We start from the raw sequence: 115343 nt of genomic DNA, 5'->3' as shown, positions 1-115343 counted from the left end.
CTTATCTATAACGCCTTAGGGGTAATAAAGTCCGCTAATCAAGCCGAAATTCAACAGCAGGGGCATCTGTCTGCCATACTCGTCGCCAATAGTGTCGATGTCACTAATCCACGCCAATCTATATTATTACTTAAGCAATCCCTCGAAGAACATCAAATTAGCCACATAGAATCTGTGCAGGTATTTCAAGCTGATAAACGCTTATATGCCGCTGAGCGCAATAATCTTGGTGAGTTTGCATTAGTTGAACAGCCCGTTCGTATCGATAACCTAGTACCTATTGAAGCCCAGTCGAATAACGGTAGTGGGGTTGCTATTAAGGTAATGGTGAATACTGACGAGTTTGATCACAGCGTTAATGGTGTCGCGATTAAATACAGTGCCTTGATGCTGCTCGTGATTGTGCTGATATCCATTTTATCTTGGTATCAGGGACTTAACCTTATCAAGCATGTGTTCAATATCCAGCGGGCATCTAAACAAGTCCTCGAAGGCGATACAGGGGTTCAAGTTAACGAGCCTGGCACTCAAGATATTACAGATACCACCAATGCTTTTAATGAAATGCTGCAATTTTTAGATCAGCAGCGCCACGATCTTCAAGGTGCTAATGTCCGATTAAATACCATTTTAGATTCTGCAGCAGACGGCTTTGTGATAATTGACACTAGCGGTGTGATAACCGAGGTTAATAAAGCGGTAAGTAGTTTATTTGGTTATCAAAAAGAAGAATTAATAGACCAGAATGTATCCATTCTCATGCCGATGGCTGATAGGTTTATGCATGATGGTTATATTCAGGATTACTTAAAAGGCGGTGACGCCAAAATTGTTGGCTTAGGTGGTGGACGAGCATTAAAAGCTCAACATAAAGAAGGCCACCTTTTTCCGATTGAGTTGTCTATTTCCAAAATGGAAATCGATGGTGATGTGTTATTTCTTGGCTTTATTAAAGACATGTCTGAACTTAAAAAGGAACAAGCATCTGCGGCTCGAACTCAATCAATTCATTTAGCAACATTAGAAGCCAGCCACGATGCGTTAATCACGATTAATATCGCCGGGCGAGTAGAAGAGTTTAATGCTGCAGCTGTGAAGTTGTTTGGCTACGAGCGTGAGGAAGCTTTAGGCGAGTTACTTGAGGATTTGATTATTCCTGAAGGGTTCCATAAGGCGCATAAAAATGGCATGGATCATCATCGTAAAACCGGTGAAGGACCAGTGTTGAATAACCGAATAGAAGTGCCAGCACATAATAAAGCAGGAGACGAATTCCCTGTGGAGTTGCGGGTTATACCGATTCAATTAGATGACGAAATGTATTACACCGCTTTCTTACGTAATATTTCAGAACAGAAATCAAAAGAAGAAGAACTGCGCCAAGCTAAAGAGCAAGCCGAAGAGGGCAGTAAGGCAAAATCTCGCTTCTTAGCAACAATGAGCCATGAGATCCGCTCACCACTTAATGCGGTGCTCGGTAGTGTTGATTTATTGCTTGATTCTAGCTTAGAGAAAGGTCAGAGGATGTACGCTAGGACGGCTAAAGAAGCTGGTTCTGTGCTGTTAAGTACCATTAATGACATTTTGGACTTTTCTAAAATTGAAGCGGGCCAAATGGTGTTGGAGCCCAAAGAGTTTGAACCTGACGAGTTAGTGGCGCAAGTATTACAAATCTTATCCCATAAAGCCCATGATAAAGGGGTTCATTTAGCCAGTTATATCAATCGAAATGTACCGCAAAAGCTGGTGGGTGATGCGCAGCGTATTAGGCAGGTAGTGCAAAACTTAGTAGATAATGCGATTAAGTTTTCTACTGAGGGGTGTATCTCTGTTGAAGTTTGGATCCCAAATCGTGATAACGATAAAGTGCAATTATGTTGTCGAGTCACTGATCAAGGTATTGGTATTGGGGATGCCTCGCAGGAGAAACTGTTTAGAGAATTCTCTCAGGTTCATGACACTCATACTACAAGTTACGCAGGCACAGGTTTGGGTTTAGCGATTTGTTCAGAACTTGCTCGAATGATGGGCGGTAACTTAGTGGTTGAAAGTAAGCTGGGTGAAGGTAGCCAATTTACCTTATCTGTATTGTTAGATGAATCTAGTCAAGCCAGTAATCACAATGTTCGCTTACCAGAGCACCCGCGTGTACTCCTTATTCACCCCGATGAAACCTTGTGCAAACTGATTAAGAAACAGTACAGTCAATATGGTGTTGAAACGAAGTATGAGCACCATGTTAGCGATATATTTAATAGTAAAATAGTGCGTGGACGATTTGATTTAATCATGCTCGATGATGCATGTCTCTTATCTGCTAAAGAAAAAGACGTCAGTATTTTACACAGTGATTATTTATTCGAAACTGGCTATATCGCAGCTCTTGCCACTGGCGTTAATAATGATGCGCAATCACTGATTGAAAAATTGGGCATTGAAGAATCGGTGAGTAAACCGTTAAGCCGTGCAATGCTATTGAGTTTAATTAGTGGCGCGACAGCTGAAAATAAACATGAAAAGCCTTTAGAGAAAGTCGCTAGTTTACCTCAAGGCTGCCGCCTATTATTAGCTGAAGATAGCCCTGCTAATCAGATGGTCGCAGGTACAATGCTCACCAATGAAGGCGCAGTAATGACCTATGCCAAAAATGGCGTAGAAGCTGTTGAATTAGCACTGAGCCAAGACTTTGATTTGATATTGATGGATATCAGAATGCCTGAAATGGATGGCTTAGAGGCATGTCAAAAGATATTAGCTCATAAACCAGATCAAATTATTTTGGCGATGACTGCCAATGTATTTAGTGAAGAAATCGCTGCGTGTAAAGCCGTTGGCATGCTTGATTGTATTGGCAAACCTGTGAATAAATCTGATTTGATCTCAGGTGTGAGTCATTGGTTAGGTCAAGTAAAGCAGGCATCTTCAATGGGAATGGGGATGCAAATAGAGTTAACTCATGACAAGCCGCAAGTTGAAAATAAAGATAAGGTGACAGCTGAAATAAGCGAACAAAGTACTGAATTATCCGCCCCCAAAGTTTCTACAGACACAGACACTGATGAATTGTTCACAGAGGTCATGCTAGATGAGGCTGTTTTTGACGAATTACTCTCAGCTGTGGGTGAAGCTAGCTTAGCCAAAATGATGCAAGTGTTTTATCACGAGACGATAATGCGGGTTAATACACTTAAAGCCTTAACGCCTCAAGGAAGTCGTCATGATATCGAAACGGAAGTGCATACCATTAAAAGTAGTGCAGGTAGTTTCGGCGCTAAGACCTTAGCTGATGTTGCTGTTAGATTAGAAGCGGCTTCAAGAACAGAAGATGAGCCTTTAGATGCGTTATTTAATGAAATGTTTGCCGTTGCTGAACAGAGTTTAAACCTGATCCAGCAACGCTTTAATATTACTCAAAAATCAGAGTAATCGAATGAATGATAAGGAATGAACAAATGGGTTTTAGTGCCATTCTTGTAGAAGACAGTATGTCCTTAGGCGCACTTTATAGTGAGTACCTTTGCGCAGAAGGGGCTGAAGTCACTCATGTTAACTTTGGCGAAGATGCGTTAAAAGAATTAGCGCGCAAGCAACCAGACTTATTAGTATTAGATATCAAGCTACCTGACATGTCAGGAATGGATATTTTAACGAAGGTGCAAAAAGAATACCCAAATATTACCGTTATTATGATCACCGCCCATGGCACGATTGATCTCGCTGTAGATGCAATGCGTGCAGGTGCATTTGATTTTTTGATCAAACCATTCGACAGTAAACGCTTATCGATTACCGTGCGTAATGCTTTAAAGCAAAGGGATTTATTAGCGTTAGTTTCCAATTATGAGAACAGTTTACCGAAAACCAATTTTCATGGTTTTATCGGTGACTCACTGGCAATGCAAACGGTATACAACACCATTGATTGTGTTGCTAACAGTAAGGCTTCTGTGTTTGTTGTGGGTGAAAGTGGCACAGGTAAAGAAGTGTGCGCACAAGCGATTCATGAAGCTGGAATTCGATCAGAAGCCCCATTTATTGCCTTAAATTGTGCATCAATTCCAAAAGATCTCATTGAGAGTGAAATTTTCGGCCATACAAAAGGGGCATTTACTGGCGCAGTCAGTCATCGTGATGGTGCAGCTACTCGTGCAGATGGTGGTACGCTATTTCTTGATGAACTCTGTGAAATGGATTTAGAACTGCAAAGTAAGTTATTACGGTTCATTCAAACGGGTGTTTTTCAGCGTGTGGGTGGCAGCAAAGAAGAAAAAGTCGATGTGCGTTTTATCAGTGCAACCAACAGAGACCCTTGGAAAGAAGTGCAAGAAGGACGTTTTAGAGAAGATTTATATTATCGTCTTCACGTTATTCCGATTGAATTACCGCCATTAAGACAACGGGGTAAAGATGTTATTGCTATTGCTAAAAAGCTATTAAAGCAATACAGCAAAGAAGAGGGCAAAAATTTTAAAGGCTTTAGCAAAGAGGTTGAACGTTGTTTTGGTTTATATTCATGGCCTGGCAATGTGCGGCAATTACAAAATATTATTCGCCAAGTCGTAGTGTTAAATGTGGCTGATGAAGTTGCGATTTCCATGTTACCCGCTCAAGTGACTGCGGCTTTATCTCAAGCCAATGTTAAATCTGTCAAGGTCAGTGAACAGGTTGCACAAACAGCAGTAACGAGCGCAACAGTGACAGATATTCATGCTAAACCTCAAGCGCATGCTGTTGGTGAGAGTACCGTCGCTGCCGCGACATCAGATGATATTGTTAATAACAATATGCCAGTTAATAGTGGAATAAACGCTATCGAATCGGAAGAAGATATTCAACCTTTGTGGCTTACTGAAAAAATCACCATTGAAACCGCCATTGAACAATGTGATGGCAACATCCCCAAAGCGGCTGCTTTATTAGATGTCAGTCCTTCAACGATTTACCGTAAAAAACAGCAGTGGGAAGACAAAGGTTTGTAGGGCGTTATTTAATCGCTGGAGTAGTTGAACAGAGATAGAACATCAGCAGATAGCGTAAAAGGTTCGAATAAAAAGCCCATCATATGATGGGCTTTTTATGTAAAAACGACTTTTCAGCAATTAAAAATCTCGTTCCCAACCTGCATAAAAGGTCGTTTCCCAGTCACTACTGGTATCAATTTCTGGGTATTCACTGTAACCAATGGTACCGCCGACTTTTAACTTACCTGCATAGAATGGTCTATGGTAACTGGCATCGAGTTGATATAAGCGCTCGTAACGACCAGGTGAAACTGGGTTTCCACCAGAAGGGTTGCCAGTATCTACTCCATCAAAGTTAAGTTTAGCGTAACGGAATTTGGTGCTTAGGCTCTGCCCATGCTCAAGCTGAGTGATCCCGCCTAATACCACTACTCTTGAGTCATTATCATAGGTGCTGCCGAGACTGCGCCCGTAATAACGGTAACCACTTTTGTAGAAGCCATGCTCATACATACAGTTATAAACGTCAGATTCGACGCCACATGATGCTGCAGTATCTGAGTATTCAGCAAAAAATCGAGTGTTTAAATCGGCAATGAAAATATCAACGCCACCCATGTTTGATGCGTTAATTAAACGATTTTTACCTTTATGATAATCTTCATGAATACGCTCGTAGTATATGCCATAAGGCACTCCCCATGCGGTATCTGACCATCTGAAATCATAACCTGCGAGCATGTTTTCTTGGCCATTTTCTTTATCGCTTTCATTAACACCGCCGTTAAACAAACCATCCCACCAGTCTGAAAGGCTATTACCATAACCTTCGCCGCCCCATTGCATAGTCCATGAAAAACCAACCTCTAGTTTAGATATAGGCTTAAAGGTACCTCGAGCCCCCCAATGCTGGGTATCAGGTACATAACGCTCACTTTCCATTTGGCTAAAGCTTGTGGTGAAAGTCCACGGGCCAATCCAATTAAGCCACGGCGTTTCAAATGCATTACTGTTGTTACGAGAAAAAGTTATGCCTGGCATTGGACGCGCATTCGTTGTTTGTATTAAACCTGAGTCCCAACCTGGCCCCCAGTATTTTTGGACTGCACCACCTGTCACAATCCAATTGCCCAGCTTAACCGCAGCAAAGCTATTATCTAAACGGGACTCGTTACCATCAATAGCATCGTAATGATAACTGGCAGCCAAGCGCCCACTAAACCAGTCTTTGGTGACTTCAGCGGTGAACTCCACTTCGGCTTTATCGCGGTAATCATTACCATAGCCAATAAAGCGAGCTTCCTCGTTTGCCCCTGATAGGCTAGCACCTAAACTGACCGTTTGATGGTCTTTATCGTAGGCCCGCATCACCCGATGAAAAGCATCTTTTTGATGCACTGTCATTGGGCTATCAACGGCATTATCTAAATCAGATTTTATCCCTGACCACATTAGAGGGAAGGTGGTGACTGGCTGAAGGATGATACCTGTATCAGCAAGTAATTGAATATCAGCGCGAAGCGGTAAGTCGGTAGGTTCAATCCACCAAGCAGCTTGTGTTGAAAAGCTGCTAAGTAATGCTATCCCTGCTAAAAATTTTAACTTCATTAGGTACTCTTTAAGATGAACAAATACATCAACTAATAAAAAAGGCTGTTATCGTTAATGATAACAGCCTATTGAATTAGAGCACTAATACTGAAGATAATTTTTCTATTTGTTAGGTAAACATTGAAACATATGATGAGTTAGATGTGAATAATGTTACTTATTCGCTGCTTACACAGTTTCATTTATACTTTTTGTTGTTTCAATATAAGCATCTAACATGTTTTGTTGATTATTCATATTTGCGGCATTGACAGTTGCAGCTCTGGCATCATCATTATTTTTGATGATATAAGCTGAAGTTGCACTTATCGAATCGTCACTGCCATTGGCTACGCCTGCTAAGTCCGAGTAAAACTGATATTGGGTCTGAGCTTTTTTATAGTGGACATAGTTCTCCACTTTTTCGCCATTATTTGGCAAGCTAGGTTGAGTTTCAGGCTCTGATTGACTTTGTGATAAGGCCATTGCTTGAGCACTTATCGTTACTGAATCTCGTTGAGTCGTATTAAGATGACTGACTTGTTCACTTGACGGCTTATTTACTGACGTATTTTGCTGAGTGCTATTGGCTGGGCTAACAGTATTCGCACTCATTTGTTGAGCGGCAGTATAAGATTGAATTTGCATGATAACCCCTGTTTAAATAACGGTGACGAAAAACTTGATGCTATGCTAATTGGTACTAGCTGTACTGAAGTTGAACAAAACAGGCTGAACAATACAGCTTGAACAATATTGTTAACCAATAATTATTAATACAAAGGAACCGTTTTACCCCAGCTAAATGGGTTGTACCACTTAGATACTGACCGCATTTCGACTATTGTTTGGGTAAAGTCACAATGAGTTTGGCAACTTGGGCATAAGCATTCGCTTAACCCATCAGGATAGTAGCGAGTATTAGTCATGATGTGTTCTTTGCAATGACTGCAGTGCACTTTGACTTCTATTATCATTTTTAGCCCCCTGACTTGTTATTATCTCGCTTGGGACATGATGTAATTAACTCCAACTTGATTATTGAGCTAGTTACATAAGTGGCAAGGCGTAGATAATGTTAAAAAACGTTTGATATTTAATCAATATTTTAACCTTGAATATGTGATGTATTAAGTGTTCTGTTTGCTGATAAGAGAAATAACACCAGCGCTGTAACAAATGTGAAAACTGGCAGCGTGAATGTGGTTGATTATTTAACAATAGATCGCGCGGTTAACATTACTGTGTCTGCGAAATGGAATACGAGTCGATTAATAAGCTGCGCTTTGATGTTGGGCTATAAATTGATTGCGATGAGCATGCCTGCAGAAATCATGATGCTTCCAGCGGTGCGATTAATCACCCGGATGGCTTTAGCTGAACGAAAAACTTTTTTGGCCTGTGTGGCCATTAACGAGTAGCCCAAATTGATACTGCCAAATGCCAATGTTGAAATCAGCATGACAAGAATAACATCGTTTAACGTGGTATGTAGTGGAACAAACGCAGGGAAAAAACCAACATAAAAAATAATCGCTTTGGGGTTACTTAATCCAATCATTAATCCTGTCATTAGGTTTTGATAAGCCGATGTTTTTGTCCCAGTGGCCATTGGATTAGATTGACGCTGAGCTTGAAATAATTGAAAGCCTAACCAACAAAGATAAGCCGCACTGACATATTTTATGACGATAAAACTGGGCCCCATTGCATTGGCTAAAGCAGATAAGCCAAATAAAGCAGTGCAAATGAAAATATAATCAGCAATTAATACCCCTAAAAACAGCTGCATGGCCGCAAGAAGGCCATGTGAAAATGACCGTGAAATAATTGCAAATACCACTGGCCCAGGAATGATAGCCAGTACTAACATGGTAAAGAGTAGGCTTAATGATTGCTGCAATTCCATTGTTTATTAAGTTCCCTACTTATCGCTGTTATCAATCAAGCTGAGTGTGATTTAAGGTATTTCGTCGCTGAATTGTACCTGTTTTTTTCGCTAGTGTATTGGAGCTATCACTCTGAATAGTGATAACATTCAGTTTGTAAAACAGACTGCAAATACTGCGATATCCCTATTCTTATTCCTATTTACCTTGGCTCCTTATATGAAGATAGTGCTACTTACTCACCAAAAAGAAATCCGTCGGTTAAATAATACTGGCAGATGCGTGACCACCATTTTAAAAGACGATGCCTTGGTCGTGGTTTGGGATAGAGTAAACCCTGATCTTCAATTATTGAATATGATTAACACCTGCAAAGTGGGATTATTGTATCCTGATAATCAACAACTCAGTGATGCTAAAGTACCAGAAGCGACGGCTCAACAATCACTTTGCCAAATGCATACAAACGTTGCGCAAATTAAAGAACATAGACAAGAACAACACCAAGAGAGAAACCAAGATCAAAACCGAGAGCAAGAGCAAAAAACAAATCAAGATAAGTTTGATGCGTTAATACTCATCGATGCAACATGGCAAGAGGCACGCAAAATATATAATCGCAGTAACTACCTAAAGGCGTTACAAAAAATCTCGATATCTAGCCAGCATGAGTCGATTTATCAACTTAGACGAAATCAAGTTGAAGGGGGATTATGTACTGCAGAATGCGCAGCACATATACTTTCAGCTTCAGGTGAGCCCCAAAAAGCTGAGCAGATAATGGCATTACTTGTTCAGCAAATTGCTGATGAGCAAAGTTATCGAAACTAAAGTCATCGAAACTAATGTATTACTTAATTAATCATATATTCATTATTAATTTAAAATGAGCTGCTCCACTTTAGTCGCTAATAAGCTGTCTTGTAATTTAGCTTTATTTACATTGGATTTGTTTTGGATAATCTTAGTAGCAAGCACATAGGCTTTTGCATGATTGATAGCATCGACAGCGAGTAAAGTATCTCCTTTAAAGTACCAAACTGAAAATGACGTTGGCTTGTTTTCTTCAACTTGTTTAATGATTTCATCATAGCCTTGGGCTAAGCCAACCATTTGTAATTTAGTATCAAATTGATCAGACCAAAACCAAGGTATGGCTTGGTATGTTAACTTTTCAATTTCATTCAATGTTGCTTCAATACGCATTGAATGCGCTGTTGAATAGTGATCTTTTTGGTTTTGTGCAATCACCTTTGCTGCAACTTTGGCTTGTTCAACTGCGTTCTGTACTGATTCAAGCCGAATCATACGGTCATAATGTGGATTGTGATGATATGTGCAATCACCAATTGCAAAAATATTCTCGTCACTGGTTTGCAATGAAGCGTTTACCCATATCCCAGATTTGGAGGGGCTTTTAGGTTTATCACGGCCATTTCCATTTGCTTCATTATGATTAGCCTGCTCATTAGGCATATCAGATGCGAGTTTAATCCCACACGCTTTGGCAAGCTCAGTGTTAACTGTAATACCAACGCCAATCACAATGGCATCCGCAATATAGCTGCTGCCATCTGCGCAGGTAATCTTATGTGCTAATGGCATATTTTTATCATTATTCAAATTTGATGTGCTGATTTGTTGAACTAACTTGTCGGTTAATACCTCAACCTGATTTTCTTGATGTAATTGGGTAAAAAATTCAGACATTAACGGGGCAGTGACTCGAGCTAAAATACGTGGCTCTCTTTCTAATACCGTCACCGTTGCACCAAGCTTTTTTAATGAAGAAGCGGTTTCTAGTCCTACATAACCGCCACCAATAATAACGACGCGTTTTTGCTCACTTGTTACTAAGGCCTGCTTAATGCGGCTGACATCACTAACGGTTCTTAAACAAAAAGCATCTTTACAAGCTTTTAAGCCCGAAATTGGTGGAATAAAAGGTCTTGCTCCTGTGGCTAATACGAGCTTGTCATAAGCTTGTTTTGAACCATTACTTAATGTCACTTGTTTGGCGTTTCTATTAATTTCCGTTACCGTGAGCCCCAATTTAAGGGTGATGTTTTGCTTGCGATAACTATCTGGGGATTTTAGTTGAATACTGCTGGGTTCAAGATGGTTTTTATGGCTAGCGCATTCATTCACATTATGATTAAGTAAGAAAGCTTTCGATAAAGGAGGTCTGTGGTAGGGCAAATTTGGATCTGAATCAATCAAGATAATATTACCTTGCCAACCTTGTTTTCTCAGTGAAAAAGCAAGGTTAACGCCGCCATGACTTGCGCCAATGATCACACAGGTATCATTTTGGGTTAACGTCTGTATTGCATTATCAGTAAGTTGAATAGTCATATTTGGCCTGTTTAATGAAATACCGTGGTTGAAGTTAATCGTTATTGGGTGAATTGAGTGGGTAGCGACTATTGCGAAAAACTATCGCGCTATGGCGCTACGGTTAATATAAGACCGTCTAAGTCATCAGATAGCGTTATCTGGCAGCAAAGCCGGCTTAATTCTGTGACATTATCATCAAGCTCTAACATGTCTTTCTCGATTTCACTGATAGCACCTGTTTTATCAAGTTGATCAGAGGCCACATATACATGGCAGGTAGCGCAAGAACAAACACCGCCACAATCTCCATCAATGCCTTCAATGTTATTTTCAACTGCTAGCTCCATGACTGAACCCTGATGTCCTTCAACTGTTGTTGATTGTTCATTTGAAGTAATAAATGTAATTTTTGCCATGGTAAATTCCTTCTATATTTAGTGTGGTGTTATCGGTAAGGACTGAATATCGCGTTCAGTTGCTCATAGCCGACTTTTCGCTGAAATGCGCCCCAGTCTTCGATGTTATCTTGTTGTGATAGCACCTCAATCGTGTCAACTTTATTGGTTAGTGTCGTGATGAGCGTCTTGATTATTTGCCTTGCATGGGTGGCTCCAAGACAGTTATGTGTTCCAAAGCCGAAAGCGACATGAGGGTTAATTTTTCTATCTAAAATGACTTCATTTGGTTGTTCGAAAACCGAGGCATCGCGATTTGCTGAAGCCCAGCAAAGTGATATCCGTGAGTCAGCTGTCACTCCCTGCTGAGCCACATCTGTATCTTGGGTAACGACTCGGCCCATATGAGTTAACGGTGAAAAATAGCGAATTAATTCCTCGACAGCTCTGGGTATAATTTCGGGCTCTTTTCTGAGTCGAGAAAGAGACGATGGCTGACTGGCAAAGTAGGCAATGGTATTGGTGACAGCATTAATCACCGTATCTCTGCCGCCTGCAAAGGTTAATATCATCACGCCTTTAATTTGCTCTTTAGATAGCTTTTTACCGTCGATACAGGCACTAAGTAAGGATGAGTAAAGGCTGTCGCTTGGCATTTTTATGGCTAATTCAATTTGATTATCAATATAATCGTATAAGATTGCGGCTTTTTCGCCGTCTAACTCTGACTCGTTACTGCGAAACACATGGGTGCCCCAATTAATCCAGACTAAGGATTCTTCATAAGGTACATTTAAAAGCAAAGTGAGTGCCCGAGATTGTAGTTTTAGCGAAAATTCGCTCACAATATCGGTCGAACCATTGTGAATAACATCATCAACGAGTTCTGCAATGATTTGTTGTAATGAGTTGATATAGCCTTGTTCCAGTGGTCTTTTAAACCATGGATTAAGTAAATCACGAAATTGCTTATGCTCTGGAGGGTCGAGCTCAAAAGGAATTTGCCTTGTCTCTCTAATACTGACTTCTGAAGGAACAACGATGCGCCCTGGAACTGCCCCAGATTGGAATATCTTCCAGTTATGAGCACACTTTCGTACGTCTTTTAACCCTAAAATCATCGTCACAGGATCATCCTGATCTTCAATGAAACCCAATCCTTTTGTAATACGTGCTTGTTCAAAAACATCAGGCAACTGGTCAGTAGGGTTAATAGGGCATCGATTTATCGGGCGATTATTATTCATGTCACTATTCCCCTGTGCTGGCGACTAAAAAACGGTTACCTTGTTAAATTAATAGTGTTAATCCTATGGCATCAATCGATGCCTAAATACGCATATTAGGGCCAGAAGTATCAAATATTTGCACTATTGGCATGGTTGAAGTGAAATAGAAGCTGTCATTACAAGCGCATTAACCATAAGAACGGATTAACGGATGAAGCAGATGGGATAGAGTCAGTGAGTGAATACTTTTTGGCATAGACTCTCGCAAAACAAGGATTGAACGTGGTACACAAATTAACAGCCATCACGCTGAGTATATATGCCTTGATAGCAGGGTGTTTATTATTGTTTTCATATGCAGACAAGACAATTTGGCAACAATTTATTTATGCCATTATATTTATTGTTATTCCCATTATTGGCACGCTTAGTAGTCTTTATGGTGATAAAGGAGGCATTAGCTTAGTGTTATTACTCATGGCATCGCAGGTAATTAGACCCTTGACTCCGTTTGAGTTTTTTCCTTTTTATGCGCCTTTTTCTCTTGCTTTTCCTTTTGGCCAAATTGAGCAAGGAAAGGGGTATTTATTTGATATTTTTGCCTTTGTGATGTAGCTTGTCGTTGCTTTTATGTTGAAACCCAAAAAACAATAGCTTAAAGATTAGGGCTCACGGTTGAACTTGAAGCTGACATTAATGTCATAAAAACGACCAAAGTTTACATAAAGTATGACGTATAAAATACGAGCCTATAGTAAACAGACGTTAGAAATTGACCATTAGATAAACATCAAAGGAAGGAAAATGCGTGCTATCAAAGGATTGTTATATATCGCTGCAAGCGTCGTTGTTTTGTATCCATTATGGGGATTAATTCAACCCGCAAGTTATTTGACTGAAATTGTCGAGGTTTATCCTTTTGCTGGTGATGCTAATGAGGCTCAAGTTAGAGTCGCTGCAGGATTATTATTGTTGAGTAATACCGTGATGGGCTTATCTTTGGTAAGCATTGCTGGGTTTATCGCGCGTCCAACGTCTATTCACCTATTGAAGCTTTCCGCTTTATTACTGATTACGTATCCGTTTCTATTAACTGTCGTTGAGGTGTTTTCTGCTAAAGCACTTTCAAGTCACCTTGAGGCATCTGCTGTAACAGTAGAGTTTTCAGCAATGAAGTTGTTTTATGTGATTTTTGGTATCGGGTTATTGGGCGTATTTAAAACAATTTCACTTAATGATGTTACAAAGGCCTAAATCAAAAACAGCGTAAACCGTGAGTCACTCAATCGGTATACGCTGTTTTAAATGCTGGATAAGATTCGTCTAGCAAGCCGTCTTGCTATTTTTGATAGTTAAAGCTTTTTTGCAAACGAATATCTTCTACTGATGAGCCAAGCATTACAGTAAATTTCCCCGCCTCAGCAAGCCAATCATTTGAGTTAATATCCCAAAAAGACAGGTCTCGCTGAGTTAAAGTAAAGCTAACTTGGCCCGTTTCGCCCGCTTTGAGCCATATTTTATCAAAACCTTTTAGCTCTTTTTGTGGACGCGAGACGCTGGCTTTTACGTCATGAAGATATAGTTGCGCGACTTCGGCACCATCAATGCCACTAGTATTAGTAATGTCTGCTGTAATGGTCATTGTGCCACCTTCAGCCATTGTACTTTTAGATAGCTTGATATTGTCATAACTAAATTGACTGTATGATAAGCCATGGCCAAAAGGGAATGCAGGAGCAATTTTTTGTTGCTCAAACCAGCGATAACCAATAAATACGCCTTCGGAATATAACGACTCCGTTTCATTGTAATCATTCAACGCTATCGGTGCGGTGTCCTGTAATGACTTAGGTAATGTGATAGGCATTTTTCCATTTGGGTTGGCATCGCCAAAGAGGATGTCACTATAAGCATGGCCCGCTTCCATTCCGCCGTACCAGCCCCAAGCAATAGCGTTAGCTTTGTCTGCCCATGGCATTTCAACTGCCGAGCCTCCAATGATAAACACAACAGTATTCGGGTTAACCGCAAGGAGTTTATTGATAATTTCATCTTGTTGACCTGGAAGCTTCATATCTGGGCGATCAATGGACTCACGATCATCAGCATGGCTCAGGCCGCCAAAATACAACACGGCATCGGCATTTTTGGCTGCTGCTAAATATTCAGCTTCATCGTTATATAAACTGTTTGGCGTTTCCCAGCCTAAAGTGACTTGCTGTTGACCTTGATAAATTAATCTAATGGCATAGGTCTCTTCAGCGGTGAGCTCAATGACATACTCGATAATGTTGGCTGGATTTGCTTTTTTATTGACTAATACCTTGTCATTAACAGCAAGGCTAACATCGCCATCCGCTAGTATTTTTAAGGTATGCTTACCTGATTCAACTGGCTTAATATTGGCTTTTATCTCAACATTTTGAGGCTGATTTTTGGCATCGAATTGGGGATCGGCAATCCAAGATTCACTGGTTAGCTGATTAAGTTGTTTATCGGCATAGTAGTTAATCTGCCAAGAAGGGGTGCCTGTCCAATGACGTGTCGTAAGGTAATCATTAGGGATAGGCATAAACTGACTACTTGCAGGGCGCATATGCTGAATATTAACGTTTTTTCCTGCTTGTTTAAACTTGGCCTTGAGTCCGTCTAATGGGCTGATTTCGTACAATGCTTTTACTTCTGATGAGCCGCCACCAAAGCCGTGACGTTTATCTGCATTAGGGCCAAGCACTAAGATATTGTTAACTTTTTTGGCATCTAAAGGCAGCACTTTACCGTCATTTTTAAGCAGTACCACTCCATTAGTAGCGATGGTGCGCGCATTATTTCGGTGAGCCTGAGTATTACGCTCACCTGACAATCGCTGTTTATCCATCATGCCAATACTTAATTGTACTCTAAGAATTCGGCGTACTTTATCATCAAGCTCTGACTCAGGCACTTTGCCAGCTTTTATCATGTTTAGCAGCGGTGTTGCGAGAAAATACTCATCATAACTTGCGACATCTGTGCCCATTTCAATATCAAGGCCATTCATCGCAGCGTCATAGGTATTAATATCGACATTCCAGTCAGTCAACAACACGCCCTCGTAGCCCCATTCACCTTTTAAGATGGTTTTAATAAGGTGATGACTTTGGTTAGCGTTAGTTCCGCGAAATTCATTATATGCTCCCATGATGGCATAAACGTTGGCCTCTTTAACTGCAGCTTCAAAAGCGGGCAGGTAAACTTCACGTAATGTGCGTTCATCGGGTTTTGCATTCACTCCAGTGCGATTTAGTTCTTGAGTGTTTAGGGCATAGTGTTTGACAGTTGCACCAACATCGTTGGCTTGAATGGCTTTGACTGTGGGGACAACCAAGGCTGCAGCGAGATAAGGATCTTCACCCATGTATTCAAAATTACGACCGTAAAGAGGTAAACGAGCCAAGTTGACACCTGGGCCGAGTATGAGGTCTTTATTACGGTGGCGAGCCTCAGCGCCAAGCACATTGCCATGTAAGCTCGCCATGTTCGGATCCCAACTTGCTGCGACAGCGGTAAGTGGTGGTAAATAGGTCGAGTAGTCATTAGTCCAGCCTGCTGGTGCCCAAGAATTTCTGTCAATTTCATAGCGTACGCCGTGAGGCCCATCCGACATCCACATTTCATGAATATTGAGTCTCTCGATAGCTGGGATATGAAATTTACCCCCTGCATGCACTAAGGAGACTTTTTCTTCTAAAGTCAGTTGTGGCAGTAATCTTTCAATTTCAGCTTCTACTTTCGATAGTCGTGTCTGTAAACGCTGCTGCTCAGATTGGCTTAATACAGAAAGCGCATGGTTCTGATTAGTGTTCATCCCATCTGATTGAGCGAAACTGCTGGAAGTACTGATAAGCATTGATGCCGAAAGGGAAACAACCAGGGCGTGTTTAATATCTTCTGTAAGCGCTTTCATTTTATGGCGATGTTTCATTGTCATGTCAGAGTCCTTGCTGATTATTTTTATTTAATTTGGTTATTCACTGCAGCTGGTTTCGAATTAGTGGATTCGAATTAGTGAATTCGAATAACGAGATAATTTGCTCAACGCTTATGTCACATTGATAAATATATTGGCGGTTAAGCGCCCGGAACTTGGATTACTATCTATATCCGTTTGTTGATTAACTAAGGTTGAGTGCAATAAGTTTCCAGGGTAAATGACTAATCGATGTTGTTTGTAATCGACTTGATGGTATTGCTGGTAGTATTCATTACTGTCAACGAAGTATTTCGCAGGAAAGGGCGCTAACGCCTGTAAATAGGGCTCAGCAGCGCGAAAATAATTATCCATATTCGCTTGTGTAATTCGCTCATAACCTGTTGGTTGATGCTTAAAAAAAGCCGTGGCGCCATGTGTACTGTCATTAAGGTATTGTAATAATGCAAAATAATATGGCGCTGGGGTGTCAAAATGAGGAATACGCTGCAAAGTCGTTAAACTTTCCGGTGGTCGGTTTATCAATGAAAAGTAGGTCGCTTGCGGCTTGATACGCAAGTTTTTAGGGATTTTATAGACATCGTAAATCAGCTGAAATACCTGATTTAGCACTTCAATGACGTAGTCTCTAGGGAGCTTGGCTCTAACACCTGGATAGTAAGAGCCTTTATCGAGATTAAAGTCGATTTGGTTAGCATAATTCTGTAACGCTGATAAATCGGTTGTAAAGTCATCGATAACAATCACAGGCGTTTGCAGCTCACCGATATAATGGATCTCAGGGTTCAAAGGCTTGTTGATTAACACCAATGAATCGAGATTTTTCATATCTTGCGCCCGCTGACGCTGTGATTGAGAACTTGTCATACTCTACCTTTACACTTCATTTAGTGACTTAATAACGTTCCTAGCTTACTCACTGCATTGCAGACTTACAGCATTTTTGACTTGCAGTAATGCTGCACGAAATCATAATGATCAGGCAAGTTTGCTACTTTTTGTTTTGCTTTTGCCTTTATTGATGCAAGGAAGTTTTCTAGCTCATCATCTTCCATCATGTCAACAATTGGGTGGTATTGTTTTGGAGCAAGACCCTGTCCCATCATGACTTGAATCCAAGAGCTCTCACCAAATAACTCATTACCATGTTTATATACTTTGCCAGATGCATCAAACATATCGATTCGGTGTTGAAGTGATGCAGGTACGCTCATGTTTTTACAATAACGCCAGAATCGGCTATCAGTTCGGTCAGTGACTTTGTAATGCAAAACAATAAAGTCGCGAATATTTTCAGTTTCGGTGCGAGTTTGTTCATTAAACTCATTAATGTCTTCTTCAACGAGCCCTTGAGAAGGGAACATTTGCAATAAGCGCACAATGCCACGTTGAATTAAATGAATGCTGGTGGACTCTAGGGGTTCTAAGAACCCGGAAGATAGACCTATAGCAACACAGTTCTTATGCCAGGTTTTACGGCGGCTACCTGTGCGGAATTTGATGACACGAGGGTCTGTTAATGGTTCACCTTCGATATTGTCCATCAAGGTGGCTTTAGCTTCTTCATCGCTCATGTACTTACTGCAAAATACTAAGCCATTGCCTGTACGACTTTGCAGTGGAATGCGCCATTGCCAGCCTGATTCTCGCGCAATTGAGCGAGTATAAGGAATCGGTTTTTCAGTGGTTTTAGTTTGCACCGCAATGGCGCTGTCGCAAGGTAACCAGTGACTCCAGTCATCAAAGCCGGTATTGAGAGTCTGCTCAATTAACAGCGCTCTAAATCCAGTGCAATCAAGAAACAAATCACCCTCGATAACGTCTCCTGATTCAAGGGCTAATCCGCGAATATTACCAGTATCATCATGCTGGAGGACTTCTTTAATTTTGCCCTCAATTCGGGTGATGCCATGTTGCTCAGCAATACCCCTTAAGAACTTGGCGTACAATGTGGCATCCATATGGTAGGCATGGTTGTAATCTTGATTAGGTAATACGGCAAAACGCCCCTCACGAGCCGCTAAATGCTCGGTACAGTAATCACCAATTTGGCTGACGATACCGCGTTGTTGCCCTTTGAGCCAAAAATGTTGAAATCCACATGCCCAACAGTCTTTGCCTAAAAATCCAAAGGAGTGAATATAATCTTTACCTACGTCATGCCAGTTTTCAAATGCAATTCCGAGCTTAAAGGTTGCATTGGTCGCAGCCATGACATCTTGTTCTTTTATGCCAAGTAAACGGTGAAAGATGTGTAGCGTTGGAATCGTGGCTTCACCAACCCCAACGGTGCCTATTTGGTCTGACTCAACCAGCACCACTTCTAGGTGTTTTCCCAGTAACTTTGTTAATGCAGCTGCAGCCATCCAGCCCGCAGTACCACCACCGGCAATCACGACTTTTTTAATCGGTTTGTTTGAACTTGTTGTATTTGAAGCTTGCTTTTGCATAACAAAATGTCCTTTGAATCAACTTATACCCGAGGTAATTTTATTTTCGTTGTTGATTTTGTTCGTTAAGTTGCTGTTTGTGTAAATCAAATGGCCGCACATTAGTATCACAGAGGCGATTACCGCTTGAGCTTGTTTATTAAGTCTGCTCTTAACTTACGTGCGTTTAATTCATCCAGTGGCTTAGTTTGCATGCCCTGAGCTGAATCTGGTATGTGCGAAACGTCATCGTCATCATGGTCAAAAATATAATGATTAAAATGCGCCTTCCAAGCTTGTCGTTGCGCTTTAGGTAAAGAGCGTAAGCTGAGCATTGCCAGTGCTAGGGCGTTATTGGGTCTTCCTAGGTAAGCGGGTGTATCTCGCCACCAATGGGTAATGAGTACATTAAATGCTTCGATACCACTGACTTGATGCCACCACATGCTTGGAACATACAGTACATCGCCAGGCTCTAGCTCGGCAGTTTGAGCAGCGTTGAGGGCATGTTGGTATTTGGGGAATTTTTCAAAGTCAGGATTATCAAAATCCACCATACTGATTTCTTGGCCGCCGGGTGCAAATTCCATTGGGCCAGTATATAAATTGCCTACTTGCTCAGGAGGGAATAAGGTAAATGTTCGCTTTCCCACAACGTTACAGGCTAGATTCTGAGGAAAATCAAAATGCGTCGCAATGCGAGATTGATTGCCTAACCACACACTTGTCAGAGGATGAATCTTGTCAAATGTTAGACTGTTTTCAGCAGCAAGCCCTGGCAGAAACTGATTAATTTCTGTTGATCCCATATAAATACTGGGTGGAAGGGCATCGTCTTTATGGGTAAATAGCTTATCAATGACTTGGCGTAAGTTTAGCTGCGCTGCTTGATAGTTAAAACCATTGACTTGCTCGTTATAAAAAACGCGCCCTTTATGCTCTGGTGAAACATAATAGGCGGTAACTGGTGCTTCTTGATAAAATGTCAGTAAGTATTGTGCGGCGGCTTCTGCACTTTGTTGTCCTGCTTGCACAATAGGCCAATGGGCACATGCGCCTTTAAAAATCACAGGCTCATCTGTGTTATCAATCACTTTTAAAATATGACTGATTTCAGTGTTATCAATGACCCTGACTGCCTGCTTTTTTTCCATTGACTACAACCTTTTAAATAATCCTAACGAGACATTGCTATCTATTGTGCATTTTTAAAGTTGAGTAATTGTCTGATATTGGATTGTGATGCCAACGTCATATAAATTGCGCTCAAATAGCCGTTTTGATGCAGCTCACCTAAAGTTTCGGCAGGTAAGCTTGCTAAGGTTTCTTCATTGATGGTGTAAAAACCAATCATTTGGTGCTTGGCGCCATTATCAAGTTCAATATCTAAAGTGAATGATTCGAGCAGTTCTAGCTTGATGAGCGTTTCAATGAACTGTTTACTGTCAATTAACCCATGATGGATCACTTCAAGCATTTCACCGACTTCATCTAAATAAGGCGTATTACCGCCGTATGGAAAAAATAGCGGCTCACCTTCAGTTTCATTAATACGAGGATGATTAGGGTCAAGGTGAATCACACGTTGTACTTGCTCTACACCGTCTTCTTGAATAGTTTGTTGGCCGATTAAAAATGGCTGACGACGAACGGTAAGCGGGATATAAGATGCTTGCCATTTGCCATCTTGTAAAAACAAATTCTCTTTATGTTGAAAACCAAACATGGCAACAGAGTAAAACTGACCTGTATTACTGTCTTTTTGAAAAAAGATGGGATAGTGCGCTTGAACACTTCTGAATTCAGCCGGAAAAGTCACTGTATACCATAGGTTATCACCGTACTTTTCTGAGCGTTCGGTAATAATTTTAATATCTTTATGATCGACACTGTTGAGTAATACTGGTTTGTTCATGCTGACATCCTAATCAAATATTATTGGTTTTTGCTGTTTTTCAATTGTTCAAAAGAAAACAGATATTGTTATTTTGTTGCTAAATATGGGGCAAGCCATATTGACGAATTTTATTGAGCAGCTCGCGATTGGTTGGCAGGATTTGCTTTAATCCCTGGGTTCGCTTGATATTTTCAGTAAACAACTGCTGAGCACGCTGTTGAAGCGTTGGTTTTAGGTGAGTTGGCACATGGGTCTCAAACGCCATTCCGTATAATACAAACTGAAAACTTGCAGCGGGAAATAACACGTCAGTGTGCTGAATATCATGCTTATTGGGCGTTTGGGTTCGCCATAGCGCTATCTGCTGTTGCAATGATTCTGGTATGGTCGATGACTCTCGATGATCATGCCAATAATCACTATCGCTGCGCTGACTTAATACGTAATGTAACTTTAAAAATTCAATAATTTGTTGCCAATGCTGAGAAAATCGTTGATTGACTCTAGTGGCAACAATATCCATAACTTGTCTATTGGCAGGTAGTTGCTGCGCTAAGGTATTGGCGCTCCATTCAACTAATGCTAATGCAGAGGCTTCTAACGGCTCAATAAAGCCCGATGCCATACCAATTGCCATACAATTGTTTTTCCAGCAAATTTTTCGGTGACCTGGTGCTATTGATAGTTTTCTAATATCAAGGTTATCGAGGTCAACATTGACACTGGGTCTTAAGTAGTCAATCAATTGCTGTTCAGCTTGCGCTTGATCAGTATGGCTAGACGAATACACATGGCCCACACCACGTCTTGTCGGTAAGCCGATATCCCATATCCAGCCATTGGTTTGTGCGGTTGAATGAGTGCATGAAGCAATCTCAGTATCATCAGTTGGGTAAGGGACTTGAATCGCTAACGCTGAATCGTTAAATAACACTGATTTTTGACATACAAACGGTACATGCATTTGCTCACCGAGTAGCAAAGATTTTACCCCTGTACAGTCAACAAAGAAGTCTGCTGTCAGCTCGCCTGAATGTTGAGTGACTAATGAACGAATATCGCCATTCTCAGCTTTTTGAATATCGCTGACATGGTCTTGAATATGAGTTACACCGAGCTTTTCGGTACAATGTTGTTGCAGTAACTGACTAAATTTACCCGCATTGAGATGGTAACCGTAGTTGTTTTGAAACTGGTATTCACCGGTAGTAATTTGTTTAGGTGCCAAGCCCTGCATACTCAGTTGGTTTTGTTGGCCAACAGCGTCAGCAAAACTGACTTGTTGACGGTGAGGCAGCCAAAAAGGGCATAAATCAATTTCGTTAGTGCCAATTGGTAAACTGAATGGATGAAGGTAATGATCTCGGGGTTGCTTGGTTAGATCAGCGTCTGGGCTATGGGTCCAATTGATAAAACGAGAGCCTTGTTTAAAGCTTGCATCGCAGCTGATTAAGAACTCAGTTTCACTGATACCGATTTTTTTCAGCGTCGTGCGCATTGAAGGCCAAGTGCCTTCACCAACACCAATAGTGGCAACATCTGGTGATTCAATTAATGTAATGTTGAGCTTAGGGGAGGGCGATAATTTGCCATTGTCAGCGTTATGTTCAGCAGCCAAAATGCCAGCGGTAATCCATCCCGCAGTGCCGCCGCCAACAATAATGATGTCTCTTATCGCGTGTTCCATAATCTGCCTATTATTGTTTTGTTTTATCGTTAAGGCTGTATTGAAATGTTTGTTACTAAGAATAATGTGATTTTGAGTTTATTTAGCATTGAATATTTTTCAATCACTTACAAGAGGTATAGCGTAATAATTTGTATTAATAAAAATCAAAATGAAATTTAAAAAAGGTGCAACGTCCTTGTTGCTAACGGATGTAGCTTAAAAAAGAGGTGACCATAATAGTCACCTCAAACGACCTTAGTTTACATTTTGCAAAAGGTGCACACGTTAGAATGTATAACGAGCGCCAAGACTGTATCGAGCTCCTGTTTGTGTGTAGTTAAGTACTTGAGTACTTGAACGACCATGAGTTCGAGTATTCTCTTCAGTAATGTTTAACCCTTCGAAGAATACTGTTAAGCCTTCAACTGCGGCGATGTCGTAACCAATATTGAAGTCAACTTGCGAGTATTCTTCAGTGTAAGATGGGTTAGCACCTGTACCGTCACCAGTTGAGTTCAAGAACTCATCACGCCAGTTCCAAGCAAGACGAGCTGAGAAACCGTAGTTTTCATAGATAGCAACAACGTTCGCTGTATCACTGATATTAGTTAATACGTTTTGTGGCTCATCACCTGGACGGTTTAAGTTGAAGTTGTCATAAGAATCACCCGCATTCACTAACGTGTAGTTAGCTTGCATACCGAAACCAGACTCTCCAAAGAAGTGCTGTACCGCAAACTCCCAACCATCAATAACTGAGCTGTCGCTGCTATTAGACGGTGTGGTAATCACGAAGTTTAAATCAGGGTCACCAGGGTTACCTGTAATTTCGATATTACCGTTATCAGGGTTTAACGTAACGTTTGGATCTGTTGCGCCGTAGTTATCATAAATCCACTGGCGTTGCTCAATTGCGGTTGTTGCACCTGCAGCAATGGCTTCTTGAACGTAAACACCATTTGATGGATCCGGAATGTTGTAGATATTTGAATTAACAGGGTTACTGTCAATGAAGTTTGTTACGTCTTTACGGAAGTAACCAACAGAAACATAACTGCCTTCAGCATAGTACCACTCACCAGAGAAATCATAGTTAGTTGATTCAAGCGGTAATAAACTTGGGTTACCACTTTCACCACTACCACCACCACGGTTAGCGAGTGTGCCTACCGACGTACCACCTTGAATAGAGGTATAATCTGGACGACCAATGGTTTCACTGTAAGCTGCACGTAAATAGATATCTTCTACCACTTCAATGTTGAAGTTAAAGCTTGGTAGTAAGTAATCGTATGAGCCTGTTTGAGTACCAAATACGCGGTTATCAGCCGTTGTACTTTCTAGAGCAATCTCAGTTTCCGCAATCCAAGTCGCTTGATCGTACGATGATACTGCGGACTTAGATTCAACATCGGTTTTCTCGTAACGCAAACCTAAGTGAACATCAAATGGCATATCACCAAGCTCGCCTTCGTAGTTATATTGTACGTAAGCAGATTGAGATTCTTCTTGAGTGAAGCGGTCAGTATCGCTAGCGTAATCAGTCGATGGGCAGAAACCATTACCACAATCACCAATCGCCGTTGAGCCGTATAATTCAGCTGCACGTGCTCTTACTGCTTCAAAGTCCCATAAGAAGATAACGTCTTGTGGGTCAATAGAGGCAGAACCTTGATAATCAGAGAAGTCACCTTGTGAACCATCAAACTTATCTTGAACACTATCTGCAGGGAACCATGAAGGGTCAAAGTCGCCTTCAGCACCTACACCACCCCAGTCATTACGTTGAACGTTAACTGATTGAGAATGGTTATTAACGTCAGTTGCAGCGATACCGAAATCAATACTACCCGCTTCTTCAAATACGTAAGTACCGTTAATTTGTAATTGTTCAATTTCAGATTTATTACGAGCGTTACCAAATACAGAACCGGTCACGCGCATATCTTCAGGGCGAACGGCATTACCGCCACCCACAGCGAGAACGGGTACATCACCAGTAAAGTCAGTCGCTGCACTTGTACGAATAAATGCTGCTGTACTTAAGTTACTGTTACTACCATTTTTGTTGTTTGGTGAGCGTTCAGCTTCTGAAGTGTGGTAATCCAATGATAAGAATAAATTATCTGTTGCATCCCACTCTAAGTTAAAGCCTAATGAGCCACTTTCATCTCGGGTACCGTAATCACCAGCTGCCATTGATAAATCGGCGCCGCCATCAGGGTAAGTTTCAGAGTAAACAAGTGGCGAAGATACTGGGCCGTCAGACCAAGTACTTTCTTGTGTTGGTACGAAGTTAAACCATGCAGAAACATCATGAGATTGAGTATCAACATCATTTTGCATGTAGGTGTAATCTAATGTTGCACGTAATGAGTCAATTGGCTCGTATTGCAGTACTAATTGACCATTTGTACGAGTACGTTGCTGCTCTTCAAAACGGTAAACCGTGGTTTGAGGAACTGCATATACGTCATCTTCGCCAGGGCGGTTGATTTGGTTATCGTCTTTTGGAACACCACCCCATTCAGCGTTATCGCCACCCCAGTCTTGGTCAACAATACCAGGGAAACTTCGCCAGCCTGTACCCACTTGCGCTTGCTGATTACCGCTTTCACGTTCTTGGTAACTTGCAGAGATAGAAATACCAAATTTGCCATCAGCAAAGGTATTTGAATATAAACCTGATAATTCAGGTGTTACAGAGCCTTCATCTGTTGATGTGTCATCAACGGCTTTAACACCAAATGTGGCTTTAAGACCTGGAGAGCTTAAAGGGCGATGAGTTAGAACATTAATGGTTGCACCGATACCACCGGTTGAGTTTTTCGCTTGGCTGGTTTTTTCAACTTCAACAGCACTAATTGCTTCAGAAGCAATATTGGCGAAGTCGAATGAACGCGAACCTGTGGTTACTGGCATTTGACGATTGTTCAGCATAACCAAGTTTTGGTCTGCACCGAAACCACGAACAGACACTCGGCTACCTTCACCATTTTGTCTGTCGATAGATACACCAGTAATACGTTGCAGAGATTCTGCTAAGTTACTATCCGGGAATTTACCAATATCTTCTGCGTTAATCGCATCAACGATACCGTCAGAGCTTCTTTTTAAATCCATTGATTTAATTAAGCTTCCACGAATACCAGTGACCTGAAGCACCTCGATGTTTTCATCTGCAGCGACTTCGTCTGCTGCAAATGCAGGCATCATGGTGCTTGCACTCAGTACTACCGACAAACTAGTGGCAATTCTGGTCTTTTTGAATGTTCTAGATTTCATCTAAGTCTCCCCTCGACTAGATCTCAGGCTACTACTCTCTGATTTTTTTATTCGGATTACGCATTCACGTAATGTGTTTTATTCATCATTTGTAAACGCTTTTAAAAGCCTTTATGTAAAAGTTAATGTAAGCGCTTACATAAAATTAGATTAATTTGTTAACAGCGTCAACAATAATTACGATAAAAAGTCACAACTTGTTAACCTTGTTTTTATAAAAGGATAAAGTAAAATTTTTTAGCTTATTGTTTTAATTGATTTAAATTTATTTTTTGTGCTTTTTTTTGTAGAAATAAAAAAGAAATATTTTTGTGATAGCGCTTACATTTTTATTGTAAATTTTAAGGTAGGGAGTTTGGTTTGTTGCAAATTTAAAATCATCATTTTTAAATCAAGACAATATACTGATTTAACGGGTTCCGATTTAAGGTTTCTTTGCCCGTTATTTGGTGCGATTAGTCATGTTTCAGCTGGCTACTTAGGGCACTTAAAAAGAGACGTTAGCCTCTAGGCAACGCTGAAGCACTTTTGAGCTTCAATTAATCAGTCAGTTCGCTCTTGAGTACCAAGCCTGATAAGTGAATAACCGAAATTAACACGATTGAAAAACAAAAGTGCCAGGGCATATTACTTGAACAGAGTACCTAGACAGAGCACAGAGTGAAGAGTGAATAACGGTAAAGCGAGTAGAAGGTTATAGGGAATAAAGCGGTAGCGAGTAAACGATAAAGGAGGGTGATATTAACACCTTGTGGATATCATGATAGGCGAGATGCCAGTTGTGCTTGTACTCATTACTGCGGAAACGCTAACTGTTTAAAGGAATAGGCAGAGAGGATATTGGCAAAGTATTAAGGTTATCGGGGTAATATAAAGCGTATAGGGAAACAGTATATGAGGGAATAGCGAGTTAGACTATTCCCTTAACGTCTTCAATTTCGAAGGTTACTTGTGTGGTGATGTCGCAGAGTCTCTCACTATCAGTTGCGGGATGAAGGTGTTTTCGACTATCGCCTTAGGGTCATTATATACATGCTTAAGCACCCAAAATGCAGCCATTTTACCCATTTCATGGATGGGGTTGTTCACTGTGGTGAGTTTTGGTGAAATATATTGTGGAAAAGGAATATTATCGTAGCCAACAAAAGAGAGTTCTTCAGGGATTTTCATGCCTCTTTCTAAGCAAACTGCAATCGCTCCTGAAGCCATCTGATCACTGGCACATACCACCGCTGTGAAAGGCTTATCGATGGTTAATAAATGATTCATCGCATCACTGCCGCCAAATTCACGGAAGTTACCTTCATAAAATAATGTCTTATCAAAGTCGACATTGAACTCTTTTAACGCTCGTTTATGTCCGAGTAAACGGTCTTGAGCATCTAGCTTATATAACGGGCCTGAAACGTAAGCAAGATCAGTATGACCTTGACTCAAAATATGCTTGGTTGCTAAATATCCGCCCAGTTCATTATCTAAATAAACACAACAATCACTGATTTCTTCAATATAGCGGTTAATGAGCACAATGGGAGTGTTGCCTTTATGTAGATTTATCAAGTATTCATCATCGACAGCTTCAACGTCTAGAATCAACGCATCACAGCCACGGCTCATTAAAAACTCGACACCGTCTTTTTCCTGTGATTCAACACTATGGCCAGCGGCAATAATAACGTGCTTATTGCCAGCTCGAAGCGCGGTTTCAATCTCGGTCATCATAGGGCCATAGTATGGACCATCAAGTTGAGAGACTAAGACTCCAACACTGTTTGAGCGACTAGACGCTAGTGATTGAGCGATGGTATTAGGTCGATAACCTAACTGATCCATTGCGCTTAATACTTTCTGGCGTGTTTTTTCACTGACCTTAGTATTGTTATTCATCACTCTTGATACCGTTGCCAGCGAAACACCTGCTAACACTGATACATCATATATAGTCGCCATATATCCCTATTTAATACTTGTTTTGCTAGTCAAAATCGAAAAACGCCGATAAGACTAGCATGAACCTTTTAGCATAATCATCAAAAAAACAGATAAATTGACGAATGTAACTCAATCATCAGGCCAATTTGACAGTATTTTCTTTTGATAGTGTAAATTGTATCAAGGCTGTTTGTTGTTAACTATATACAATTCTGAGTAAATTTATACTAACAGCTTTATCTATTAACCCATTGATAGTTATTCTGTAATCTCAGCATGAACCTGACTTACCGCTTTGTTATCTAAGGTGTACCATTTCATTACGATGGCTACGATGATAGAGCCGACAGCAGGGTAAAGGGTAAATGACATCAAAATACCGTGTTGTGTCGCTTCTGTTTGCTCTAAATCTGCTTGATAGCCATAAAAAGCCAGTAACCAACCAGCAGCTGCGCCACCAATTGCAACACCAAGCTTAATAAAGAAAATGATTGAAGAATAAATCATGCCAGTAATTCTAACGCCTGTTTTGTACTGGCCGTAATCGACAACATCCGCCATTTTAGCCCATAGCAATGGGGTGCCCATATTGAAGGTGAAGCCCCAAACAATGAACAGCGCAAATGCCAATTCCACTTGTTCACCCGATACAAAGTAGGCTGCTATACATAACGCAGCAGCAATAATTTGAATGGTAATATAAGCTTTTACTTTACAGACTCGTTTGGCTAAAGGCTCAGCTAAGATACAGCCAAAAATATTACCTATCATTCCAAGCGTGATAAATAAGGTAATGGAGTCAGGCATATTCAAATAATACTTAACGTAATAAATCGCTAAACTGGTTTTTAATACCATACCTGATAATAACCAAATCGCAGCGATTGAAAGAATGCGCCACTGATCGTTTTGCCAGAGTAATTTAAAGTCTTTTTTGAAGCTGAGGTTTTGATCTTTAGGAGGATGTAAGCGCTCTTTGGTTCCTAAGAAGCACAAGATAAACATCACTACGCCCAAGGCACTCATTGCCGCAATCGTAAGCTGATAACCTTTAGCTTGATCACCTTGTCCGAAATATTCAACTAAAGGTAAGGTTAATGCTGACACCATTAATCCACCAATCATGGCAAACACAAAGCGATAAGACTGGACGGAAACACGTTCTTTTGGATCTGCGGTTAATACGCCGCCTAATGCACAATAAGGAATATTAATGGCGGTATAAACCATCATCAGGGCGGTGTAGGTAACAAAGGCATAGATCATCTTGCCTTCTTCCGCTAAATCTGGCGTGGTGAAGGCCATAACACTGATAATACCGAAGGGCAGGGCAAACCAAATAAGGTAGGGGCGGAACTTACCCCATTTTGTTTCGGTTCTATCGGTTAATGCGCCCATTAGCGGATCGGTTATTGCGTCGATAAATCGTACTGCAAGGAACATGGTGCCGACAAATGCCGGCGAAATTCCAAAAATATCAGTATAGAAAAAGGTTAAAAATAACATCACGGTTTGAAACACGATGTTACTGGCGGTATCACCTAATCCATAGGCTATTTTCTCTTTAACGCTAATCATTGAAAACCTCTTTCGGGTTATTATTCTTTTTAAGTAGGGTTTTGAGTATTTATCGATTAATCAATGCGTTGATTAATAAAGTCACGGTAAGCTAAGCCACTGCGCTTTATGGTGCGTTTTTGTGTTTGGTAATCAACATACACTATTCCGAAGCGTTTTAAATAGCCTTCCGCCCATTCAAAGTTGTCCATTAAGCTCCAAGCAAAATAGCCATCAACTTTCACGCCTTGCTCTATAGCATTATTTACAGCGTTTAAATGGGCTTGATAATATTCTAGGCGGTCAATATCGTTAACGGCGTTATCTTCAATGTGATCGTCAATTGCCGCACCATTTTCAGTAATATAAATAGGAGGTAATGAGTAGGTATTATTGAGACTGGTTAATAAGTCAGTGAAGGCTTCTGGATAAATTTCCCACCCAATATCTGTTTTAGGGGCATCCTTCATATCTATTTGGACAAATTGATTGTCGCTACATGCTTGATAAACGGCGCGGGTATAAAAGTTAATGCCTAAAAAGTCGATTGGCTGACTAATGATTGCCATATCGCCTGGTTCAATGTCGGGTTTATCACCAGCTGCAAAATCGTTAATGATTGCTGGATACTCACCATCCATAATGGGTTTGATATACCACTGGTTAAAGTAGTCATCTGCAATCTGTGTCGCTTTTTTATCTTCTGCGCTTTGGGTCAGTGGATAGCATGGCGTAAAGTTAAGCACAATACCATTAAGAGATTGGGGACTATTTTTTTGAATCACTTGCATAGCCAATCCATGTGCAAGTAATAAATGGTGCGCAGATTTGCGGCCAAAAGCTTTGGTAGCAAGCCCTGGTGCATGAATACCAATTTCATAACCTAGATATGAACTACAAAAAGGTTCATTTAAGGTGGCGTAGGAATACACTCTATCACCTAAGGCTTTAGTAATTTTGTCCGCGTAGTCTTGAAAAAGGTATGCCGTATTTCGATTAAGCCAGCCACCTTCATCTTCAATATGTTGAGGTAGATCCCAGTGATATAGGGTGACGTACACTTTGATATCACGACGGTTTAATTCATCCATTAAGTTGATATAAAAGTTAACCCCATCTTGATTTAAGCTGCCATCTTGGTTAATCACTCTTCCCCACGAAAGTGATAAACGGTAAGCATCGACACCTAAAGATTCGATTAAATTGACATCTTCTTTCCAAAGCGCAACGTGCTCGCAGGCTTGCTTACCGTCTGAACCATCTCGAATTTTATCTGGAGTCGCACAAAAGGTATCCCAAATACAAGGCAAGCGAGAATCTGCTGCTCCTTCAATTTGGAAAGAGGCAGTTGCCACTCCAAACGTAAATGATTTTGAGTGCATTTTAGAATTTTCGGGTAGAGAAATTTTCATATTTATTATTCACTTAATATGTTTCAGGCGTATTTGTGTCAACGAAACTACAGCGTCTTTTACTCAGGGTAATACCTAAGTGTTTTTACAATGATTACTTACAAAAAGCGTTGACTTTCGTTATCGATATGTTAAAAATGAAAGCGCTTACATCGAGATTAGTGATTAATTAACAAAAGGTCAATAATTGATTTAGATAAATCTTGAAACAGCCTATCTGCGTACTACTAAAGGTGTACAGCTACAGTGCTTAGATAGTCATCGACCATAAATAGATAATAATTAAAGAGGGAATGACATGGCCAGTGCACCATTAAATGCAGAGTCTGCAGAAATGGGAAGTGTTCATCAAAGCGGTAACTTTAAGTTTGCGTTGATGGCATTAACCTCATTATTTTTTATGTGGGGATTTTTGACCTGCTTAAATGACATCTTAATTCCATATTTAAAAAGTATGTTTGAATTAAGTTACACCCAAGCCATGTTAGTGCAGTTTTGCTTCTTCGGTGCTTACTTTATTGTTTCCGTACCTGCTGGTGCTTTAGTTGGCAAAATAGGCTATCAAAAAGGCATTGTGACAGGGCTTGCGATTGCCTGCGTTGGCTGCTTGATGTTTTATCCATCAGCTAGCTATGCCTCTTATTGGATGTTTTTAAGCGCGTTTTTTGTATTGGCTGCTGGTATTACAATTTTACAAGTTGCAGCGAACCCTTATGTCAGTGCGTTAGGCCCAGCTGAAACCGCTTCTTCTAGACTGACGATGACCCAAGCATTCAATGCGCTTGGTACCACTGTCGCGCCGTTTTTTGGCAGTTACCTCATTCTTAGCAATATGAGTCACAGTGATGATTCAGCTGCTGTTGAAAGTGCAACCATTGAAGCCGTTCATCAAGCAAGTACAGTGCAAGTTCCTTATTTAATGTTAGCTGGTGCATTGTGTGTGCTGGCGATAATTTTCTTTGTTTTAAAGCTACCTGTACTTGGTATCAGTGAACAAAACACCCAACAGTCTTCTTCTGATACTGGCAGCGCTTGGAAGTTTCCACACCTTGTTTTAGGTGCAGTAGGTATTTTTGTTTATGTGGGCGCTGAAGTGGGTATTGGTAGCTTTCTGATTAACTTTTTAACTCAACCTGATATTGGTGGCTTTACTGAAGCGCAAGCGGCTAAATACATTGCGTATTACTTTGGTGGTGCCATGGTCGGACGCTTCATTGGCGCATTAGTCATGCAAAAAATTGCGGCGGGTAAAGTACTGGCCTTTAATGCAACTTGCGCCGTGCTATTAGTGGCCGTTGCGATGCTTGCTGAGGGCACGACTGCGATGTGGGCTCTGTTGTTGGTTGGATTATGCAATTCAATCATGTTCCCGACGATTTTCAGTTTAGCACTGACCGATTTAAAGCAACACACCAGTCAAGGTTCAGGCGTACTGTGTTTAGCCATTGTGGGTGGGGCTATTGTGCCGCTACTACAAGGCATGCTAGCTGACTCATTTGGTATTCAAATGGCGTTTATTTTACCGTTAGTTTGTTATGCCTTTATTGCCCATTATGGCCTTATTGGCAGTAAGGCAAAGCGTCCACAAGCTTAATACCACAAGTTTTTTATTAATTAATCTTCTGCGAAGGCAGATTGGATAGAAAAGGCAATATTATGGATAAGGCAACTAACGTATTCGCAAATAAGCAAATAACCTTGCCACTCACTCTGCTAGCTGTCGTGATGGGTTTATCGGCATGTGGCGAAGATGAAACAAAGAAATCAGTACCAAAGGTAAGTGATGATAAACCTGCACCTGTAGCTGAAACGTCACAAACGGTGTCCAATAAGATTGTTTCTGGGACTGTTTCAGGTGACATTTCTATTTGGCCGGAGTTGGCGATTCCATTTACAAAAGACGCTGCGCTTGAGAAGCGTATTTCTGATTTGATGGCGACAATGACACTTGAGCAGAAAGTTGCGCAGATGATCCAACCTGAGATCCGTGATATTACCGTTGAGGATATGCGTACTTATGGATTTGGCTCTTACCTTAATGGTGGTGGCGCCTATCCTAATAATGATAAACATGCCACGCCTGCAGATTGGATTAAACTCGCCGAAGATATGTACCAAGCATCTATAGATGACAGTATTGATGGCAATGCAATTCCAACTATGTGGGGCACAGATGCCGTACACGGTCATAATAACGTTATTGGCGCTACGCTTTTCCCTCATAACATTGGTTTAGGTGCGGCGAATAATCCAGACTTAATTCGTGAAATAGCCGCCATTACCGCTAAAGAGGTGATGGTAACAGGTATTGATTGGGTATTTGCCCCCACGGTTGCTGTTGTACGTGATGATCGCTGGGGACGTACATACGAAGGCTATTCTGAAGATCCACAAATAGTTAAAGCCTACTCACATGCTATCGTCGAAGGTCTTCAAGGCAAGGTCGGAGATGACTTTTTATCTGATCAACATGTTATTTCCACAGTGAAGCATTTCTTAGGAGATGGTGGGACTGAAAAAGGGATAGACCAAGGACAAAACCTAGATTCTGAGCAAGAACTATTTGATATTCATGCTCAAGGTTATGTGGGTGGATTGACTGCTGGCGCTCAAACCGTCATGGCGTCGTTTAACAGCTGGCAAGGCAAAAAAATTCATGGCGAAAAATACCTACTGAATGATGTGCTTAAAGACAAAATGGGCTTTGATGGCTTTGTTGTAGGGGATTGGAATGGTCATGGACAAGTCGATGGCTGTACTAATGAGTCATGTGCGCAAGCGGCAAATGCTGGGTTGGATGTGTACATGGTACCTACAAGTGCATGGAAACCATTATATGAGAATACGATTGCCCAAGTGAGAAATGGTGAAATCCCTCAAGCAAGAATAGATGATGCAGTTAGCCGTATACTCAGAGTGAAAATTCGTGCTGGCTTGTTCGAAAAAACCAGTCCTGCTAACCGTGAAATTTCAGGTAAAACTGAACTTATTGGTGCTAAGGCACATCGTGATGTCGCCAGACAAGCAGTACGCGAATCGTTAGTTTTACTGAAAAACAATAATAATGTGTTACCACTTTCTCCAAAAATGAACGTTTTAGTCGCTGGTGATGGCGCAGATAATATTGGTAAGCAATCTGGCGGGTGGAGTATCACATGGCAAGGCACCGATAATCTAAATGAAGACTTTCCTGGTGCAACCTCTATTTATGCTGGTATTGCTAAAGATGTGACAGCGGCTGGTGGCCAAGTAACACTTAATGTTGATGGTCAGTTTGAAGCAAACAATAAACCAGATGTTGCTATTGTTGTATTCGGTGAAGAGCCTTATGCAGAAGGTAATGGTGACATTGATAACCTTGAATACCAACGTGGTGATAAACGTGATTTAGCATTACTTCGTTCACTTAAGTCTCAAGGTATTCCTGTTGTGTCTATCTTTATCAGTGGTCGTCCTATGTGGGTGAATCCTGAGCTAAATGCATCGGATGCCTTTGTTGCTGCTTGGCTTCCAGGTACTGAAGGCGATGGTATTTCACAAGTGCTATTTAGTGATAAAGACGGCAAAGTAAATCATGACTTTACCGGTAAACTTTCATTTTCGTGGCCAACTCGACCTCAGCAAACAGAAGTTAATGTCCATGATGAAAATTATCAGCCTTTATTCGCTTATGGCTATGGCCTGAAGTATGGCGAGAAGAGTGACGTGTCTAATGCGCTCTCGGAAGATAATTTTGCAGCCCAGGAGAAGTTAACTTCATTAGCATTGTTTGAACGTGCAGTAAAAGCGCCTTGGCGATTAATGATTGGTACTGAATCATCGTCCGATACTGTCAGTAGCAGCATTCAAAGTAATGATGTTGTGACGATCAGAACTTTTGATAAAGTTGTTCAAGAAGATGCTCGTTTAGTTAGTTTTAATGGTACAGGCCTTGGGTTTGTAGGATTAATCAGTAACTTTCCTCGTGACTTACGAGCATACTCAAACACCGATTCAGCGCTGTCAGTGTTAATTAAAACCACCAATAAAGTTGAGCAGCCAGTGATGTTAGGGGTTGCATGTGACCGAGATTGCCGCGCAGATGTGGATATTGCTAATGCCTTAAATACAGCGGTAGGTGAGTGGCAAACCATCAGTGTTGATTTGAAGTGCTTTGCAAATAAAGACGTGAATTTCGGTAACATCAATACACCTTTCTATTTGGCAACCAATGGGAGCGCTGAGATTAACTTTAGCGACTTATTGATTGTGCCTAATGCGGCAGAAACAGCCACAATAACCTGCCCAGACGCCTAATATAATTTTTGTTTTGTCGGCTAGCATAATGCTAGCTGGCAAGTTATTCCTGCACTGTTGTGAACTTGCAATTAATTTTGTAGGGGATTTTGCTAGATTTTTTTCGTGATTTTTGAGTATTCCTTGGGGGGAAAATGAAAAAAAGAGCATCAGTTTTAACTATCACAAGTGTGAGTCTCGCTGCAGCCATGTTATTAGGATGCGGCTCTGACAGTGCCACAGATGTTGTTGAAGACACCACACCTGTCGATAACAGCGAAGAACAAGAAAACCTATGGAATTTGGTATGGAGCGATGAGTTTGATGGTACCACTATCGATTTAGACAAGTGGAACCTCGCATATAATTGTTATGGCGGAGGCAATGAGGAGCAGCAATGTTATACCCAGCGTCCCGAAAATAGCCAAGTTGCTGATGGAAAGTTAGTGATTACTGCACAGCGAGAAGATTTTAGTGGTCCTGCTGTTGCATTGGGCGATCCTAATTATGATGAAAACGATACGTCAAAACAGCAAGCGTACACATCAGCACGATTAGATTCGACGAACAAAGGTGACTGGAAATATGGCCGTTTTGAAATCCGTGCCAAAATGCCGCAAGGGCAAGGTACATGGCCAGCGATTTGGATGTTGCCAACAGATTGGGTTTATGGCCCGTGGGCTGGTTCCGGCGAAATCGATATTATGGAAGCGGTTAACCTTAAAGTGGTGACTGAAGGCTCTGTTCCAGAAGCTAAAATTCATGGCACCTTGCATTACGGTAAAGCCTGGCCTGGCAATGTGTACTCTGGCGCTGAATATAGCTTACCTGATGGGGCTAACCCAGCTGACGATTTTCATGTTTATGCCATTGAGTGGGAGAAGGATGAAATTCGTTGGTATGTTGATGACGTCCACTTTGCAACTCAACGTTCAACAGGTTGGTACAGTCAATACGTCGATAGTGATGGTAATCTCGCTAATGCAGCGGAAGATGCTCCTTATAATCAACCATTTCATATGATTTTAAATCTAGCAGTTGGTGGAACTTGGGCGGGTAATGTCAATAACACTGGGGTTGATGAAAGTTTTTTCCCGCAAGTATTAGAAGTGGACTACGTTAGAGTTTATGAGTGCAGTGTGTCACCCGAAACTGGGGCTGGTTGTGCCAGCGTAGGTGACAATGCTGAGATTGTTGAAGGGCATGTTGCCCCTGAAATTACTGTGCCATCAACAGATATAGGTGCGGGGCCAGAATTCATACTATATGACGAAGGACTCGCTGAGGGGTTAAGTCTTGATAGCTACAATCCTGATAATGCGGTGACATTACAAACGATAACTGTTGAGGGAAAGGGGGAAGTGCTTCAGCTAGATAAAGTTGGCGCGACAGGTAATGCTTATTTTAGTTATCCACCTACTGCTGATTTGTCACATTGGTCAGCAAACGGCACTTTACTTTTTGACTTAAATCTATTAAGCACAGACAACGACGTTGAGTTATTGGTCAAAATTGATAGTGGTTGGCCGAATGTTAGTGATGTGAGTGTTAGCTTACCTGAATTGAATACTTGGACAGAAATCCGTATACCTATTGCGGAACTTGTTGCCAGTGGTAATCGGTTTTCTCCAGGAAGTTTCGTTGATTTAGCATCAGTATCAAATCCCTTTGTCATTGAACCATTAGGCAATATGAGCTTACAAATCGATAATGTCCGTTATGAATATCAAGTATCAACGGCTAATGAGCTTATTATTTATGATGATGAAGTAAAAGCTCCTTTTACTATTGGTCATTATGCGGCATCAGGCAGCGTTGCAATTGAGCAACTAGACGTCGGTGCTGACCATGGCATTGTCAACCAGTTTAGTTTTAATACTGATGAGGCTGTGGTGTATTTTCAAAGTACAGGCTTGCAGCAAGATGTCAGTAGCTTTGCTGCGGTCGAATTTGATCTTAACGTCATAACAGACCCTCGCGAAGTACGCGATTTTAATATTAAAGTCGATTGTGGCCATCCATGTAGTTCAGGAGATTTTGCCATCCCAGCGCCTGAAGTTGGCGCATGGACACATTACCGTATTGCGTTAGCTGATCTCGTCGCCAATACAGGTTCAAGCTTGGTATTAACGCAAGTGGATACGCCGTTAGTTATTTTCCCTGCATGGGGCAATCAAAATGGTGTTGTAATGCAGGTGGATAAAGTGCAGCTGGTTAAATAAATGGGACAATACTTTTAAGATAACAAGTGTTAGTTACAGTAGCGTCACTGGATAACTCCTGCCTTTTAGCCACCATTTTGTGGCTAAAAGGATAATAACATTCAGGTTTGAATACGAATGCAGCCAAGGGTTAGAGGCTTTCAAGCTTATCCGACTTGGCTTACTATCAAACCTGTTATTACAAATGAGTAACAATAGCGGTATTAGCAAGGCTAATGATTAATGTCTAAGACAAGCTAAATAGTTATAAATATTTACCTTGTTCAATGGCATAATGTGTTGATTATTTACGACTTAATCGTCGATATTTTCCAAGGAGTTACCTTTGAGTAGCCAGAGAATAGATCAACCTTTTGATATAACAGAAAATCAGTTACAGCAAGTTATCAGCATCGCTAAAGACGCGGGTAATGCCATTATGCAGGTGTATTCATCTTCAGACTTGCAAGTCGTCACTAAACAGGATGACAGCCCAGTCACGGCTGCTGACATTGCAAGTCATAATGTTATTGTCGCAGGACTTGAAAGTCAGTTTGCAGGTATTCCAATCATGAGTGAGGAAGCTGCAGATATCCCGTGGGAAGAACGTCAATTATGGAACACCTATTGGCTTATAGACCCACTGGATGGAACGAAAGAATTTATAAAACGAAATGGTGAATTTACTGTCAATATTGCGCTAATACATCATGGTAAAGCCATCGCTGGAGTGGTGTATGCGCCAGTCTTAGAAACGTGTTATTCAGGTATTTGCCATCAAGGTGCTTGGCTAGAACAAGGTGATAAGCGAGTTAAGCTCGATATCAGCCAACGTTCTATTAGTGAAAACCCGATTGTTGTAGGTAGTCGCTCGCACATTAGCCCTGACGTAGCAGCGTATGTCGCTAATATTGGTGAGCATGAGATGCAAAGCGTCGGCAGCTCACTTAAGTTTTGTTTAGTGGCAGAGGGTAAAGCTGATGTGTACCCAAGAATGGGGCTAACAAGTGAATGGGATACCGCGGCGGCGCAAGCAGTATTAGAAAGTGCAGGTGGACAAGTGTTACGCCACCCAGATTTAGCACCGTTAGATTACAACCAAAAAGAAGATATTTTAAACCCGTATTTTATTGCGGCATCACCGAAATGGTTTGAGCGACAGTCCTGACTTCGTCATACATGACAGCTCATTATCACTCGTTGGGTTAATGCCGTGAATCTACGTGTTAAATGATAGATTATAATTAAATGGAGAGTGAAGCTATGATGCGCATGGGTGTTGACCTTGGCGGGACAAAAATCGAGTTAGTAGCGTTAGCGGATGATGGCAGCGAGCTGTTTCGTAAACGTGTTCCTACCCCAAAAAATTATCCTGGAACCTTAGATGCGATAATTGGACTCGTTTCTGAAGCTGAAGCTGAAACTCAGCAAACAGGCTCAGTTGGTGTAGGGATCCCTGGCGTTGTTTCACCTTTTACAGGATTAGTTAAAAACTCAAATTCTACTTGGATTAATGGACATCCATTAGATAAAGATTTGAGCGCCCGTCTTGATAGAGAAGTACGAGTTGCCAATGATGCTAACTGCTTTGCTGTATCTGAGTCAGTAGATGGCGCCGCAGCAGGAAAAGGCGTGGTTTTTGGTGTGATTATTGGAACGGGTTGTGGCGGTGGTTTATCTATTAATGGCAAAGTCCACGGCGGGGGTAATGGTATCGGCGGTGAATGGGGGCATAACCCATTACCTTGGATGACGCCTGATGAGTTCAACTCAACATCGTGTTTTTGTGGCAATAAAGATTGTATTGAAACCTTTATTTCGGGGACTGGCTGGGTAAGAGATTTTCGCCGAGCAGGAGGTGAGGCTGACAGTGGAATACAAATTTCACAGATGATGGCTGAAGGGCATCCCTTGGCTACTCAAGCTTTTGTTCGTTATATCGACCGTTTAGCACGCTCTCTTGCCCACTTAATCAATATGATTGACCCTGACGTTATTGTATTAGGTGGCGGGGTATCGAACATTGATGCCATTTACAAAGAGTTGCCTAAGGTGTTGCCTAAATATGTCGTCGGCCGTGAATGCGACACGATAGTGGTCAAAAACCAGTTTGGTGCGTCATCAGGTGTACGTGGCGCAGCGTGGCTATGGGGTAAAGATAGCCATTAATGAACCTTTATGATTTGTTTTTGTATTGGTTATTTAGATCATAACACTTCAAATTCAGAGCATATAGAAACATGTTAGCGACGCTTATCATAGGGTCGCTTTTTTATGCTTAAAGCAATTTTATGTTCATCGTATTGGTGACGATATGATGTTGGTGAAATGTGGAGCGTGACTGGATAACATATAGGTATTAGTAATCTATTCCTTAACAAGCTAATATATTGCTGCGAATAATCTTTGGGTATCTTAATGTTTTGGCTTAAAAAAATACTTTCACAATTAGTCATGCCTGTGCCATTTACACTTTTGTGTTTGCTCATGGCTCTACTCATTTGGCGTTACTGTAGTAAACATAAAAAAGTTATTGGACAGCTGTGTCTATTTTTAGGCTTTTCAACCTTATTGGTCTTCAGTAACTCATATGTATCTGCTGCGCTATCCCATAGTTTAGAGTCAAGGTACTCAGTGAACGAAATTCCGCTGTCTTTTGCTTATGACGAAAATGAAAATTATCAATGCTATGTGATGGTGTTAGGCTCAGGCCATACTGAAAATAACGAGAACAGTGCTGTACAGCAGTTATCATCGACCGCACTTGCAAGGTTGATGGAAGGTCTACGGCAGCTAGATATCGCAGACAGGCCATGTACCTTAGTCGTCAGTGGTTGGAGCGGCGGAATTACCCCAACGCCCCATGCGATGATCATGAAACGTGCAGCCATTGAACTTGGGGTGCCAGCTGAAAGCATTACTATTTTTCCAACAGCGTTAGATACCATAGAAGAAGCACAAGCAATGAAGCAGCTGGTAGGAAAAACACCATTCATACTGGTTACTTCAGCGACTCATATGCCAAGATCGATAAAAATATTTAGCCAAGAAAATCTATTCCCAGTAGCTGCGCCAACGAACTTTATCAGTTCTACAGGCTATTGGTGGCGGTTTAGCGCTGAAAACTTGTTTATTTCTCAACGGTCGATTCATGAATATGTCGGGATGGAATGGCTAAAAGTAAAACGGTTTTTGATTGAAACCTTTGAATAACAACCTTTAATCCTTACAAGCTAAACGTTGGCAACATGACTCAAGAAAACACATTATTAATCAGTCCATTTGGTAAGCGTAATGGTATAACCTTAACCGTGTTTGGTTCGCTAGCGTTATTTATCAGCCTAGTGCTCTTTATTACTGCAAAACACCTATTTGGGATCGGCATTGTGTTGTTTGGTTTTGGAAGTGTGAGTTTAATTTTAGGTATCGCTAAAATTAACCAACCTAGTGCCAGTTTTAAGTTAACACAGGCAGGAGTCGAATATTTCCATCGACGCGGTACTGTCCATATCGGGTGGAACAATATCCAGCGAATTGATGTATCAAGAGTGACTCAAAACCTTGAATTAATCGAATTGCCTTACATTGGCTTTAAGCTCAAAAAAATTAACCCCATTCTAGACAATATTTCCCCACGATTGGCGACAGGTCTGTTAACTGAGCAGCGCCCGTTATTGATGACGGCAGCGACACAAGATGAAGACTTACAAAGTTTAGAAACCTACCTAGGCGCTGAGTTTACTCCTTTGGTCGTTAATGGGGATCGTTACAGAGGCGTGTTAGCAATGTTTGGCCATCGCTGTCAGACACTTGAAAGTCATCTCGGGTTTCATTTATATATTTCTGTAGATAGCCTTGATAGGGCACCAATGGCGTTTGTGGCTTTACTAAGGGAGTGGCAGCAAGAGTTTGGTGGAGAAGGAGAAGAAATAACGTAAACTTTGTTATTGTCTCGTGGGTGATGGTTCAAACATCACTTGAAACAACAACAAAGCTTATTAATACAGTTATCAACAAATTTAGGTGAAAACTAAGCTGTCACAGCAGCGGAAAGTTGTGGGTTATCAGTTTTTTCTTCTGATGAATCACTGATCACTTTTTCATTTGAGATTAACTGATGTTCTGCGCTTTCGTCATAAGCTTTGCGGTATCCGATAAACTGACCATTATCTAAGATTTCCATACGCTTACTGTAAACTTCACCATCAAAAGTACCTGTATTGGTGATTGATAATTTATCGCACGTAATATTACCTGTCATCAAGCCTGACACTGACGCTTCAACACAAATCACGCCACCAGTCACTACACCTGTTGATTCTACTGTTACGTTACCTGTTGCACGAATTTCACCGTTGATTTTGCCTGCAATCAAGACGTCCCCAACAACTTTGATATTACCCGTGACTTCACAGTCGTTTGCGATAAAACTGAGGTTGTTTGCCGGACTTTTTTTACTAAACATGTAGACTCTCTTTTCGCATAATTAGGCCGCAATAAAACTGATAAGCGCGGCGAAAATGACTTTGTTATAGATATTTAACATTTAATATAGCGACAATTAAATGCAAAAAAAACAATTAAATTTTGACTGTTAGGACTTTTTTTTGACGGCGGTCACTCAATTAGCCTCAATTACTCGGCTTTAACGTGAGTTTCTGTCACGGTAATTGACTGTGCAGGACAAGGAGATACGCATGCGCCGCAGCCAGTACAAGCATCAATATCAATAATGGGTTTAGGGATTTGACCGACTGCCATCTTAAATGTAATCGCTCTAGGATCGCATGCATCTTTGCAACTTTGACACCACACACCTCTGTAGGTCAGGCATGAATCATTGATTGACGCTTTAATTGTCCATGGTAAAGCTTGAGATACATCGAAAATCTTTTCTTCGCAGACGGTTGCACACTGCTGACAAAAAGTGCATTCATCTTCAGAAAATTTAATTTCTGGAAAGCCGCCATCTCCTTTAATAAGCACTTTGGTTTCGCAAGCATCGATACAGGCATTACAGCGAGTACATTCGTCAGTAAACTCGATAGAATCTATCACCCATGGCGGACGTTGAGCACTGTCTTTTCTGCGTCTGAATAGATTTCTACGGCTATGATTAATGGATTGGCTCATGATTTATTTCCAGCCTTACAATGATTCATTTCGTGTTTATTCTCGATAACCTTTAGGGTTTTTTGATTGCCATTGCCAGCTACTTTTAACCATTGACTCAAGGGTATGAGTGGGCTGCCAATCAAGTTCTTTGTGCGCCAAAGTCGCATCAGCGAAATAGGCGGCTAAATCTCCTGTACGGCGATCGGTAAAGCGATAAGGTATAGTCTTACCACTGGCTTGTTCAAATGCCGTAATTAACTCGATGACGCTATAACCTCTACCTGTACCGAGGTTGTAAGTCACAATGCCAGGGTTTTCAGACAGTTTATTTAAAGCCTTGATGTGGCCTGTTGCGAGATCTTCGACATGAATATAATCTCGAACACCAGTGCCATCAGGTGTGAGGTAATCATTCCCAAAAACGCGTAATTCTTTGATATTCCCAATCGCGACTTGGCAAATAAATGGCATTAAATTGTTGGGTATATCACTAGGATCTTCGCCTATTAACCCACTTTTATGGGCACCAACTGGGTTAAAATATCGTAATACAGCAATATTCCATTGGCTATCTGCAGCGTATAAGTCAGCCAATAGCTGCTCAACCATAAGTTTAGATTGCCCATAAGGGTTGGTAGCACCTGTTGCAAAATCCTCTCGAATTGGCAGACTTTCAGGTAGGCCGTAAACAGTGGCTGATGAGCTAAAGACTAATTTTTTTACATTATGCTCAGCCATGACTTGGCAAAGTATGATGGAACCTGTGACGTTGGTTTCATAATATTGCAATGGGTTAGTGACAGACTCACCTACCGCTTTTAAGCCTGCAAAATGAATCACTGAGTCGATAACATGATCGGTAAAGATTTTGTGTAACAGGGCTTTATTGAGTACGCTACCTTGATAAAAAGTGCAATCTTTCCCTGTAATTTGGCGGATTCTGTCGAGCGCATTAACGTTGGCATTCGATAAATTATCAACAATGATCACTTGTTGATTGGCATCTAACAGTTCTACGACAGTATGAGAGCCGATATAGCCAACACCGCCAGTCACTAGAATTGCCATGGTTTGTCCTTAACACTGTGGAGTAAAAAGTAATTGCTCATACTATTGTACTTAACTTAGCGTGATGAATATAACTTTTGTTACTGATATCCATTCGAATAATCAGTAAATAGCAGCATTCATTCTAAGATGCGCTACAAAAAAGTCTGCAACATTGATAGCCTTTAACTCATTCGTCAAACTATAACTACATTTTAAGTCTCTGTTTTTAAATTACTATTCTTTATCAATATTGACTTTGTAGCGAATGGTTTACGTTTTTAGCTAGCAAACTGCCAATCAATAAAGTGTGAGCCTGTTAACAAATATGAAACCTTAGCTCACTATGAAGGCAGAGAAGTTTACGTAAAGTGACACTTATGAGTAAAGCAACAAATTACACAGCTAAAATCCCCGATAGTCAGGGTTATATTCAGTACACTGATGAAGAACATGATGTCTGGCATGAGTTATATCAGCGTCAGATGGTTAACATGCCAGGACGTGCATGTGATGCGTATATGCAAGGCCTTAAGGCGCTCAATATGCCGACCAACAGGGTGCCGCAATTACAAGAAATCGATAAAGTGCTAACCGAAACGACTGGTTGGAAAACCGCGGGCGTGCCGGCTTTAATTTCTTTTGGAAAATTTTTTGAATTGCTAGCGAGTAAACAGTTCCCCGTCGCCACGTTTATTCGTACCAAAGAAGAGTTTGATTACTTACAAGAACCGGATATTTTTCATGAAATTTTTGGCCATTGCCCGTTATTGACGAACCCAGCATTTGCGCGCTTTTCACATATTTATGGTCAGCTAGGTTTGGCTGCATCAAAAGAAGAGCGGGTATATTTAGCTAGACTGTATTGGTTTACTGTGGAATTTGGTTTAGTCAAAAGTGCTGACGGCGGTCTTAATATTTATGGTGGGGGGATTTTAAGTTCTCCTGGCGAGACCTTATATGCGTTAAGTGATGAACCTGAACGTAAGCCATTTGATTTGATAGAAGTGCTAAGAACGCCTTACCGAATCGATATTATGCAACCTATTTACTATGTGATTGACAGCGTCGACTATTTGGATGAAATCGCTCAAATGGACATTATGGCTGCAGTGACAAAAGCACGTCAGTTGGGGTTACTTGAACCTAAATTTGCCCCAAAGACGATTGCAAGTTAATACGAATAAAAGAACAAAAAACTCAGGAGTAGTTATGTCTGATTTATCAGAATTAAAATGTGAAGCTTGCCAAATTGATGCCCCAAAAGTGACCGAGCAAGAAATGGTCGAGTTCAGTCAAATGATCCCAGAATGGACCGTAGAGAATCGTGACGGAATTAATCAGTTAGAGCGTGTGTATAAGTTCAAGAACTTCAAATTGGCGATGGTTTTTACCAATAAATTAGCTGAACTTGCTGAAGAAGAGTTTCATCACCCTGGTATTTTAACGGAATGGGGCAAAGTGACAGTGACTTGGTGGTCACACTCAATTAAAGGACTTCATAAAAATGATTTTATCATGGCGGCGAAAACCGACCAGTTGATAGACTAGCCAGCTTCATTATTAATTTCAGCAGGTTACGTTAACGTAACCTGCTGGAATACGTCATCTGTTACAATTCCGCTGTAAACAACACTTGCCACAAGCCGCATAACCTTTTAACGTATCGCTCACAAATAAAGAAGGATGACAATTTTCATTCAATTTTGAATGGTTATTGCCTTGAATCCTCGTATATTGCTGCAAAATGACTGATAGGGAATAGTTGTATATGCGTTTGGAAGTGAGTTGTTTAGATCGCATTGGCCTTGCGAAAGATATTCTTGAAGTATTAGAGACTTATGGCATTAATTTGATTGCAATTGATGCTAGTAACAAAGGTTTTCTCTATTTACAATTCGCTGAAATTGGGTTTGAAACCTTAAGCGAATTAATGCCACTTATTAGAAAAGTAGAAAGTGTTCATGATGTACGAACCGTATCGTTTATGCCTTCTGAGCAAGAGCATTATGCATTAAAAACCTTGTTAAAAACGTTACCCGATTCGGTATTTTCTATTAATTCCAAAGGGCGTATTCGTATCGTCAATGAATCTGCATTGTTGACCTTGAATATGCAAGAGCATGAAGTTATTGATGAATCACTAAATCACTGGGTTCAAGGCTTTAACTTTTCTCGTTGGTTAACAGAAGCACCTGTCTTAGCTCAAGCGACCCGAGTACAAATTGGTAGTAACGAGTATCTAGCTGAAATGCTCCCGATTTATTTACCAGATGAAAACAATGCCAGTATCTTAGCTGGTGCTGTTGTATCACTTAAATCGCCTGCCAGAGTAGGTAAACAGTTTAATGCACTTCAAAATCAAACAACGGGTTTTGATAATGTTCTTGCTGTTAGCGATAAGATGAAAGATGTCCTTAAGCAAGCTAAACGTATGGCACAACTTGATGCGCCTTTATTGATCACAGGTGAAACAGGAACGGGTAAAGAGTTAATGGCTAAAGCAAGCCATGATGCCAGTATGCGCCGTGAACATCCGTTTATTCCAATTAACTGTGCAGCTTTGCCTGATAGTGTGGCTGAGGAAGAGTTATTTGGTTTTGTTTCAAATGGTGATGTTATAAAACGTGGCCTATTTGAAGAAGCGAAAGGCGGCACCGTCTTTTTAGATGAAATCGCCGAAATGTCAAAAGCGGCACAAGTTAAGTTATTGCGCCTTTTACAAGATGGCACCTTCAGACGAATTGGTGGCGATGAAGAAGTCCGTGCTGATGTACGTATTATTTGCTCCACTCAGAAAAACCTAGCAGAGCTTTGTCAGTCTGGAGAGTTCAGAGAAGATCTATATTACCGAATTCATGTACTCAGTTACCACATGCCGTCGCTGCGCGAGCGAAAGGTTGATGTTATCCCATTAACTGAAATGTTCTTAGAGCATTACAGTCAGCAGCTATCAAGCCCACTTCGCCGTATTTCAGCATCTTGTCGTGATTACCTGTTTACCTATGCGTGGCCTGGTAATGTTCGTCAGCTTAAAAACGCTATTTTTAGAGCGGTTTCAATGTGGGATGGATCAGCTGAATTAACTGTTGAACAGCTTAAACTGCCGTCTTACGCTGAAGGGTTTGGTTATTTTGATGAAGAGTTTGAGGGTAGCCTTGATCAAGCAATGAAAGAATATGAAGCGTCATTGTTAAGGCGTTTATATCCTGCTTATCCAAGTACCCGACAATTAGCCAAAAAGTTAGGTGTTTCTCATACGGCGATTGCAAACAAACTTAGAGATTACAAAATCACTAAAAAGCGTTAGCCGTGAACTTAAGGTTCATTAGGTAAAACTGACTGTAACGATATAATGCCAGCAAAATGCTGGCATTATGGTATTTTTCAGGCATATATTGCTGATATTGCCACTATCTTGCACTGTGTATTAAAAGCTTTACAAAATCACCGCCAACTAACCAAAGTGTGATTTATCTCACGCTATATTAATTTGGCTGAGCTTAATGTATTCCTAGCGTTATAACGCTATTTTCGTTGATATTAACCCGCAATCTGTTCGGCAAATGCTTCATTAGCGTCTTAGGTACAGATTGCTAGAAATAACAATTTAAAATCTAGTATCAACTTTATTTGTTCCCTTTAGGAGTCAAAATGAAACTTGCAAGTTACAACAACGGCCGCCGTGATGGCCAACTTATGTTGGTGAGTAAAGATTTATCAAAAGCCGTTGCCGTTCCTGCTATTGCCAATACCATGCAGCAACTATTGGATGCATGGGATTTACTTAATCCTCAATTGGAAGAGCTGTATGAAGCGTTAAATGCTGGTCAAATGGATAATGCTATCGATTTTGATGAGTCACGTTGTCTGTCACCTTTACCACGTGCATACCAGTGGGCAGATGGTAGTGCTTATGTTAATCACGTTGAGTTAGTTCGTAAGGCTCGTGGTGCTGAAATGCCTGAGTCTTTTTGGACAGATCCGTTAGTTTACCAAGGTGGCTCTGATTGCTTTATCGCACCTAAAGCGGATATTGAAATGGCAAGCGAAGAGTTTGGCATTGATTTCGAATCTGAAATTGCCGTTGTTACGGATGATGTTGCAATGGGTGTTGATACCGATAATGCAGCTAAACATATTAAATTACTGATGCTAGTGAATGATGTGTCACTGCGTAATTTAATTCCTGGTGAGTTGGCTAAAGGATTTGGTTTTTTCCAATCTAAGCCTTCTAGTGCATTTTCTCCTGTTGCGATTACCCCAGATGAGTTAGGTGATAAGTGGCAAGACAGTAAAGTTCACTTACCATTAGTCACACATTTAAACGGCGACCTATTTGGCCAACCCAATGCTGGCGTTGATATGACGTTCAACTTCAGCCAACTGGTTTCTCATGTGGCTAAAACCCGTCCATTATGCGCTGGTGCTGTGATTGGTTCAGGCACGATATCAAACTATGATCGCAGTGCAGGTTCTAGCTGTTTAGCTGAGAAACGTATGTTAGAAATCATTGCAGATGGCAAAGCTTCAACTCCATTCATGCATTTCGGTGATACTGTCAGAATCGAAATGTTTGATGAAGAAAACAACAGTATCTTTGGCTCAATAGACCAAAAAGTGGTTGAGTACAAAGGCTAGTCGTTACGGTTTAATACCCTAAAGCAATAGCGCTATGCGTTATTGCTTTTTTTATGCTCATTAGGCTGTTAGCTCAATGATGATAAGGAGATAAAATGAAACTATATGGATACTGGCGCTCAAGTGCCGCCTATCGAGTACGCATTGCACTCAATTTAAAGCAACTGGTGGCAGAACAGGTTTCAGTGCATTTAGTTAACAATGGCGGGGAGCAGCATAGCGAGATGTTTGCAGCGTTAAACCCTCAGCAATTAGTTCCCGCTTTTGTCGACTCTAACGATGACGGGGAGTTTTGCCTTACTCAATCAATGGCAATTATTGAATATTTAGAAGAGCAGTATCCTCAAAGCCCACTATTGCCAAAAACGCCAAAGGATAGGGCGATTGTTCGTGCGATGGCGCAATCTATTGCTTGCGAAATTCACCCATTAGATAATTTGCGTGTGTTGCAATTTTTAGTGAAAGAGATGGATGTAGATGAAGAAGCTAAAATGAAGTGGTATCACCATTGGATCCACATTGGCTTTAAAGCATTAGAATCACAAATGAAGACTCATTCTAGCAAATATTGTTTCGGTGATACTCCTACGTTAGTGGATTTATGTTTAATCCCGCAGGTTTATAATGCTAAACGATTCAATGTTGATTTAACTGATTACCCGAACATTTTAAGAGTTTGGACGTATTGTAATCAACAATCTGCTTTTGCTGATGCCGCTCCAGAACAGCAGGCAGATGCCACTTAAACCTTGTTGACTCTTTCGCTATACAGCCAGTTAATGTTGAGCGTGTTCTACAATCACATGCTCTGACCACTTAACTGGCAGTTGCTCTTTTCAGTGCGTTATTCGTGTTTAAACTTACTATATATTTTCCAATATTTTTCCCTATCAACTTGAAATGGCGCGTTGTTTATTAATAGCTTAGTGGCATAAAATCAGTTAACTTAACTCACCAATATTAGCATGTGTTAATATTGGTTTTGTTATTATTGTTTTTTGTCAAAATTGTCGTTTAGCAAGTTTTGTCGAAAGAGTCGCGTTATTTATCGATCAAAATGTAAATTATTAAAGTTCTTCATTAATTAAGCCGATAAAGTGGTAGCTTTTGATTTACCGTTTTTAAATCTGCAAATTAGCATCGGTACACTGTGGTTAATTTAAATAGTACAAATAACACTCGGAATAGGTCATGGATTTTGAATCTCAAATAAAACAGTGGATTACAAACGACCCAATGCGCATGAAAGCATTGGATCTGACTGCGCAAATGTTTAAAGAGCTTGAGGTTGATGATTGGTATATTGCTGCAGGTTTTGTTCGTAATTTAGTGTGGGATAAATTGCATGGTGCTGCGGAATCAGTATCAGATGATATTGACGTGATTTATTACTGCAATGAAGAAACCAGTGTTTATCGTGACAAGTTAATCGAACTTGCTTTAGCGGAAATGGCTTCATTCCCTTGGTCCGTTAAAAACCAAGCAAGAATGCACATAAAAAACCAGCATCCTGCTTATACTTCTGCTAAAGATGCGATGTCTTATTGGCCTGAACTGCAAACAGCGATTGGGGTGAAGCTCGATGAGCGTGGTGACATTGTCGTTGAGTCAGTGTTCGGTTTGCCTTGTCTATTTAACTTGACTGTAAATTACAATCCTAAAGCTGATGAGTCAGTGTTTATGGAGCGAGTTGCCAGCAAGCCTTGGTTTAATGAGTACCAGAATTTGTCATTAGAGCTTTAATTCGTTTAGTTAGCATAGCTAATTCAAACATTTTGAAATAACACTTCGATGGTGACAGTCAAAACGGCTTGATTCAAGCGCTCGCTGTCTTCATCTTCACTCCATGTGTATTCAGGCGTAATGCCAAAAAATAACCATTCTCTCAAATAACTTTGTCTATATGTGAGCCCAATACTGGCTTTATCAATATAATGGTAGGGCTTATTGACGCCATTTATTTTTGCTTGATAGCTAATGGCTTGTGTCTCACTAATATATTGATAAAGCTGTAAACCAGTGCCTATTTTCCAGCCGTTACCTTTATTCTCATATTGTGCTGCACTGTGCCAACGGAGCAAAAATTGAGGATTAAAAGCATGTTCAAAATCTAACTCTGTAGATTCACCTGTTACGCTTTTTTCCTGGTATAACTTTTGTGTAAATCGCCAAAGGCTGTTGTCCGAAATCGGTAAAGTGTAACGGTAGCGCGCTTCAATTTTGGGTTTAAAACTGGCTTTGATATTGAAACTACTTCTTTCTTTTGTATACCAGTCATATCGTAAGCCGACATCAACATCTCTTTCTTCATCAGGACGTTTAATAAAAGAGAAAGGATCATCTTCGCCCGTGGAGTCAAAAATAAGCTTTAATTTCTTGCTCATTCCCGGCAAGTTTAAACGCGCATTTAAGTTAGCTCGGTACTTAAACCCCTCCTTTTCAAAATAAGAGAAGTCGTTATACCAGCGAATGATGGTGCCTGCTCGTCCATCATCTTCTATACGATCATCGACAAAAAAGCTGTCAAACCAGATAGCGGGTTCGCAAAACTTGGTATTCAAATAAGCGAATGTTTTATCTAACGGTAGTTCTGATTGTGAGCGGCTATAGCATGGAGAGTCTTCAGTAGCGCTTTGCTCACCGTTGGCTTTTGTAGCGTTTGGTTTAATTTTTTGAACAGCTTCTACGGTTGAGTCGCTTGCCGTTTCTGATTTACTTTCAGCTTGCTTCGATGCTTGCTCAAAAACCGTACTCGCTTGAGTAGAGTTAATATTGGCAAACAACAATAGCCAGCTAATTATCATAAAAATTTGTTTTGATAGGCGCGACAAAGCGATGTGATTCCAAAAAGAAAGTCGATAAATTTGATTGTATCACTTATGTAACAAATTTCTGATGGTTAACATCTTAGTGGCATAAAACAAATCTTATACCAATTAGATAGATGAAATTGTTGTCAACATGTGAATTATTTATTTTGCCTGAATATTTATGCGATACCTAGAATTGAGTGAAATCTGTTCATTTTTAATACGATATGCTGGATTTATAGCTGTATATTAAATGCGTGTTATCTAAATCTGCTAGGTAAATGTGATCTCAGTCATTAATGTTGCTTACCTAGTTTGGTATGGGTGTTTTTATTGATTTGGATCAATATTGTTAATCAAATACTCTGGCAGTGTAGCGGCAATTGTTAACAGTGTTTGCACAAAGCACTAATTATGTTGCGCACATGGAGTTGTCACAATGAATAAAAAAATAGCCTTAAGTATTGTCGCAGCCAGTTTATTATCTACTGGTATTTCTTCTTCTGTTTTTGCTCACCAAGCGGGTGATTTTATTTTTCGTGTAGGGGCAGTTGCTGTCGCGCCGAATGATGAAAGTCAAAATGTTGATACCCCAGACTTAGGTGATTTAGGCCAATTCTCTGTTGATGACAACACTCAAGTTGGTTTAAATTTTGGCTACATGCTGACAGATAATTGGGGAGTTGAATTATTAGCAGCAACGCCTTTTACTCATGACATCTCAATTGCTGGCATGAAAGTGGCTGAAACTAAGCATTTACCGCCAACCTTAGTTGCACAATATTACTTTGGTAATGCGCAATCTAAATTACGCCCGTATATTGGTGTAGGTGTTAACTTTACTAACTTTTTTGACAATGAAATTACCAACAGTGTTGATGGTCGTTTATCTGACTTAAGCTTGTCTAACTCTTGGGGCTTAGCTGCTCAAGTAGGCTTAGATTACAACATTAATCAAAATTGGTTAGTTAATGCTTCAGTTTGGTATGCACAGATTTCAACTGATGCAAGCTTTAACTACGCGCCAAACGGTGGTGCAGATTCAGTACCTGTGACAATTGAAACTGATATAAACCCGTGGGTTTATATGGTGAGCGTAGGTTACAAGTTCTAAGTCAGAGCGTTATTGTTACCAAAAAAAAAACAGGAGCTTAGCTCCTGTTTTTATTGATTGACGAGACAGTATTAAATCAACTTTTACGCCATTTTTAACTAAGGCTATTTCTTCTTTTTGTTTTTCCAGTGGCGGGTGTTGTAAATAAATTCCGGCAACATCATGGTTAACCAAGCAACCAGACGCCAGCGTTTAGTCACATATACCTTACGTTTACCTTTTTTCATTGCTGCAATTATCTGATCTGCCACTTTAGCAAGAGGCGGGAGCCATAACTTACTTTGCTGCATCGCAGCCTTATCTAATAAGCCTAATTGAATATCTGTAATGGTGATGGGTAATTTCAGGCGCTGAGCATGCATACTCAAGCCTTCAAGGTAGTTCTGTGCATACGCCTTAGATGCATGGTAAGCAACGCTTGGTCCACCTCTCAGTCCGGCAATTGAGTTAATAGCGGCTATTTGGCCATACCCTTGCTCTCGCATGAGTCGGAAAGTGGTATTACAAATAGCAGTAAAACCAGTGACATTGACGTCAATAATATCTTGCTCAAGTTGCCATGGCAGCGTCTCGTTGTAACCATTTAGCCCTGTGTTTATTAAGACCAAATGTGCGCCATCAATTCGTTGCCACTCTTGTTCTAATTGGCGAATTATCTCAACAGGCTGCTCAATATTTAACGGTAAAACGTTAACTTCAGTCTCAAGTTGTGAAGCAAACTCTTTTAATGAGTCTGGATCTTGGACAAAAAGTGTCAAAGCAACTTTTTCTGCGGCCAATTTACGGGCGATTTCTTTACTAAGATGTGAGCTAGCGCCCACTATTATTGCGTTTGCTTGTGTCATGCGCTTTAAGGCTTCGAAATGATGACCTATGATAAAAACAACTGCTTTCGATAACAAGCAAGAATATTATTCAATATAAGACGTATAGACTTCTAGAAGTCTTTATGTATGATAAGGAGACTGAAATGAGCAAGACAATGATGCGATTATTTAATGGAGTGCTTGTCGCGGTAGTGGTGCTTTTAGGATTAGGTGCATGTGCTTCGCACAATGATCTTGTCAGTGTATCAGGTGAGATCATGTATCGAGAGCGCATCGTGTTACCTGATAACGCAGTTATTAAAGTGCAACTTAAAGATGTGTCTTTGCAAGATACGAAAGCGATTGTTATGGCTGAAATGACTTCAGATGAAGTGACGACGCCCCATGCATTTACATTTGAACTTGCTCGCGATCAATTTCAGCAGGGTCATACCTATGCAGTAGGTGCCCGTATTGAGGTGGAAGGTAAGCTTTGGTTTATCAATACTCAATCTTATGTAGTTGATATTAATAGTAATGAGGCTATTAATCTTATCGTAAATAAAGTCGGTAATGAGTGATAAATGTCGGACGCAACACTGTTGTGTGTTGTTGATGTTTTCCAAGTACCGAATCTTATAGTGTTAAAAAGGTGCTTTGATGCCGGTTAGAATCCCAGATAATTTACCCGCTGCAGAAATCTTAGAATCAGAGAATATTTTCGTTATGTCCGAAACACGGGCTGCGAATCAAGATATTCGTCCAATGCGTGTGCTGATTTTAAATTTGATGCCTAATAAAATTGAGACAGAAACTCAGTTGTTACGTTTATTAGGAAATACGCCTTTGCAAGTGGATGTGGATTTATTACGTATCCATGATAAAGCTTCAAAACACACCTCAATTGATCATATGAACACTTTTTATCGTGATTTCGAAGCGGTAAGAACACGCAATTATGATGGTCTAATTATCACTGGTGCGCCACTAGGGCAATTAGATTTTGAAGATGTTGTGTATTGGGAACACATAAAAGAAATTATCGATTGGTCTCAGCAGCATGTCACATCGGTATTGTTTTTATGCTGGGCAGCCCATGCGGGCTTGTTTCACTTATATGATTTACATCGTAAACTGTTAGAGAAGAAACGTTCTGGTGTGTTTAACCACAGTCGTTGTAATAAACCACATCCGTTATTACGTGGTTTCGATGATGAATTTTTTGCGCCTCATTCACGTTTCGCTGAAATGGATATTAATGATATTAAACAGCATCCTGATTTAGAAGTATTAGCTGAATCAAAAGAAGCTGGAGCTTATATCGTGTTAAGTCGAAATAATCGAAACTTGTTTGTAATGGGTCATCCAGAATATCAAAAATCGACGTTAAACGACGAATACCTGCGTGATATTGAGCAAGGTCTAAATCCAAGTGTTCCCACTCACTATTATCGTGACGATAACCCTAAAAATGACGCCGTTGCCAAATGGCATAGTCATGGCAGTTTGTTAGTCAGTAATTGGCTTAATTATTATGTTTATCAGTTAACGCCGTATGATTTATCTGACATGAGTGCAATGACGCCATGGGAAACCGGTCGTTAGTGTCTCAATATTAAGTCATTCGTTTAATTAAAGGCGCCATTTAGTATGACTAAGTGGCGCTTTTAGTCTCACCTTATTGCCTGAAAAATACCCAAAATAATTAGTTGTTTAGCACAAGTTAATACTTGGGATTGAAATCAAGCCCAACCAGTGTCGTGTCGTTGTTTCTTCGGTTAGGATTTTTGAATACTTAGTTAACGTAGCTGAGTCTTGCTGAGTATTACTTTTCAAACGGATCTGAAATTTAATGAGGGTATTCAATTGAATAACAAGAAACTACTCCCGCTAGCGTTTGCTATTGCTGGGTTATCTGGAGCCTTGCAAGCCGCACCGCATGCTCCCACGCCACAAACGGGCGCTTTCGATTTAGTGATTGCCGATGAGCAGAAGTTAATAGAAATGCTCAAGAAATCAGGCAAAATCTCGCAAAGTGCTAGCTTAAAAGAAGCTGAAACAGCGTTAAAAACCTACCTTAAAAAACGTCAATCAGAAGCGGTACTAAATGCCGCAGCGCTCGATGCTGCTGTAGTCAGTCAGTATCCCATGACTAATGAAATTAAAGGTAAGGCTAAACATCATAAACGGCATGAAGCGTCAAAAGGACAGCTAACAGCCAATGCGATGCGAAGCCGTCCTGCGAATGTTCAAGAAGAAGTATATGAAGGTGAAACACGAGAAGCACGTGTTTTAGCGATTTTGATGGAGTTCCCTGACTTTGTGCATAATTCTATCTTACCTGATGAAACAGGTATGTATTATGAGGATTACAACCCAGACCATTATCGTCAAATCCTTTTTGGTGACGATGGTTGGGTTGCGCCGAATGGTCATCATGCTAATTCGTTTAGACAATTTTATGAGAAACAGTCAGGTGACAGTTATACCGTCACTGGCGATGTTGCTGGTTGGTATATGGCAGAAATGCCTGCAGCATTCTATGGCAACAATGTTGATGGTGATGCGAGAAGCTTAATTCGAGAAGCTTTAACAGCAGCCTCACAAGATCCCACTGTTGACTTAAATCAATTTGATATTGAAGACAGGTATGATCTTGATGGAGATGGTAATTACTGGGAACCAGATGGATTGGTTGATCATGTGATGGTATTCCATTCTGCAGTGGGGGAAGAAGCTGGTGGTGGTCAAGTAGGTGAAGATGCTATTTGGTCACATCGTTGGAATTTGGGGGGAGTATTTGGGATCCCTGATTCTTCAAGCTCAGCGCCTTATTGGGGCGGACTAATGGGGGCTTTTGATTATACCATCGCTCCGATTGACAGTGCTGTTGGAGTCATTAGCCATGAATATGGTCATGATTTAGGGTTACCTGATGAATATGACACTCAATATACTGGCCAAGGTGAGCCGGTATCTATGTGGTCTATTATGTCATCTGGTAGTTGGGCGGGTGAAATCGGCGGCACAGAGCCCGTTGGTTTTAGTCCATTCGCAAAAGAGTATTTACAAGCAAGCCTTGGTGGCAATTGGCAACACGGTGCTGTGGTGAATTTTGATGATATTCCTCGTCGAGGTGTCGTTGGTCTATTAGATCAAGCATCCAGTAAAGGCACTAATCATGATGTGATTAGGGTGAGTCTGCCAAACAAGCAACAGGTTATCACTGTGCCAACCAGTGGTGAATATGCGTATTTCAGTGGTTCTGGAGATAATCTAGAAAACCTGATGGCCGTTTCTGTCGATTTAACTGATGCAACCACTGCTGCAGTGCAGTTTAAAACATGGTATGACATCGAGCTTGATTGGGATTATGGCTATGTGATTGCTGTTGGTAGCTTTGGTCAGATGATGCTTGAAGGCAATATCACCAGTAACACAAATCCGAATGATACTAATTTGGGTAACGGTATAACAGGTAATTCAGCGGGCTGGATTGATGCTGAATTTGATCTCACCGCGCTTGCGGGTGAGGCATTTGATTTATACATAATGTATAAAACCGATGGCGCGGTATCCAACCCTGGTATGTACGTTGATGATTTAAACATTGTTGTCGATGAAACGATTGTTGCGACAGCGAATGCTGATGTGATGCCAGAAGTCATGATGCTAAATGGATTTGATGTATCGACGGGCGTTTCTGAAACTGAGCACTATTATTTAGTTGAGTGGCGAACTCATCATGGTGTCGACAGTGGTTTAGCGCATATCAATGTTGCTGGACAGCCAATGACCTATGAAAAGGGCATGCTCATTTGGTACGTGGATAATCAATATTCAGATAACTGGGTTGGTGTTCACCCTGGTGACGGTTTCTTAGGTGTTGTGGATGCTGATCAAAATACCTTGTCATGGAGTAATGGTAATGTTGCAACGACACGCTACCAAATCCACGATGCGACATTTAGAATCGATAGACCTGAAAAAATGTTTATCGATTTGTCTGAAGATTATGGCATCACTATGTATGACAACCGTACTCGTGCCCAACGTACTTTTAGAGATTCTCGTGATTACTCTGGCGGCGACTTACTTGATGCTGGACGTAATATTCCTGAATACGGGTTAACAATTCGCTTATTAAATCAAAGTGAAGATCGTAGCGTTGGTGCGGTAATGATCCAAAAGTAGTGCCTTTTTGCATAAACAGCTTGAAATAAAGCTTGCAGTTAATTGCAGATGATTCACCAACAGTGAAGTTAATGAGTGGCCTAAATAAGCCACTTTACTTCTGCAAAAAGCGCTGAGATTCAGCGCTTTTTTTATTTTTCATATTTATTTTTATACGCGAGTTATCAGTTAAAAATATCAATAGTCCTGATATTTTGCCGATAAATTATGGCAACTAAGCTAGATACAGATTAATTATCTAATCGCATTAGCGTTAGCACCGATTCAAGCATAAGCCTGCGGTCTTCGCTACATTGTCATATCGAAGCAACTCACTTATGCTGATACAATCTGTTAACCCTTGTGACAGTTTAAATTTTGTTTTGCAGACCGTGATTTATAATGGTAAGCAGGGGCATAGCGAAATCAGATGTTGAGGCGCCCATTGATTGAATTTCACCTTTGTTATTACCGAGTGCTATCGATAAGCCGATTCATTGCGTTGGTAGGCTTTATCAGTCTGGTTACTCCAGTTTATGCCAATGACAATGCAGAGCGAGCGATACAGTCAAATGATGCTCACGTCATGACATTAGATTCAGTTAAACAAGCGCTGGATAAGTTTACTGCGCCAGAGGAAAAGCTTGAGTATTTACAACAAGCTCAGCAACACCATTCGTGGAACCCAATTGATAATGCCCATATATTCAATTTAATTGCGATTGAACAAGAGGCATTAGACAAATTAGATGATGCCGTTGAATCATATTCTTTAGCGATTCAATCTGCTGAGCAAGTTGCCACTTCAGATATTTTAGTTATCAGTTATATTGAGCGTTCATTCATTAAATATTTACAGGTTAATGATAAAGAGCGCTATTGCCCTGATAGAGAATATGCATTGGAATTAGCACGCGCTATTGACTCTCCTATCGTGTTGTCCAAAGCACTCACGCAAAGCGCATTTTGCTACACTGATACACAAGTGTTTGAGCAAGGATTACAGCGCCTTGAAGAAGCTTTGTTGATTGCCAAGAAGCACCATTTCCCTCCGAACAAGCAAGCGATGATTTATAACTCAACTGGCGCGATTTACCGCTCTAATGGATTACATAAATACGCTTATGAATACTTCAATGAAGCCTATCGGTTATGGAGTGAAGTTGACGATATTCAAGACATGTTCAATATGCTGCACAACTTGGTTGGTGAGGCGATAAAAATGTCAGACTGGGAAGCGGCTGAAATTCATGTTGTCGGCCTGTTTGATTTAGCCAAGCGGCATCCTGAATTTAACGACTTCTTATTTTTCGCTTATTTTAATGCGGGTCGGCTAAGTTATTATAATAATGATCATGAGTTGGCAATTGAGCGATTGCAAAACGCTAAACAGTTAAGCTCAACCACTAATGAACAATATTTTATTGGCTTAATGTATGCCTATCTCGCTTTAGCTCACATGCAGCAAGAGCAGCCAGAAATGGCTTATGAAGCTGCTGATGAATTTATAAATTCTGACACATTTTCGGCGAGCTCTTCCTTTCTCAAAACGTCAATAATGGCGCTTAAACAGTTTTCCGAACAAGAGTACTTAGCCAGCTTTAACTTGTTGATGTCGAGCTTAAATCATGAACGTTTGACCTATGCTTCCATCATGGACAAAGACGTTATCTACTCGTCGCTAGAGCACAATTCAAAAGTCGCTGAATATGAAATCCAAATCCTAGAAAATCAGCTTGCGATTAATTTACTGAAGTTAAAGTCAGAAACAGATAAGCAGCAAATATCTCAATTAACCTTAATCGTTACCAGTTTGATTATTGTGGTTTTACTTGTTGCAACGGCTTTTTTAATTCAGTCTCGCCGCTTTTTTAAACGCCGTTCGCAAACAGATTATCTTACAGGGATATCAAATCGACGTTACACCATGGAGCAGGGGAATAGGTTATTTAGTCTTGCCCAAAAACGAGCTGAGCCATTAGCGGTGATCATTTTTGATATTGATAAATTTAAAATGATTAATGACACATACGGTCATCATATCGGGGACTTAACAATTAAAGCTGCGGCATGAAAAGCAAGAAATTGGGTCAAAAAAACGGATGTATTAGGCCGAATTGGTGGAGAAGAGTTTTTATTAATATTGCCTAATACCAATATAGACCAAGCAGTTGAAGTGGCTGAGCGACTTCGTAATAGTATCGAGCAGCAAACATTTACTTTTGATCATGTCGAAGTGAAATTTACCATTAGCTTAGGGGTTACTGTAAGTCAGCTAAGCGAAGTTGATGGTGTTGTCATAGAGCATAGCGAGCAAGATGAATTAGCAGAGCAAGATCTTGGAACTGAAGAAAGCCTAGATTCACTATCTAAGATGATAAAACGAGCGGATGCTGGTATGTATAAAGCGAAACAAAATGGCCGTAATCAAACCTTTTCGATGTGATATTTTCCTATTGATCCAATGCGTGTTGATTTGATGGCTTTCCACTATACGGGCATTAGCAACTCAATTAACCTTGATGCCCTTTAAAACCTCCGCAAGTAACCACTGTTATTTCTTTCCCATCTATTTCTTTCCCATCAAAATCTGCAGCGATTAATTCCCCGTGTAAGTAAACTCACTTTTTGACAACAATAAACTTGGCAGTCCTAGTTATAAATCCCCTTAATTATTAATGGTATATCGTTTTTGTAAATTTTCAATGACAGCCGTGTTGAAATCTTAATATGAATTTGACGATTTTTTCTTGCTTTACGTTAGCGTAAACGTCACAGTGTGATAATTGAACTAGATCACATTTTACTGTGTATTAATCTCGGCCAGAATATTTGCCGGTTTACAGCGGAGAAGTTATGAGCACCACACATTCATCACCACAAGATATCGTTATCGTTGCTGCTAAGCGCACCCCAATGGGTGGCTTTCAAGGCGCATTATCAGCAGTGACATCTCCAACATTAGCCGCCAATGCGATTAAAGGGTTAGTCAGTCACACTCAGATTGATACTCATTTAATTGATGAAGTCTTAATGGGTTGTGTATTGCCTGCAGGTTTAGGACAGGCGCCAGCTCGTCAAGCGACATTAGGAGCTGAATTACCTTTAAGTGTTGGTGCAACGACCATCAATAAAGTCTGCGGTTCAGGTATGAAGACCGTGATGATGGCGCACGACTTAATCAAAGCGGGTAGTGCTGAAGTTGTTGTTGCTGGTGGTATGGAAAGTATGACCCAAGCGCCTTATTTATTAGATAAGGCGCGTAGTGGAATGCGTATGGGTCATGGCAAAGTTTTGGACCACATGTTCCTCGATGGCCTTGAAGATGCGTACACAGGTGGTGCAATGGGGACTTTTGCCCAAAAAACTGCTGATGATTTTGGCTTAACTCGTGAAAACATGGACCAATTCGCACTGAACTCTTTAGAAAAGGCTAACACAGCGATTCAGTCTGGAGCGTTTAAAGATGAAATCGTGCCAGTGACGATTTCAAGTCGTCGAGGTGATGTCACAGTGGATACGGATGAGCAGCCTGGCAATGCGCGTCCTGAAAAAATTCCTTCACTACGTCCAGCATTTGCTAAAGACGGCACAATTACAGCCGCTAACTCAAGCTCTATTTCAGATGGTGCTGCGGCCTTAATGTTAATGAGCCGAGAAAAAGCGGAGTCATTAGGCCTCACTATTATGGCGACAATTAAAGGCCATACCACTCATTCTCAAGAGCCTTCAATGTTTACCACTGCACCCGTCGGTGCAATGAACAAGCTATTCGATAAAGTTAATTGGTCTAAAGCTGATGTGGATTTATTCGAAATTAACGAAGCATTCGCCATGGTGACTATGTTAGCTATTAGCGAATTACAACTTGACGAATCTAAAGTCAATATCAATGGCGGCGCTTGCGCATTAGGCCATCCTATTGGGTGCTCTGGTGCACGTGTACTTGTGACGTTAATTCATTCGCTAAAAGCCAAGGGCTTATCTAAAGGTGTGGCGTCATTATGTATTGGTGGCGGCGAAGCAACGGCAATGGCAATTGAAGTATAACTATCTCGCTATAACCGTTTAAGTGTCACAATCGATTAGAAAATCATTCAACAAGACTCAAGTGCTGCACGAGCTAGACAATTATTCGTAACACTAATAAGTAACAGTAATTAGTCAAAAATAACAAGCCGGCAGTACTTCACTTTCACAGAGCTTTGGGGCTCTACAGGGATTTAGGAAGCAAGATGACAGTTCAAGTGAAACATTATATCAACGGTGAATTTACCGAAGGCATGGGAACCCAACAGATTTCGGTGACCAATCCTGCAAATAACTTACCGATTGCCAATATTAATGCCGCCACGGTAGAGGAAGTTAATCAAGCGATTCATAGTGCTAAAGAAGCATTTAAAACATGGAAAGAAGTGCCGGTCTCTGAACGTGCCAGAGTGATGTTGCGTTATCAACATTTGCTAAAAGAGCATCATGACGAGCTCGCAACCATACTAGCCCAAGAAACAGGTAAAACCTTTGAAGATGCTAAAGGTGATGTTTGGCGTGGCATCGAAGTCGCTGAGCACGCATGTAACATCGCCTCAATGTTAATGGGCGAAACGGTTGAAAATGTGGCAAGAAATATCGATACCTATAGTTACACGCAACCATTAGGTGTTTGTGCGGGTATTACCCCATTTAACTTCCCAGCGATGATCCCATTATGGATGTTCCCGCTAGCCATTGCGTGTGGTAATACCTTTATCTTAAAACCTTCAGAGCAAGATCCAATGACGCCACAACGCTTGGTTGAGCTATTTGTTGAAGCGGGGGCGCCAAAAGGGGTACTGCAGCTGATCCATGGCGATAAAACGGCAGTTGATGTGTTGCTCAATGATAAAGAAATTAAAGCGATTTCATTTGTCGGTTCTGTCGGTGTAGGACAATACATCTATAAAACGGGTACCGATAACTTAAAACGTGTTCAAGCCTTTGCTGGTGCGAAAAACCATTGTGTGATTATGCCTGATGCGAACAAGCAACAAGTGATTAATAACATGGTAGGCGCCTCTGTTGGTGCGGCGGGTCAACGTTGTATGGCGATTTCTGTTGCTGTATTTGTCGGCGCTGCCAAAGAGTGGATCCCTGAGCTTAAAGAAGCACTAGCAAAAGTACGCCCAGGATTATGGAATGATGAAAATGCGGCTTATGGTCCAGTCATTAGCCCGGCTGCTAAAGCGCGTGTGCTAAAACTGATTGCTCAAGGTAAAGAAGAAGGCGCTGAGTGTTTACTCGATGGCAGTGACTTTACTGTTGAAGGATATGAGTCTGGTAACTGGATTGGCCCAACCATGTTCAGCAATGTCACCACAGACATGAGCATCTACAAAGAAGAAATCTTTGGTCCTGTACTCTGTTGTATGGAAGCTGAAAGCCTTGATGAAGCGATTGACGTTGTTAATAACAGCCCTTATGGCAACGGCACTTCTATCTTTACAGCATCAGGCGGTGCAGCACGTAAATATCAACATCATATTGATGTTGGCCAAGTGGGAATTAATGTCCCTATTCCTGTGCCATTACCGTTTTTCTCATTTACGGGATGGAAAGGCAGTTTCTATGGCGACCAACACGCCTATGGTAAGCAAGCGGTTCGTTTTTACACTGAAACCAAAACCATTACCTCTCGCTGGTTTGATGATGAAGTCGTCAGTGGCCCAAATATGAGTATTAATCTTAAGTAATTGATAAAGGCCTTCTGATGGGAGAAGGCCTTTTATCGACGTTGTAATAAGGCCGCAATGTTTGGCCTGCCGAGACATGCCATTCAGCAGGAAGCTGAATAACTAAACAACATACTACGCCTAAGTATCTGCAAACAGAGCAATATAGCTCACACAAATCTATTGCAGAACTTTAGGTTTAGTGACCACTGATAGTGGCAATTCAAATGACCATAGAGTCATAGTAAAAAAGGATTCAAACATGAATTTTGATTTCAACGAAGACCAACGCCAGTTCGCCGATCTCGCTCGTCAATTTGCTGCTGAAGAACTCACACCATTTGCAGCAAAATGGGATGAAGAGCACTATTTTCCAAAAGATGTCATTAAAAAAGCGGGTGAGTTAGGTTTTTGCTCATTGTACTCGCCAGAGTCAGAAGGTGGCATGGGGTTATCTCGCCTTGATGCTTCAATTATCTTCGAAGAATTATCCCAAGGTTGCACTGCAACAACCGCCATGTTGACCATTCATAATATGGCCACATGGATGGTAACAACTTGGGGAACCGAAACCTTACGTCAGCAATGGTCTGAAGGTTTGACGACAGGACAATTATTAGCATCTTATTGCCTAACGGAACCGGGTGCAGGTAGTGATGCCGCTTCTTTGCAAACCAAAGCGATTAAAGATGGCGATGATTACATCATTAATGGTTCGAAAATGTTTATTTCTGGCGCCGGTGAGACTGAGTTATTAGTTGTTATGTGCCGTACCGGTGATGCTGGTGCTAAAGGCATCTCAGCGATTGCGATTCCAGCTGATGCACCAGGCATCACATACGGAAAAGCAGAAGAAAAAATGGGCTGGAACGCACAGCCAACTCGATTAATCAGTTTTGAAAATGTACGTGTGCCACAAGCCAACTTGTTAGGCGATGAAGGACAAGGGTTTACCTTTGCCATGAAGGGCCTTGATGGTGGTCGCATTAATATTGCGACTTGTTCAGTTGGAACAGCGCAAGCGGCATTAGAACGCGCGACAGAATACATGAATGAGCGTAAGCAATTTGGTAAACCCATTGCCGCTTTTCAAGGGTTACAATTTAAACTAGCGGATATGGCGACTGAGCTTGTTGCTGCAAGACAAATGGTACGTTTAGCCGCATTTAAACTTGATAACAATGATCCTGAAGCAACGGCTTATTGCGCTATGGCCAAACGTTTTGCCACCGATATTGGTTTTCAAGTGTGTGATAGTGCGTTGCAAATCCACGGTGGTTACGGATATATCCGTGAGTACCCATTGGAGCGACACTTTAGGGATGTTCGTGTTCATCAAATATTGGAAGGCACCAATGAAATCATGCGTTTGATCATTGCTCGCCGTCTATTAGATGAGAATTCACACGCCATTTTATAAGTTGCCAGCTTGCTCCGTTTCGATAACGGAGCATTAATGCGCATGCACTATTGTTAAAGGATTAAATCATGACGACGACAACTGCCCAAACAGGGCCCGCTATCGTAGAAACCATTGATGGTCATACCGCCATTTTGACCTTAAATAACCCGCCAGCAAACACCTGGACATCAGCCAGTTTGATGTTGCTTAAAGATATCGTATTACGCCTAAATCAAGACAATAATATTTATGCGCTGGTGATTACAGGTCAAGGAGAGAAGTTTTTCTCAGCAGGTGCTGATTTAAAATTATTTGCCGACGGCGATAAAGGCAATGCAGCGACAATGGCCAAGTGTTTTGGAGAAGCATTTGAAACATTAAGCGCCTTTCGTGGCGTGTCTATTGCGGCTATCAATGGCTATGCCATGGGTGGCGGGCTAGAAGTGGCATTAGCGTGCGATTTACGCATTGCCGAGTCGCAAGCACAAATGGCCTTACCTGAAGCCACAGTCGGCTTGTTACCTTGTGCGGGCGGCACACAAAACTTAACGGCTTTGGTCGGGGAAGGTTGGGCAAAAAGAATGATTCTATGCGGCGAGAGAATCGATGCAGTTAAAGCCCAAACGATTGGTTTAGTAGAAGAAGTGGTTGAACAAGGTCAATCATTAGCTGCTGCGATATCGCTTGCGGCAAAAGTGGCTCGTCAATCACCGAGCAGCGTGAAAGTATGTAAAACATTAATTCAAGCTGGAAGAACCATGCCTCGCACCCAAGCTTTACCCCTAGAGCGTGAGTTGTTTGTAGGATTATTTGATACCGAAGATCAGGCTGAAGGCGTCAATGCCTTTTTGGATAAACGCACTGCAAATTGGAAGAATAACTAATGAATCAAGATGTGATTTTTCAAACATTAGGAACACTATCAGGCAAGTCGATTGGTGTGGTTACGCTTAATATTGAAAAAGCGTTAAATTCACTGAATCTTGGTATGGTTCAAGCAATGACTAAGCAGTTATTAGCTTGGCAGCAAGACAATGATATTGCTTTTGTTGTACTCGATGGCGCTGGTGAGAAAGCTTTTTGTGCTGGTGGTGATGTCAGAGCTATCTATCATGCTTCTATGGCTAACCCTCAATCAATGACTCAAGAAGCGTGTGACTTTTTTAGCGAAGAATACCAACTTGACTACCTATTACATCAGTACGGAAAGCCTGTATTAGTGTGGGGTGATGGAATTGTGATGGGCGGCGGCTTAGGGCTTATGGCTGGCGGCAGCCACCGAGTGTTAACTGAGCGAAGCCGTATTGCAATGCCCGAAATTACCATTGGTTTATATCCAGATGTTGGCGGTAGTTACTTCCTTAATAGAATGCCTGGTAAAACAGGATTATTCTTGGGATTAACGGCTTACAACATGACCGCTGCTGATGCCCATTACGTCGGATTAGGCAATCACTTTTTAAGTAGTGATGATAAAGAACCCTTGTTTGATGCTATAGCTGAAGTAAGTTGGAGTGATGATGTTGCTTTAAATCACTTACAACTAAGTGATTTACTTAATTCAATGCAGGAAAACGCGACGGCGAGTATGGGCGATAGTCTGCTAGCACAATATCAAGTTGAAATTGATCAACTCATGAGCGGTGAAATCGAAGAAGTGCATCATCAAATTTCAAGTTTAGATACTGAACTTGATTGGCTAAAGCGCGCACAAAAAACGGCATTAGCAGGTAGCCCGTTAAGTTGGTTTTTAATTTTTGCTCAAGCCAGTATCGGTAAAGATAAAACCTTAGCTGAGTGCTTTAAATGGGAATTAGGCATCAGTGTTAATTGCTGTTCTTACGGTGACTTTTGTGAAGGGGTACGAGCACTGTTAATCGATAAAGATCGAAATCCACAATGGCGTTTTCCTCACGCAAGTGATGTGACACCAGAGGCGGTGACGCAGCTATTAACGTCACCTTGGAATAATGACAATCACCCATTAAAAGACATGTAAAAGGACATTATTATGGCAACTGTAGCATTTATTGGACTCGGTAATATGGGTGGCCCTATGGCTGTAAACTTAATTAAAGCAGGCATGACCGTGACTGTTTTTGATTTGGTTCCTGCAGCGGTAGATGCACTCACATCTCAAGGTGCGCTTAGTGCCAAAACTGCCTGTGGCGCTGCGGCTTCGGCAGATTTTGTGATAACTATGTTGCCCGCTGGAAAGCATGTCCATAGTTTGTATATTGGCGATGCAGACAATAAAGGATTGTTGGATGTTGTAGCAGAAGATGCAGTGTTAATTGATTGTTCGACCATTGATGCAGGCACTGCGCAAACAGTGGGTGCACACGCGAAAGCAAAAGGCATTGAGTTTATGGATGCGCCTGTATCTGGTGGCACAGCTGGCGCCGCAGCGGGCACATTAACCTTTATTTGTGGTGGCTCAGATAACGCGTATCAAAAAGCACAAACGGTATTAACTGTGATGGGGGCAAACATATTCCACGCAGGAGCAACGGGTGCAGGTCAAATAGCTAAAATTTGTAATAACATGCTGTTGTCGGTATTGATGGTCGGTACGAGTGAATCTTTGCAATTGGGTATTGATAATGGTTTAGACCCTAAAGTGTTATCTGATATCATGAAAGTCAGTAGCGGTGGTAACTGGACTTTAGAGAAATATAATCCTTGTCCAGATGTCATGGACAATGTGCCATCATCAAATGATTACCAAGGCGGATTTATGGTTGATTTGATGGTGAAAGATTTAGGCTTGTCTCAGCAAGCATCATTGGCGTCAAATTCTAGTACGCCGATGGGAGCATTAGCACGTAGTTTATATGTAAACCATGCGAGACAAGGTAATGGCCGCCGCGATTTTTCAAGTATATTTGAGCAGTTTGCTCAAGCGGATAAGAAATCATAACGATTGATTTTAATAAATTAAGAAAGGATCCAGTTAATGGAAATTAAAGATAAAGTTGTTGTCATTACTGGCGGAGCAGGTGGATTAGGGCTAGCGATGGCGCAAGAGTTTGCCTCTCAAGGCGCAAGACTTGCACTTATCGATGTTGATCAAGAAAAATTAGAGCGTGCTTGTGCTGATTTAGGAGCGACAACAGAAGTACAAGGTTATGCCTTAGACATTACTGACGAAGAAGACGTCGTGGCAGGTTTTAACTATATCCTTGAAGATTTTGGTCAAGTGAACGTATTAGTTAACAATGCAGGTATTCTTCGTGATGGCATGATGATCAAAGCAAAAGAAGGTCTTGTGACTGACCGTATGTCTTTTGAGCAATTTCAATCGGTCATCAATGTTAACTTAACAGGGACTTTCTTGTGTGGGCGTGAAGCGGCTGCAGCGATGATTCATTCAAAGCAAGCAGGGGTAATTATTAATATCTCTAGCATTGCTAAGGCAGGTAATATTGGTCAGTCAAATTATTCTGCATCTAAAGCTGGTGTCGCAGCAATGAGTGTTGGTTGGTCTAAAGAACTTGCGCGTTATAACATCAGAAGCGCCGCAGTTGCGCCAGGTGTAATAGCAACAGAAATGACCGCTGGTATGAAACCAGAAGCCTTGGAGCGTCTTGAAAAAATGGTGCCAGTTGGGCGTTTAGGTCAAGCACAAGAAGTGGCTGCAACAGTTAAGTTTATTGTTGAAAATGATTATGTAAATGGCCGCGTTTTTGAAATTGATGGCGGTTTAAGCATGTAATTGCTACTGACTCAGACTAAAGCCAACCCGTTAATGGTTGGCTTTTTTATTACTGCGATTATTGTTACCATCTTGGCGAGTGTTATCGACAGCACTTTGTTCAGGGTATTTCACAGAATAATTAAAGGGATTGCGAAATGGATAGGCTAGAAAAAGCAATGAAGCTAACCATGCTGACAGTGGGGATTGCTGGTATTGCCGTGATTTATTTTGGCTTCTTTTATCTGCAATATAATGCTGAATTAGGCATGACAATGCCGTGGTATTTTTTGATCTCTCCTTGGGTGTGTGTTTATTTTGGACTAAGTGAACAACAACAAAGCGCCACTATTGCCTGGTTTACTCGAAAATTCACCGCAAAGAAATAGTCTGTTATTCCCTTCATTCTTCAGTTACTGAGTGGTTCTGACCTTTAATATTCCCCATCTATCTTTTTTGACTTAATAAATTCATGGAATTTCGCCTGTTTTATGGCGCCTTGTGGCTAAGTTAAGTTGAAAAAATAAGCTGAAATGCTATAGTACGCCGCCTATTTAATATGGCCATGCTTAACTAATTAAGGGTGGCTAGAAACCAGTGCTAACTGAGCAATAACCGCTATACTCGTTGAACGTTATAGCCGTTACATAATTCGGCACTGGTTTTTTGTTTTTATCATAACTTGAATTTTGGAATCTCATTTTGATTACTACAGCTAACATCACCATGCAGTTTGGTTCAAAGCCTCTGTTTGAAAATATCTCAGTTAAATTCGGTGGCGGTAACCGCTACGGTCTTATCGGAGCCAATGGTTGTGGTAAATCCACCTTCATGAAAATCCTAACTGGTGACCTTGAGCCGTCAAGCGGTAATGTGTCAATTGATCCAGGCGAGCGCATGGGTAAGTTGAACCAGGATCAGTTTGCTTATGAAGCTTATTCAGTGGTTGATACTGTGATCATGGGTCATAAAGAGCTATGGGAAGTTAAGCAAGAGCGTGATCGTATCTACTCATTACCAGAAATGAGTGAAGAAGACGGCATCAAAGTGGCTGAACTTGAAATGCAGTTTGCCGAAATGGACGGTTACACTGCTGAATCTCGTGCTGGTGACTTACTGATGGGCGTCGGTATTGGTGTTGACCAACACTTTGGCTTAATGAGTGAAATTGCACCAGGTTTCAAATTACGTGTGCTACTTGCACAAGCCTTGTTCTCAGACCCAGATGTATTATTACTTGATGAACCAACCAACAACTTGGACATCGATACCATTCGCTGGTTACAAGAAATGCTAAACCAACGTAATAGCACCATGGTGATTATTTCGCATGATAGATATTTCTTGAACTCTGTATGTACCCATATGGCAGATATCGATTACGGTGAACTACGTGTTTACCCTGGTAACTACGATGAATACATGATGGCAGCGCAGCAAGCTCGTGAGCGTCTACAGTCAGATAATGCCAAGAAGAAAGCACAAATTGCAGAACTTCAAGGCTTCGTAGCTCGTTTCTCGGCTAACGCATCTAAAGCAAAGCAAGCTACATCACGTGCTAAGCAAATCGATAAGATTAAAATTGAAGAAGTTAAAGCATCTAGCCGTGTGAATCCGTTTATTCGTTTCGAACAAGAGAAGAAATTGTTCCGTAACGCATTAGTGGTTGAGCAGTTAGCTAAAGGCTTTGACGAAACGCCGTTATTCTCTGGTTTTGACATGATGGCTGAAGTTGGCGAGCGAATTGCTATTTTGGGTGAAAATGGCGTGGGTAAAACCACCTTGTTACGTACCTTAGTCCATGATTTACCACAAGATGCGGGTACGATTCAATGGTCAGAAAACTCAAACATTGGTTATTATGCACAGGATCATGAAGCTGATTTTGCTAATGATATGACCTTGTTTGATTGGATGAGCCAATGGCGTAAGCCTGAAGATGACGACCAAACAGTACGTGGTATTTTAGGACGTATGTTATTTGGTTCTGACGATATTAAAAAGTCAGTAAAAGTCTTATCTGGTGGTGAAAAAGGTCGCATGTATTTTGGTAAGCTTATTATGCAAAAGCCAAATATCTTGCTGCTTGATGAACCAACTAACCACATGGATATGGAATCAATTGAGTCATTAAACAACGCGTTAGAAATGTATGAAGGTACGTTGTTGTTTGTATCTCATGACCGTGCGTTTGTATCATCTCTTGCTACTCGAATTCTTGAAGTGACGCCACAAGGCATTAATGACTTCAAAGGAACTTATGATGAGTTCTTAGCAAGCAAAGGCGTTGAAGGTTAAGCTAAAGCTTTTATTTAAATAGCCGATAAACCTGTAATACTCATATAGAGTTTTACAGGTTTTTTTTTGCGCGAACGATATTCTCATACTAATTTGAAAAGAAATTAAGTCGCCTTAGTTACATCAAAGCATGTAATTTATTGCGATAAATTGCATGGAGCACTTACTCTAAGGGTAAAGATACAATGAAATGGATTACCGATCTAAAAACGCTACATAAACTGCTATTGCTAATTGTCCCGCCTCTGCTGATTTGTCTGATTTATGGTGGCATGTTTGTTCACAATAAATATGAAACTAAATCAGAATTAAATACGGTACTTTCGTTAACTGAGCTCGCTGTAATTAATAGTGCATTAGTCCATGAGTTACAAAAAGAGCGTGGCATGAGTGCCGGCTATATTGGTTCACAAGGACAATCATTTGCCGATGCGCTACCTCAGCAGCGTGGGATGTCTGATAGACAAATAAGTCGTTTTAATAGCATTCCAAATGTTGATGATTTTCCTGTTCAGATTAGTGCTACTTTGAGACAAATTAGCAACCAGTTGCAGCAATTGCAGTCAATGAGACGTTCTGTTGATTCATTGACGGTTACGGTTGCTGATGAAGTGAAGTATTACACAGGTTTAAATACGGCATTGTTATCGGTTGTTGATGAAACGGCAATGCAAAGCACTGACAGTGAATTATCACTCAAGTTGGCATCATTTGGTGCGTTTTTACAGTTAAAAGAACGTGCCGGTATTGAGCGTGCTGTACTTAGCACAACCTTCGGCCAACAAGGGTTTAAAGATGGCGTTTTTAGCCGATTTGTCACTTTAGTGTCTGAACAAAATACTTATGGTGAACGCTTTAAGGCGTTAGCGACTCCAGATTGGATATCGCAATTTGAACAAGTTTCACGATCTCGAGAACAGTCAGCGGTGCAGCAATTACGTGATATCGCTTTTTCTCAAGATGTCACTAATATCAGCGCCCAAAATCCGGAAACTTGGTTTAGCACTTCTACAGCAAGAATTAACGTGCTAACTGACTTTGAACATTTCTTAGCTGATGATTTGATTAAGTTAACTAAACTAAGATTGGATTCAGCCAACCAAATGATGTGGACATCATTACTCGCATTAACAATATCCATAGTATTGCTAGCGTGGTTGAGTTTATCAGTGTCTAATTACTTGAATAAGAGCTTGAGTCACTTATTTGATAAAGTCACCCATGCAGGTAACCATTTTGATTTAAGCACGCGGATTGAACACAAATCTGCAGATGAATTCGGCCAATTGTCTGCCGCCTTTAATGTCATGATGACTGACTTTGAAACGATAATCGCTCAAGTTAGACAAAGTGCTTCGCAAGTGGTGAGTGTTGTTGAGCAAGTTAATGGTCATACTCAGACCATGAAGCAAGATGTTGAACTTGGCTACCAAGAGGCTGAGCAAGTGGCTTCGGCTATGACTGAGATGAGTGCAACAGTCACTCAAATTGCGGCTAATGCGGTGCAAGCATCAGATGCATCTACGTCTGCTAATAAAGAGGCACATATTGGTAATAAGGGCGTTTCACAAACGACTGTATCGATAAAACATCTTGCCAGCGAAATCAATGAAGCCTCAAATGCGATTGAGACATTAGATCAAGATGTGCAATCTATTGCGACTATTTTGGATGTCATTAGCGCGATTTCAGAGCAAACTAATTTACTGGCACTTAACGCGGCCATTGAAGCGGCAAGAGCGGGAGAGCAAGGACGAGGCTTTGCTGTTGTGGCTGATGAGGTCAGAACCTTAGCGCAACGAACACAATCATCAACGGACGATATCAAGCGGATGACTGATAGGCTTAAATCAGGTGCTCAGTTAGCCGTTAAAACCATGCAGCGTGGCATGGTCAGTGCTGATGAAAGCGTTATTGAAGTTGAAAATGCGGGTAAAGAGTTGAAACAGATTGTGGCGGATGTTGATGTTATTGACAGTATGAATCAACAAATTGCTTCAGCAACTCATGAACAAGCAGCTGTTGCCGAAGAAGTGAATCAAAATGCGATGAAAATCAGTGAGATTTATAATCAAACGCAAGAAATCGCTAATGCGTTAAGTCAACTCAATGAAACCTTACTTGAAGATGCAGCAGTGATGTCTGAACAAGTTCAGAAATTTACTCTAACTCGGTAATAATCGCATTGAGTATTGTTTAAATTCAGAAAAGTTGACGTAACAAAGGCCGGCACTTGTTGTCGGCTTTTTTTATTTACACCATTTTATGTAAACAAATTCAGAAAAAGCTAATGTATTCTAGATTTTGATAATAAATGGCATTAAGGTTGCTGAAATTAAGGCAAGTGCTTACATATACACTAAAAATGTACTATAGAAGAATGTGCATTACACTATAAGGAATCGGTTTAATACGGTATTGGGCTGTTAAAAACGGATTAAGTTTAAATGGATTATTTAGCGACAAACAAACAGGCTTGGAATGAAAGAGCAAAAGTGCACTTTGACTCATCGTTTTATGATGTTCCAAGCTTTATTGCTGGCGAAACCACATTGACTGAAATTGAGCTCGCAGAACTCAATGATGTTGCGGATAAGTCGTTATTACATCTTCAGTGTCATTTTGGGTTAGATACGCTGTCATGGGCAAGAAGAGGGGCTAAAGTGACTGGTGTTGATTTATCAAATACAGCCATTGATAAAGCGAATGAGCTGGCTAAACAATGCCAAATAAGCGCTGATTTTGTTTGCTCAGATGTTTATAGCTATTCAGCTTATAGTCAGCATAGTTTTGATATTGTCTTCACCTCGTTTGGCGCTATTTGTTGGCTGCCTTGTTTGACTCAGTGGGCAAAAGTGATAGCAGATAATTTAACATCCGGTGGCACCTTTTATATGGCTGAATTTCATCCTGTACAGGATGTGCTAGAGGGGTATCCGTATTTTCATCAATCCAAGCCAGATATTGTCACTGAAGGCAGTTATACTGATGTAGAAGATGATACGCCGCAAACGATGGTGACTTGGGCACATTCATTGGGAGAAGTGATTAACGCTTTGATACAAGCTGGTATTCGCATTGATAGCGTCAATGAATATCCTTATAGCCCTTATAATTGCTTTGAAAACTTAATTGAGCAGCAACCGAACCAGTTTCACTCTATTGTAAAAGGCCAATCAATTCCTTTGGTGTTTTCTATAAAAGGAACAAAAACGTAAATGTTATTTTCAACCGATCAAAAGTTAGACATTGGTAATCGTTGGTTAGGCATTTTTACTAAAGTCTCTTTAGGGATTTGTGCAGCTGTTGCACTAATGTATTGGTCATATTTTTATGTCAGCCCGAGTGTGACAGTTAAGAATAGCTCTGAATTTGTTATTGATTCTGCAGTCATTCAATTGCCACATAGTCGTCTCGATTTTGGTGAGATAAACATTGGTGAGCAAAATCGAATCTACTATGACTTAGCTCAACTTGATGGTGATTATCAGTATCAGCTAGTGCTTAATAGTGGTGAAACCCTTGATGGACGATGTGGTTATGTGACTAATCTTGAAGTCAATAAACGTGCAGTGTTGACTCTTAATGATAACGGGAAAATCCGTTGTGATTTTTAGTATTTTATTAATATTGTCATCTCGTTAAGCTTAACCACAATTTTGAATCTGTTCATTCAAAAGCTAATTTATAACTCACTCTTATGTCGATAAACACTCTGAACACGCGCTGAAATACGGACTCCCCACACGTATTAGCAAATCAAGCTGAAGCTATGGCTGTCCGTCATTATCCTTTCTAAACGAACAAATAACAGTTTGATACACATGTTAAGTTTGTGGTGGGTTATCTGGGTGGTTGTTAATTGCTCGGGCTTGCTGTTAGTGGCATTGTCAATATATTGGATTTCTTAACATCCATATTCCTTTTAGCTCAATTTTAATTTTAAATTAATACTTCATCTCTATCATCCTCGCTCCCAAATTTATCTGTCTATTTTATCATCAATGCTGAGATTAATTTTACCAGTACAGAAGCATTGAATGAGTCACTTATTTATTTATCTCAATGTTTTTAATGTTGATTAACATTGAAGCTGTTAAGGATTTTTCGCTCTAATGCTACGAACTTTTACTCTTGTTATTGCTCTTTCGACGCTTTTTATTAGTCATATCGTTTTTGCTGAAGATTCGATAGAAGTCACTCCCAAATACCAACGTGCTTTCCCTATTTGGGCACAAGAAGCGATTGATTTAGGTTACGAACTCCCAAAACCTTATGGCTTTAGCATCAATTATATGACGATGGAACAGCCTTTAGTGGTCGATAGTGTTGCCTTTACAGGGTTAGGGGACTTTATTGATGACAAAATTTCGATTAATGGCAGCGAAGCACTACAAGACTCTGAAACATTAACGTTTCGGGCAGACATGTGGGTGCTTCCATTTTTGAACTTGTATGGTGTTATTGGTCATACAAAAGGCAGTAGCGTCGCCAATGTGCAAGTGGATGTCGATTTACCTTTTTTCCCTGAGTTAGATCCTTTTGATTTTGAATTAAATTTTAAAGGAACAACCTATGGTGTTGGCGGCACCATTGTTGGCGGTATTGATAACTGGTTTGCGTTATTGGATGTGAATTATACCAATACAGATCTGGATATTCTCGATGGTGAAATCAGCACGATAGTTGTGTCGCCACGAGTGGGGTATCGCGCCAAAGTATATGGTAATGATCTGCAGGTATGGGTCGGTGGTATGTACCAAAACGTTGAACAGACTTTCAGTGGCTATCTTAAAGATATTCTTCCTATCGGTGACTCGAGTATTGGAGATCTGATAGGTGATGGTAAATTTGAAGTTAACCAACATCTAGCTGATAAATGGAACACCTTGGTGGGGGCTCAATTACACCTTGGCGCTGGCTTTGACTTGTTGCTTGAGGGTGGTTTTGGTACTCGTACAAGCTTTATGGCCTCCATTGGATATCGGTTTTAATACTGATGCGATTATTGATTACCAGTATCGTTATTTGGCTCATTTCCGGTTGCTCGACCGTCTCTACGGTGGATAGTTATCAGCAAAAACAGCTAAGTAATGCTGGTTTTGAGCGAAACTATTTAACGCTAGAGCAGGACGGGGAATTACATTATTGGCAAGGCGGCAATGAACAGGATCCTGTAATCATTTTACTCCATGGTTTTGGTGGTACAGGCATGACAAGTTGGTATGAAACCATGCAAAATCTTGTCGTCGATTACCATATTATTGTTCCTGATTTATTGTGGTTTGGCGATTCATATAGCCATGCTCCAGCAACCATTGAAAGCGAAACTTCGGCGATTCAACAGCTCATAAGTGAACTTAGGCTTAAACAAGTAAACCTTGTTGGTATTTCGTTCGGTGGCTTTGTGACGTTTGACTTAATGATTAAAGCGCCAGAAGTAAAAAAAGCGATGATGCTTGCCAGTCCGGGGATTGTCTTTAGTGATGCTGATATGGATGCGATGAGTGAGCGATTAGGCCAAACAACCCCTGAAGCGGTGTTTGTGCCTCAAGATAAAGAAGGTGTAAGGCATCTTTTGGAACATACCTTTGTCGCACACCCTTGGTACCCAAGCTTTATCGATGAACAAATCTATCAAACATACTTTGCGAATTACCTCGAAGAAAAACGCTCGTTGATTACCACATTACCTGCGTATCGAAATCAATTGGAACCTGCTGAATTCAGAGATAACTTGCCTCCATCTTTATTGATATGGGGTGAAAACGATCAGGTGTTTCCATTAGAGAAAGGGCATGAGTTTTCAGTTTTTCTAGATGCGCCACTTATCATTATTCCTGATGCTTCCCACGGGCTAACGAATGACTTTCCGGAGCTCATCAATCAAATGATCCGAGATTTTATAAAATGATGCAGTTTCTCAACAAAAACCTATTACTCCTTTCAATAATCACTATCGCTAGTGGCTGCTCAAGCAGTGAATGGCAAGTCAGTGCGACGCCATCTGATGTGGCAGTGGAAGCAGCGCTTGATAATGAGCCTGACAACGCATTACTCAAGGACATCAAATTACCAGAGCAAGCAGCTTTACCTTTACCGACAAGTGTTAGACCTTGTTGTGCATTTGGTAGTGGCCAGAAAGTTAAACTTGGACCGATTCCGGTGCCATTTTTTAGACATGCCAATACGATTGAGCTGGATGATATTGGTGCTCATGCGTTTGAAGCGGGAAGCTTTAGCCATCAAAAGTCGGCGCCGAATGCTGGCCGAAGTGGTGAGAATAACGGTTTGGTATACACCCTAAAAGGTGGCTTTATTGACCTCGCTCATGTGCGTGATACTGCTGATAACGCTGTGGCTTTGTTTTACCGCATTCAGCCTTATTTAGGTGAGGCGCAAACTATTGAGCTGCCGTTTGAAATCGGTCCAAGAACCATTGAGTTAGCGGCGTTTGACGTCAGCGAGTTAACCGCTACTGAGCGCTGGGAACTGGCGGCAAGTATAGCGGTTCGTTTGGCTTACACTATGGCAGAAGCCCATGAAATCGCGCAATACCATGGTTATCGTAGCTTTAGTCCCTGGACCGAAGATGTGTCGGCGTATTCACCTGAAGATCTTTACTCGAATATGTTAGGAGCGAAAATCGCTCTTGCAGTGCTCACCAATAATTTAGCCATGACACGTCAGCAATATAATTTTCATATGACAGCGTGGATTTCTGCAACCATCGCTTGGTTAGAACCCGTTTCTGCCCAACAAACTGATGCCATGTTTGAAGCCATTGATGGTTATTGGTGGGATTCAAACGAACCGTTACCGAATAAATTCATGCTGCTTAAACGTCACTATGAATTAGGAGATGAACAATCACCTTACATCGTGCCTAAGGGCTTGGCATTTATTAGTAAATCATGGCCAGCGATCAGCGCTCTTTATGAGCAAACGGTTGAGCCGCATGAGTTACAGCTTGCCAATCTTGTCCACGGGATTGCCATTGATGATGTAGCAAAGCAGTGGCTATTCGTAGACCCTAAATTTTCAGCCTCATTTGATCATGTGCCTGCATCGCTTTGGCAGCAAGGTTTTACACAAGAGCAGTTTCTTGAGTTATCTCGTTATAACCAAATTCGAGATCAAGCCATGTTAGCTGAACATTTAGCTAAGTACCCTAAGTTGCCATTGGCGAAACAACTGAAACAAGCTGATAGCTCAAGCCAAGGACACGTTAATGAAGCTAATTAATTCTGTGGCACGGACATTGGCTGTTACAGTGAGCTCAAAGCGCAATCATGCTTGCAGGTGTTCAGCGTTACTTTCGCCGATTTTACCTCTGTCAATTTCACTTATGCTGAGTTTTAGTGTGTCAGCAGCACAGTCTCAATCAGTGAAAGGCGCGACTAAACAGATCACAGAACAAGAGCTGCATAAGGCTAACGGTGCTGATGAATTGCCAATTCAAGACGATAATGAAGCGCTCGGCTGGGTAGAGAGTTTTTTACAAAAGCTGGGGGCTGATGGCGAATTTGACCCGAGTAAACCTATTGATTTTAGCTTTTTACCAGGGCCATTTTACAATCCTGAAATGGATTTAGGTGTTGGCATTTCTGCTGTAGGCTTGTATCAAGTAGATCCTGACGATGAGGTAAGTCAATTATCTTCGTTGGTCATTAATGGTTTAGCCTCTATTAATGGCGCACTAGGTGTGTCCATTGAAAATAAAACCTTTCTGAATGAAGATAGGCAGCGCCTATATCTCAACGTCGAATTGTCAGATATTCCCGATGTGTTTTATGGCATTGGGTATGATGAAAACTATCAAGATGAGAATCGTACTGACTTTAGTGGCAGAGTGATTAGTGCAAATCCAATGTTCCTTCAGCGGGTGTCGTCAAATGTGTTTGTTGGAGCGGGTTTTGACTTCAGTTATGCCAAAGCCAGTAGTATTGATATCTTAGAATCTGAAGTTGATATCACGCCATTAGAAGCGTCATCACGCAGCGTAGGTATTAACTTATTGGCCAATTATGATAGCCGAGATAATGTACTCAATCCTGAACAGGGAAAAATTGCTCAGATAGATGTCGGTGTATATCGTAAAGACTTAGGTAGTAAAACAGACTTTGAAGTCGTTAATGCTCTATACAGCACTTATTATCCAGTTGCAGATAGTGACGTTCTGGCATGGCAAATACGTGGTCGATTTACCCATGGTGATGTACCTTGGGATCAGCTATCTAAAGCTGGCGGCGGAGATTTACTACGAGGTTACACCTCAGGTCGTTATCGCGATAAGCAAATGCTCCTTGCTCAAGTAGAATATCGTCAAAACTTATCTGGTCGTCATGGCATGGTATATTGGGTAGGTGCTGGGGTTATTTCTGATAAATTTAGTGAATTAGCGTCATCTGATGTGCTACCCAACACGGGCATTGGTTATCGTTTTGAAGTGAAACCGCGAGTTAACCTTAGATTAGACTTGGCCTTTGGTGATGGCGACAGTGGGTTTTATTTCAATGTAAATGAAGCTTTTTAGGTTTCAATCTTGTTTTTTCAAACTTGTATTTTCAATCTTCTATTTTAAAAATAGGCATCTGGATTGAGTGATGTGCATGTTATAACGTTACTCTGGATAAGTATATTTAAAGCATGGAGGCTTGATTAATGATACAAAAAGTTGGTGCAACCCTTATTAAGCTGCGGCATATTGCTCGTTGCCATTGCGGCGAAGTGAACATTGAATTGTTTCTCCCTAATGGAATAGAAAATCCCAGACGTTGTGATTGTTCTATTTGTCGCCGTAAAGGTGCCATTGTGGCTTCTGTTCCTTTAGCAAATTTAACGATTATTGCAGGCGAGCAGCATTTAACTTGCTATCAATTTAATACTCATACCGCTAAACATTACTTTTGCTCTAAATGTGGCATCTATACACATCACCAACGACGCTCCAATCCCAATGAATATGGCTATAACATTGGGTGTCTGGTTGGAGTGAACCCATATTAATTAGGCGATGTAGTGATAAATGATGGTGTAAATCATCCTGCTGACAAGTAGGATTACAATAAGCGCAAAAACAAAGCTAAGCGTTAGTGTTGTCGTTTAGTTTTAGCTATCACCCAACTTCAAGGAAGATGAATTGAGTAGAGTCAGATTAACAGGCTATATTTTAGTGGCTGATGAGGATTTATCCGCAGTAAAACAAGCCTTACCTTTGCACCGCAAGCTGACGCTAGCAGAGTCTGGCTGCGTTAGTTTTGAAGTGCTTCCTGATAACAAAAATCCCAATAAGTATAATGTCGATGAAGTGTTTACAGATCAAATGGCATTCGAAGTGCATCAAGCACGAGTGAAGCTGTCAGCTTGGGGGCGGCTTACTGTCAATGTCACTCGACATTACCAAATGAGTGATACCGAGTAATGTTTACTTAATCTCGTTTCCTACCTTGCATTGTTTTAATAATGCAGTAAAAAATTCAGTGCCTTTACGTTCAGCAAAAGCGATATTCCTCTCAGGGATAGACTCTGGCTCATTATATTCAGCTAAAGCGGCTTCCATACTGGCTTCACGAATGATATGAATCGTTGGGTAAGGGGAGCGGTTGGTATAATTTGTGGGACTATCTTGTGGCTCGCCGTCAAAACAATAGTCCGGGTGAAAACTGGCAAGTTGATAGACACCTTCATAGTCATTTTCGAGTAATTTATCATTGGCTAAATCGACAAGATCGAGATAGTGATAAAAGCCTTCAAAACCTCGGGGTAAAACGAATAGTGTGGTCTCGGTATCGGGATGGTTATCTAGGTATTCACATTCTGACAGAAAGTCTTTTAGCACCTGTTTGACTTTAGTGTTTTCGCTGCAAATGTATCGGATGCTGTTATTTTCAACTTCTCGACGTGCAAATGGGCAAATATTGTATTTCATGATCACTTTATTGACCCAGTTTGCTGTTTCAATATGGTATTCGCTTTGCTCTTGCATGTTCTTTCCTGTCATATGTTCAATTCGTCATAGCGGGCTTACGCTAAAACTAATGTTCGTCGCTAAAACTAACGTTCGGCGTAAAAGCTAACAGCCTTACTAACAGTGTTGTTTATTCAATGTAAGACTAATCAGGTAAAGCCATCTGTATGATAGATAACACTAATAGCAGGGCCATTGAGATATTGAATATTCTTTGCTGACGCTCGTTTTTAAGCAGTTTTTTAAGGCCAATACCAAAGCTTAACCAAATTGAGGCACAAGGTAATGCCACCATAAAAAATACCACTGCAATGGTTAATACTTGCGGAATTAAAGCGTGTGAAATGTCAGTAAAGGTAGCGATGGCGCCGACAGCCATAATCCAGCCTTTAGGATTAACCCATTGAAATGCAGCAGCTTGAAAGAAGTTAAATGGTTTAGCTGTTTGTTTACCTTCTAAGTTGCTTGAGCTATTAGCGATGCGCCAAGAAAGGTAAAGTAGGTAGATGATACCAGCAACTTTAATGACTTGATGCGTCATTGGGTAGGCTTGAAAGACGGCACTCAGTCCTAAGCCAATAGCGACCACCATACTCGGGAAGCCAATAATAATCCCTAGTAAATGTGGCATGCTGCGTTTTATACCGAAATTAACGCCAGACGTCATTAACATGATGTTATTGGGGCCGGGTGTAATTCCTGCAGAAAAAGCGAATAGTGCAATAGTAAAAACGAGTTCCATAAATCGGTAAAATATATCAATACGGCAGTGCTAATAGGTGATCATCTTAACGGGAATATACTGGCTAACCTAGTGTTAATTACATTTTTCGTGGATGGCGCTTTTACATTTGTACTGTAATTGTTTGTAGCTTGCTAATCTTGTGTGTGGCTTTTGCTGGTAACATGACATAACTTGTTATTGAAATTGAGTCAGGTTAGGTTAGGGTTTAAGTGTTATATTGATAACGAAATTTCAATAGCTTGATACAATAAAGATAGGCTAACTTGCTGACTACAGGACTAAATGTGAATGAATAGCAAAAAATGGTGTTTATGGATAAGTCTTTTCGCTGTATTGATTTCAGGTTGTGCAACCAAAGAAGAGGTCAACAAGCCTGCTCCTAGTCGAATCACAATGGTGACTTCAGGAGATCTTAGCTTTATTTCTTCGCAAGCAAAGAGCTTTGCTTGGCACCCAACGATGTTTACTGTTCATAGTGCAAATAAACTTGATGATGCTGAATTAGTGAGACATATGCGTCAATCGATAACAAAAATCATGGAGCAAAAGGGCTACCATTTTGCTAAAGATAATGAGAATCCAAATGTGCTTATTGGTTTTGGTATGGCGCTAGAGTCGGAAATGAGTGACGCAGAAATCATGAAAAGAGCAGGTCTCGTTGCTGGCTTATCAACATCAGGTATTGATGATGATTTTGAAAAAGGATCTGTACTGGTGGCTTTGTTTAGTCCTAATCGTATTCAACCTATTTGGAAAGTGTTAGCACAAGGGTTTACAGAGACAGGAAAACCTATCGAAGATCGTGAGATCCGCTTTGATAAATTGACTGGTATGATGCTGAGCTCTATCCCTAATCATACGATGTAACGATTTTCCTGAGCGAGAAAACTATTATAAAAAAGCCACAGAGCCTAAGTTCTGCGGCTTTTTATTTAGCCTATATTCAGTTTACCGTTCAATTGAAGTGTTACTCAGTGTCAACATTCACTTCGTATGATGAGAACTTACGGATATTGATAACGCCTGTGTCAAAAATGAGGTACTGACCTTTAATACCTTGCAAAACCCCCGTTACTTCAGGTGTTTTATCAAAGTTATGAGATTTTACTTTTTTAGGGAACTCGGTAATAGGGAAGCGAATACCTTGAATTTGATCATTGAGTCGCTCAATCACAAAGTCAGGATTTTGCTCTTTTATCTCTAACAGTTTTGCTTCAATTTCTGGGATTAATTGATTGGCCATATCGACTAAATCAACATCATCAGCATTACCTTTTAACATGGCTTGCCAATTGGTTTTATCATTAATCAGTTTTGCCAATTCGACTTCAACAAGGCCTGAAAGTTGGCGAGTTGAAACTTTAAAGATAGGTAACCCTTGTGTGGCGCCTTGATCTATCCAGCGAGTCGGTATTTGCGTGTAACGCGTAATGCCAACTTTGATCCCAGATGTATTAGATAAATAGACAAAGTGAGGAACAAAGCAATGACTTTGTGCCCATTCTGGTTCACGGCAGGTACCTTGATCAAAGTGACACGTTTCAGGCTTCATGATGCATAAGTCACAGCTAGCAAGCTTTGACATACACACGTAACAATGTCCCTGAGAGTAGCTTTTTTTGGTTTTCTTACCACAACTTGAGCATAAAATTTTACCCGTATGGGTCAAGGTGAGTGTTTTACCGATTAAAGGGTTTAACTCTAAGAGTGCATCCCCTACTGGTAATTGATAGTGCACTTCATTTTGCTCATCAAGCTGAGTGCGCATTTTTGATAACGTTCCTAACATCTCTAAACTCATTTTTTGTTATGATTTGTTAATAGTCTAACAGATGGTAGTCAGTAAATTTAAACGGTTTTTTTAGATTGAATAGAAGGGATATCTGTTGCGCTAATACATTCATTAACGCAACAAACAAAAGGAGCTAGGCGCTTTTACTGAGTTTATCTAACACCACATCGTCACCGAGTTCATATAGTGATTCTGTGAGTTGTTCTTCCTGGCTTGGATCTGATAACCCTAAACCCATGGTGGCTCTAAACAATGCAATACCACTGTGGCCTGCAGTTTCTTGCTGACTACTAAATTGCTCGATGTTAATACCAAGTGCATTTATTTTATTTGAAATTTCAAGCACTAAGCCTTCACGGTCGTAGGCTACTAAATTAAAACTTAATCGTTTAATCGGCTCCGCTATGTGGCCCGTTTTACTGTAAGTACAGCTTAGCCCTTCGATACACTCCAAAGACTCAAGCAAGGTATCCCATTTTAATGCCGATACTTCTAACTGTAATATTGCGGCAAAAACGCCGTCAATATGGCGCATTTCGGAGTCGAGCCAGTTGCCGTTGTGACGACTGATAACATTTGCAATCTGTTCAACTAACCCTTTTCTATCAGGGGCTTGCAAGGTAACTAGATAACGTAACATAAAAGAAACTCCCAAATGTTTAACAAATAAATCGCCTGTAACACTACTGTCATATATACGTCATATAATTCAGCCAATTAAAATAGGCATCTAAAAAATGTCATCAATTAATCACTTAAACGTACTGATTTGAACTGACAATTGTTGAGTTGTAATCACAAACGCTTAAGGTAAATAAAACAGCTATTTATTTAGTATCACAGCGGATTAAACAATCATAGCGAAATTTCGCTGACGATTAATTATAGAGGTTCTGAATGGAAAGTCAGGTCAATCAACCTGGTTCTGAGACGAAGAGTCTGCTAGTAGGCAGAAAAGCGAATCGAAGAGCATTTACGGATAAGGCAGCAGAAGTGGGTGTAACTGTGGGTGGAACCATGGTTTTTGTCGCTTTGTTGTTGATTTTCTTTTACTTATTGTATGTTATTAAGCCAATTTTTGATGGTGCTGATGTTGAACCTGTATCAACAATCAGTTATCAAAATACCGAGACTGCCACTTTAATGGTGGGAAGTGATGAGCAAAATGAAATAGCTTATCGCGTACTGGTAAATGGCCAAGTTGATTTTTATTCAGTAGCCAGTAAACAGTTAATTGAGAGTTTTCAGCCTCCGCTTCCTGTAGGGGCGACAGTGGTGAGCAGTGCCAAAGCTAAACCAAATGAGCAACGTTTTTCGCTTGGGTTAAGTACGGGTGAGGCGTTAATCGTTGGGGTTGATTTTGGCGTGACTTACCCTGACAACGTGCGCACAATTACACCACGTTTACGCTACCCATTAGGTGAAACACCAATCATGGTTGATGAAGGTCAGGCTTTACACCATTTAGCCTTTGACTATATCGATAACCGTATTGGTTTTGCGTACCAAGATGAACAAGGTGCATGGAAGTTAAATCGCCTTGAAGGTGAAGAAAACATGATGACCGAAGAGATCGAGTGGTATTCAGATCTATCGGTAGTTGAGGATGCACCTAAAGATGCGTTAACAGCCTTGATGACACCAGATCATCGTCAATTGATACTGCCTACAACTAATAAAATCTTTATTTATGACATCCGTGACACCGATGAACCATCATTATTACAAGTACTTGATGTAAAAGATGGCTCAAACAAAGTTTCAAATGTCAGCCTACTTGCTGGTGCCAGTTCAATTCTGATTAATTATGAAGACGGCACGATTGATCAATATTTTCAAGTCAGTAGCCGAAATGGCCGTTTGTATCAAAAAATTCGCGACTTTGAGATTGATTCACCTGTACAAACAATCGCCACTGAGTTCTACCGCAAAAGTTTTGCTGTAGTCAGTCCTGAAGGCGAGTTATCTCTTTTATACACCACAAGTCAGCGTAATTTATTCACTGAAAAATTTAATATTGCTAAGCCTGGTGAAATGGCATTTAGCCCTCGCTCCAATGCGTTAATCGTTGAAGCGAATAATAGCTTGAATGTATTTGCAGTAGACAATGACCATCCAGAAGTCTCTTGGAGTGCTTTGTGGCAAAAAGTTTGGTACGAAGGTTACCCAGAGCCACAGTATGTTTGGCAGTCAACTTCAGGCTCTGATGATTTTGAAGCAAAACTAAGCTTAATGCCGTTAGCATTCGGTACCATGAAAGCTGCATTTTACGCGATGCTTTTCGCTGTGCCATTAGCGATTGCTGGTGCAATTTATACTGCTTACTTCATGTCACCTAAAGTCCGTAGTGTTGTTAAGCCAACCATTGAAATCATGGAAGCACTTCCTACGGTTATTTTAGGTTTCTTAGCGGGCCTTTGGTTAGCGCCGTTAATTGAAGACCATCTTCCAGGCATTTTAGTATTACTGACATTGTTACCAACCAGTATTTTACTAAGTGCATTTACTTGGAGCAGGTTACCAAACTCGTGGAAGCAACGATTACCTGAAACGTACCAAGAAATCATGCTAATCCCAGTTATCTTGTTTGTGGGTTGGTTCTCATTCGAAATCAGTCCAGTGATTGAGATTGCTTTCTTTGATGGTAATACTCGCCAATTTATTACCAATGATTTAGGGATTACCTTTGACCAACGAAATGCATTTGTTGTCGGTATTGCGATGGGCTTTGCTGTTATTCCAACGATTTTCTCAATTGCTGAAGATGCTATCTTCTCAGTGCCACGTCATTTATCAAATGGCTCATTAGCGCTGGGTGCAACGAACTGGCAGACTCTGACTCGCGTGGTGCTATTGACAGCCAGTCCAGGTATCTTTTCCGCTGTGATGATGGGACTTGGTCGTGCAGTGGGAGAAACCATGATTGTACTGATGGCGACAGGTAACACCGCAATCCTTGAATGGAGTGTATTTGAAGGTATGCGGACATTAGCGGCTAACATTGCGGTAGAAATGCCTGAATCTGCCATTGGTAGTTCGCACTATCGTGTATTGTTCCTTGCGGCATTCGTCTTGTTTGTATTTACCTTTGTCTTTAACACCATTGCAGAAGTGGTACGTCAACGTCTACGTGAACGTTACAGCTCACTTTAAGGAATGAAGATGAAAATAATAATGAATATTTCGCCAATCGCTTTGAGAGGTTTGAGCAATGGGTAAGTGGGTTAAATCGGGTTCTCCATGGATTTGGATGACCGGTGGTGCAGTCAGTATCAGCTTGATTGCAGTATTAGGTTTGTTGTTATTAATTGCATGGCGTGGATTAAGTTACTTTTGGCCTGCCGATATTTATCAATGGCAACTTGAAGATAATAATGGTGTTAAATCAACCTTAATTGGAGAGATTTATGACCGTGAAGAAGTGCCTACTGAACGATTGATTTCAGCAGGTCATCAGTTTAACGAACATCCTGGTGAGTTTGTCACTCGCTATCTAGTGAAAACAGGTAACCGTGAATTCGTTGGTTTGGATTTTCGCTGGATTTTGGCTACAGACATCGTTAGTCGTGAAAAGCCTACTGATATCGCTATGTTGGAGCGTACCAAAAATGGTAACTTCTACGGCTACCCGGTTGCTGTGATTGAAAATGGTGAACGTTTACCATTATCAGGCGAGCAAATCGAAGTCGCGTTAGAAGAGCACATTGACCGTGCTGTGACCATCGGCGAGCAGGCGTTAAAGCTTCAAAAGTCTGAGATTGGTTCAGTTAACTATGAACTTGAGCGTTTACGTTTAAAAGAACGTGGTTATGAATTAGACGGTAAATTAACCCCAGAGCGTAAAGCTGAATTAGATGCACAAGCAGAAAAGCTCAATCAAGATTACTTAGTCATGGAAAAAGACTTGTTCGCGTTGCGTGACCAAGCGGCAAGAGATTCTGTGATAATTCGAGACATGCGCGGTGAAGAAGTCACGCTCAAGTTAGATTCAGTATTAGACGTTAGCTACGTCAATCGTATGAACAGTTTCGATAAAGTAGTACATTGGTTTGTCGGTTTAGGTCGCTTTGTTAGTCATGACCCACGTGAAGCAAATACTGAGGGTGGGGTATTTCCAGCTATCTTTGGTACGGTATTTATGGTGATGCTGATGGCCGTTATTGTAACGCCATTCGGGGTTATCGCTGCTATTTACCTACACGAATATGCTAAAAAGGGTCCAATTACTAAGATGATCCGTATCGCGGTAATTAACTTAGCGGGTGTTCCGTCAATTGTTTACGGTGTTTTTGGCTTAGGCTTCTTTGTATACATGCTTGGTGGTTCATTAGACCAATTGTTTTATCCAGAAGCGCTACCTTCACCCACTTTTGGTTCGCCAGGTGTGATTTGGTCAGCATTAACGTTAGCGATTCTAACGCTTCCAGTGGTCATTGTATCGACTGAAGAAGGCTTAAGCCGAATCCCAAGTGCAGTGCGTCAAGGCAGTTTAGCGCTTGGTGCGACTAAGTTTGAGACCTTATGGCGAATTGTTATTCCAATGGCGAGTCCTGCAATTATGACAGGCCTTATTTTGGCTGTTGCGCGCGCAGCAGGTGAAGTTGCACCATTGATGTTAGTGGGTGTTGTTAAACTCGCACCGACTTTACCTATTGATATGAACTTTCCGTTTATCCATTTAGAACGTAAGTTTATGCATTTAGGTTTCCATATTTACGACGTTGGCTTCCAAAGTCCTAACGTAGAAGCGGCAAGACCATTAGTTTATGCCACTTCATTCTTATTAGTATCTGTGATTGTGACACTTAACTTAACAGCTATCAGTGTACGTAATCACTTACGTGAAAAATTCCGTTCGCTAGAACACTAATTAGCGATATCCTGAGGAAAAAAGAAAAATGATTTCTATTGATCAAAGCGCTATTAAATCTGAAGTTGTCGATTTAGCTAACCTACCTGCACAGGATACTGCGCTAGAAATTCGTAATTTAGATTTACGTTATGGTGATAAACAAGCTCTATTTGATGTGAGCATGAAAATCCCGAAAAACCAAGTGACAGCATTTATTGGTCCAAGTGGTTGTGGTAAATCGACGCTTTTACGTTGTATTAACCGTATGAATGACTTAGTTGAAACTTGTCATATTGACGGTGAAATTTTACTTCACGGTCAAAATATTTATGACAAGAAAGTTGATGTTGCTGCACTTCGTCGAAATGTCGGTATGGTGTTCCAGCGTCCTAACCCGTTTCCAAAATCGATTTACGAGAACGTGGTTTACGGTTTACGCCTGCAAGGGGTGAGTAACCGTCGTGAGTTAGATGAAGCCGCCGAGCGTTCATTACGCGGTGCAGCAATTTGGGATGAAGTTAAAGACCGTTTGCACGATAACGCCTTCGGATTATCTGGTGGTCAGCAACAACGTCTTGTTATTGCCCGTGCCATTGCCATTGAGCCAGAGGTATTGCTGCTTGATGAACCAACATCGGCATTGGATCCAATCTCAACGTTAACGATTGAAGAGTTAATCACGGATCTTAAATCAAAATATACTGTGGTTATCGTAACGCATAACATGCAACAGGCTGCACGTGTATCAGATCAAACGGCATTCATGTATATGGGTGAACTGATTGAATATGCTGACACTAATACTATCTTCACTACGCCACAAAAGCGTAAAACAGAAGATTACATTACCGGTCGTTACGGCTAAATTTATTGCATTAGAGCTGATGGCTTAGGTCAATATAGTAAAGAATAAGGTTGATACAGTAATGGAAAACAAAAGTTTAAATAAGCATATCTCGGGTCAATTTAACGCCGAACTTGAAGATATTCGTAACCGTGTTTTAGCCATGGGCGGCCTAGTTGAACGCCAACTAGAAGAATCTCTTGATGCACTTGCTTCTTTAGATGCTGAGCTTGCGCAAAAAGTCATTGATGGTGATCACCGTGTTAATGGCATGGAAGTGTCTATTGATGAAGAATGTACTCGTATCATCGCTAAACGCCAACCAGCAGCCAGTGATTTACGTTTGATTATCACAATCACTAAAACCATAACCGATCTTGAACGTATCGGAGATGCCTGTGTTCGTATTGCTAAAGCTGCGTTAGATAAGCGCTTGAACAATCAACAACCATTGCTAGTAAGCATTGAAAACATGGGGCGTCATGCTACTCGTACACTGCATTCAACCTTGGACGCTTTGGCCCGTATGGATGCAGATAATGCATTTGAGTTACACAAAGAAGATGCCAAATTAGATAAAGAGTATGAAGGGATTATTCGTCAATTGATGACCTATATGATGGAAGATCCTCGCTCTATCCCTGGTGTACTAGATGTTCTTTGGGCTGCTCGTGCTGTTGAGCGAGTGGGCGACCGCTGTAAAAACATCTGTGAATACATTATTTACTTCGTTAAAGGTAAAGATGTTCGCCATACTTCATACGAAGATATGGAAAAAGATCTTAACTTATAATAAGTAAGGCAAACTAACTTTGAGTGAGTTCTAGATAACTCATTAATTAATAAGCACCTTTCGAGGTGCTTTTTTATTGCGAAAATCTGAGTTCACTCACCTCGATGTCATCATATTAAGAATGACTAATTTGGACATATTGACCTTTTAAAGAATTTTTGTGTGGGTCAATATGTCTATTGTTTTTGGCTAAACGATTAACATTACAGCATTATTTTGAACTAGTTCACATTATTTTTGTTGGCATTCAAATTGCTATATCTCAGTATCCAATCCCTACGGCAAGATATATGAGATGTAAGACCAATCGTTTTAATAGTTTCAACAAAATTTCAGGTGAGTTCAGTGGTGCTTTTGCGGATTTAGGCACTTTTCTTCCTTTAGTGCTTGGGCTTATCGCCCTTAATCAATTTTCCCCCCAAGGCATATTCTTAGGCTTTGGTTGTTTTGCTATTTTTACTGCTTTTTATTATCGAAGACCTATCCCTATCCAACCGATGAAAGTGATAAGCGCGCTAGTGATTGCTGAAGGGTTAACCCCCGGTATGTTGCAAGCATCTGCCATGTTGATGGGGGGGATCCTTCTGATACTAGCTTACAGCGGTATTATTCAGTGGATGGCAAAACAATTGTCGCCTGCCATCAGTATCGGTATTCAACTCGCCATTGGTATTCAGTTGATGTGGATGGGCGGTTTCATGATGAGTGAAACATGGGGCGTAGGCTTATTGGCATTTGGTATTTTGTTTTTAAGTCGGTTTATGCCAATGCAGTATTTGGTTATGCCTTTGGTGATTTTTCTAGGCATTCTATGGCAATTATTTAGCCAATCTAGCCCGAACTTTGACTTTACTCAAACCACAGGTTGGCAATTCAGTTGGCCTGAGTCTAATGAGTGGAGTTCAGCTGCATTATTGTTAGTATTACCGCAATTAGCACTCACCTTAACTAACGCTGTCATTGCGATTTCGGCAATGGCTAAAGACAAATTCCCCGAAGACAGTGACAAGTTTACTCCACAAGCTTTTGCAAAAACTTCAGGTTGGTCAAACTTACTCATGGCGCCATTTGGCGGCGCAGCAATGTGCCATGGCGCTGGAGGACTTGCTGTTCAGCATCACTTTGGTGCTAGAACATGGTTAGCACCGGCAATCTTTGGTGGAACGTGTTTATTCATAGCCATTTTTTGGGGACAGGGCATTGCGACTGTTTTATCGTTAATTCCCCTAGCGGTGTTGGGAAGCTTGCTTGCTATTGCTGGAACGCAGCTCGCTTGGTCTAAGCGATTTATCGATGGTAAGCCCTTTTGTATTTTTGTCATTTTTTCAACGGCATTAGCATGTTTGGCAATTAATACAGCTGTAGGGCTGGCAGTGGGCGTTGTACTCGAGTTAGGCCGAAATCAATGGCTGCAACTGAGTGCGCCTAAATAGCAGTTTTCGCTCGCTATAACTGTATGTTGATGCAGATTAAAGATGGCTTTGTAGATCTATTCGTGATTTAGCTCACAAAGCCAGCTTTGCTCATTTAGCTGTGATGAATATACGTCATGGCTTATGAGCATTGTGTGCTACCATTTTCGTTCTGATTTCTATTTGCGTGGACGTAATGAAAAACACCCTTTCTAGAGGCCTAACTAATCTGTTACCTATGGTACTCAGCCTTTGGTTATTCTGGTCTTTATTTATCTCTTTAGATGGCTTAGGTCATTTCTTGCTTGATATTGTCGAACTGGACAACGCTTTTGTTGGCACAGGTTTTATCCTGGTTGCAGTATTGGTTTTTATCTCGGGGTTACTATTCTCGTTTAGTCCGTTTGCTTGGTTATATTCATGGCTTGAACAGCAATTAATGAAGTTTCCTTTGTTTAAGTCGGTATATGGCAGTATTCGTGATATTGCAGGGTTAATGAAAAGCGATGGTAAGCCAAAAAACCAAAAGACCATGCTGATTAAACAGGCAAACGGTGGTTATGTTGTTGGTTTTATTATGAACCAAACCGCGCCTAAACCATTAACAGACGCGCTACCAGACGGGGATTGGGTACCGGTTTTATTTCAGTTGAGTTATCAAATGGCTGGTGTTACGAGTTTAGTTAAACGAGAAGATTTAATTGAAGTTGATTGGTCGTTTGAAGATGCGATGCGCTTTAATTTAACCGCTGGAATTTCGGCAAAATCAATCACAGCCACTAACGCTAAAAAGCCTATTAAAGACAGTGCCAAAGACACATTAGTAGACAGTGAGCTTGAGGCTAAAAATAGCGACAATAACCATTAAGCTAAACTACATACCAGTCTTAATACGCATTTAATTGCGAGCGGCCTTGAGCAAGGATAAAGTTAATAGCCGCTATTTTCGTCGATGTTTGCATATTAAGTCGCTCAGGGATAAATGGACTGCCCCTGAGCTTACTGAAAACTCGTCATTAATCCTGTTGCTTAAAGCACGACATCCTCATCACTAAGTACTTACATCTTACAGTCAACTCAAAATGTTAGTCTCAGGGCTTGCTGTTACATTGACTTGCAGAGCAAATTTAATGTTATAGATCTGTGTTTTTCTGTATCTTAATCCTGACAGTTGTTAACTGTGGGTAAACTTTTGCTTAAGGCGTGTGCTGTAAGACAAAAACATCCATTAGATTGTGCTATTGTGAAGGTTAGTTTATAAGTTAATCAAAGCATTAAGTTCGACAAATAGATTTTTGAACGACTTAGCGCTTAGGTTAGCTTAGATATCTTTTCACTCCAAACTAGGAGTATTAATGTTACCTAAGGCTAGTATAAATCCGCCTGTATTTTTTTCGTCTGTCACCCTTATTACTATGATGGTTCTCCTGTGTGCTTTTTGGCCACAGCAATCCGCAGCTTTTTTCCAAACGGTTCAGTCTTGGCTGCAACTTAAAGTTGGTTGGTTTTACATCGTAGGCGTCGCAATTTTTATCATCTTTATCATGTTCGTTATGATGAGCCGTTTTGGTGATATCAAGTTAGGTCCAGATCACGCCGTCCCAGACTATAGTTACAAAAGCTGGATTGCCATGCTGTTTTCTGCTGGTATGGGAATTGGCTTGATGTTCTTTGGTGTGGCTGAGCCTGTGATGCATTTTCTTGCGCCACCTGATACCAGCCCTGAAACCATAGAAGCCGCGAAAGAAGCAATGAGAATTACCTTCTTTCATTGGGGTATTCACGCTTGGGCGATTTATGCCATTGTGGCGTTAAGTTTGGCGTATTTTTCTTATCGACATAAGTTACCACTATTACCTCGCTCTGCGCTTTATCCGTTAATTGGAGAGCGCATATATGGTCCAATCGGTCACGCAGTTGATACATTTGCAGTATTAGGCACTATGTTCGGTGTCGCGACTTCATTAGGCTTTGGTGTGTTGCAAGTTAACTCAGGCTTAAGCTATTTAATTGACGGATTGCCAAACAATATCACTGTCCAAGTGATCTTAATTATTGCCATCACTGGCGTGGCGACTTTATCGGTGTTTTCAGGCTTAGATAAAGGCGTTAAAAGGCTCAGCGAGTTAAACCTAGGGTTAGCTTTGTTACTCTTGGTTGCTGTGCTTTTACTTGGCCCGACAATTGCGTTATTGCAAGCCTTTGTGCAAAACACTGGCGGCTATTTAAGTGACATTGTGGGTAAAACATTTAACTTATATGCCTACGATCAAAAAGAAGATTGGATTGGTGGTTGGACACTACTTTATTGGGGCTGGTGGATATCATGGTCCCCATTTGTCGGTACCTTTATTGCCAGAGTAAGCCGTGGACGAACCATTCGTGAGTTTTTGATTGGGGTGTTATTTGTTCCATCAGGGATTACTTTCCTATGGATGACGGCATTTGGTAATACCGCAATCGATGCTGTAATGAATCATGGTGCAACCTATTTGTCGGATGCTGTTTCAAGTGACGTTTCAGTAGCGCTATTTAAGTTCTTTGAACACTTACCATTTTCGAACATCTTATCGATTATTGCCGTGTTCTTAGTGGTGACATTTTTCGTTACGTCGTCAGATTCAGGTTCGTTGGTGATTGATAACCTTACATCTGGTGGCGACAATAGTGCACCAGTATGGCAACGAATTTTTTGGGCAATTTTACAAGGGGTTGTTGCATCGGTACTGCTAATTGCGGGTGGGTTACAAGCATTACAAACTGCGGCAATAGCCAGTGCAATGCCGTTTTTAATTGTCATGCTATTAATGTGTGTCGGCTTGTTTAGAGCCTTACAAGATGATTATTTGAAGATAAACAGTGTCCAATCTCATAATACCAGTGTGCAATTTGCTAAAGCGAATATGAGTTGGAAAGATCGCATTGATGTGCTTGTCTCTCAGCCGAGTCATCAAGATGCACAAGAGTTTTTAGATAACATCGCCAAGCCTGGTCTTGACCAAGTGAAGCAAATATTTTTGCAAAAAAATATCGCTGCTGTAATCACCCAAGATGAGCAACGTGTCAGGCTGGTTATCGGTAATGAAGATAATGATACTCTGCCATTTGCTTATGGGCTGCGGTTACGTGCGTTTAATATGAATGGTGCGGATGTTGAGTTGTTTGATAGCGAACAAGACTATTATCGTGTTGAAGTGTTTTTAGAGCATGGTGGTCAGCAGTATGATGTTATGGGGTACACCCAAGAGCAAATCATTGCAGATATTGTTAATCAATATGAACGTTATCTACACTATTTACATTTGTCGAACTCTGAGTTGGTGACAGAGTAGTCATTTTGGCTTTAGCGGTAATGTAAGCTGTATTAAATGCGTTTGTGATAGAAACCATTGCCCCAATGGATAACTGAGATTATCCTTGGGGTAATTTTTTGACAACGATTTAGCGTTAGTCACTCATATTTAATTATCAAAAGTTGGAAACTCGATGTCAGGTACGCAAAGTAAATTAGATAAAGTACTCGCTGAAGCAAGAGAATATAAAGCGAGTCGTGAAAAAGGCTATCGTGAGCAAGCATTGAAATTATACCCTTGGGTATGTGGTCGATGCACTCGAGAGTTCACTCATAAAAATTTGTCTGAATTAACTGTGCACCATGTTGATCATAACCATGATAACAACCCATCAGATGGCTCTAATTGGGAATTATTATGCTTATATTGCCATGATAATGAGCATTCTCGATTTGAGGAGTTAATTCGTTATGGCAGTACGACTGAAGTGAAGCAAGAGGCGGCAACATACAACCCTTTTGCAGATTTAAAATCAATGATGAAAAAGTGATGTTGCGTTAATACGTTAAGCATCATTCATCTGAATATTAAAAGGTTACCCGTGGGTAACCTTTTTTATTGCAAGCTGCATGTTGAACTAATCTAATTTCCCTTCGGCAGCCAGCCATTTTTCACGACTGATAGTTTGAAAGTTATTGCCTCCTTTCATCACCGCTTTTCGCTCAGGTAATTGCGCCCAAATTTGTTGTTGTCTTTCTTCACTTGCTTTGCCCCAGCCAACAATTTCATTGATATGCCTAAAACATCCCATACAAAAGTCGTCATCATTGAGACCGCATTTAGCGACACAAGGAGAGTGCATATAAACATCCTATACTGAATTAATAAACCTGAATTCTACTGAGCCAAATAGCATTTAGCCCTAGACAGAAAATGTAAAAATAACTAGTCTCGATGATATTTATTTTATATATATCATATAGTTAAATTAAACCTGTAGCTGTGTCACAAGTGTTTCATTTGTAAGGCAAGCTATGGGTAACTGTTGGTGTTTGTTTGTTATTTTGCTGCTTATTTGTGTGGAGAATACCATGAATGCATGGGAAAGTTCAGCCGTTAACCGTTTGGTTCAAGTGTTATTGTTGTTAGTGAGCGTCAGCGTATTAACAGGCTGCTCTTTATTGGAGGTTAAGCTTGAAAGTGGCGTAGAGCCCTTGCCTAAAGAGCAAATTAATATGCGTATGTTCAGCCGTGAATATAGCTATAACTTTTATACAGAGGTTGAATCCAGCGCAGATTTAATTGCTAATGACACGGATGATGTGGCAATAAAATCTAATACTCTGATGTGGAAAATTTATTCAGAGCAAAGCCTACAACGCGCCATTTTTCAGGCATCCCCGATTGCAGCTATGATTGATACTTGGGTGTTTACTGAGCAAATGAACCACTATTTTACAACTGGTGCGGGACGCGAGGTTTTTGGGGAGCATCAGCATATTGCTATTGAAGCGAGTCAACGTCTATCGGCTCGATTTGCTAAAACGGCAAAGGGATTTAATGTGAGTAATTTTAAACAGCATCAGAAATTTGTTGAGCAATACGTAGCTAAAAACCCAATCAGTGATTTGACGTTTAGCCGAACCTCAGCTTTTAATGATTGGCTTGAGTTTAGTAATATATCTGAGTTTGAAGCGATAACCACATTCGGCTCTATGCCTGAAGTGATGAGTGACATGTCAGATCGTATGGCGATGACAACCCAACAAATGCCGAAAATTTTGGGCTGGAAAGCCGAACTATATGCGTTACATTCTGATGTTAATGCGGCTGATGTTGAAAAGGCACTGACAGATATCAGTCAAACTACCGTTAAATTTCAAGCATTAATGGAGCAAACCCCTGAGTTAATGACACAGCTTGCCGCTGATATGCGCACGGAACTAAGCCCGCTTATTGAGCAGTTAAGTCAAGTGACTGATGATAAGTTAATGCAGTTATCTAAAGAGCGTGCTTCATTGGCGTTAATCATTACTCACGAGCGGGAAGCTCTCGTTCAAATGATTGCAGATGAGCGAGTTGCGGCGGTTCAAGATTTAGACGCATTAAGCCATAAAACCGTCGAATTAGTGTTTCAACAGATCACAGAAACCATTAAGAGTGTCATTGTGTATTTCATTTTGTTTTTAATTACAGTATTTTTCGCACCACTCGGTTTAGGTGTTTGGTTGGGTAAACGAATGGCGACCAATAAGAACAACTCGGTAGTTAACAATTAACAAGGTGAAATATTGTCTATTGCTAAAGTAAATACATCTGCAACTCATCGTCTAACTTTCAGTGAGCAGTTATCGATTCGAAGCGATTGTTTATTGTTACTTACCCCTTTGTGGCAAGTGCAGGCTTTTGAGTGTGCCGAGTTACCTTGGGAGACACAATTCCCAGCGCTGGCGAAAGCAGTTTGGCAAATTGATGACAGTGAAATTGATACAATAGACGCTGATCAAACTGCTTTAGTTAAGTGTTTATTACCAAGTTTACAGCTTGATTTAGCCTCAAATAACTTGAGCATTGATGGCTTATTTGAACTACTCACCAGTAAGGTAAAAGCTCAGGTTGAAGTTAGCGTCAATCAAATGCAAAACAAGATTGCTGAGCAGGGGCTAACTGAAAGCGAGCTTAGTCATTTTAGCGCGCATATCAAAGGGCGCAAATGGCAACAAATTACTGCGTTTGCTCACTTTATTCCTGCGGATGATTTACCCATTCTTGAATGGTGTGCGGGGAAGGGGCATTTAGGGCGGTATTTAGCGAAGAAAAAAACGACAAAGGTAACCAGCTTAGAATGGCAGCAAAGCTTATGTGAGCAAGGGCAAGCCTTTGCTGATAAATGGCATTTACCCCAAACGTTTACTTGCACTGATGTATTTGAAATAGCGAATAGCCCTTTAATTAATAAACAGCATGCGGTTGCGTTGCATGCCTGTGGTGATTTGCATGTAAGGCTGATTGATTTAGCTGTACAGGCGTCGACTCGCGCTATTTCATTCTCGCCTTGTTGTTATCATTTAATCCAAGCAAGTCACTATCAGGCACTATCTGATGTAGCTAAAGACTCGGGGTTAACGTTTTCACGTCATGACTTGCAGTTGCCTTTACAGCAAAGTGTTATTGCTAACCCAAAGCAGCAACTATTACGTCATCAAGAAATAAGCTGGCGCTTGGGGTTTGATTCTTTACAAAGAGACATCACTGGTAGCGGTCGATATTTACCCATTCCCAGCGTAAAACGCAGTCAATTATCCGCAAGCTTTGATGAGTTTTGTCGATGGGCAGCCAATCAAAAAGGCGTTGCACTTAACGGGTCAATTGATTTTGATGACTATCTTATCAAAGGTGAGCACAGACAGGCATTAACGCGTCGAATCGATCTCGTCGCGCACCTATTTCGTCTAATAATAGAGCAGTGGTTATTATTAGATAGAGTGTGCTTTTTAGAACAACATGGTTATCAGGTTGAGATGTTTGAATTCTGTGCAAACAGTATTACACCCAGAAATTGTTTAATTCAGGCTAAAAAGCAGCCATAGCAGACTTCTTTGTTCGAATGCTAGCTTAACCTACTGTTTATTATTGTAAAATTTTATGGTTTAGTATTAATTCTGATTTTTTTTGGCTGTTTTTTCTGTATTCATGTCTCATTGAAGTAGATTTAAATGGCCCGTAAAGTGGTTTTGTATTGAATATTTGGATTTTTCTTGTTCAAATGGCGGGTTAATAACAAATACCAATAAATTCGGTTGCTGATAGCGACCTTAAAGTGAGCGATTGATACGGTTTCATGAAATATTCCCGCGTTTTTATTAATAGTATGGCTTATGAACTTGCACCCCAAGTGGTGTCAAGTCTAGACCTAGAATCTCGCCTTGCGCCGCTTTATCAAAAGTTTCGTATCCCGATGGGGCAATTAGCCGCATTAACCGGTATTAAAGAACGCCGCTGGTGGCCGAAAGGTTATCGTTTATCTGATGGGGCACTTTGTGCTGCCAGAAAAGCGGTCGATGAGACAGGCATTAGTGTTAGCGACTTAGGTGCAGTGGTTTATACCGGCGTATGTCGTGACCAACATGAGCCAGCTACGGCTTGTCGAGTTGCAGCAGAGCTTGGCGTATCAAAAGATACAGCGATTTATGATATTAGCAATGCCTGCTTAGGTGTGCTGTCAGGTATCTTAGATATTGCAAACCGTATTGAGTTAGGCCAAATCAAAGCGGGTATGGTGGTATCGTGTGAATCTGCACGTGACATTGTTGAGGTGACGATTGATAACATGTTGTCAGACCCAACTATGCAAAACTTTGCCCAATCTCTTGCCACGCTAACAGGTGGTTCAGGTGCCATTGCCGTCATTTTAACCGATGGAAGCCTGCCGCTTAAAAACACTCGTCAGCATCAATTGTTAGGTGCAAGTCATTTATCGGCACCAGAGCATCACGAGCTATGTCAGTGGGGGCTACAGGAGACGAGCCAGAAGCTGTATCGTGAGTTTATGCGAACTGACGCTGTCACATTACTTAAAGAAGGTGTCGACTTAGCTAAACACACTTGGGAGCATTTCTTAACCCAACGTGATTGGTTAGTCGAACAAGTTGATAAAGTGATTTGTCACCAAGTCGGTGCTTCAAACCGCAAACAAGTTTTAAATGCGCTTAATATCCCGCATGAAAAAGAATTCCCTACTTATGAAACCTTAGGCAATATGGGCACCGTTTCGCTGCCTGTCACTGCTGCAATTGCCCATGATCAAGGTTTTTTAAAACTTGGCGATCAAGTGAGCTTCCTAGGAATAGGTAGCGGACTCAACTGTATGATGCTTGGCATCAAGTGGTAGTTCGTTAGCTGTGTATTTAGGATTAATAAAAAAAGATTAGGAAGCATCATGTTAGAGAATTTATTACCTTTTGATAGCCATTTCTTAGACCGTAATGGCAATAAATTGCATTATGTCAACGAAGGTCAAGGTGAGCCTGTTGTTATGGTTCATGGTAATCCAAGCTGGAGCTATTATTACCGTAATTTGGTGGGTGCATTAAGCCCAACTCATCAGTGTATCGTGCCTGATCATATCGGTTGTGGTTTGTCTGATAAACCTGACGATCCAGATTATGACTACACGCTTAAAAATCGTATTGATGATTTGGAAGCTTTACTTGATCATCTAGACGTAAAAGACAACATTACCTTGGTTGTTCATGATTGGGGCGGAATGATTGGTATGGGCTATGCTGCTCGTTACCCTGACAGAATTAAGCGTTTAGTATTTTTAAATACAGCGGCTTTCCATTTGCCAGAATCAAAGCCGTTTCCTTGGGCACTTTGGGTGTGTCGTGAAACTATTCTCGGTACTTTTTTAGTTCGTGGCTTTAACGCATTTTCTTCAATTGCATCATACGTAGGCGTTAAACGTAACCCAATGCCAAAAGAAGTAAGAGAAGCCTACGTTGCACCGTTTAATAACTGGAAAAATCGTATTTCGACTTTACGGTTTGTGCAAGATATTCCATTAAAACCAGAAGACAGAAACTATGATTTGGTTTCTAGTATTGCTGATAGCTTACCGCAGTTCTCGAATGTACCGACTTTGATTTGTTGGGGTTTACAGGACTTTGTATTCGACAAGCATTTTCTTGATAAATGGCGTCAACATATGCCTCATGCCCAAGTACGTGAGTTTGATGATTGTGGCCATTATATTTTAGAAGATGCCAGTGAAGATGTGATTGGCTTAATCCAACATTTTATGGCCGAGCAACCTCAATCTTAATCCATAAAATATTGAACGTTGTAGTATCTAAGGGCATTTTAACAATGCCCTTTTTTATTAAAATGAATACTCTATAGGTTTAAGAGATAACTAATACATTAATGAGATACTTCAGTGGTTACAGGTATCCCCAATAAGATGACATCAACATTATGACTTTACCTTCGGCCAATATTTGTCAGCACCTTCAGCATGCAGCTGTTCACTTTCCAACAGAGCTTGCCGTTGCCGTGCAAACGGCATCATCGACACTGTCATATCAAGAAATCGATTTTAACCAGCTAAATGTGCAATCCGATGAAATGGCTTATCGCTTAAATGCCGATGGTATTACAGCTGGAATGAAAGCGGTATTAATGGTGACGCCCAGTATTGATTTTTTTGTACTGACGTTTGCCTTATTCAAAGCAGGAATTATTCCCATTCTGGTTGACCCTGGAATGGGCGTAAAAAATCTAAAACAATGTTTTGAAGAGTCGCAACCTGATGCTTTTATCGGTATTACGAAGGCAAATATTGCAAGGCGCATTCTTGGATGGGGTAAAGGCTCAGTTAAGCAATGCCTCAATGTGGGAGGCAGTCGGGTCGCATGCTTTTTGGCAGGGGCAAAGGCGATAGATGACTTACCCCAAAATACGGCCTCTGCACCTTATCCCATTGCTGCATTGGCAAAAGATGCCATGGCGGCGATATTGTTTACCAGTGGTAGCACTGGCACCCCAAAGGGGGTGGTTTATAGTCACGAGATGTTTGAAGCTCAAATTCAAGCATTGAAACATGATTATGGCATTAAGCCTGGTGAGCGAGACCTAGCGACATTTCCGTTATTTTCATTATTTGGTCCAGCGCTTGGAATGGCATCGATTGTGCCAGCTATGGATGCCAGTAAACCGATTACCGCCACCCCTGAATACTTGTTTGCGGCAATTGAAAAGTATCAATGTTCAAATATGTTTGTTAACCCAGCTTTATTGGAGCGTTTAGGTGAAGCAGGTGAGACTAAACAGCATAAATTACCTAGCGTTAAACGCGTAATTTCAGCTGGCGCCCCAGCAACAATAGCTTCGATAAAGCGCTTCAGTCACATGCTGAATAGCGGTGTTGAAGTGCTAAACTCTTATGGTGCTACCGAGTCGTTACCCATTAGTATGATGCCGAGTTCGGCCTTATTTGAGACCACAGAGGCAACTGATAACGGCTTAGGAATTTGTGTGGGTCATCCGATTAAAGGTGTTGATATTGCGATTATTGATATCACAGAAAACCCGCTTAAACAGTGGGATGATGACTTGATGCTCGATAGCGGTAGCATTGGTGAAATTGTGGTAAAAGGTCCCATGGTGAGCCGCAGTTATTATCATCGTGAAAGTGCAACTGCAATCGCTAAAATCTCAGATGGTGAGCATATTCGTCATAGAATGGGCGATGTTGGCTATCTTGATGAAGAAGGGCAGTTATGGATGTGTGGCCGCAAGGCGCATCGTGTTGACCAAACTGGTACAGATAAAAAACGTTATTTTTCTATTCCCTGTGAAAGAGTATTCAATACCCATCCGCAGGTTAAACGTTCTGCACTTGTTCCTATCAGCATAAACGGTGAAACTTTGCCTTTGTTGTGTATTGAACTAGATAAAGGCCTCGCCTGTTCAGATAGTAAAATGCTCTATAGTGACCTGCTAGCAATCGCAGAAAAGCATTCTCATACCGTGGGGATCAGTCGATTCCTTATTCATCCAGATTTTCCTGTTGATGTCCGCCATAATGCAAAAATATTTCGCGAAAAGCTGGCAGTTTGGGCACAAGCACAATGGAAGGAAGCGTAAGTGACTCAAATTGAAAATAAGCCCTTAACTCATTTGGAAGCGAATTCAATGACCTCAGTAAATAGCGCTCAGCTTCAATTAACTGATTTACTGCCTCAAGAACAAACGGCATTAGCAGCACTTAAACAAACGGCAAACAAGGCATTTGTTACCGGAGCGGGCGGCTTTCTAGGTAAGAGTATTTGTAAACGTCTGCGCGCCGCGCAAATTGAGGTCGTAGGATTTGCCCGTGGTGATTACCCTGAACTCACTGCAATGGGTGTTGAGATGTTTAAAGGTGATCTTGCTGATTATGATGGGGTGGTTAACGCTATGGAAGGCTGCGATCTCGTGTTTCACGTTGCTTCAAAAGCCGGTGTTTGGGGAACTAGAGATAGTTATTTTGAACCTAACGTTAATGGCACCGCCAATATCATTAGAGCGAGTAAAGCCCATCAAATCGACCGTATTGTGTATACCAGTACCCCTAGTGTGACTTTTGCTGGTGAAGATGAAGCAGGAATTGATGAATCAGCGCCATATGCGGCTAAATTTTTAAATTATTATGGCCATTCAAAAGCGCTAGCAGAAAAGATGATTCTTGATGCAGATAGCAAAGAACTCAAAACCACAGCATTACGACCTCATTTAATCTGGGGGCCTGAGGATCCGCACTTGGTTCCAAGGGTGATTGAGCGTGCTAAAAAAGGCAAATTAAAACTAGTAGGCAAGCAAGATAAGTTAGTTGATACGATCTTTGTCGATAATGCTGCATTTGCACATATTCTTGCCGCTGTAGAGTTAAGTCATCAAGCAAACTGTGCTGGTAAAGCCTACTTCTTGAGTAATGATGAACCAATAACAATGGCTAATATGCTTAATAAAATTTTAGCTTGTGTTGATATCCCCCCCGTTGAAAAACGAGTACCTGCAGGGGTTGCCTATGCAGCAGGAGTGGTATTAGAAGGCATATATGGCCTTTTAAAGAAACAGCAAGAACCGATAATGACACGATTTGTAGCAAGGCAATTATCAACCAGTCATTACTTTGATATTAGCGCAGCAAAAAACGATTTTGGGTATCAAGCGCTAATCAGTATTGATGAAGGCATGATAAGACTAAAGCAGTCGCTTTAGTCTTATGTTAATTGTCACTAAATAAAATCAATAAGTTGAGCCAATGAACCACATTGTGCTAAGCGATTGGTTTGATAAAACAACAAGGGTTGCCGGCATACACACCATTGCCGGCGATATCTTTAGTCACGACACTTCCTGCACCAATCACAGTGTTATCGTGAATGGTAATGCCTGGCAATACAGAAACATTTCCACCTAACCAAACATCATTTCCTATCGTAATCGGCTTTCCGAATTCAGTATTGCGGCGTGCAATAGGATCAATCGGGTGTGTGGCCGTTGATAACATAACGTTAGGGCCAAACATAACATTGCTTCCTATTTTGACTTCACAGACGTCTAAAATAACCAAATTATGATTGGCATAAAAATTATCGCCGATGGTGATATTAGTGCCATAGTCACAGAAGAAGTTTGCTTCGATATGACAGTGTCCAGTGATATTAAGTAATGTTTTTAGCATCGCTTGGCGTTTATCATTATCCAATGGACTAAGTTGATTAAACTGATGACACATTAATTTTGCCTGATTTCTTGCAGCTATAAGCACTTCATCCCACGCCTCATATGCCAGGCCAGCTAACATTTTTTGTTTCTCAGTCTGTTTTTGCATCACGATAACCTTAAGTGCGTGAATAATTTTTCTTTAGTATGACTTAAGTTTGCAAACCAAACATAGACTTATGTCTGCTATACGCCGAGTGTAACTTGATTATCATAACGGTATTACTTTAACGCATTGTTATAGACGGACTTATCGTACCTAAATTACATGCAATTGGATGGATACTGGCAGATGAACATTAAATTCACTGAGTTATATCGTCAAATAGGACGTCTAACCAAGGCTAAAAACCTTAAGGTTTTGGGGCTGTTTTGTATCATGCTAACAAGTATACCTTTAGCAATAGGCCAAAATCAGCCAAAACAAGAATCCCTTCATAACCCTTTGATTGGTAGCTGGGCGCTGTTTGATGGCAAGTACCTCAATGAGAATAAACAATGGGTTGATTATAAGACACTTAATTTATCTGCTATTAAACTTGTGTCGGCAACGCACTTTAGCTTCACGACAATGAAAAAAGAGGGCGGGAAAAAGACATTTTGGGCAAGTGCTAGTGGTCATTACGAATTAATTAATAATCAATATACCGAGTTTCCGACGTTGAGCTCATTTGGGGTGAAGCCAGGAGAGTCCTATCGCTTTTTATTTATGTTAAAAGAAAATGAGTGGCATACACAAAGATACGATGGTGAAGATCTCGTTGAAGAGGAGGTGTGGAAAAGGCTTGATTAAAGGGCTTGCGGATTTTCGTAATCTTGGCTTTACAAGTTTGAAGGTATCAAAAAGTCGTTTTAGCATTGGCTAATTTATCAGCACATGTATCTTGAGTTTGACTTACCCACACCAATCACAATTCTAATGAATGGGTAAGAAGGGAGAAAAAGATGCATAAACCATGGAATTTAGCCACATTAGCCATCCACGCAGGGCACGAGAAAGATGCACTTGGGGCGTTGGTATCGCCACTATATCAAAGTGCGACATTCGTTTTTGATAATGCAGAGCAAGGAGGAGCCCGCTTTGCGGGTGATGAAGCTGGATACATTTATACTCGTTTAGGTAACCCGACAACCAATGAGTTAGAGCGTAAAATGGCTTTGTTAGAGGGGGCTGAACAAGCAGCTGCCTGTGCGTCTGGGATGGCTGCAGTATCGGCATCGCTTATGACTCATTTGGAATCAGGTGATCATCTCATTGCCTCAAACGCGATTTACGGCTGTACTTTCGCTTTACTAAGTAGTCAGTTAACCCGTTTTGGGGTTGAAACAACCTTCGTCGATTTTAGTGATCTTTTAGCCATAGAAGCGGCCATTCAACCGAATACCAAATTATTATTTTGTGAAACCCCAGTGAACCCTCACTTACAAGTGTTCGATTTGAGCGCCATCGTCGATATCGCCAAAACCAATAACCTGATTACGATTGTCGATAACACCTTTATGACGCCATTGTTACAGCAGCCTATTAACATGGGAGTCGACATGGTTATCCACAGTGCCACAAAATATTTAAATGGTCACGGTGATGTTATTGCCGGAATAGTGTGCGGTTCTGAAGCGCATATCCACAAATTGAAGTATGAGATTTTAAAAGATTTTGGTGGCGTACTTTCGCCACATGATGCTTGGTTGATTTTGCGTGGAATAAAAACCTTAGATGTGCGATTACAAAGACATTGTGATAATGCAGAGATATTAGCTGAATACCTTAATCAGCATCAAGCTATAGCAAAGGTGTTCTATCCAGGGCTTAAGTCTCATCAAGGTCATGGATTTCTTGGCTCACAAATGAAACGTGCGGGCGGGGTGATTGCATTTGAAATAAAAGGAGACATCAAACAGGCAATCAAATTTGTCGATAGTTTGTCACTATTTACTATTGCTGTCAGTTTAGGAGATGCAGAGTCGTTAATTCAGCACCCAGCTTCTATGACTCATTCGCCATATACCCCAGAAGCCAGAGCTGCTGCTGGCATTACCGATAATCTATTGCGTATCTCTGTCGGATTGGAAAACGTAGAAGACTTGATAGAAGATATTTCACGAGCATTGAATATGTGCGCAATCGATAGCAAAGCGTAGAGATAGATACATAAACTGGGTAGATATCAAAAATTAAATTCTTTAATTGTAATAACAAACTAAGAAATAAACAGAAGTATAACAAGGGGAAATAACTAAATAAGATAGGTATTGATAAAATTGGTTGCGGGAGCTGGATTTGAACCAACGACCTTCGGGTTATGAGCCCGACGAGCTACCAAACTGCTCCATCCCGCGTCCGATTTTTATCTTTTGTTATTAAGTGGTTGCGGGAGCTGGATTTGAACCAACGACCTTCGGGTTATGAGCCCGACGAGCTACCAAACTGCTCCATCCCGCGTCCGTACTTAATAATGATAGTGGTTATATTGGTTGCGGGAGCTGGATTTGAACCAACGACCTTCGGGTTATGAGCCCGACGAGCTACCAAACTGCTCCATCCCGCGTCCGAATATAAACTATCTTGCTTAAACAGTGCGATATATCTTAGCTATAATACCTTGTTGCCATCATTATATTGGTAATCAATTGATACCATTACAAAATTGGTTGCGGGAGCTGGATTTGAACCAACGACCTTCGGGTTATGAGCCCGACGAGCTACCAAACTGCTCCATCCCGCGTCCGTTTAAGCGGGGCGAACTATAACGACCTAAGCTGTACTTGGCAAGTCATAATGACAATTTTATGATCGTTTGCTGGGTTAATGAGCATAAATCGATATTTTAGTCACATTCAGTCGTTTTAATCGCCAAATCCGCTATCTCTATTCTGAGTCGCTTGCCTATTGACCGAGCGATACTTGGGCTAAGGGAACGACTTATTAGTGAGAATGACCCATTTGGTGAGGCAATTTGAATTAAATTGTCTTAAAAAGAGGAGTATTTATCCAATTCAACCACATTTTCTCACTTGAACTCTTGATTAGGTATATAATGCCGACTTAATTATATCTGTGAGATGATGACTGCCAATTCCATGTTAAATTTTTTTGCTGCAGCCCCTAAGGGTTTTGAATATAGCTTAGCCAATGAGCTTAAAGAGTTTGGTGCTACTGATGTTAAGGAAAGCGTTGCGGGCGTATATTTTTCTGCTCCACTTGAGCTTGCCTATAGAATTACATTGTGGACAAGACTAGCGAGTCGCATTGTCGTGGTTATCTATAAAGGGGCTTGTGAGTCAGCCGAGCAACTTTATAACGCAGCTTACTGTATTGATTGGCCGTCGCATTTTTCTAATAAGAGTACATTCAGTATCGATTTCCATGGTACGGGTGGCTTTATCAATAATACGCAATTCGGTGCATTAAAAATTAAAGATGCAGTCGTTGACCGTTTTCGTGATGATGGCGAGCGCCGTCCTGACGTTGAACGGTTAAATGCTGAATTTAGAATTGACGCTCACTTTAGAAATAATCAATTAACAGTATCGATTAACTTTTCTGGGCCTTCATTGCATCAACGTGGGTATCGTGCCACAACAGGTGAAGCACCACTAAAAGAAAATCTAGCAGCGAATATGTTGGCCCGTAGTGGCTGGCAAGCCAAGCCAACGGATTTGCTCGACCCATTTTGTGGTAGTGGAACAGTCGTCATTGAAGCGGCATTAATGGCGTCAGATATCGCCCCTGGTTTGCAACGTGCACGTTTTGGGTTTGAGCATTGGCAACGTCATGATGACGCAGTTTGGCAAGCCGTACTACAGGAAGCTAAAGCACGTGCTTCTTTGGGCAAGACCCGTTGCCAAGTGAAGTTTTTTGCATCTGATATCGATTCTCGCTTAGTGGCATTAGCTAAGAAAAATGCTGAAAATGCCGGTGTCGCTGATTTGATCGAATTTTCCGTTTCAGATGCGCTGAATGTCACCCCACCAGTTACTGAAGGTTTTTTAATTTCTAATCCGCCTTACGGGGAACGATTAGGTAGCATCACTGAGTTATTACAACTTTATTACCAACTTGGTGATAAGTTCAAAAAAGACTTTGGCGGATGGAAAATCGCCATGCTATGTAGTGACATCGAATTATTGTCAGCCTTGAAGCTTAAAGCTGATAAACAAATGAAGATGTTTAATGGTGCATTAGAGTGTGGCTTTAACTTGTACACTTTACATGCTAAAAGCACCCGTCGTGAAGCGCCTGTATTGCCAGAAGGTGTCGATATTGCTGATATTTCGCCAGCATTTGCTAATCGTATTAAAAAGAATATGAAGCAACTAACTAAATGGGCGAAAAAAGAGGGTATCGATAGTTACCGTATTTATGATGCCGATTTACCTGAATATAACGTTGCTATTGATAAATATGTCGATCACGTTGTGATTCAGGAGTATTCAGCGCCAGCCAGTATTCCAGAGGCTGTTACCAAACGTCGTCTTACTGATGTATTGCTTTCGCTTCCTGCTGCGTTAGGTATTGACCCTGATTTAGTTACCCTTAAAACCCGTGAACGTCAAAAAGGCACTAATCAATACCAAAAACTTGATGAGCAAAAGCTTGAGATTATTACCCAAGAATATAATGCGCGCTTTAAGTTAAACCTGACTGGCTATTTAGACACAGGCCTATTTTTAGACCATCGTTTAACGCGTAAATTGGTCGGCGAGAAATCTGCTGGCAAGCGTGTATTGAATTTGTTTTCTTATACGGGATCGGCGTCAGTCCATGCTGCACTTGGCGGTGCTAAGTCGGTAACGACCGTCGATATGTCTAATACCTATCTTGCTTGGGCAAAAGAGAATTTTGAGCTTAATAATCTCAATGTTAGACAATACCAATTTGAACAAGCTAACTGCATTCAATGGATTAAAGATTGCGACCAGCAATTTGATTTGATTTTCATCGACCCACCGACTTTTTCCAACTCTAAAAGAATGGAAGACAGTTGGGATGTTCAGCGTGACCACGCCGCTTTATTGGTTGATTTAATTAAGTTACTTAGCCCAGATGGTGAGATCATCTTCTCTAATAACAAGCGTAAGTTTAAGATGGACATCGATTTATTAAGCCAGTACAAAATGGATATTAAAAATATCGATAGCCAAACCTTGCCAATGGATTATAAGCGCAACCCGCATATCCATAACACGTGGTTAATTACGCATGCAAAATCTCCTTACGCTAAATAAATAGACGCAAAGAGGTATCGTTTGCAAAGCAAAACAACAGAAAGTCATTTGATTTTATATCACACAGATGGTTGTCATCTGTGTGAAATTGCTCAGGCCCTGGTTGAGCAATTAGGTATTCATTATCAACATATTGATATCTGCGATGATGAAAATCTCGCTGCACGCTATGGCGTGTCAATTCCAGTGGTATCTGTGGGTGATAAAGAGCTGTTTTGGCCATTTGATGAGTCACAGCTAACTGATTTTATTAGGAGCGTCGTTTGAGTTTAGTTCGTATTAATAATGGTTCTTTAGCGTATGGTTACACACCATTATTGAAAAACGCAGACTTTACCATTTTACCGGGTGAGCGTGTTTGTATTGTAGGCCGAAATGGTGCAGGTAAGTCGAGTTTAATGAAAGTATTGTCTGGTGACGTATTACTCGATGATGGTGAATTCAATATTGCCTCTGATGTCAATGTCAGCCGCTTACAGCAAGACCCGCCTAAAGCAGAAACGGGTACAGTATATAAGTATATTTCAGCTGGGCTTAAAGAGATTGGTGAACAATTAGATAGATACCACCAATTGTCACATGATGTGGCAACCGCCGATCCTGATGCGATGGAAAAAATGCTTAATCAAATGACTCGTTTACAAGAGTCACTTGATCATAACAATGGCTGGCACTTAGATTCTCGTATTAAACAGAATTGTGAACTGCTAGGGCTTGACCCTGATAAGCCACTTAATGAGTTATCTGGTGGCTGGCAACGTAAGGTCGCATTAGCTCGTGCTTTAGTAAGCGAGCCAGATTTATTGCTCCTTGATGAACCAACTAACCACCTTGATATTGACACCATTGAATGGCTTGAGCAGTTTTTATTAAGTTTTAAAGGCGCCATTGTATTTGTGAGCCATGACCGTGGATTTATTCACCGCATGGCAACACGGATTGTCGACCTTGACCGAGGGGTTGTCACATCTTGGCCTGGTAACTACAAAATGTACCTTGAAGGTAAGCAAGAGTGGTTACGTGTTGAAGCTGAACAAAATGCTCATTTTGATAAGAAACTAGCAGAAGAAGAAGCGTGGATTAGACAGGGCGTTAAGGCTCGTCGTACCCGTAATGAAGGCCGAGTAAGAGCGTTGAAAGCCTTACGAGTTGAGCGAAGTGAACGCTTAAATCGTCAAGGAAACGCTAAGATGAATGTCAGTGACTCAGAGCGTTCAGGTAAGTTAGTCTTCGACATTAAAAATGTAAATTACAACCTACCTGAAAAAGACTTAGTTAAAAACTTCAGTTCAACCGTGATGCGCGGCGATAGAATTGCACTGATTGGTCCTAATGGCTGTGGTAAATCAACCTTGATTAAGTTATTGATTGAGCAGTTAACGCCACAATCTGGTGAAGTTAAAGTCGGCACTAAACTTGAGGTTGCTTACTTTGACCAGTATCGTGAAGCGCTAGATCCTGAAAAAACAGTGGAAGAAAATGTTGGCGACGGTAAAAGTACTGTCACCATTAATGGCCAAGACCGCCATATTTTGAGCTATTTACAAGACTTCTTGTTTTCACCTGCCAGAGCAAGGACGCCAGTAAAAGCCTTATCTGGTGGTGAGAAAAACCGGTTATTGTTAGCGCGCTTACTGTTACGACCTGCAAACTTAATTATTCTTGATGAACCAACCAATGACCTTGATGTTGAGACACTAGAATTGTTAGAGTCTTTGCTAACGGATTTTGAAGGTACCTTACTGATTGTAAGTCATGACCGTGAATTTATTGATAATACGGTCACCAGTAGTTGGTGGTTTGCCGGTAATGGGGCATGGCACGAATATGTTGGCGGCTATAATGATGCAGTTTCTCAAGGCGCTAAATTTTATTCTGAGGAACCTGAAGCAACATCTGTTGTCATACCATCAGCACCTGCAGAAACTAAGCAAGAAAAACAGAAGAAAGTGGCTGCTGCAGCACCGAAAAAATTATCGTTCAAGCTTCAACGGGAGTTAGATCAATTACCCGCCAAAATGGAGAAGCTTGAGCAAGAAGTAGAAGAGTTACAAAATACTGTGGCTTCGGCTGATTTTTATAGCCAACCACAAGATAAAGTCAACACAGTGTTACAAGCGTTGGCAACAAAAGAACAGGAATTGGACACTTGCTTTGAACGTTGGGAAGAACTCGAGTCATTGAAGTAAGCGCATAATAACAATAGGAATTAAAATGAAGTCGAAGTTTGATAAGGCATTATCAGTCGTTGCCTTGAGTGTGCTAGGCGCTATAGGAAGTGTTCAAGCAGCACCCGTATACGAAATCGTTAATATTGAAGATTTTGATCTCAAAGGAAATGTTGACGGAACCAGCCGTGGTTATGCATTAGCTGTTAATGCAAATAATGAATTAGTTGGCGTATCAAAAGGTAAAAAGAAATTATCTGTTGATGACGAAGACGAAGATGATGTTATTGACGTTGAAGATGGTATTGCGCCTGAAGAAGCGATTGTCTATTCGGTATTTTTACCGATTGTGGCGAATAACTTCACTTTCACTGCGGAAGAAAATGACCCTGAGTCTCCATGGAATCCAAACTTTTACAGCATTAATGGTACAACACCACCAACAGAAGTTGATGATGAAGGCGAGTTAGTGGTTAACTCTGTTGATACTTATTTTTATGGTATGAACGATTCAGAAGTGAAAGTGGGTTCATACACAGCGCCAGAAAAAACCATTGATTACGAAGGCACTGACGAAGATCAAGAGTTTTGGTATTACCGAGATTTTGAACTGCGTGGCGTGGCTGTGACCGCAGACGGTACTGAGATTGAACTTGTCCCTTCATACGAAACTTATGTTCGTGAAGAAGATGACTTTGTTGTTGAGCTAGGTGGTTGGTCAGCAGCAGCTGCCGTTAACAATAATAACCTAGTCGCAGGTTATGCAAGTACTGATATCATTGAGTACAGTGCAGGTCGTATCGATGATTGTATCGACGCAAGCCAAAACGAAGATGCTGAGTTTCCAGTTCCAGTAGAAATCTGTGTTCAGGCAGATCAATACCCATCAAACGGTACACGTAATATTTCTTACCAAACACGTGCACATGTATGGCAAATTGAAGCTGATAATACGATACCTGAAGATAACATCGTAGAACTTCCATTGGGACTAACACCTGATGAAGATTCAACACTGAACTACATTGCTCAAGGTTTAGGTATCAATAATGATGGTGTGGTCGTCGGTCGCTCTCATACATACCGTAATGGTAAAGAAGATGACTTGTACCAGGATGCTGCCTACTGGCAAAAAGATAGCAATGGCGACTACCAATATAACTGGATTGATCCAGATATTTTCAGTGATACAGTTTATAGCTCTATTGCATACGATATTAACGATAACGGTATCGTGATTGGTAGCTTACAAAAATACATCAGTGGCTACTTACGTGAAAAGTTCTTCTATTACGATATAAATGATCCAGGTGCAGAAATTATTATTCCTGATGACTTTCAAGACGGCATCTCAGATCTAACCAGTAAGCCTAAGTCGATTAACAATGCCGGACAAGTCGTCGGTAATATTGAAGTGACTTATGATAAAGATAAGCCACGTCCGAAAGCTGCCTTCTTGTTCAACATGAATGATAATGAATTTATCAATATCAATGACAATTTGACCTGTGAGTCAAAAGGTTATGAACAAGATGAAGACGGTAACTGGTCACGTCACCCAATTGAAGTGATTGATGGTGACGGCTCTATTCTTACCTATGGTTCTGAGTTTTATGTGGTAGAAGCAAACAGTATCAATGAAGAAGGTACGATTGTTGGTACTGCTTTTGTTCGTAAACCAGTTTACCAATATGATACTGATGGTAATTTGATTTTGGGTGAGAACGGTACACCATTATTTGAGATTGATGGTAATGGCGATCCTGTTACTTCATTCTTAACTCGTATGGTCGTACTTAAGCCAGCAGCAGGAAATCAAGAAGCCTGTACTGAGTCTGACTTAGTAGAAGACGAGCCATATGAGCGTAAAGGTGCTGCATCTTGGGCTTGGTTGTTCAGTTTACCTTTGCTTTGGTTACGTCGTCGAAAAGCAAACTAGCTTGAGCATTTTTTGAACAAAAAGTCGAGGTTTTTTCCTCGATTTTTTTTTCTGTTTTTTCTCAATACGTTAATTAAAATCCCATAAATTTGTCATAAATCGACATTGATCTTGTCTAAAAAAGCGCCTATTCCTAATGATGAAGCTTTGGTATTTATCGACCCAAAAGCTTAATTAACAAAACGAGGATGTGTTAATGAAAAGACAAAAAAGAGATCGACTAGATAGAGCTTTTTCTAAAGGATTCCAAGCAGGCATTGCTGGACGCTCGAAAGAAATTTGTCCTTATGGCACTTTAGATTCTAAATCACAATGGCTAGGCGGGTGGCGTGAAGGTGTTGACGGCAGGTTAAGTGGATTGTTTAACAAATAGTAAGGAAACACATATTAAAAAAGCCCTCAAACGATGTTGAGGGCTTTAAAGTAGTATCAACCTATATCTTTATTATATTTGCTCTGAGTGAGCAGTAATAGCAGCTAAAGTGACTTTAAACTGATTAGATACTTTTATTCACGGACAATTAAAAACTTGCTTAAAAAGTCGATGTATCTTTGAAAATACCGACTTTTAGATCAGTAGCGGAATAAATCTCGCGGCCATCAACTTCCATTGTTGCATCAGCAATTCCCATAACCAACTTACGATGTATTTTACGCTTTAAAGTTAACTTGTAAGTGACTTTTTTGGCATCTGGTAATACTTGACCAGTAAACTTAACTTCACCAACACCCAGTGCACGACCTTTACCTTCAGCGCCTTCCCAGCCGAGATAAAAACCAACTAATTGCCACATGGCATCTAAACCTAAGCAACCAGGCATAACGGGATCACCATTGAAGTGGCAATCAAAAAACCATAACTCAGGTGTTATATCGAGTTCAGCGACGATTTCGCCTTTGCCAAATTCACCGCCATCTTCATTAATTTTGGTAATTCTGTCGATCATCAGCATATTATCAACAGGTAAGCGAGGTGAGTTAGGCGCAAAAAGGGTACCGTTACCGCAAGCGATTAGCTCTTCTTTTGTGAAACTATTAGCTTTTACCATTTAAAAATTACCACTTATTCGAGAATAGGCAGACAAGATAGCGAACACGTGTAAGCTAAACAACTCCGATCACTAGATTATCCGTAATTTAATTAAAATTCGTTGTAAAAATGACGGTTCAATCTCTTCTTCATCTTGTCCCGCCATTTTTTCTAAGCGCTGCTGAACTAAACCATAAAGAGATTTTTCAGGAAAATCATTGTCTTCATTTCTCTGGCCTGCTTCAATGTCCATTAACAAACTGATGGCCTGATCCATATGCTCAATGGCATGAATGTGGAATTTACCATTTGCAACCGCTTCAATAATTTCAGGAGACAGGTTCAGTTGTAACACGTTTGCTTTTGGAATAATGACGCTTTGTTCGCCGGTTAATCCACGTTGTAAACATAAGCGATAGAAACCTTCAATCTTTTCATTCACCCCACCAATTGCTTGGACATTACCAAATTGATCAAGTGCGCCAGTGACTGCAATCGATTGATTAATAGGTTGCTCCGCAATTGCTGACATTAGACAGCAATATTCTGCTAGTGAGGCGCTATCACCATCAATTTCTTGATAGGATTGTTCAAATACAATATTGGCATTCAAATGTAATGGCGCATCGCGGCCGAATATACGATACAAAGAGGCTGAAAGGATCATCATGCCTTTAGTATGAATGTTACCGCCTAATTCAGACTTTCTTTCAATATCGATAACTTCGCCGTCACCATAATGAACTGTTGTGGTAATTCTGGCTGGCTCACCGTAGCTTGCATCGTCGGTATCGACCACAGTTAATCCGTTTATTTGGCCTATCATCTCACCTGATGTTTGCAAATTAATGAAATTATCTGCAAAGTTTTGAGCGGCATAAAGCTCAGAGGTTTCGTGACGACGTTTAGCTTGTTTTATGGCTTTGGTAACTGACGTGCCGCTGACCGTTTTTGATGTTGTATAACTCGCTGCCTGAAGCATTAATTGTGATAATAAAATGCTTGATAGGCTTAAGCGTTGTTGGTGTTCAGTGAGCTTTGCACTATGCCAAAATAACGTCATTAGGGCTGAAGTTTCTAATGTAACGTCGACTTGCTTTGCGAGGCTATGTAACCACTGTAAATATTGGGCTTCAGAGTATTGGGTTAGATCTAATTCTGAATTGAGTTCAGCAAGCAAAGGGAAGTACTTTAAAAATACCGGATCTTCAGAACGCAAATGACTGAATAAGTTAGCATTACCCACTAAAATGATTTTACAATTAAGTGGAATAGGGGCAAGTTCACTGTTAATTTTGTAGCAATTATCTTGGAGAATTTGCATCACAAATTCCCAAAGCCCTTCACGCTTCCATAATGACTCTACGTCGATGAATACATAATGGTGACTGGCTAATATCCCTGTCTTATATTGGCTAGACTTGTCTGTTTTAACCATTCTTCCGATTAGTTCAGCGCGGCGAATAGAGCCACTGAGGTAATGATATGACTTATTTTGGCTTGCAATAATACCAACTGATGCTGCAGGCAATGCTGTTTGCCATCGAAAACTAAAATCCAAATCCTCAGTGGGCGTTTTGCTGGCCACTAAATAGGAGTCAGATGGCGTATCAGCTTGCTCGACAATCGCTTTTATTAATAATTGACGATCGATACCCGCATAATCAGCCAAGAATAGATGTTGATTCTCAAGCTTAGTCATTAGCTGAAAAGCTTCGACAGCTCGCTCTTGACCTAATAGCAAATGGCTTAAGTAAACGGTACTCGGTAAAGACTGAGGTAAAGTGAATTGAGGTGCAAGTTGCGACGTCGGGATCAAAGTTGTGGTCATAGCTACAAGTATTAGAAATAATTAATTGCGATTTTAGCACACTATGTCGTCATATCATCGTCATATGGCTGAAATGATTCGTATAACAATCGCTACCGATTTTAAATAAGCCTATTCATTGGCGTTGTTAACTGCGAAATGTGGGGTTGTTTTGGTTAATTATTATCTAAAAAGACGATTTGATGACCATTTGAATAATTTTTCAAAATTTACGGTTTACAATGACCGCTGATACTTATATTATTCACGGCGTTCGGAGAGATGGCAGAGTGGTCGAATGCACCGGTCTTGAAAACCGGCATGGGTTTGTAGCCCATCTAGGGTTCAAATCCCTATCTC

92 protein-coding genes, 4 tRNA genes and 1 pseudogene (1 of these 97 running past the window's edge) are annotated in these 115343 nt (G+C 40.9%); 63 read left to right on the top strand and 34 right to left on the bottom strand.

Features of this window, described 5'->3' with window-relative positions; translation table 11 throughout:
• Both AN944_RS02765 and AN944_RS02760 read left to right on the top strand, forming a co-directional pair.
• Positions 1 to 3426: the 3' portion of a PAS domain S-box protein gene (locus AN944_RS02765; protein ID WP_055023058.1), read on the top strand. Its footprint begins 63 nt before the window's first position; 3426 of the gene's 3489 nt are visible here — the last part of the coding sequence; its start codon lies beyond the left edge, outside the window; it ends in the stop codon at positions 3424 to 3426.
• A gap of 26 nt (positions 3427 to 3452) precedes the next feature.
• Positions 3453 to 4979 carry a sigma-54 dependent transcriptional regulator gene (locus AN944_RS02760; RefSeq protein WP_055023057.1) on the top strand — a complete coding sequence of 509 codons (1527 nt, stop codon included), beginning with the start codon at positions 3453 to 3455 and terminating at the stop codon, positions 4977 to 4979.
• A gap of 120 nt (positions 4980 to 5099) precedes the next feature.
• On the opposite strand, the gene AN944_RS02755 is transcribed toward AN944_RS02760, so the two are convergent.
• The 4 genes from AN944_RS02755 to AN944_RS02745 all read right to left on the bottom strand — a co-directional run bounded on the left by AN944_RS02755 (position 5100) and on the right by AN944_RS02745 (position 8460).
• Positions 5100 to 6569, bottom strand: coding sequence for a capsule assembly Wzi family protein (locus tag AN944_RS02755; protein WP_055023056.1), 1470 nt, complete (start codon positions 6567 to 6569; stop codon positions 5100 to 5102).
• Positions 6570 to 6740: 171 nt separating this feature from the next.
• Entirely contained in the window at positions 6741 to 7199 is a 459-nt protein-coding gene (locus AN944_RS02750; protein WP_055023055.1) for a hypothetical protein, read from the bottom strand.
• 125 nt (positions 7200 to 7324) lie between these two features.
• Complete coding sequence (locus AN944_RS21600) at positions 7325 to 7480, bottom strand: hypothetical protein (protein ID WP_160319071.1); 156 nt, start codon at positions 7478 to 7480, stop codon at positions 7325 to 7327.
• A gap of 368 nt (positions 7481 to 7848) precedes the next feature.
• Positions 7849 to 8460 (bottom strand): LysE family translocator, encoded by a 612-nt coding sequence (locus AN944_RS02745; RefSeq protein ID WP_055023054.1) that lies wholly within the window; start codon positions 8458 to 8460, stop codon positions 7849 to 7851.
• A gap of 199 nt (positions 8461 to 8659) precedes the next feature.
• On the opposite strand from AN944_RS02745, the gene AN944_RS02740 reads away from it, so the two are divergent.
• Complete coding sequence (locus AN944_RS02740; protein ID WP_055023053.1) at positions 8660 to 9271, top strand: tRNA-uridine aminocarboxypropyltransferase; 612 nt, start codon at positions 8660 to 8662, stop codon at positions 9269 to 9271.
• Positions 9272 to 9316: 45 nt separating this feature from the next.
• On the opposite strand, the gene AN944_RS02735 is transcribed toward AN944_RS02740, so the two are convergent.
• From AN944_RS02735 to AN944_RS02725, 3 genes are all read right to left on the bottom strand, one after another.
• The gene (locus tag AN944_RS02735; protein ID WP_055023052.1) at positions 9317 to 10795 is read right to left on the bottom strand and encodes an NAD(P)/FAD-dependent oxidoreductase; all 1479 of its coding nucleotides are present in this window, start codon (positions 10793 to 10795) and stop codon (positions 9317 to 9319) included.
• Between the two features lie 89 nt (positions 10796 to 10884).
• Entirely contained in the window at positions 10885 to 11193 is a 309-nt protein-coding gene (locus AN944_RS02730) for a 2Fe-2S iron-sulfur cluster-binding protein (RefSeq protein WP_055023051.1), read from the bottom strand.
• A 29-nt stretch (positions 11194 to 11222) separates the two neighbouring features.
• Positions 11223 to 12419, bottom strand: coding sequence for a cytochrome P450 (locus AN944_RS02725; RefSeq protein WP_055023050.1), 1197 nt, complete (start codon positions 12417 to 12419; stop codon positions 11223 to 11225).
• Positions 12420 to 12683: 264 nt separating this feature from the next.
• Between AN944_RS02725 and AN944_RS02720 the strand changes: the two genes are divergently transcribed.
• Positions 12684 to 13016: a hypothetical protein gene (locus AN944_RS02720; protein WP_055023049.1), complete on the top strand. Its 333-nt coding sequence runs from the start codon at positions 12684 to 12686 to the stop codon at positions 13014 to 13016.
• A 189-nt stretch (positions 13017 to 13205) separates the two neighbouring features.
• The gene (locus AN944_RS02715; RefSeq protein ID WP_055023048.1) at positions 13206 to 13655 is read left to right on the top strand and encodes a hypothetical protein; all 450 of its coding nucleotides are present in this window, start codon (positions 13206 to 13208) and stop codon (positions 13653 to 13655) included.
• Positions 13656 to 13740: 85 nt separating this feature from the next.
• On the opposite strand, the gene AN944_RS02710 is transcribed toward AN944_RS02715, so the two are convergent.
• From AN944_RS02710 to AN944_RS02665, 10 genes are all read right to left on the bottom strand, one after another.
• The gene (locus tag AN944_RS02710) at positions 13741 to 16371 is read right to left on the bottom strand and encodes a glycoside hydrolase family 3 C-terminal domain-containing protein (protein ID WP_055023047.1); all 2631 of its coding nucleotides are present in this window, start codon (positions 16369 to 16371) and stop codon (positions 13741 to 13743) included.
• Positions 16372 to 16482: 111 nt separating this feature from the next.
• Positions 16483 to 17238 (bottom strand): DUF6445 family protein, encoded by a 756-nt coding sequence (locus tag AN944_RS02705; protein WP_235530838.1) that lies wholly within the window; start codon positions 17236 to 17238, stop codon positions 16483 to 16485.
• A gap of 65 nt (positions 17239 to 17303) precedes the next feature.
• Positions 17304 to 18821, bottom strand: coding sequence for a tryptophan halogenase family protein (locus AN944_RS02700; RefSeq protein WP_055023046.1), 1518 nt, complete (start codon positions 18819 to 18821; stop codon positions 17304 to 17306).
• 119 nt (positions 18822 to 18940) lie between these two features.
• Entirely contained in the window at positions 18941 to 19954 is a 1014-nt protein-coding gene (locus tag AN944_RS02695) for a cupin-like domain-containing protein (RefSeq protein WP_055023045.1), read from the bottom strand.
• Positions 19955 to 19995: 41 nt separating this feature from the next.
• Positions 19996 to 20715, bottom strand: a complete 720-nt coding sequence (locus AN944_RS02690; protein ID WP_055023044.1) for a SapC family protein — start codon at positions 20713 to 20715, stop codon at positions 19996 to 19998.
• Between the two features lie 79 nt (positions 20716 to 20794).
• The gene (locus AN944_RS02685; protein WP_055023043.1) at positions 20795 to 22384 is read right to left on the bottom strand and encodes a tryptophan halogenase family protein; all 1590 of its coding nucleotides are present in this window, start codon (positions 22382 to 22384) and stop codon (positions 20795 to 20797) included.
• A gap of 267 nt (positions 22385 to 22651) precedes the next feature.
• Positions 22652 to 25651 carry a TonB-dependent receptor gene (locus tag AN944_RS02680; protein WP_055023042.1) on the bottom strand — a complete coding sequence of 1000 codons (3000 nt, stop codon included), beginning with the start codon at positions 25649 to 25651 and terminating at the stop codon, positions 22652 to 22654.
• Positions 25652 to 26596: 945 nt separating this feature from the next.
• Positions 26597 to 27601 (bottom strand): LacI family DNA-binding transcriptional regulator, encoded by a 1005-nt coding sequence (locus AN944_RS02675; RefSeq protein WP_055023041.1) that lies wholly within the window; start codon positions 27599 to 27601, stop codon positions 26597 to 26599.
• 240 nt (positions 27602 to 27841) lie between these two features.
• Entirely contained in the window at positions 27842 to 29161 is a 1320-nt protein-coding gene (locus AN944_RS02670) for a glycoside-pentoside-hexuronide (GPH):cation symporter (RefSeq protein WP_055023040.1), read from the bottom strand.
• A gap of 56 nt (positions 29162 to 29217) precedes the next feature.
• Positions 29218 to 30552 carry a GH1 family beta-glucosidase gene (locus AN944_RS02665; protein ID WP_055023039.1) on the bottom strand — a complete coding sequence of 445 codons (1335 nt, stop codon included), beginning with the start codon at positions 30550 to 30552 and terminating at the stop codon, positions 29218 to 29220.
• A gap of 298 nt (positions 30553 to 30850) precedes the next feature.
• Here AN944_RS02665 and AN944_RS02660 point away from each other — a divergent pair, with 298 nt between their 5' ends.
• From AN944_RS02660 to AN944_RS02630, 7 genes are all read left to right on the top strand, one after another.
• A complete protein-coding gene (locus AN944_RS02660) occupies positions 30851 to 32146 on the top strand; it encodes a sugar MFS transporter (RefSeq protein WP_055023038.1) in 1296 nt (431 codons plus the stop codon).
• 62 nt (positions 32147 to 32208) lie between these two features.
• Positions 32209 to 34848: an exo 1,3/1,4-beta-D-glucan glucohydrolase gene (locus AN944_RS02655; protein ID WP_055023037.1), complete on the top strand. Its 2640-nt coding sequence runs from the start codon at positions 32209 to 32211 to the stop codon at positions 34846 to 34848.
• A 134-nt stretch (positions 34849 to 34982) separates the two neighbouring features.
• Positions 34983 to 37049, top strand: a complete 2067-nt coding sequence (locus AN944_RS02650; protein ID WP_082419862.1) for a glycoside hydrolase family 16 protein — start codon at positions 34983 to 34985, stop codon at positions 37047 to 37049.
• Between the two features lie 325 nt (positions 37050 to 37374).
• Positions 37375 to 38196, top strand: coding sequence for a 3'(2'),5'-bisphosphate nucleotidase CysQ (cysQ, locus tag AN944_RS02645; RefSeq protein WP_225442205.1), 822 nt, complete (start codon positions 37375 to 37377; stop codon positions 38194 to 38196).
• A gap of 95 nt (positions 38197 to 38291) precedes the next feature.
• Positions 38292 to 39197: a fructokinase gene (gene mak, locus AN944_RS02640; protein WP_055023036.1), complete on the top strand. Its 906-nt coding sequence runs from the start codon at positions 38292 to 38294 to the stop codon at positions 39195 to 39197.
• A gap of 465 nt (positions 39198 to 39662) precedes the next feature.
• On the top strand, positions 39663 to 40241 hold the full coding sequence (locus tag AN944_RS02635) for an ElyC/SanA/YdcF family protein (RefSeq protein WP_327271688.1): 579 nt from the start codon (positions 39663 to 39665) through the stop codon (positions 40239 to 40241).
• A gap of 35 nt (positions 40242 to 40276) precedes the next feature.
• Positions 40277 to 40966 carry a DUF2982 domain-containing protein gene (locus AN944_RS02630; RefSeq protein WP_055023034.1) on the top strand — a complete coding sequence of 230 codons (690 nt, stop codon included), beginning with the start codon at positions 40277 to 40279 and terminating at the stop codon, positions 40964 to 40966.
• A gap of 92 nt (positions 40967 to 41058) precedes the next feature.
• Here AN944_RS02630 and AN944_RS02625 read toward each other — a convergent pair whose 3' ends face one another.
• The 3 genes from AN944_RS02625 to galE form a co-directional block, all read right to left on the bottom strand.
• The gene (locus AN944_RS02625) at positions 41059 to 41493 is read right to left on the bottom strand and encodes a polymer-forming cytoskeletal protein (RefSeq protein ID WP_055023033.1); all 435 of its coding nucleotides are present in this window, start codon (positions 41491 to 41493) and stop codon (positions 41059 to 41061) included.
• Positions 41494 to 41663: 170 nt separating this feature from the next.
• Positions 41664 to 42161: a ferredoxin-type protein NapF gene (napF, locus tag AN944_RS02620; protein ID WP_055023032.1), complete on the bottom strand. Its 498-nt coding sequence runs from the start codon at positions 42159 to 42161 to the stop codon at positions 41664 to 41666.
• A gap of 36 nt (positions 42162 to 42197) precedes the next feature.
• Entirely contained in the window at positions 42198 to 43211 is a 1014-nt protein-coding gene (gene galE / locus AN944_RS02615; protein WP_055023031.1) for a UDP-glucose 4-epimerase GalE, read from the bottom strand.
• A gap of 359 nt (positions 43212 to 43570) precedes the next feature.
• Between galE and phhA the strand changes: the two genes are divergently transcribed.
• The 6 genes from phhA (at position 43571) to AN944_RS02585 (ending at position 49574) form a co-directional block, all read left to right on the top strand.
• Entirely contained in the window at positions 43571 to 44368 is a 798-nt protein-coding gene (phhA, locus tag AN944_RS02610) for a phenylalanine 4-monooxygenase (protein WP_055023030.1), read from the top strand.
• A 34-nt stretch (positions 44369 to 44402) separates the two neighbouring features.
• A complete protein-coding gene (locus tag AN944_RS02605) occupies positions 44403 to 44741 on the top strand; it encodes a 4a-hydroxytetrahydrobiopterin dehydratase (RefSeq protein WP_055023029.1) in 339 nt (112 codons plus the stop codon).
• Between the two features lie 220 nt (positions 44742 to 44961).
• Entirely contained in the window at positions 44962 to 46500 is a 1539-nt protein-coding gene (gene tyrR, locus AN944_RS02600) for a transcriptional regulator TyrR (RefSeq protein WP_055023028.1), read from the top strand.
• Between the two features lie 344 nt (positions 46501 to 46844).
• Positions 46845 to 47831: a fumarylacetoacetate hydrolase family protein gene (locus AN944_RS02595; RefSeq protein WP_055023027.1), complete on the top strand. Its 987-nt coding sequence runs from the start codon at positions 46845 to 46847 to the stop codon at positions 47829 to 47831.
• Positions 47832 to 47926: 95 nt separating this feature from the next.
• Positions 47927 to 48577, top strand: coding sequence for a maleylacetoacetate isomerase (gene maiA / locus AN944_RS02590; protein ID WP_055023026.1), 651 nt, complete (start codon positions 47927 to 47929; stop codon positions 48575 to 48577).
• A gap of 445 nt (positions 48578 to 49022) precedes the next feature.
• Complete coding sequence (locus AN944_RS02585) at positions 49023 to 49574, top strand: nucleotidyltransferase family protein (RefSeq protein ID WP_055023025.1); 552 nt, start codon at positions 49023 to 49025, stop codon at positions 49572 to 49574.
• A 23-nt stretch (positions 49575 to 49597) separates the two neighbouring features.
• Here the strand turns inward: AN944_RS02585 and AN944_RS02580 are convergent, their stop codons facing one another.
• Positions 49598 to 50635: a hypothetical protein gene (locus AN944_RS02580; RefSeq protein WP_235530837.1), complete on the bottom strand. Its 1038-nt coding sequence runs from the start codon at positions 50633 to 50635 to the stop codon at positions 49598 to 49600.
• 445 nt (positions 50636 to 51080) lie between these two features.
• On the opposite strand from AN944_RS02580, the gene ompW reads away from it, so the two are divergent.
• The gene (gene ompW, locus AN944_RS02575) at positions 51081 to 51755 is read left to right on the top strand and encodes an outer membrane protein OmpW (RefSeq protein WP_055023024.1); all 675 of its coding nucleotides are present in this window, start codon (positions 51081 to 51083) and stop codon (positions 51753 to 51755) included.
• A gap of 104 nt (positions 51756 to 51859) precedes the next feature.
• On the opposite strand, the gene AN944_RS02570 is transcribed toward ompW, so the two are convergent.
• Entirely contained in the window at positions 51860 to 52600 is a 741-nt protein-coding gene (locus AN944_RS02570) for an SDR family oxidoreductase (protein WP_055023175.1), read from the bottom strand.
• A gap of 125 nt (positions 52601 to 52725) precedes the next feature.
• On the opposite strand from AN944_RS02570, the gene AN944_RS02565 reads away from it, so the two are divergent.
• From AN944_RS02565 to AN944_RS02455, 22 genes and pseudogenes are all read left to right on the top strand, one after another.
• Positions 52726 to 53142, top strand: a complete 417-nt coding sequence (locus AN944_RS02565) for a YbaY family lipoprotein (protein WP_144430121.1) — start codon at positions 52726 to 52728, stop codon at positions 53140 to 53142.
• A 79-nt stretch (positions 53143 to 53221) separates the two neighbouring features.
• On the top strand, positions 53222 to 54166 hold the full coding sequence (gene metA / locus AN944_RS02560; RefSeq protein WP_055023022.1) for a homoserine O-succinyltransferase: 945 nt from the start codon (positions 53222 to 53224) through the stop codon (positions 54164 to 54166).
• Positions 54167 to 54427: 261 nt separating this feature from the next.
• Complete coding sequence (locus AN944_RS02555; protein WP_055023021.1) at positions 54428 to 56755, top strand: immune inhibitor A domain-containing protein; 2328 nt, start codon at positions 54428 to 54430, stop codon at positions 56753 to 56755.
• A 409-nt stretch (positions 56756 to 57164) separates the two neighbouring features.
• Positions 57165 to 59180 (top strand): annotated as a pseudogene (locus AN944_RS22005) (diguanylate cyclase).
• A 410-nt stretch (positions 59181 to 59590) separates the two neighbouring features.
• Positions 59591 to 60784 carry an acetyl-CoA C-acyltransferase gene (locus AN944_RS02540; RefSeq protein WP_055023018.1) on the top strand — a complete coding sequence of 398 codons (1194 nt, stop codon included), beginning with the start codon at positions 59591 to 59593 and terminating at the stop codon, positions 60782 to 60784.
• Between the two features lie 185 nt (positions 60785 to 60969).
• Positions 60970 to 62463, top strand: coding sequence for a CoA-acylating methylmalonate-semialdehyde dehydrogenase (locus AN944_RS02535; RefSeq protein WP_055023017.1), 1494 nt, complete (start codon positions 60970 to 60972; stop codon positions 62461 to 62463).
• A 241-nt stretch (positions 62464 to 62704) separates the two neighbouring features.
• Positions 62705 to 63862 carry an acyl-CoA dehydrogenase family protein gene (locus AN944_RS02530; protein ID WP_055023016.1) on the top strand — a complete coding sequence of 386 codons (1158 nt, stop codon included), beginning with the start codon at positions 62705 to 62707 and terminating at the stop codon, positions 63860 to 63862.
• 68 nt (positions 63863 to 63930) lie between these two features.
• Positions 63931 to 64728, top strand: coding sequence for an enoyl-CoA hydratase (locus tag AN944_RS02525; RefSeq protein WP_055023015.1), 798 nt, complete (start codon positions 63931 to 63933; stop codon positions 64726 to 64728).
• Positions 64728 to 65843, top strand: coding sequence for an enoyl-CoA hydratase/isomerase family protein (locus tag AN944_RS02520; protein ID WP_055023014.1), 1116 nt, complete (start codon positions 64728 to 64730; stop codon positions 65841 to 65843). The genes AN944_RS02525 and AN944_RS02520 overlap by 1 nt, the downstream gene beginning before the upstream one ends.
• A 12-nt stretch (positions 65844 to 65855) precedes the next feature.
• Complete coding sequence (gene mmsB, locus AN944_RS02515) at positions 65856 to 66764, top strand: 3-hydroxyisobutyrate dehydrogenase (protein WP_055023013.1); 909 nt, start codon at positions 65856 to 65858, stop codon at positions 66762 to 66764.
• 36 nt (positions 66765 to 66800) lie between these two features.
• A complete protein-coding gene (locus AN944_RS02510; RefSeq protein ID WP_055023012.1) occupies positions 66801 to 67559 on the top strand; it encodes an SDR family oxidoreductase in 759 nt (252 codons plus the stop codon).
• Between the two features lie 137 nt (positions 67560 to 67696).
• Positions 67697 to 67927, top strand: a complete 231-nt coding sequence (locus tag AN944_RS02505; protein WP_055023011.1) for a hypothetical protein — start codon at positions 67697 to 67699, stop codon at positions 67925 to 67927.
• Between the two features lie 313 nt (positions 67928 to 68240).
• Positions 68241 to 69836 (top strand): ABC-F family ATPase, encoded by a 1596-nt coding sequence (locus tag AN944_RS02500; protein ID WP_082419856.1) that lies wholly within the window; start codon positions 68241 to 68243, stop codon positions 69834 to 69836.
• Between the two features lie 185 nt (positions 69837 to 70021).
• Positions 70022 to 72013 carry a methyl-accepting chemotaxis protein gene (locus tag AN944_RS02495; RefSeq protein WP_055023010.1) on the top strand — a complete coding sequence of 664 codons (1992 nt, stop codon included), beginning with the start codon at positions 70022 to 70024 and terminating at the stop codon, positions 72011 to 72013.
• 270 nt (positions 72014 to 72283) lie between these two features.
• A complete protein-coding gene (locus AN944_RS02490; RefSeq protein WP_055023009.1) occupies positions 72284 to 73054 on the top strand; it encodes a bifunctional 2-polyprenyl-6-hydroxyphenol methylase/3-demethylubiquinol 3-O-methyltransferase UbiG in 771 nt (256 codons plus the stop codon).
• Positions 73055 to 73453 carry a hypothetical protein gene (locus AN944_RS02485; RefSeq protein WP_055023008.1) on the top strand — a complete coding sequence of 133 codons (399 nt, stop codon included), beginning with the start codon at positions 73055 to 73057 and terminating at the stop codon, positions 73451 to 73453. It begins immediately after the preceding gene.
• Between the two features lie 498 nt (positions 73454 to 73951).
• Positions 73952 to 74830, top strand: a complete 879-nt coding sequence (locus AN944_RS02480) for a hypothetical protein (protein WP_055023007.1) — start codon at positions 73952 to 73954, stop codon at positions 74828 to 74830.
• A 5-nt stretch (positions 74831 to 74835) separates the two neighbouring features.
• Positions 74836 to 75750 carry an alpha/beta fold hydrolase gene (locus AN944_RS02475; RefSeq protein ID WP_055023006.1) on the top strand — a complete coding sequence of 305 codons (915 nt, stop codon included), beginning with the start codon at positions 74836 to 74838 and terminating at the stop codon, positions 75748 to 75750.
• On the top strand, positions 75747 to 77081 hold the full coding sequence (locus tag AN944_RS02470) for a DUF4056 domain-containing protein (protein ID WP_082419854.1): 1335 nt from the start codon (positions 75747 to 75749) through the stop codon (positions 77079 to 77081). Before AN944_RS02475 ends, AN944_RS02470 begins: the two co-directional genes overlap by 4 nt.
• The gene (locus AN944_RS02465) at positions 77068 to 78372 is read left to right on the top strand and encodes a BamA/TamA family outer membrane protein (RefSeq protein ID WP_235530836.1); all 1305 of its coding nucleotides are present in this window, start codon (positions 77068 to 77070) and stop codon (positions 78370 to 78372) included. The genes AN944_RS02470 and AN944_RS02465 overlap by 14 nt, the downstream gene beginning before the upstream one ends.
• Positions 78373 to 78500: 128 nt before the next feature.
• Positions 78501 to 78845, top strand: coding sequence for a GFA family protein (locus AN944_RS02460; protein WP_055023005.1), 345 nt, complete (start codon positions 78501 to 78503; stop codon positions 78843 to 78845).
• Positions 78846 to 78978: 133 nt separating this feature from the next.
• On the top strand, positions 78979 to 79260 hold the full coding sequence (locus tag AN944_RS02455; RefSeq protein ID WP_055023004.1) for a putative quinol monooxygenase: 282 nt from the start codon (positions 78979 to 78981) through the stop codon (positions 79258 to 79260).
• Positions 79261 to 79263: 3 nt separating this feature from the next.
• Here the strand turns inward: AN944_RS02455 and AN944_RS02450 are convergent, their stop codons facing one another.
• Together AN944_RS02450 and AN944_RS02445 are read right to left on the bottom strand one after the other, a co-directional pair.
• Positions 79264 to 79824 (bottom strand): DUF1415 domain-containing protein, encoded by a 561-nt coding sequence (locus AN944_RS02450; RefSeq protein ID WP_055023003.1) that lies wholly within the window; start codon positions 79822 to 79824, stop codon positions 79264 to 79266.
• A gap of 127 nt (positions 79825 to 79951) precedes the next feature.
• Positions 79952 to 80548 (bottom strand): LysE family translocator, encoded by a 597-nt coding sequence (locus AN944_RS02445; protein ID WP_055023002.1) that lies wholly within the window; start codon positions 80546 to 80548, stop codon positions 79952 to 79954.
• Between the two features lie 291 nt (positions 80549 to 80839).
• Here AN944_RS02445 and AN944_RS02440 point away from each other — a divergent pair, with 291 nt between their 5' ends.
• Positions 80840 to 81418 (top strand): DUF4136 domain-containing protein, encoded by a 579-nt coding sequence (locus AN944_RS02440; RefSeq protein WP_055023001.1) that lies wholly within the window; start codon positions 80840 to 80842, stop codon positions 81416 to 81418.
• A 100-nt stretch (positions 81419 to 81518) separates the two neighbouring features.
• On the opposite strand, the gene AN944_RS02435 is transcribed toward AN944_RS02440, so the two are convergent.
• Positions 81519 to 82340: a DUF2797 domain-containing protein gene (locus AN944_RS02435; protein WP_055023000.1), complete on the bottom strand. Its 822-nt coding sequence runs from the start codon at positions 82338 to 82340 to the stop codon at positions 81519 to 81521.
• A gap of 136 nt (positions 82341 to 82476) precedes the next feature.
• Positions 82477 to 82983, bottom strand: coding sequence for a glycine cleavage system protein R (locus AN944_RS02430; protein ID WP_055022999.1), 507 nt, complete (start codon positions 82981 to 82983; stop codon positions 82477 to 82479).
• Positions 82984 to 83240: 257 nt separating this feature from the next.
• On the opposite strand from AN944_RS02430, the gene AN944_RS02425 reads away from it, so the two are divergent.
• From AN944_RS02425 to AN944_RS02390, 8 genes are all read left to right on the top strand, one after another.
• Complete coding sequence (locus AN944_RS02425) at positions 83241 to 85496, top strand: ABC transporter permease subunit (protein WP_055022998.1); 2256 nt, start codon at positions 83241 to 83243, stop codon at positions 85494 to 85496.
• Between the two features lie 58 nt (positions 85497 to 85554).
• The gene (gene pstA, locus AN944_RS02420; protein ID WP_055022997.1) at positions 85555 to 87213 is read left to right on the top strand and encodes a phosphate ABC transporter permease PstA; all 1659 of its coding nucleotides are present in this window, start codon (positions 85555 to 85557) and stop codon (positions 87211 to 87213) included.
• A gap of 28 nt (positions 87214 to 87241) precedes the next feature.
• Positions 87242 to 88060, top strand: coding sequence for a phosphate ABC transporter ATP-binding protein PstB (gene pstB / locus AN944_RS02415; RefSeq protein ID WP_055022996.1), 819 nt, complete (start codon positions 87242 to 87244; stop codon positions 88058 to 88060).
• A gap of 61 nt (positions 88061 to 88121) precedes the next feature.
• Complete coding sequence (phoU, locus tag AN944_RS02410) at positions 88122 to 88832, top strand: phosphate signaling complex protein PhoU (protein ID WP_055022995.1); 711 nt, start codon at positions 88122 to 88124, stop codon at positions 88830 to 88832.
• Positions 88833 to 89122: 290 nt separating this feature from the next.
• Positions 89123 to 90265 (top strand): putative sulfate/molybdate transporter, encoded by a 1143-nt coding sequence (locus tag AN944_RS02405; protein ID WP_055022994.1) that lies wholly within the window; start codon positions 89123 to 89125, stop codon positions 90263 to 90265.
• 175 nt (positions 90266 to 90440) lie between these two features.
• Positions 90441 to 91112, top strand: a complete 672-nt coding sequence (locus AN944_RS02400) for a DUF502 domain-containing protein (RefSeq protein WP_082419852.1) — start codon at positions 90441 to 90443, stop codon at positions 91110 to 91112.
• 487 nt (positions 91113 to 91599) lie between these two features.
• Entirely contained in the window at positions 91600 to 93576 is a 1977-nt protein-coding gene (locus tag AN944_RS02395) for a BCCT family transporter (RefSeq protein WP_055022993.1), read from the top strand.
• Positions 93577 to 93730: 154 nt separating this feature from the next.
• Positions 93731 to 94087: a YajD family HNH nuclease gene (locus tag AN944_RS02390; protein ID WP_055022992.1), complete on the top strand. Its 357-nt coding sequence runs from the start codon at positions 93731 to 93733 to the stop codon at positions 94085 to 94087.
• Positions 94088 to 94174: 87 nt separating this feature from the next.
• Here AN944_RS02390 and AN944_RS02385 read toward each other — a convergent pair whose 3' ends face one another.
• Complete coding sequence (locus AN944_RS02385) at positions 94175 to 94399, bottom strand: DUF1289 domain-containing protein (RefSeq protein ID WP_055022991.1); 225 nt, start codon at positions 94397 to 94399, stop codon at positions 94175 to 94177.
• A 229-nt stretch (positions 94400 to 94628) separates the two neighbouring features.
• On the opposite strand from AN944_RS02385, the gene AN944_RS02380 reads away from it, so the two are divergent.
• The 6 genes from AN944_RS02380 to oleD all read left to right on the top strand — a co-directional run bounded on the left by AN944_RS02380 (position 94629) and on the right by oleD (position 102300).
• Complete coding sequence (locus tag AN944_RS02380) at positions 94629 to 95816, top strand: hypothetical protein (RefSeq protein ID WP_055023172.1); 1188 nt, start codon at positions 94629 to 94631, stop codon at positions 95814 to 95816.
• Between the two features lie 12 nt (positions 95817 to 95828).
• Positions 95829 to 97127: a methyltransferase gene (locus AN944_RS02375; protein WP_235530835.1), complete on the top strand. Its 1299-nt coding sequence runs from the start codon at positions 95829 to 95831 to the stop codon at positions 97125 to 97127.
• Positions 97128 to 97378: 251 nt separating this feature from the next.
• Positions 97379 to 98428, top strand: a complete 1050-nt coding sequence (locus AN944_RS02370) for a 3-oxoacyl-ACP synthase III (RefSeq protein ID WP_055022990.1) — start codon at positions 97379 to 97381, stop codon at positions 98426 to 98428.
• 48 nt (positions 98429 to 98476) lie between these two features.
• A complete protein-coding gene (locus AN944_RS02365; RefSeq protein WP_055022989.1) occupies positions 98477 to 99361 on the top strand; it encodes an alpha/beta fold hydrolase in 885 nt (294 codons plus the stop codon).
• Positions 99362 to 99513: 152 nt separating this feature from the next.
• Positions 99514 to 101184 (top strand): olefin beta-lactone synthetase, encoded by a 1671-nt coding sequence (gene oleC / locus AN944_RS02360; protein ID WP_055022988.1) that lies wholly within the window; start codon positions 99514 to 99516, stop codon positions 101182 to 101184.
• Between the two features lie 48 nt (positions 101185 to 101232).
• Positions 101233 to 102300 (top strand): 2-alkyl-3-oxoalkanoate reductase, encoded by a 1068-nt coding sequence (oleD, locus tag AN944_RS02355; protein ID WP_055023170.1) that lies wholly within the window; start codon positions 101233 to 101235, stop codon positions 102298 to 102300.
• Positions 102301 to 102358: 58 nt separating this feature from the next.
• On the opposite strand, the gene AN944_RS02350 is transcribed toward oleD, so the two are convergent.
• Positions 102359 to 102916 carry a sugar O-acetyltransferase gene (locus tag AN944_RS02350; RefSeq protein ID WP_055022987.1) on the bottom strand — a complete coding sequence of 186 codons (558 nt, stop codon included), beginning with the start codon at positions 102914 to 102916 and terminating at the stop codon, positions 102359 to 102361.
• 159 nt (positions 102917 to 103075) lie between these two features.
• Here AN944_RS02350 and AN944_RS02345 point away from each other — a divergent pair, with 159 nt between their 5' ends.
• The gene (locus AN944_RS02345) at positions 103076 to 103600 is read left to right on the top strand and encodes a hypothetical protein (protein WP_235530834.1); all 525 of its coding nucleotides are present in this window, start codon (positions 103076 to 103078) and stop codon (positions 103598 to 103600) included.
• A 152-nt stretch (positions 103601 to 103752) separates the two neighbouring features.
• On the top strand, positions 103753 to 104949 hold the full coding sequence (locus AN944_RS02340; RefSeq protein WP_055022985.1) for a PLP-dependent aspartate aminotransferase family protein: 1197 nt from the start codon (positions 103753 to 103755) through the stop codon (positions 104947 to 104949).
• 121 nt (positions 104950 to 105070) lie between these two features.
• On the opposite strand, the gene AN944_RS02335 is transcribed toward AN944_RS02340, so the two are convergent.
• From AN944_RS02335 to AN944_RS02320, 4 genes are all read right to left on the bottom strand, one after another.
• Positions 105071 to 105147: transfer RNA gene (locus AN944_RS02335), tRNA-Met, on the bottom strand.
• A 26-nt stretch (positions 105148 to 105173) separates the two neighbouring features.
• Positions 105174 to 105250 (bottom strand) — tRNA-Met (locus AN944_RS02330).
• A gap of 29 nt (positions 105251 to 105279) precedes the next feature.
• Positions 105280 to 105356, bottom strand: a tRNA-Met gene (locus AN944_RS02325).
• Between the two features lie 100 nt (positions 105357 to 105456).
• A tRNA-Met gene (locus tag AN944_RS02320) sits at positions 105457 to 105533 on the bottom strand.
• Between the two features lie 355 nt (positions 105534 to 105888).
• Between AN944_RS02320 and rlmKL the strand changes: the two genes are divergently transcribed.
• The 5 genes from rlmKL (at position 105889) to rmf (ending at position 112516) form a co-directional block, all read left to right on the top strand.
• Complete coding sequence (gene rlmKL / locus AN944_RS02315) at positions 105889 to 108036, top strand: bifunctional 23S rRNA (guanine(2069)-N(7))-methyltransferase RlmK/23S rRNA (guanine(2445)-N(2))-methyltransferase RlmL (RefSeq protein ID WP_055023169.1); 2148 nt, start codon at positions 105889 to 105891, stop codon at positions 108034 to 108036.
• 21 nt (positions 108037 to 108057) lie between these two features.
• Positions 108058 to 108303 carry a glutaredoxin family protein gene (locus AN944_RS02310; protein WP_055022984.1) on the top strand — a complete coding sequence of 82 codons (246 nt, stop codon included), beginning with the start codon at positions 108058 to 108060 and terminating at the stop codon, positions 108301 to 108303.
• Positions 108300 to 110225 carry an ABC transporter ATP-binding protein gene (locus AN944_RS02305; RefSeq protein ID WP_055022983.1) on the top strand — a complete coding sequence of 642 codons (1926 nt, stop codon included), beginning with the start codon at positions 108300 to 108302 and terminating at the stop codon, positions 110223 to 110225. The genes AN944_RS02310 and AN944_RS02305 overlap by 4 nt, the downstream gene beginning before the upstream one ends.
• A 25-nt stretch (positions 110226 to 110250) precedes the next feature.
• On the top strand, positions 110251 to 112143 hold the full coding sequence (locus AN944_RS02300) for a DUF3466 family protein (RefSeq protein ID WP_055022982.1): 1893 nt from the start codon (positions 110251 to 110253) through the stop codon (positions 112141 to 112143).
• Positions 112144 to 112339: 196 nt separating this feature from the next.
• The gene (rmf, locus tag AN944_RS02295) at positions 112340 to 112516 is read left to right on the top strand and encodes a ribosome modulation factor (RefSeq protein WP_055022981.1); all 177 of its coding nucleotides are present in this window, start codon (positions 112340 to 112342) and stop codon (positions 112514 to 112516) included.
• A gap of 160 nt (positions 112517 to 112676) precedes the next feature.
• Here the strand turns inward: rmf and fabA are convergent, their stop codons facing one another.
• Positions 112677 to 113192 (bottom strand): bifunctional 3-hydroxydecanoyl-ACP dehydratase/trans-2-decenoyl-ACP isomerase, encoded by a 516-nt coding sequence (fabA, locus tag AN944_RS02290; protein WP_055022980.1) that lies wholly within the window; start codon positions 113190 to 113192, stop codon positions 112677 to 112679.
• A 72-nt stretch (positions 113193 to 113264) separates the two neighbouring features.
• Positions 113265 to 115004 carry an AAA family ATPase gene (locus AN944_RS02285; RefSeq protein WP_055022979.1) on the bottom strand — a complete coding sequence of 580 codons (1740 nt, stop codon included), beginning with the start codon at positions 115002 to 115004 and terminating at the stop codon, positions 113265 to 113267.
• Positions 115005 to 115343: the final 339 nt, after the last annotated feature.

Source organism: Shewanella sp. P1-14-1, assembly GCF_001401775.1.
In the GTDB taxonomy this organism is placed as follows: Bacteria; Pseudomonadota; Gammaproteobacteria; order Enterobacterales; family Shewanellaceae; genus Shewanella; species Shewanella japonica.
The sequence above is the reverse complement of the archived record's forward strand: the minus strand, read 5'-3'. Positions and strand labels throughout refer to the sequence as shown.

What these genes read in the sequence shown, in the direction of transcription:
- AN944_RS02760 (WP_055023057.1), top strand. Translation starts at nt 3,453, where the DNA reads ATGGGTTTTAGTGCCATTCTTGTAGAAGACAGTATGTCCTTAGGCGCA.
- AN944_RS02755 (WP_055023056.1), bottom strand. Translation starts at nt 6,569, where the DNA reads ATGAAGTTAAAATTTTTAGCAGGGATAGCATTACTTAGCAGCTTTTCA.
- AN944_RS02750 (WP_055023055.1), bottom strand. Translation starts at nt 7,199, where the DNA reads ATGCAAATTCAATCTTATACTGCCGCTCAACAAATGAGTGCGAATACT.
- AN944_RS21600 (WP_160319071.1), bottom strand. Translation starts at nt 7,480, where the DNA reads ATGACTAATACTCGCTACTATCCTGATGGGTTAAGCGAATGCTTATGC.
- AN944_RS02745 (WP_055023054.1), bottom strand. Translation starts at nt 8,460, where the DNA reads ATGGAATTGCAGCAATCATTAAGCCTACTCTTTACCATGTTAGTACTG.
- AN944_RS02740 (WP_055023053.1), top strand. Translation starts at nt 8,660, where the DNA reads ATGAAGATAGTGCTACTTACTCACCAAAAAGAAATCCGTCGGTTAAAT.
- AN944_RS02735 (WP_055023052.1), bottom strand. Translation starts at nt 10,795, where the DNA reads ATGACTATTCAACTTACTGATAATGCAATACAGACGTTAACCCAAAAT.
- AN944_RS02730 (WP_055023051.1), bottom strand. Translation starts at nt 11,193, where the DNA reads ATGGCAAAAATTACATTTATTACTTCAAATGAACAATCAACAACAGTT.
- AN944_RS02725 (WP_055023050.1), bottom strand. Translation starts at nt 12,419, where the DNA reads ATGAATAATAATCGCCCGATAAATCGATGCCCTATTAACCCTACTGAC.
- AN944_RS02715 (WP_055023048.1), top strand. Translation starts at nt 13,206, where the DNA reads ATGCGTGCTATCAAAGGATTGTTATATATCGCTGCAAGCGTCGTTGTT.
- AN944_RS02710 (WP_055023047.1), bottom strand. Translation starts at nt 16,371, where the DNA reads ATGACAATGAAACATCGCCATAAAATGAAAGCGCTTACAGAAGATATT.
- AN944_RS02705 (WP_235530838.1), bottom strand. Translation starts at nt 17,238, where the DNA reads ATGACAAGTTCTCAATCACAGCGTCAGCGGGCGCAAGATATGAAAAAT.
- AN944_RS02700 (WP_055023046.1), bottom strand. Translation starts at nt 18,821, where the DNA reads ATGCAAAAGCAAGCTTCAAATACAACAAGTTCAAACAAACCGATTAAA.
- AN944_RS02695 (WP_055023045.1), bottom strand. Translation starts at nt 19,954, where the DNA reads ATGGAAAAAAAGCAGGCAGTCAGGGTCATTGATAACACTGAAATCAGT.
- AN944_RS02690 (WP_055023044.1), bottom strand. Translation starts at nt 20,715, where the DNA reads ATGAACAAACCAGTATTACTCAACAGTGTCGATCATAAAGATATTAAA.
- AN944_RS02685 (WP_055023043.1), bottom strand. Translation starts at nt 22,384, where the DNA reads ATGGAACACGCGATAAGAGACATCATTATTGTTGGCGGCGGCACTGCG.
- AN944_RS02680 (WP_055023042.1), bottom strand. Translation starts at nt 25,651, where the DNA reads ATGAAATCTAGAACATTCAAAAAGACCAGAATTGCCACTAGTTTGTCG.
- AN944_RS02675 (WP_055023041.1), bottom strand. Translation starts at nt 27,601, where the DNA reads ATGGCGACTATATATGATGTATCAGTGTTAGCAGGTGTTTCGCTGGCA.
- AN944_RS02670 (WP_055023040.1), bottom strand. Translation starts at nt 29,161, where the DNA reads ATGATTAGCGTTAAAGAGAAAATAGCCTATGGATTAGGTGATACCGCC.
- AN944_RS02665 (WP_055023039.1), bottom strand. Translation starts at nt 30,552, where the DNA reads ATGAAAATTTCTCTACCCGAAAATTCTAAAATGCACTCAAAATCATTT.
- AN944_RS02660 (WP_055023038.1), top strand. Translation starts at nt 30,851, where the DNA reads ATGGCCAGTGCACCATTAAATGCAGAGTCTGCAGAAATGGGAAGTGTT.
- AN944_RS02655 (WP_055023037.1), top strand. Translation starts at nt 32,209, where the DNA reads ATGGATAAGGCAACTAACGTATTCGCAAATAAGCAAATAACCTTGCCA.
- AN944_RS02650 (WP_082419862.1), top strand. Translation starts at nt 34,983, where the DNA reads ATGAAAAAAAGAGCATCAGTTTTAACTATCACAAGTGTGAGTCTCGCT.
- mak (WP_055023036.1), top strand. Translation starts at nt 38,292, where the DNA reads ATGATGCGCATGGGTGTTGACCTTGGCGGGACAAAAATCGAGTTAGTA.
- AN944_RS02630 (WP_055023034.1), top strand. Translation starts at nt 40,277, where the DNA reads ATGACTCAAGAAAACACATTATTAATCAGTCCATTTGGTAAGCGTAAT.
- AN944_RS02625 (WP_055023033.1), bottom strand. Translation starts at nt 41,493, where the DNA reads ATGTTTAGTAAAAAAAGTCCGGCAAACAACCTCAGTTTTATCGCAAAC.
- napF (WP_055023032.1), bottom strand. Translation starts at nt 42,161, where the DNA reads ATGAGCCAATCCATTAATCATAGCCGTAGAAATCTATTCAGACGCAGA.
- galE (WP_055023031.1), bottom strand. Translation starts at nt 43,211, where the DNA reads ATGGCAATTCTAGTGACTGGCGGTGTTGGCTATATCGGCTCTCATACT.
- phhA (WP_055023030.1), top strand. Translation starts at nt 43,571, where the DNA reads ATGAGTAAAGCAACAAATTACACAGCTAAAATCCCCGATAGTCAGGGT.
- AN944_RS02605 (WP_055023029.1), top strand. Translation starts at nt 44,403, where the DNA reads ATGTCTGATTTATCAGAATTAAAATGTGAAGCTTGCCAAATTGATGCC.
- tyrR (WP_055023028.1), top strand. Translation starts at nt 44,962, where the DNA reads ATGCGTTTGGAAGTGAGTTGTTTAGATCGCATTGGCCTTGCGAAAGAT.
- AN944_RS02595 (WP_055023027.1), top strand. Translation starts at nt 46,845, where the DNA reads ATGAAACTTGCAAGTTACAACAACGGCCGCCGTGATGGCCAACTTATG.
- maiA (WP_055023026.1), top strand. Translation starts at nt 47,927, where the DNA reads ATGAAACTATATGGATACTGGCGCTCAAGTGCCGCCTATCGAGTACGC.
- AN944_RS02585 (WP_055023025.1), top strand. Translation starts at nt 49,023, where the DNA reads ATGGATTTTGAATCTCAAATAAAACAGTGGATTACAAACGACCCAATG.
- AN944_RS02580 (WP_235530837.1), bottom strand. Translation starts at nt 50,635, where the DNA reads ATGATAATTAGCTGGCTATTGTTGTTTGCCAATATTAACTCTACTCAA.
- ompW (WP_055023024.1), top strand. Translation starts at nt 51,081, where the DNA reads ATGAATAAAAAAATAGCCTTAAGTATTGTCGCAGCCAGTTTATTATCT.
- AN944_RS02570 (WP_055023175.1), bottom strand. Translation starts at nt 52,600, where the DNA reads ATGACACAAGCAAACGCAATAATAGTGGGCGCTAGCTCACATCTTAGT.
- AN944_RS02565 (WP_144430121.1), top strand. Translation starts at nt 52,726, where the DNA reads ATGAGCAAGACAATGATGCGATTATTTAATGGAGTGCTTGTCGCGGTA.
- metA (WP_055023022.1), top strand. Translation starts at nt 53,222, where the DNA reads ATGCCGGTTAGAATCCCAGATAATTTACCCGCTGCAGAAATCTTAGAA.
- AN944_RS02540 (WP_055023018.1), top strand. Translation starts at nt 59,591, where the DNA reads ATGAGCACCACACATTCATCACCACAAGATATCGTTATCGTTGCTGCT.
- AN944_RS02535 (WP_055023017.1), top strand. Translation starts at nt 60,970, where the DNA reads ATGACAGTTCAAGTGAAACATTATATCAACGGTGAATTTACCGAAGGC.
- AN944_RS02530 (WP_055023016.1), top strand. Translation starts at nt 62,705, where the DNA reads ATGAATTTTGATTTCAACGAAGACCAACGCCAGTTCGCCGATCTCGCT.
- AN944_RS02525 (WP_055023015.1), top strand. Translation starts at nt 63,931, where the DNA reads ATGACGACGACAACTGCCCAAACAGGGCCCGCTATCGTAGAAACCATT.
- AN944_RS02520 (WP_055023014.1), top strand. Translation starts at nt 64,728, where the DNA reads ATGAATCAAGATGTGATTTTTCAAACATTAGGAACACTATCAGGCAAG.
- mmsB (WP_055023013.1), top strand. Translation starts at nt 65,856, where the DNA reads ATGGCAACTGTAGCATTTATTGGACTCGGTAATATGGGTGGCCCTATG.
- AN944_RS02510 (WP_055023012.1), top strand. Translation starts at nt 66,801, where the DNA reads ATGGAAATTAAAGATAAAGTTGTTGTCATTACTGGCGGAGCAGGTGGA.
- AN944_RS02505 (WP_055023011.1), top strand. Translation starts at nt 67,697, where the DNA reads ATGGATAGGCTAGAAAAAGCAATGAAGCTAACCATGCTGACAGTGGGG.
- AN944_RS02495 (WP_055023010.1), top strand. Translation starts at nt 70,022, where the DNA reads ATGAAATGGATTACCGATCTAAAAACGCTACATAAACTGCTATTGCTA.
- AN944_RS02490 (WP_055023009.1), top strand. Translation starts at nt 72,284, where the DNA reads ATGGATTATTTAGCGACAAACAAACAGGCTTGGAATGAAAGAGCAAAA.
- AN944_RS02485 (WP_055023008.1), top strand. Translation starts at nt 73,055, where the DNA reads ATGTTATTTTCAACCGATCAAAAGTTAGACATTGGTAATCGTTGGTTA.
- AN944_RS02480 (WP_055023007.1), top strand. Translation starts at nt 73,952, where the DNA reads ATGCTACGAACTTTTACTCTTGTTATTGCTCTTTCGACGCTTTTTATT.
- AN944_RS02475 (WP_055023006.1), top strand. Translation starts at nt 74,836, where the DNA reads ATGCGATTATTGATTACCAGTATCGTTATTTGGCTCATTTCCGGTTGC.
- AN944_RS02470 (WP_082419854.1), top strand. Translation starts at nt 75,747, where the DNA reads ATGATGCAGTTTCTCAACAAAAACCTATTACTCCTTTCAATAATCACT.
- AN944_RS02465 (WP_235530836.1), top strand. Translation starts at nt 77,068, where the DNA reads ATGAAGCTAATTAATTCTGTGGCACGGACATTGGCTGTTACAGTGAGC.
- AN944_RS02460 (WP_055023005.1), top strand. Translation starts at nt 78,501, where the DNA reads ATGATACAAAAAGTTGGTGCAACCCTTATTAAGCTGCGGCATATTGCT.
- AN944_RS02450 (WP_055023003.1), bottom strand. Translation starts at nt 79,824, where the DNA reads ATGCAAGAGCAAAGCGAATACCATATTGAAACAGCAAACTGGGTCAAT.
- AN944_RS02445 (WP_055023002.1), bottom strand. Translation starts at nt 80,548, where the DNA reads ATGGAACTCGTTTTTACTATTGCACTATTCGCTTTTTCTGCAGGAATT.
- AN944_RS02440 (WP_055023001.1), top strand. Translation starts at nt 80,840, where the DNA reads ATGAATAGCAAAAAATGGTGTTTATGGATAAGTCTTTTCGCTGTATTG.
- AN944_RS02435 (WP_055023000.1), bottom strand. Translation starts at nt 82,340, where the DNA reads ATGTTAGGAACGTTATCAAAAATGCGCACTCAGCTTGATGAGCAAAAT.
- AN944_RS02430 (WP_055022999.1), bottom strand. Translation starts at nt 82,983, where the DNA reads ATGTTACGTTATCTAGTTACCTTGCAAGCCCCTGATAGAAAAGGGTTA.
- AN944_RS02425 (WP_055022998.1), top strand. Translation starts at nt 83,241, where the DNA reads ATGGAAAGTCAGGTCAATCAACCTGGTTCTGAGACGAAGAGTCTGCTA.
- pstA (WP_055022997.1), top strand. Translation starts at nt 85,555, where the DNA reads ATGGGTAAGTGGGTTAAATCGGGTTCTCCATGGATTTGGATGACCGGT.
- pstB (WP_055022996.1), top strand. Translation starts at nt 87,242, where the DNA reads ATGATTTCTATTGATCAAAGCGCTATTAAATCTGAAGTTGTCGATTTA.
- phoU (WP_055022995.1), top strand. Translation starts at nt 88,122, where the DNA reads ATGGAAAACAAAAGTTTAAATAAGCATATCTCGGGTCAATTTAACGCC.
- AN944_RS02405 (WP_055022994.1), top strand. Translation starts at nt 89,123, where the DNA reads ATGAGATGTAAGACCAATCGTTTTAATAGTTTCAACAAAATTTCAGGT.
- AN944_RS02400 (WP_082419852.1), top strand. Translation starts at nt 90,441, where the DNA reads ATGAAAAACACCCTTTCTAGAGGCCTAACTAATCTGTTACCTATGGTA.
- AN944_RS02395 (WP_055022993.1), top strand. Translation starts at nt 91,600, where the DNA reads ATGTTACCTAAGGCTAGTATAAATCCGCCTGTATTTTTTTCGTCTGTC.
- AN944_RS02390 (WP_055022992.1), top strand. Translation starts at nt 93,731, where the DNA reads ATGTCAGGTACGCAAAGTAAATTAGATAAAGTACTCGCTGAAGCAAGA.
- AN944_RS02385 (WP_055022991.1), bottom strand. Translation starts at nt 94,399, where the DNA reads ATGCACTCTCCTTGTGTCGCTAAATGCGGTCTCAATGATGACGACTTT.
- AN944_RS02380 (WP_055023172.1), top strand. Translation starts at nt 94,629, where the DNA reads ATGAATGCATGGGAAAGTTCAGCCGTTAACCGTTTGGTTCAAGTGTTA.
- AN944_RS02370 (WP_055022990.1), top strand. Translation starts at nt 97,379, where the DNA reads ATGAAATATTCCCGCGTTTTTATTAATAGTATGGCTTATGAACTTGCA.
- AN944_RS02365 (WP_055022989.1), top strand. Translation starts at nt 98,477, where the DNA reads ATGTTAGAGAATTTATTACCTTTTGATAGCCATTTCTTAGACCGTAAT.
- oleC (WP_055022988.1), top strand. Translation starts at nt 99,514, where the DNA reads ATGACTTTACCTTCGGCCAATATTTGTCAGCACCTTCAGCATGCAGCT.
- oleD (WP_055023170.1), top strand. Translation starts at nt 101,233, where the DNA reads ATGACCTCAGTAAATAGCGCTCAGCTTCAATTAACTGATTTACTGCCT.
- AN944_RS02350 (WP_055022987.1), bottom strand. Translation starts at nt 102,916, where the DNA reads ATGCAAAAACAGACTGAGAAACAAAAAATGTTAGCTGGCCTGGCATAT.
- AN944_RS02345 (WP_235530834.1), top strand. Translation starts at nt 103,076, where the DNA reads ATGCAATTGGATGGATACTGGCAGATGAACATTAAATTCACTGAGTTA.
- AN944_RS02340 (WP_055022985.1), top strand. Translation starts at nt 103,753, where the DNA reads ATGCATAAACCATGGAATTTAGCCACATTAGCCATCCACGCAGGGCAC.
- rlmKL (WP_055023169.1), top strand. Translation starts at nt 105,889, where the DNA reads ATGTTAAATTTTTTTGCTGCAGCCCCTAAGGGTTTTGAATATAGCTTA.
- AN944_RS02300 (WP_055022982.1), top strand. Translation starts at nt 110,251, where the DNA reads ATGAAGTCGAAGTTTGATAAGGCATTATCAGTCGTTGCCTTGAGTGTG.
- rmf (WP_055022981.1), top strand. Translation starts at nt 112,340, where the DNA reads ATGAAAAGACAAAAAAGAGATCGACTAGATAGAGCTTTTTCTAAAGGA.
- fabA (WP_055022980.1), bottom strand. Translation starts at nt 113,192, where the DNA reads ATGGTAAAAGCTAATAGTTTCACAAAAGAAGAGCTAATCGCTTGCGGT.
- AN944_RS02285 (WP_055022979.1), bottom strand. Translation starts at nt 115,004, where the DNA reads ATGACCACAACTTTGATCCCGACGTCGCAACTTGCACCTCAATTCACT.